The following is a 115343-nucleotide window of genomic DNA, read 5'->3' on the forward strand; positions in this document are numbered from 1 at the left end:
AGAGACGATAAGGTCATTTTGATTATTGAGGATGATACTGCCTTTGCCAAATCATTACTCGATTATTCCCGGAAAAAGGGCTATAAAGGCATTGTTTCCGTTCGGGGAGATGAAGGATTAAAACTCGCTGGACTTTATAAGCCTGCTGGTATTTTACTGGATATTCAGTTACCAATCATGAGTGGGTGGGAAGTAATGGATGCCCTGAAAGCCGATCCCCAAACGCGGCCTATACCGGTACATATTATGTCTTCCCATAAAATGAAGACGGAAAGTTTACTGAAAGGTGCCGTTGATTTTGTTAACAAACCGATGGCATTTGAACAAATGAAAGACGTTTTTGAGAAAATTGAATACGTTCTGAATCGCAATGCCAAGAAAGTTCTGATTATTGAAGATAATCCGAAACACGCCAAAGCATTAGCGTATTTTCTGGAAACATTCAATATCAATTCCGAGCTGAAAAGTGATGTCGATCAGGGCATTCAGGCTCTTCGCCGGAAAGATATTGATTGCGTGATTCTGGATATGGGTATCCCCGATTCCAAAGCTTATGACATGCTTGAACAAGCCCGGAAAGACCCTGATTTCGAGAACCTTCCCATTATCATTTTTACCGGGAAAAGTCTATCCCTTTCCGAAGAATTAAAGATCAAAAAATACGCAGATTCGATCATCGTTAAAACAGCTCATTCGTATCAGCGTATGCTGGACGAAGTCTCGTTGTTTCTGCATTTAGTGGAGGACAATAAACAATCGGAAAAGAAAGAGGGTCGATATAAAAAACTGGGCGAATTAAGCCAGATATTGAAGGGTAAAAATGTGCTGGTAGCCGACGACGATATTCGGAATATTTTCTCCTTATCGAAGGCGTTGGAGAATTACCAGATGAATGTCATCACGGCTTTGGATGGCAAGGAGGCTCTTCAGAAACTTGAAGAAAATGCCCACATTGACATCGTTTTACTGGACATGATGATGCCGCAGATGGATGGCTACGAAACGGCCCGTAAAATCCGCGAGAATTACCTCTGGAAAGACATGCCCGTCATTGCCGTGACGGCGAAAGCCATGACGGGTGATCGTGAGAAATGCATCCAGGCTGGAGCCTCCGACTACATTACCAAACCCGTTGACATCGATCAGCTTTTATCGTTGCTACGCGTTTGGTTGTACGAACGCTCTTAAAGAATATCGTATAACACCTCTAGGAATAAATCAGGGAATGGAGAAAAAGCGAGTGCTCATTATTGATGACGATGCGAAGAATATTTTTGCTCTAAAGGCTACCCTACGCTCAAAAGCGTACGATTGTCTGTCGAGCAGCAGTGCTCAGGAAGCTCTGAATTTGTTGCAAACGGATGAGGTTGTAGACATAATTTTGATGGATATGATGATGCCTGAAATGGATGGTTACGAGGCTATTCCATTGATTCAGGCCATTGAGAAACGCAGGCATACGCCGATTTTGGCAGTGACGGCCCAGGCGATGGTAGGAGACCGGGAAAAGTGTTTGAGGGCGGGGGCTACCGAATATATTTCGAAGCCCATCAATGTGGAGCGTTTACTGGAGTTAATGTCTCGTGAATACTAGTAAGGTCATGATTGAAGAGGAAGAGATTGCCATTTTGTTAAATGACCTGTACGAAATTTATGGGTATGACTTTAATAATTACTCCAAAGCTTCTCTGAGAAGACGCATTCAGCGAATTTGCACCATTGATAAGTTTCCGAGTTTTGCGGAGCTTCGGTATCGGGTAAAGTCCGATCCCGCGTATCTGAAACGTTTTGTGGAGGAAATAACCGTTAACGTAACGGAGATGTTCAGAGACCCGACGTTTTATCATTTTCTGCGGACGGATGTATTACCTACGCTAGGGGCAAAACCTTTTATCCGAATCTGGCATGCCGGGTGCTCTACGGGCGAAGAGGTTTATTCAATGGCCATTTTATTGCAGGAAGCTAATCTTCTGCATAAGTCCCTGCTATACGCAACGGATCTGAATCCAACCGTTTTGGAGAAGGCTCGTGCGGGAATTTTTCCGATGAGTCACATGAAGCTGTACTCAGAGAATTACATTGGATCAGGCGGGAAAAACGATTTTTCTTCGTATTACATTGCCAATTATGGGCAGGTAAAATTCAAGGAAAGCCTGGGAGAGAAGATGATATTTTCCACGCATAATCTGGTTTCAGATCGTTCATTCAATGAATTTGATCTGATTCTCTGCCGGAATGTGCTGATTTACTTTGATAAAGATTTACAGGAAAAAGTATTAAAGTTGTTTGACGAAAGTTTGGGAACCCTGGGTTACCTAGCCCTGGGATCTAAAGAAACCTTGAAGTTTTCCAGCATTCAGACGCATTACAAACAATTGACACGAGACAAAGTATGGCGAAAGATCAGTTAATGGATGCTTCTAAAGTGGTTGTGATTGGCGGCTCAGCGGGGAGTATTGATGCATTAATGAAATTATTTCCGCTGTTACAGAAGCCTATCGGCTTTACTTTAATCATCGTTCTGCACCGGAAAAACTCGGTTGATTCTTCGCTGGCGGATCTTTTCTCGATGAAGACCTCTATTCCCGTAAGTGAGGTTGAAGACAAAGATCCGATTCAGTCGGGTAAAATATACGTGGCTCCTGCGGACTATCATTTACTGGTAGAAGAAGAGAACATCTTTGCCCTTGATGCTTCCGAAAAGATTAATTATAGCCGGCCTTCACTGGATGTTACTTATGAGTCAGTAGCCGAAGTTTTCGGTCCCTCGGCCATTGGAATTCTGTTATCTGGAGCGAATGCAGACGGAACGGATGGATTAAGAATCATAAAAAAAGCGGGTGGCCTGACCATCGTGCAGGACCCCGCCACGGCCCAGACGCCCTTCATGCCCCATCATGCCCTTCAACACGTACAAATTGATTTTGTCTTTTCGGTGGAAGAAATAGCTAGGTTTCTAAATCGCCTGTCCTGATTGGTTTACGAAGGCAATTCCTGGAAAATGATTCATTAGTTTTAGAGAAGTTTTTGCAAATTCGCAGCTTTCTGTTGAACGAAACGCTCCCTATTTTCAATGAAACTATTTAGAAACCTTTCCATTATAGCTTTCTCATTACTAGCTTTTTCCAGCTTCGCCGCCAAGGTTGATACGGTTGACACGTACAGTGCTTCCATGAAAAAAACGATAAAGGCCGTAGTAATTACGCCCGACTCGTATGCTTCTGGTAAAGCCTTTCCCGTTTTATACCTGCTACATGGGTACAGCGGAAACTACAGTGACTGGGCAAAGAAACATTTAACCATTAACGAATTAGCCGATCAGTATCAGATGATGATTGTCTGTGCGGACGGTAACTTTTCCAGTTGGTATTTTGACAGTCCTATTGACCCGTCTTACAAGTACGAGACCTACGTAGCCAACGAGTTACCTGCCTGGATTGACAGCCGTTACAAGACCGTAAAAAGTCGCGAAGGTCGGGGTATTGCTGGTTTGAGCATGGGAGGGCACGGAGCTTTGTATCTGGCCTTTAAACATCAGGACGTTTTTGGAGCCGCGGGTAGTATGAGCGGAGGCGTAGACTTTCGTCCTTTTCCTAACAACTGGGATATTGCCAAGCGATTGGGAACTTATGCACAAACACCGGAAAACTGGGAAAAATACACGGTCATTAACATGGTGCATTTATTAACGCCTAATTCGTTAGCCTTGCTGATTGACTGCGGAACGGAAGATTTTTTCTATGGGGTGAATGAAAATTTACACGCGAAGTTAATCGAACGGAATATCCCTCACGACTACATCAATCGGCCAGGTGCTCATAACTGGGGTTACTGGAATAAAGCATTAACCTATCAGGCTTTATTTATGAAGCAGTTTTTTGATCGAAAAAAGTAAGAAGTAATGCCTAAAAAAGAACCACGCTTTTAGAAAGCGTGGTTCTTTTTGATAAGGAAAACTTGGTGCGAGATTCCCTGTCGTACCAGTAGAATAATTCTCCTGGTTGAAAGTTAATGGAAAGCTCAGTAAGTTCCTTCGCTTCGTTCTGGATGACAGATCGGAGTATCAATGAGTTTACTCTAACGAAAAGAGAGGCCGTATCACGGTCTCTCTTTTGTATTTGAAATAACTTTTAGGCAGTCTCTTAGTTATCGAATACTTTCTTGATTCGCTTAATGTTTTTCAGACGAGCTTTTGCTTCGCGTTTCATCTGCTTTTTTAACGTTTCGGCCTCCAGTGATGGATCCTTATAACTCACTCGTTTGATGAGTAAGTAACTTACGTAATTGTAAAGGCCAAATAACGCAACCAGAATGAATAAGCCTTCGTTAGTCGATACCGAGTTTCTGATTAACAGAAAGAAGCAGGTTAAGATTAAGGTCAATCCGCATAATACACAGGTCGCCTGAAAATGCGAAAGCCCCTGAGCAATCAGGATGTGGTGCGTATGGTTTTTATCGGGGAAGAAGGGTGAACGACCATTCATAATCCGAACAATGAAAACCCGCAGTGTATCGAAAATAGGAACAATCAGAACGACAATCGCAAGAATCGGTGCATCGAGAATGGCGTTAGCTCCGGTGTTCAGGTGAATAAACTTAACTGCAAAAAGCGTCAATACGAAGCCCAGAATCAGGGATCCGGTGTCTCCCATGAATATCTTACTCGTTCGGGAAAAGTTAAATCGGATAAACCCGAGTAAAGAGCCCGAGAGAGAAGCGGCCAAAATGGCAAGGGCATTTTGGCTATTGAGTAGAAACCAGGAACCAAAAATCATACAGGCAATCAGGCCAATGCCGCCAGCCAACCCATCAATGCCATCAATGAGGTTAATGGCATTCGTCAGAGCAATAAATACAAAAATGGTAAGTAAAATACTGATTAGATAAGGAATCTGGTGGATCCCTAAAATTCCGAATAAATCATTGATTCTCAAATCAGCACCTATGATGACAAGCGAGGAGGCAAAAATCTGGGCGAGCATTTTCTTCATGGGTGCAATGACCAGAATATCGTCCTTTACACCCGTAAAAAAGAGAATAACAATGCCCGCAATAGCAAGGTGATGCAGATGGGTTTCGCCTTCGGGTAACCAGAGAAAATAGCCAATCATGGTTCCGGCAAAGATGGCGATTCCTCCCAGTGTTGGGGTGCGGTTGGAGTGGGCACTACGAGCTTCGGGCTCGGCCATTAAATTTCGAAGCCGGGAAATATTGATAATGACAGGAATTGCCTCAACCGTTAGCCAGCACGCCGCGATAAGAGAGATGATAACCTGAACAAAAGACTCGTTTAGGAATTGACGTAAGGCTGTGATCATAAAAATTGATTATCTGGTTCAATCAAGTTGCGTAGGTGGGGAGCTACACTAACTTTTCATAAAGACTTCACCAACCATAATATATCAGAATTTTACTGATTTCCAAAACTACTAATCAAACTTTACTTTCCCCGGATTTATCCGTAAAGTCTTTATAAGTGGACAAATAAAGTGATGATTATCATTCCTTAGTAGAACGGATAGTTTGTCACTAAAAATGTACCGTCCCATTAATTAGATAACCTATGAGTATTACTCAATAACACGGTTGCGAATTTTTGCGGCGGGATTTCCCCGATAAATCCCATAGGCCTCTAAATTACCCGTAGCCACAGATCCGACCACCAACATAGCGTGTGAATAGCAGGTAACTCCTGGGCACACAATGGATTTCGCTCCAATCCACACGCCTTCTTCAAGGGTGATAGGGGCCGTCATCAAATCAAATCTTGTGGATTTGTAATTATGATTTCCACACAATAACATGGCTCCCTGGGAAAGACAGGCGTTAGAGCCAATGCGTACCTGAACGAGGTTGTCAATCCAGACTTCTTCGCCAATCCAGACGTTATTGCCTATTTCCAGTAACCAGGGAAATTTGATGTTGACGTTAGGTTTGATCATTACGCCGGTGCCGATTTTTGCCCCAAACTTGCGAAGGATCCAGAGTTTCAAACCAACCGGAATAGGTAATTTGGTATAGAAAAATAAAATATTAACGACAAACCAGATTCGGTTTCTCCAGCTTTTGGATGAGAATTGAGGCTGATGTTGGTACTTGGACAGATCAACGCTTTTCGAGGACATCTTTTCCATATTCGGTTAAAAAGAATCGAGCAATGGCTTCCTTTGAAATACCCGCCCGATGATAGACTTCAAATATTTTGGCATCTACCAGGAAACGATACCAGAAACCCTGAAGGAAATGCCAGATAAGCCCGCGTTTCCCATCCAGAAAACCCATTTTTATAAAGTAACGGAATAGAAAATACAGAAATGGCCGCGTGAATAAAGGCAAGCTGGCATATTTGATTTTGAGGTACCGTTTGCGTTGTTCCTGCGTTCCCAAAAAACGGGGGGTAACGATCTCAACATCCCCAAAATCATACTTAACGTTCAGTAGATCAATAGCCTCCCGAATGGCATAAAGATTATGCTTCTGCGTCCACCAGGTTAAATTATTCAGGTTATGGTCCACTAGATCGTGATTCATGCGGAGCATTTCTCCTTCGGAAATCTTGATGTGTTCATCCATCCATAGCTCTTCACAATGGCCTTTTCCGCTTCGCCAGATCCGCAAGAGCCAGGTTGGGTAATAACCGCCATAACGAATCCACTGATCCATGAACATGACCCGGCGTTTGATATAAAAACCAGAAACTTCGGAAGCAACGTTAGGTAAGGTCTGAGCGATTTCGCGGGCTAATTCGGGTAATATGTATTCGTCCGAATCCATTCGCATTAGCCATTTCGTTTGAAAGGGACAGTTTTGAATGCCAAAATTGAACTGCGTTGCGTAGTTAACCCAAGGATTTTGAGCAACCCTGGCTCCCAGAGCCTCGGCCAGTTCCACGGTTCGATCAGTCGAACCAGAATCGACGATAAAAATTTTGTCAGTAACGGGAAGTAAACTTTTCAGGCAACGTTCAATGTGTTTTTCTTCATTAAACGTCAGTAATATTACCGCTAAGTCGGGATAGGAAGGGGTCATTTTTCCAGATAAATAAGGGCAATATTAACGAATTAAAGCTTCAAAGGATCGGTATAACTTGGTTGCTACTTTATTAATGTCAGCGACATCACGGGCAAAATTTTGTCCTTTACGAGCTAACTCTTTACGGTAAGCGGAGTCACTGATTAATTTTCTGAGTCCTCTTTCAACGTCTTTTACCTCGTGCGTAACCAGCTCAGCCGCGTGGTTTTGCTTGAGTAAATGCCCAAAGCCAATGCGATCTGTAGTAAGAACGGCGGTGCCGCAAACCATGGCTTCCAGTGCAGCCAGCGAAAAACTTTCCGAATAAGTTGGCAAGGCAAATACATCCGCATCGACAATTACTTTCAGTTTTTCCTCGCCCGTCAGCATGCCCGTCAGCGTGATTTGCTCCGATAGATTATTTTTCTGAATAAAATCCGTGACGAAGGAAAGATAGCCATCGTCCGGTCCGGTAATAAAGAGACGAGCTTTGGGGTAATCTTTCAGAATATTCTGAAAAGCCGGAAGTAATAAATCGAGACCTTTTTTAACATTGATCCGACTCAAAAACAGAATAACGGGAGTATCGGCATCCAGCGAATATTGACTACGGAACTGCCCCTTGGCCGGAAGCTGATCGTAATCAGACAACAGCATGCCGTTATTAATCGTAACTACATTAGGATGCGGATGGCCCAGGTAACGGACCAAATCCTCTTCTTCGTCAGGGTTATGAACCTGTATCAGGTCGCATTGCTCCACGTACCTACGCTGAAAAAGGGCAGAAATAAGCTGCTTCTTCCAGCCGGATTTTTTCATTGCCCAACGGTCCAGGGTACCGTGCACAGTAAAAACTTTTTTAGCTTTTGAGCGAACCCAGAAAGGAACCCAACCCGCAAAATGAAAGGGGCCATGGATATGAACAATGTCATATTCATGGGCGTGTTCACGGTAATATTTCCATAGCTCCGGTGAAAATTCCGGAATAAATCGAGCTAACCAATGGCGTTTGGTAGTAATGACTGTAGCACCTTCGGGGATCATGTAAAGCCGCTCTCCTTCAGAAAGGGGCGTCAGAATGGTCACTTCAGCACCCAGTTTGATCTGAACGTTGGTGTGATCATAAATAACCTTGGAGGGGCCGCCAATTTCCCAGGAATAACCGCAGAGATTTAATATTTTCATGAACGAAAGGAGGCTTCAGTAGGGGACCCTATTCGACGAAAACCCTGCCAGATTTCCTGAGCAACGGTAGTCGTATGAAAAGGAGCAATCAGTTTCAGCGAGTGCTGTCCCATCTGAGTTCGTTCAGCCTCCGATAAGTTGACAAATTTTTGTAAAGCGACCCCTAGTTCCAGTGTAACTTCTGGTCTAAAGGTGTAGCCATTTTTTTCTTCTTCTACTAAGTCGTTGACACAACCACACTGATTAGAAACCACAACGGGCAAACCACAAACCATAGCCTCATTTACCACCAGACCCCAGGGTTCAAAATGGCTGGGAAGCACAAGGGCGTCCGCCAAAGCCAGATACGCAGGAACTTCATTCCAGGGCTGACCACCGAGCCAGAAGACATCTTTTAAGGCCGAAGTGTTTAGCTGAGCTCGCAGCGGACCATCACCGATAATGATTAAACCCCAGTCGTGAGCTTTTGGGTCATTTTCTTTCAACCAGGAAAAGGCTGATAAGAGGGCTGGCAGATTCTTCTCTTCGGCCAGTCTGCCCACAAAAATAAAGTTATGAGCAGGTAAAGCATATTTTTCCTTTAGACTCTGACGGCTGTGGATGCTACGATCATAAACCTGACGAACAACCGTATTGTTCAGAACTGCGGCGTGTTGGGTAATGATTTGAGAAGAACGAGCCCCCATTTTAAGCATATACTCAGCAGAGGAAGACCCAAAGTTGATAAAGCCTGCAAACTGCCTGATTAGCGTTCGTTTGAATTTTTCTTTCCAGCCATTTCTACTCCCATCTTTTTCACTGGATTCATTACTCAAAACCAGTTTAATTCCTCGTAATCGGCAGTACCCAATTAATAACCAATAAGCAGGATCGTAATAACCAGAAAGATTAACTATGTCAGGGTTGAACTGATTGATCTGGCTTATTAATCCCGTTATTTTTTTGCTAAATGATAGGGAGTTTAACGATCCCGGATGTAATAAATGATAGGGGTATTGATGTTCAATCAAACCACTTTTTCCCAACTGATTGTACTTGTCTTCAGATTCGGCTAACTGAACAACCAGCAAAGTACAATCTACCGGACACTGTTGAGCCAGTTCTGAAAAAAGTGCAGCCTTATAATGAGACCATAAAATGTTGTGAACAATTAATACTCTCATACCTTAAGCAACGGGAGCAAATATCCGACCTGTTTTTTTGGCCGCTTCTTTTAATTTTATCCGTATTACTTCTTTATCATAGTCCATAAAACGAGCCATCATGAGAAACGGGAATAAAAAGGTAGTGTCTGAAGGTTGTCCACCGGAAAAAACAGAAACGGCAATAGGAATGAAAATAAAGCCCAGAAAGGCAGAGAAAGGACTAACAATATCTTTAATGCAACGGTAACATTCTCTTATGATTTCAAAGACAGATCTTCCAAAAAAGTAAAAGCCAGCAATACCGTAATTATACATGGCTTCCAGAATAGGAAAGTCCATATAAGTAGCCTTATACCCATTTCCCAGGATCAAGGAAATAGGATCATACAGCAATGAATTCTTAAATACATTAAACGACATTACCCGTTGAATTGCTGAATAATCAGCAACCTCCTCGGCATCTTCTCCCTGTACAGCCGTTTCAAACACATCGAGAAACTTATTCCAGAAGCCTTCAGAAACACCAATTAGGATATTTGTAAATTCTGATCTTCTGGAAAGTTTATAAATAACAAATGATACAATAGCAATTGTAATAATTAAGTTAACAGGCTTTATTAAAGTTTTGCCAATATTTTTAAGCGTACTAAGCCTAAAATGAAAAAACATTAAAACACCAATAGATAAAAATACGGAAAGTAAAGTAGCTCGGCTCTGAGTTAAGATAACAGTTACAATAGAAGCAAGAAGATTAGCAAAAGCGATGACTTTAAAAATAAAATTTTCCTTTGTCATGAACAAAAGAATAACAGATCCAATGACACCAGCGAAACCATTTCTGGAGAATACGTGCGGGTTACCACCATACTCATCGTCAAAATAAATGGAAGCCCGAGCCCCTAATACGTAATGTGGATTAGTATAGAGTGAATAAAACAAACCTAGATTACCAGCTAAAATAAAGACGATAAAGACAGGCAACGCATAATCTTTTACTTCATCGGGAATACTTAGCAGCATGAACAGGAAAGCCCCAGTCATCGCATAGTTAATTAACTCCCTCGAGCCCCCTGGACCTGGATTGATTATAAAAAAATAAAACAAACACACACCGATCCAAGCCAAAACGGGCATGGCGATTTTATTATTCAGTGAGTAATATTTTTGAAAAATAGTACTCGGAATCATTAGGAATAAGCCTAAAACCAGACAGGCCGCTGTAAATACGGATGACTGCGGAGCCAGTTTTAAACCATCCCGAAGGAAGAAAATAACGGGGTGTCCCATGGCAAAAATAGCAACGCCAAGGGCCATTCGTTTGTAGTGAAAACCTTCAAATAGGCTTTTAAACATATTGTTATACTTTAGCCGTACGATTAAAGCGAATCCGGTATAAGAAGTAAGCTAGGTCACCTCTTAGAAGAAATAACGCTAACTTTCTGAATTTTATGATTTTATAAAGAATACTTTCAGGAAAGCTGGAGGGTACCTGTTTGGAATAATGGTTTTTAATCTGTTGGTGTTCAGTCAGTCCTACCGTGAAAATGGTCGAGCTTTTGGCTAACTCATGCTGACGGAAACAGCCCCAGAAATCATCCAGTAATACAAACTTGATCCCCGGAATGCTACCCCAGCGAGTACATATTTCGTAGTCAAAAGCGAACTTGTAGTTCTCGTCGAAATAGCCGTGTTTGAGTAATAAATCACGTTTGAAAATCATGCACTGATTAAAAACCTGCATGCCTTCATACACTTGGGCCTGATTCCAGAAGGGAATTTGTTTTTTATGTTCGAAAACTAAATCGTCGCCATCAATCATTAATAAATGACCGAAAAAAACATCGGCATCCGCATTTTGTTTGATACCCTTGGCAACATTCAGGAACGCATTAGGAGCAAAGACATCGTCCGAATTCTGAAAGGTAATCCATTCACCGGTAGCTTTCTTAAAGCCAGCGTTAATCGCAGCAGTTTGGCCTCCATCTTTTTCACTAACCCAGTAATCAATATATTTTTCGTATTTCTTAATTACCTCAACACTATGATCGGTTGATCCTCCATCCATGATAATAAACTCAAGGTTAGGATAGTTTTGGTTGAGAATACTTAAAATGGTTTTTTCTAAAAAATCAGCCTGGTTATAGGAAGGGGTAATGACACTTATTTTAGGATAGCGTGTATCTTTATTTAATAATACTTTTTCATCAAACGAAGGCGTGCTGATGAATTTTTTTATATCGTCTTCTTTAAAAAAATCCATTGATTAAGGAATGACTAGTGAAGTTTATAACCAGATTGTTGAAAAAAAGGTCGCCAAAAATTGAGATTATATTTTTCCCAGGCATGGCACCCAAAGGGTAATTTTTTTTGATTCAATTCGTAACAATATTCAGGAAATTGCTCGAAAGAAAAAGCTAATGCTTCTTTAGGTTCGGGAAGTTTCATGAATGGTCTGAAGACAAAAAGGCGAGTGGAATGTAAAGAAAACAACATGTCTTCATTACCCGGCCATTGTCCGTACAATTGCTTGTAAAGGTGAATTAATTTAAGCGATGCCTGTACATTTCTTAATGATAATCCTCCGTTTAATAATGGTTTTTTTAGATCTGTGATCGATTGTTTCGAGGCATTTGGACTGAGGTAGGGAGCCCCGATGTAATCATATCCTTTCTTACACCAAACTTCTAACTCATCATGAAATACAAAGGCATCTAATTGGTAAATTAAGATGTATTGGTATTGCTGAAATGAAAGATAGAAATCAGGCTGAGTTAACAGTAAATTATACGCGTCAATTCCTTTAAAATAGTCGTCATGGAAAGACTGAGTTTTAAAGCTTGTATGAAACGTTTGTAAATACGAAACATCCAGTGATTGGGGCTTTACGATAATGATGGGGTAATGTCCTAGTTTCTGAACACATTGTTGTAAAGAAATCTTTTCAAATTCGTTCATTTCTGAACGGTAGATCGGAATTACCACGGCCACCAATGCAGAGGAAGGCATACGTTACTTCTGTTTTATTACTCAAAAAGATCACCTAATAAAGGTAACCACCAATCTTTACTGCTAAAGGCATAACGTCCACGAATCCATTCATTTAAAACGAGTGGAAAACGTTTCAGACGTGAATCCGGTAATGTGGCTCGAACGTTGAAATGCTTCTGTCGTTGGGTTAGTTGAGTCAGTTTTTCCGCTGGAATATCCTGACGTGCTTTTAATAATTGCTGTAATAACTCCAGATTAGTAGCTTTTTCCTGTAAGGGGGCCAGTTTGAGCTTACGATCGCGGTTAAAACGATCACTCATCGTTACTTTTTCCTTTTTCTCGCCAAAGCCAACCTGCTGGGTTGAATGTTTTCGATAGAAAAGTAACTCCTCTGGGATAAAGCCAATATTTCCCTGTAAAGACAGCACAATGGCAATCCATGCGTCATGAATAAGCTCTTTATAAGCCACAGGGAAAGGCGAAACGGAGCTTAAAATGCGACGGCGAATGGCCAGCGTTGCCCCGGTAACGACATAACCACCGAAAAGAATCTCGTAAGCCTTATTGTTTTTCCAGCGTTCCTGGGCCACGGTGTCGAATTCAATTTCCTGCCAGATCGTCTTTCCAATGGGTTGAGAATCGTCATTAATAACCTGAGCATCAGAAAAAACAGCTTCCATTTCGGGATGCTGTTGCAGGTAGTGAACCTGTTTTTCTACCTTTTGCGGATGCCAGCGATCATCCTGATCGCAGCAAAAAATGACGTCACCTGAACATAGATTCAGACACTTTTCAAAATTTTTGGTAGAGCCTAAATTACTAGGATTGACGTGAATATGAACTGGAAAAGGAACCTGAGTAGCAAAATTCTCCAGAATCTGAATAGTATCGTCTTTGGATCGATCATCACAAATAACCAATTCATCGACTGGATGTGACTGACTTCGTATACTTTCCAATTGCTCCCTCAGGAATCGGGAACCGTTGTATGTACACATCGCCACAGAAATTTTCATAGGGAATAATCTACTAAATAAACCGATTTGGTTTGGTTTAGGTTGAACAAATTTGGTTGCAAAGGTAGCCTATCTGAGAGAACTACGAAAGCCGTGCCGTAGGAACTTACTTGGGTTGTGAATCCTTGAATAGAAAATCGGGTTGATACGTGTTGATTTTCTTAATGAGTTTTCGAAAGGATTCAGCCCAATGTTGTCGAATTAAACTAACGGGTTCCGCAGGGTCAGCTAAACCGTACGCCGGTTTGATTTGGCTAGCCTGAGAGTATAACCGATGGGCGGTAAGGTTTGTTGAATATTTTCTGGAAGCTTGTTGAAAATAGGAGGGGATCGACCGATTGCTTACGTAAGATGGATAACTGCCGTCGGCTTTCATCGAATGAAAATGAAAGCTGGCAGGATTTTCACCCGAACGTTCAAAGGCATTTCCCACATGTATGCCGTACGCTGAATTTCGAAGTGGAAAAACCCCTTCGAATAAAGCCGGAGCCATGTCCAGCCACAGCTGATCAGAGCCCTGCCCTTCGCATAAATTATAACCTCCCCGGGTTTCCAAGTTATGACACCACCATTCCAGAAACTGGTTACTGATTGTGCCGGGACGAATGCCCCAAATGCCCGAGAAGTAAGTGCCGTAGTTTAGATAGTGTTTGCTATCAGGGAATTGGCGGTCGGGATGGGGCCGTAACCATTGCGAAAATAAGACCGCAGGCTGTTTCGTCAAAGCCGTACTTAACTCCGTTAAGGGCCTGAAAATCTGTGTTTCTGGTTCCAGAAAAACCAGCGTATCTTCTTTCAATAACCATTTAGCCAGAAAAACCCGGGCTATGTGTAGTAATTCGGTCTGGGTGTATTTATGGGCTAAATTTTTAAGAATACTGAGCTGATCGTATGAAACCACGCTGACGTTTTCAGGAAGAGTAACGTCAATGGGTTGATCAATCCAGCCTACATATAAAAACGAACCTGGATGGTGCTGAGCCACCTGATCCGCCAGAATCGCTATGTTCGGTAAATGCTTCGTCCAGCAAGCAGTAAAAAAATGCATAGTTTACACAATTCGTTTGGCCATAAACTCCGTCATCCGTCGCCCCATGAGGTATTCCTGAAGCGGTTGCCAAACTTCTTCAAAGGTTAGTTCAGAAGCTGGGCCTTTCCGTTTCCAGATGATTCGGGCGTTGCTTCCATCCCCATAACCTCCTGTATATAAGTTAAAAACTTCGAAATGTACGAGCTTGCCAATCAAGAGAAAGCCATACGTTCCTACGGCGTTAGCCAAATGGGCCGGGCCGCTATCAACGCCCACAAAGAAACTGGCCCGGCGAATAACTTCGGCGGTTTCCAGAATGCTTAATTGACCGCATAAATCACGGAAAGAAGGTGAGTTACTTTGAATCTGGCCTTTCAGCCCTACTTCAATGACAGGCCCAAACTCGCTCAGAACCTGAGATGTTAACTGATTCCAGTGCTGGGGTTGCCAATCTTTGACGGGTTGATTAGAAAAGGTATGAAAAACAGCAAATTTCTCAGGTAAATTCAACGCATCGATTTTAGATCTCACCTCATCAGGAATATACAGCGAGGGGGCTTTGGAGCGATCGGGTAAGGGTAAGCCCGCGGCGGCGGCGAAAATTTCTCCCAAACGACCAAAATTCAGGTAATTATGAATGGTTAAATCCCGCTGATCGGCAATGGGATTGACTAAACGCTTTTGCAAGGGGAAATAAACGCGGTTAGAGAGGTGAAGATTATAAAGCGTATCAAAAGGTTTTTTCTCCGTTAATAAAATGGAAAACAAGACATTAGGCTCTTCGATGAGATGGTTAATCCGGGGATTATAAGCTACCAGGTCACGAAAGGCTTTTTTGACAATCCAGAAGATTTGAGCATCGGGATGGCGTTCGCGGATGGTTTGCGAAATAGGTTCGCAGGCAACGATATCTCCTAAATGTTCGGTCATTAAGATACCAACGGTGGGTTTTCCCGTTCGGAATTTAATCCATTTAATACGCAGAACAGTCTTCCAGAATGCCAGATAAGTCAGGAAGATTTCTGAGTATTTTCGGTATCGATGTTGCCAGAGGGCAATGAACTTTTCCATAAAGCTAAATTCCTAACGGGTTATGGTTCAGGCGTATGGATTCAGCCAGTGAGCAATTTTTTCAAAAGGCATTCGAAACGCCTGCCGCACCCGTTTCAGACGAATGACTTTGGTAGGACGAACGTAAATACAGGCAAAGGTTCGGTAATAATCATTGAAATTGGCCTTCAACCGTTCAGCATAATAATCAAACAAGGGCTTTACATCCGGGCGTTGCGTAAAATCAAATCGATTCTGATACTTTGAAATGGAATGCGGCTGAGTGGGTGAGTACCCCGAGAAATGGAAAAATTGCAGCGGCCATTCATTATTAATCAGCCACTGATCGTCCTGATACGTAAAATGGCGTTCGTGCAAATTCCAGTACGCTACATTATGACCGGGATGTCGGTTGATGTGTACTTCGTCGTAGTAATGTGGAACGTAATTGATCCATTTCTGATCCGTAAAAAGGCCATTACAAATATCATTGTACGCCTGATACGCCAGTTTTTCAGCCCACCAGTTAATAAACTGCTGCGTTTGATCTGTTTTCCGTAACGCGATAAATCCCAGATTGAAAGTGCCCGAATTCAGCATGTCACATTCATTGGGCATGTAGGTGTCGGTGTAAGGACTTAAGGTATGGGGAGTAATAACAATCTGGTTTTCTCGTAATTTGTCCAGTAAATAATTGAGTTCAGTAAAAACGATAATATCTGGATCAAAATATATAAAATTTTGATAATCAGAATATTGTTCGTAAAAATGCTGGAAAAATAATGGTTTAACGGCTGTATTTAATTCAGTAATATCATAATTATCCTGCATCCACTGCATGTTCGGAATAGGAATCCGGTGCAGTTCCAGTAACTCAAACGGAGGTGTTTTATCCGTATCAAAAGCCACCCCATCCAGGCGATCAACCAGTCCGATTACATAATGAATGTCCGGGTTAGTAGCCGCCAGCGATTCTCCCAGAGTACGAGCCTGAGCGAGGTAATTGATTGAGCAAATGGTGAAAGCGAGGGTTTTCAAAGGTTGACGAATTTAGTACGAAAATCAGGAGCAGCTTTTTTCAATGAGCTCCAGAAAGGCCTGCATGGCCCGCTCATCCTGATGGCGAGCAAATACCTTTTCCCGGGCGGTATGACCCATTTTTTGCCGTAATTCCGGGTTTTGGAGTAACTGAGAAATATAATGACTCATGGCTGATGAATCGAGGTAGTTGGCTACAAAGCCGGCATCTTGTTCCACAAAATCGGGGGCTCCGCCGGATTGAGCGAAACAGACAATGGGACGGGCTAGCAAAGCTGCTTCCAGAACTACCAGTGGATAAGGCTCTTCGCGGGAGGTTAAAACGAAGACATCAAAGGCCGAAATAAAATCAAAAGGGCGATCTGAATGAGGAATCAGGTGCACCCGGTCACTCAAGCCCAATCTTCGAATATCTTCCGTAATCATGTGATATTCTACCTGATGTTCATGGCCCCCCACCCAGACAAAATGCGTTTCCGGTTCGGACTGACGGGCTAGCTGTACAAAAATGTCAATGCCTTTTCGCCAGTCAAATGTTCCGACAGCTCCGACTACTAACGCTCCTTCGGGTAATTCCAGCAATTTTCTGATCTGAGAAACGGCTTCTTCTGAAGGCTTCAATTGCCAGGCCCCGTCGGGTAATAGGGAGGGGAGAACTGAAATCTTAGCAGGATCTATCCCGAAACGTTCGATATAAATCAACCGCTGAGCTTCTGAACAGGCCCAGTACGCATCTGTGTAACGCAGGGTCTGATTGAAACTTGAAGGATCGGTATACATTGCGATGCCCATGGGCATTTCGTGAGCATACGTAACCATCGAGCATTTTACCATCGGTCGCAGTTGATGTAATAACTCGCCGTTGGTAATGGTATTAGATACGATCAGATCGTATCGTTCATTTTTAATCTCTTTTAGAATTTGCTCCTGAAATGTTTTACGGTTTAAAAGCCGGGCTACTTTCTGGCGATTACCTAATTCCCGATGATACCAGTGATAAACCGGAGCTACTTTCTCGAAATCCCGCAATAACGAACCACCGTGACGAAGTAATATCTTAAACTGATACTCAGGTACGTTTTTGAGTTGCTTCAGAAATCGGAGTAGTAAAATCTGTGCACCTGCACGGTTAGCATCGTGGCTGATGAACAGAATTTTTTTCATAATACGGAATCGTTACGTTAAAAGTTAAATCAGTAAGGCGGCAAAAATACGACTGTTTGATAAAAGACAGTCTTTTCCTGACCTTAAAGCTGAGCCATGAGGGTTTCCCAACGGGAAACAATGGCGGAAACATCAAATTGCCGGGCTCTGTTCTGGCTAGCTACCTCACTCAAAGCCAACTGATTGTTCATGACTTTTTTCATGGAAGTAACCACATCCCGCACGTTCCAGGAGTCGGGTACTTCGCCCATGCCTTCCTGCACAAATTCAATCACGCCACCAGAAGGGAAAGCCACAATGGGTTTAGCCAAAGTAGCTGCCTCAATCATGACTAAGGGAAAGGGATCTTCACGGGAAGTCAGAAGGAAACCATTGGCCAGAGAAAGATACGCGTAGTAATCCTCCCGCTGGATGCCCATTACATCAACCCGAATGCCCGTATTATGTTTTAGTTTTTGACGGGTATATTCGACCAGCCCATCGTCCAGTAACTGGCCCAGCCAGATGATTCGGGCACGGGTTCCCTGAAGCTCGGTAGCAAAGTCGGGTAATAGATCAAAACCCTTCCGATAGGTAGCCTGGCCTGACATTACCCAGACAAATTCGTCGGGTTTAATCTTTAAATCAGCCTTTAATTCTTCCACACGAGTAGGGTTAACCTGAATTCTGGACTGGTCAATGAGGGAGTGACATAACTCAATCCGTTGACCGCCAGCTTCCCGAATTCGCTGGCAAACCACTTCCGAACAACCAATAATCAGATCACTTTGGGTAATAATATTTCGGAATACATCGGCTTTCAGGGCCAGGTATTCCATGGGAAGTTCATGAAAATGCGTAACTATTTTTACGCCCAATTCCTGAGCCAGGGGTAACAAAAAAGAAGGCACCAGCGTATTGAAATACCATACATCGGCCTGATACGCTTTCTGTACTTTTTTGAGATAACTAGTGATCGGATTTTCACCGAATTTATTCTGGAGCTTCTGAATAATTGAAAAATGACTCGGAGCGGTAAACGTAGGTACGTCTTTGGGAATATCATTCAGTAACTCTCCGGGCTGAAGGGTACAGAGAGCCATTTGAAAACGCGTCCGATCAAAACGATTGAGTAAATACCCAATCATCATTTCAGAGCCTGTCCGTCCAGCGTAAGGAGTGATAATCAGTATCTTAGGGGTAGGCATACGTATCAGACGATATTTTCTTCGGGTTTGATTTTGTAAAACCCGGGGCGGTTCCAGACCGTGGGCCAAAAATACCGTAATAACATTTGAAAGCGGCGGGAAAACCGCTTTTGATTTTCCATTTCACTAAAAATCGGACGGCGATTGCGGAAGTTAACGAAGGCTTTCCACCCAGTAAAAATGGGAATCAGTAAAGCATAATTTAGCATCACAACTAAATAAGCTCCAACGCCATACTGCTTGCGTAGCCAGAGCAGATTAGAAACCTGCATCTGTACATTGAAGCGATTCACATACGAGACATCCGTTCGGCGGAAAGGGGAGTCGCTGGTTAAGTGTAGGAATCCTAAGTCTTTAAAATAGAGTAACTTGCCTGCCTTACCTAGTCGATAAGACCATTCGACGTCTTCTCCATACATAAAGAAACTTTCGTCCAGCGGTCCGACCTTTGCGACGGCCTCGCGACGAACCACCATGAATGCTCCCACCAGCCAGTCATGCTGACGAGGATCTTGATACTTAGTTTCTGGAATCAGCCGTTCCACCCATGTTTGCAAACGGATGGGTACGATATAAAATATGCGACGAAATTCGGCGAAACTTTGAAAATACGGCTGCGGAGTACCATTTGCGTATAACTGCATGGGGGCGGTCGCTACCACGTCGGGTTCAGCATCCATGCGTTCCACGCAGAGGTCAATCGCGGGCATGTTCTGTAAGGTGTCGGCGTTGAGTAATAAGTAATACCGACCTGTAGCTGCCTGAATGGCCCGATTATTAGCCCGGGCAAAACCGGCATTATACCCCATGTTAATCCACTGAACATCGGGGTGTTTCTGAAGAACTTCCGTCTGGCTGGAATCCTGCGAGTCATTATCAACGACAATGATTTCGTAGGTTACCTTTCGGGTCCAGTCTTTAACCGACTGGATGGCATCGTTGGTAAGGCCGGCACATTTATAATTAATGATCAGAATCGAAACATCATACATACTTTTCTGAGTTTTCAGTGGCCTGTTTTAGGTTTCAAGGTCGGGGCATTAACGCTGAATAACTACCGACTTCAAACGTTCCACTACTCCAGAATATAGGCCTTTAACAGTTCCTGAATCTGTTCTTTACTATTAAACATCATGACATCAATGATACTCAGCCAGGGGGTAAACTCGTCGCCCAGTTGAGGGTATTCCACTCGTTCCGAACGGATGAAATTTAGTTGAATCCCGTGTTCAGCAAACAGGTCTTTGTTATACAGTTCTCTACCGCCAATGGGATTGATATAATGATCAGCTTTTTCCTGTAAGCAAATATCCAAAATACGTTCCTGAGCCTTTAGATGCTGATTATTGTAGATGGTAGAACTTTTCACGAGGGGCGTAGAAATGGAAAGATATTCGCCGATCATGGTAAGGCTATTGTAAATGTAAGTGCTGATATTCGACTCAGATTGTTGAAAAACGGCTTCCACTATTGGGAAAACGGCAGCGAAATGAGGGGCCTTTTTATAATTCTGCTGAATCGTTTTAAGCAATTTATCCCGCCATTTCTGATCGGTATCAATTGAAATTTCGTGGATTAATTTATTCTGACTGGCTTCTTTCAGAGGTACAGTAAATAACTGGGCTTTTCCGTTATTCAGAATGGAGTTACGGTTAATCCATCCCCGATTAATAAAAGCTACGTCATCATAAATCACGAACTTATCTACGGCATTAAGCAGCTGGAAATATCCGATGTATGGAAATAAATAAGGCTGCATGATGGCTAAGGTCATAACTCTAAAATTAAGTTGAAGTCAAAATTAAAAGCTGTTTAGAGTTTCATGCATCGGAAACGCAATCTTCTAAACAGCTTTGCTGGAATGATACTGAGAATGGTTATTTCAATTTACGTAACCAGTAATCTTCAGCCGGCACCAACATTTTCGCTCGGGTGGCAGCTGTAGTATCCGTACCCAGACGAATGTCACCGGGTTGTGGTTTAATAACACTGGCCGCAAAGAAAAGGTAATCAGCTTCTTTAGGGATAGGCTGTAAACCTTGCTCAAACGGATTGATTGGAATGAGCTTACGGGTCAGGTTTTTACCAAAAAGCGGATACTCATAATCATCATTAATATCAGCTAAAGCGATTGTTGCGTTCTCCGGCACCAGCTTTTCAAAATTTTCATAAGCAGGCTGTAAATCTTCCCGGGCATAAGACATTCGCTCGATTCGTCCTGCTTGGAAGGCCGAGGGCTTTCCATGATGAGCTACAGGCAAGCAACGCTCGTTCCAAAGCACTGCCAGAATGGCGGAAGGACAGGCAAGCAACACAAGTACCAACGCATACGCTTTAAGTAACCCACTTTTGGTAGCCAGAAGGCTTTGACGTTTCGTAAAAAGTAAGGTCAAAAAGGGAACGGCATAAATGGCCGTACTGATGAAATAGCGTCCTTTGAAGGGATCATAAGGGGCCGAATAGGAGAGGGCTGCCGCGTGTAAAAGCGTAGCGATTGCCAGAAACCAATGTGGTTTAGAACGAATGACTCCAAAAAGCACCAGAAACACCAGCGGCCAAATTAACAGAAAACCCAAGGCTCCCCAGTAAGGTAGACCATTTGTGAAAATATAAGGACGATTGTATTCAAAAGGACGGATTGTAAAGTCCGTCTCTTCCACCAGTCGGGCGTGAGCTTTTTCTTCCAGCCAGATAAACGGGGCTTTAAACCAACGATTGGGTCCTTTTTCAATAGCTGGAATGTTAGTTAGACCGTCCAGATTCATGAAATCAAAACTGTAGCGTAACAAATTTCGAGTGCCTTGCTCATAAAGGTTGGCACTGAAAATTCCACCTGCTCGTTCCACTGACTGATGACGGGTAGCCGTTGGGGGACCAATCGGGTGGTTGTATCTCTTCAGATTAGATAAATAACCAGTCGGTAAGGTGAATAGAAGTATGCCCACGAGAGCCGAAGTAACCAAATGCTTGAGCTTGAAAAGGGAAGCTTTTACATTAGGAACGCCAGCAACGAATACATACACCGCAACCATAAATAGTGAAGGGAATTGCAGTACTAGCGTAATTTTATGTCCCAGAGCTATGCCAAACGTGAGTCCTGCCAGGTATAGATACCGACGACGTTTAGTTTCGTGATATGAAAACAGAAAATACACTAGACAATTGACATACCCCATCAGAACGATATCCGTATCGGTGGTGGTAGACTGTAGTAATACATTGGGTAACAAACCCATAACCAGACCACAGAACAAACCAGCAGTAAGATTTCGGCTAATCGACTTGGCAATGCCATATGCACCTAACACGGCAACCCAGTAACTTAGATAATTAATGAGTTTAAAGGCATTCTCAACTTTTCCAGTGATTAGGTAGCTGTAAATCTGGATGTTGCAAACACTTCGGGGGTACGTATCAATGTTCCAGTTAGTGCCATAAAAGGGAGCCATCGTACCACGATGGATAAAGTACATTACCCGAACGAGGTGCCCGGTCATACTATCCCATTCATTTGGAACGGTAAATAAGACCAGAGCTAAGTTAACAATGGAGACAAAAAGCAGAGAAAAGCTTAAGAGACCGAATACGAGTTTTAGGTATATACTCAGGTCTTTATACCAAATCCAGAGATTCTGTAGAGAGCTGCCAATCAGACTAATAACGGAAAAGTCCTCGTATTCTTTGATAAATATTCTGGTAAAGAGCAGATAGAAAAGAAAGGGAGGTACAAATACCAGACCTGCCCAAAACCGAACGTCGTCAGTTTTGTGTAAAAAGGATAACAAAAAGCCGGAGACGATAATGCTACCAGCAAAAACGGTGAAAGCCGTAATCAGGACGTCTACTAAGGACTTTCGGGATACCTGTGCTGCGACGCGAAAGCAGAAGCCCACAAACATCAGGAAGAGTAAGCGGTAAAACCAATCCCACATGACGGTTACTTATAAGTTTTCGTTGACAATAGAAATTATTCGCTGAACATCTGTATCCGATAAATCAGGATACAAAGGCAAGCAAAGAGCACGCAGAGCCATTGCTTCCGAAACCGGGCAGGATTGCTGAGCATGCAGGAACGTCAATGTATTCAGTGAAGGATAAAAATAACGACGGGTGAAAATCTGCTGAGCTTCCAGGGCTTGCCGGGTGCGTAACAAATCAGCTTCTGTTTTGAAGAAGATGGGGTAATACGCATGATTCCATTCGACATTTTTCGGAATAACGGGTTTGCGAAGTTTGCTCCAGTTCAACTGATGATCATAAGACTCAGTAACCCGGTGGCGACCGGCAATGATTTCCTGAACATGAGGCAAGTTACAAAGACCCATGGCGGCGTGAAATTCTGAATTCTTGGCATTGATGCCAATATCAAAATACTCATCACCTATGTGTCCGAAGCTTCGGTATAGTTTTAGCTGCTCCGATAGTTCCTGATGAGGTGTAGTAATCATGCCGCCTTCGACGGTATGGAAAACTTTCGTTGCGTGGAAACTACAAGTGGAAACATCGCCGAAACTTAGCAACGATTTTCCGTCAACTTTTACGCCAAACGTATGAGCGGCATCGTAAATTACATAAAGGTTATGTTTCTTAGCAAGGGCCTCAATACGTTCCAGTTGACAGGGAATTCCGTACACGTGCGTGGCCAGAATAGCCTGTGTTTTTGGGGTAATCAGGGCTTCGATGCAATCGGGGTCGATGCAAAGATCTTCCTCACGAATATCCGCGAAAATAGGGGTGGCGTTTTCCCAGGCAATAACGTGGGACGTTGCACAATATGAAAAAGGAGTCGTGATGACTTCTCCCGTAATTTTTAAAGCTTTCAGAGCCATCTGTAGTACGATGGTTCCGTTCGAAGCAAAGTGCAGGTGTTCAACATCCAGATAATCGCGGAGTTTCTGCTCTAATTCTAAAACTAAAGGACCCTGATTGGTAAGATGCGAACGTTCCCAGATACCAGTCAAATAAGCCGTATACTCTTCTTTAGGAGGAAGGTAAGATTTTGTTACAAATATTTTTTCACTCATACATTAACCTCCTCAGACTGCTCGATACTAAAAGGGAAATAAGGACGAACGGAGCCCGGCCATTTGCCGTACCATTCCACACCGCCACGATAATCATCAATTTCAAACATAACCGATTCCTGAAGGTGGTAAAGAACCGTCGAGGCATCTTTCACGATCATCATGGTTATGGTATACGTTCCGTCATTCAGGAAGTTTCCGGGAAGATTAACTTCTCCCGTAATCAAGCCGGGATTGGCTTCTATTTGAGGAGAAGCCAAATTAAAGATCGTTTCACCCGTCATGGAGTTAAAGTGCATGCTTAGATTAAGCTTTGCATTTTTAACAAAATTCCAGAACTCGAACCGAAGCTTAATGGGCGTACGAACGTCGATCCGGGTCTGGCCTACCTCGAACTGAGGAATGAGCTCGATTTTACGAATCCGAACCTGATCGTTACCCGGAGCCTGTTCAGGCGTAAGCCATTCCCGAATGAGACTAGTCTGATTAATTTTGGACATATAATCCGTAATAATCTGACCGGTTTCACCTACGGCTACCATCTGACCCCGATTCATGAAAACCGCTCGGTTACACAGACTCTGCACGGCTGTCAGGTTATGGCTTACGAAAAGAATAGTTCGACCACTGTCAGAAACATCTTTCATTTTACCCAGACATTTCCGTTGAAATTCGGCGTCACCTACTGCTAATACTTCGTCAATGATCAAAATTTCTGGTTCGAGGTGAGCTGCAATAGCAAAACCCAGGCGAACAAACATACCCGAGGAATAGCGTTTCACAGGGGTATCCAAGAACTTCTCGATGCCTGCGAAAGCAACGATCTCATCAAAATGCTGCTTGATTTCGGCTTGCTTCATGCCGAGAATGGCACCGTTTAGAAAGATATTTTCACGGCCAGTCAACTCCTGATGGAAGCCAGTGCCTACTTCAAGCAAACTGGCAATTCGACCCCGAACGGTTACCCGGCCCGTAGTGGGTTCGGTAATACGGCTTAGTACTTTAAGCATCGTAGATTTACCCGCCCCGTTATGGCCAACAATACCAATTCGATCTCCCTGAGCTACGTCGAAACTGACGTCTTTCAAAGCCCAGAACTCTTCTTTTTCGGAAACGGTATTTTCACTCGACTTAGAGCCAAAGATCGATTTAACTCCATTGACTAACGATTCTTTGAGGCCCGATGGACCGCCATTCTTTCGCTGATGATCAATGTAGTATCGCTTACTGATATTTTCAATCTGGATGGCATTCATAACATTAAAGGTTAAAGAACTTATTCAAATCCATCCAACCTAATTTTAGTATGGGTAGAAAAGCTTGCAGATTAGATATAATCAACAAAACTATTTTCTCGTTTACGGAAAAAAGCAACGGATGAGAAAACGACAATCAGGATAATGATGACACTGGGAATAAAACTTTCCCAGCGGAAGGGAGCATGGCCCCCCATCAAAGTCCAGCGGAAACCATCGATAATGCCTACAATCGGGTTGAGGTTATAGATGGGATACCAGGATTCGTTTTCAATGTTTACTGGAGAGTAGGCAACGGGACACGCATAAAACCCAAACTGAATAATGAATGGAGTAAGCTGTGCAAAATCCCGGTATCTTACGTTCATTACTGACAATAATAAACCAAATCCAAAAGCGGCCAGATAAGCCATCGCTAGAAAGATTGGTATAAAAAGTAATTGCCAGGATGGTAAAAAGCCCTGTTTGAAAAAGTAATACAGGTACATGGGAATTATTAAAACAAAACCCACTAAAAAGTCAACAAAACCTACCATTACTGAACTAGTTGGCAGGATCAGTCTCGGAAAGTATACCTTCGAAACCAGGTTAGAATTTCCAACAATACTATGACTTACCTGAGAAAGAGAATTGGCGAAAAATTGCCAGATTAGTACCCCTGCAAAGGTGGCCAGTTTCGGAGGAACGCCTTCTTCAAAGGGAAGACCTGCTACTTTACCAAAAGCAAAAAATAAAATGGCTGAGGTCAGAACCGGGCGGACTACGCTCCAAACAACGCCGAGAGCGGTCTGTTTGTATCGAACCGTAATATCACGTTTCGCCAGTATCCAGAATAATTCCGTTGACTTCCAAAACTCAGCCCAGTAATTCTTCTGCGACCTACCGTGTTCAATAATCGTTTCCTGGGTCATTACTCTTGTAATTTTTTCATCATATTTTGATAGGTCGTAATGAGGAACATCATCACAAAGGATAATACAATTCCTAAAGCAATCCCGATTTTTATAGCTTTCCCTCTTGGATAAGGCGTTACGGGTAGGGGATACGTAGGCTCATCAATGATGGTTACCAGAGGACTTTCACGAATCAGGGACGTACGCAAGGCATCAATGTTACGCAACGCGTCCATGTATAGTCCTTGCAAATAGGTCGTATTTTGAGACATCCGCTGTTCATTAACCCGACCCGACGGCATGACCATGTACTGACTGTAATCCTGAGCTCTTGCTAACTTTCTTTCCTCCCCAGATAGAATGCTTAATACAGAATCCCGGCGACTTGTGTGCAACTGGAGTAGCTCCAATGTTTTCTGACTACGGGTCTCAGTGTAGAAACTGGTCATCGTTTTGAGCCAGGTTTCAACCATGATTTTCGATAGTGTATCCGAGTCAGTTTTCACCGTCAATTCCATGAAACTTGACTTTCGATCGAGGTTACCAATTTCCAGATCCTGAGAAGCATACTCACGAAACATGTCCAGATAAGACATTTGCGTAGTCGTGTAATATTTCAAGGACGTATCTGGAAAGGTGAATTCATTCCGTAAATATTCAGCGTTCTTGGTTCTACGTAAAGCACCCGAACGGTTCTTATAAAAGTTCACGAGCAAATCTCTTTTACCAGCGATGGTGACCGGAGTAGTCATTACCCGGTTACCGATTTTTTTCGAACGGAATAACTCGGTGAAGTTGGCACCCGCGAAAATATTACCATTCGAGCCACCACTACTCATCCCCAAAGCACTGGCAAAACTTGAAAGTTCTGATCCTCCCGAGCCGGTTTCAAGGTTAAAGACGATAGAAGCCTCATACTGATCGGGAACTTCGTTAACCTGATCATAAATCCAGCCGCCTACGCCTCCAAGAATGATACACACCCCTAATAACCACCAATACTTTAAAATTGTTAGGAAAATCGCTTTTGCATTCCGAACCAGTTTTCGGGGGTCAAATGGAGGAGCAGGCTCTATAACGGCTACATCTCCATTGGGAGTTAATACTGGTTTTGTTGAATCTGTGATCATTATTATCTCTGAATGAAGGTCTCTTATCTGAATGTTCTTAGTAAGGCTACAATACCTACGATGCCGCTAAGTGCACCACCAATTTGTGCAATTGCACCAATCACCTGTTGGGAAGTAATATCAGCCTGCGTTCTTTGTGGGACAATAACACGAGCTCCAGGTTTCACTTCAGGATAAGAATTAAAGAACAGGAAATGTTTCGTTTTTTTAGCAAAGCCGTTCGCATAGATCACATACGTACGTTTTTTCACGCTTTTCGAAGTAAATCCACCCGCTCTTGAAATGTACTCGCCAACGCCCACCCCACGAGTGAAACGGCTGGTAGTAGGAAGCTGAACTTCACCTTCGATTTTAACAGTTGGGTTATACTTCGGAATGTTAAGAACATCCCCATCCTGAAGAATTAAATCCATATCCGAATGCGGTTTTTCCAGGATTTTTTTCAAATCGATACCAATAGCTTCCTCTTTGTTTTCAGCTACGTAATCAGCATTTACAGCCGTCCGTTTGTTATCATTACCAATTTGACCAATCGTTTTTTGCTGTTGCTCAATTTCAATTTTGGTCAGCTTGGTTTTACGAATCAGCGAAGCTCCTTCTACGTAAGCATAAGCAGTTAACCCTCCTGAGCGTTTGATCAGATCAGAAATACGTTCATCGCGATCAATTAGGCCATAATCGCCAGGCGTCAGGACTTGCCCTTCTACGCGAGCTTCCTGATTATTCTCGAAGTTAGGAGAGGAACGAACGTATACTACGTCAAAAGGCTTTAACTGAAACTTCGAAGCTTGTTCAGTCAGACGTAAATCCTTGCTGATAGCCAGAGTAAAGCTTTCTGAGAGAGCAGAGGTAATCAGCTTTGGATCGTCAGAGTCCAGACGTTTAGGGCGAATAACTTCAATATGGTTGGGAGAAGCCGCCGCCCGAAGGTTACCGGCCTGAATAATTAAATCTTCTACGGTCATTCCTTCATACCAGGGGAAATAGCCACGAGTTGAATCGCCTTTAGCCAGGTTCACTTCGCCCAGAATCCGTACCTGCATTCCTTCCCGAAGCTGCGTTACACTTTCTACTTCCAAACGATCCAGTGCTTTCAGAGTGACGTTAGTGTCTTTGCCCGCCAAGATCCGGGAAAGGTTTACCGTAATCAGTTCTTCCGTTAAATCATCTTTCTGACGGTATAGACCTGCCCGGCCTAAAAAGGCATCCCGTTTGGTCCCTTCTGCCCGGTTGACCAGATCTTTTACCGTTGGGTTACGATCCAGCGGATAAGAGCCGGGCAAATAAACGGCACCTGAAATGGTAACCATATTCTCTTCACGTTCAGGCACTTTGCCGATACCAACACGGTCACCGTTCTTAATTTCAAAGTTGAATACTTCATCTTCTTTGACGTCAAGGAATTTACGGCCATTGCTGGTAATACGTTGGATAACGATAGTATTCTTATAGGCATCCTCAATAAATCCACCCGCATACTCAATCAGGTTACCTAATTTTTCGCCGGGAAGTAATTCAAAGTATCCCGTCTTCTTCGTTCCAGAAGTTAACTCAATCCGGGTTTTGTAGGGAGGAATCTGGATAACGTCATCATCTTTCAGGCTGATGTCGCTCATGCGTAAGCCTTTGGTCAGGTACTTGTAAAGGTCAATCGTGCGAATGATCGTATCCTGACCAAATTTGTTACGGCGGATCAGATTGATGTTACGGAAAGAGCCAGATGCTGTGGGACCGCCTGAAAAATACAAGGCGTTCATTACCGTAGCCAGTGATGGTAAATTGTACGTGCCCGGATTAACAACCTCACCAATGAAGTTAACGCGGATGCTACGGATATTACCAATGCGAACATTCATTTCCATTCCCCGTCCGATAGGATAGATTCTGGAAAGTTTAGCCCGCAAACGAGATGTCGCTGCTTCAATGGATAAACCACTCACGAATACAGGACCTACCTGTTCGAGTTGCAGTACGCCTTCAGGAGTAACTGTCTTCTTAAAATCAAAGTCTTTGTATTGGTCACCATAAATATTGATGACCACTTCATCTCCAGGACCTAAGATGTAACCTTTGGGCGTAGGGATGTTGGTAATCGGAGCAATATCAAGGCTCTTGTTAGAGAAAATATCGGCACCAAAAATCTTGATTTTCTGTTCTGCTGTGCCGGGTTCCTGTGTATTAGCCCGCAGCATACGTACGGAATCTTCACGAGCTTTTGTGCGTTGATCCAGTGTGTATTGTCTGGGCTGAATGTTATCGCTCTGCATGGAAGGAGTTGCCGATGGAACCGATGGATTCATCGGAACCGTTGAGGTCGGAAAACCCTGCGGAATCGTGTTTGTCGGAAAAGGTACCTGGGCCTGTACAGACGTACTCGAAAGCGTTAGTACAACTAGAAAAGCGGTTTTAACGGTGGAGAAGGGTAGGGAAGACTTTAAGATTTTCAAAACACAAGGCCGAAAGAAAGGCAACATTTCGATTCTTTTTTGGTGATAATTGATTTTTTCCCGGATGGGTCGGTATATGAAACTCACTGACGAACTAAATAGTTTTAATTATGATAACGAAAGAAATCTACTTTAATGCACAAAGTAAAACACTAAATTCGTATTTTCTGATACCACTGGTATAATTAACATTTCCCTAAAATAGCTTTTCCGCTATGATAGAAATTGAACAAATCTTATTTTTGAAGAACGAAAGGTTGGACGAATAATTGACTAATGGCAGAACAAAAATTAACGGATTACACCGAAGATAGTATCCGCTCGCTCGACTGGAAGGAGCACATTCGTCTCAGACCCGGTATGTATATTGGTAAGCTTGGAGACGGATCTTCAGCTGATGACGGGATTTATGTGCTTGTAAAAGAAGTAATTGACAACTGTATCGATGAACACGTAATGGGCTTTGGCAAAACCGTCGAAGTCAAGATTACAGAACATCGGGTTGAAGTACGTGATTATGGTCGTGGAATCCCCCTGGGGAAAGTGATTGATGTAGTTTCAAAGATTAATACGGGGGGGAAATACGATTCTGGAGCCTTCCAGAAATCGGTAGGGTTAAACGGCGTTGGTACTAAAGCGGTCAACGCACTTTCCAGTTATTTTAAAGTTCAGGCGATTCGGGATGGTCAGGCCAAGTGGGCCGAATTTTCAAAAGGCGAGCTGACGAAACAGTCGAAAGGCACGATTGAGACCAAGGAACGCAACGGAACGCACGTGATTTTTGAACCGGATAATTCGGTTTTCAAGAATTACCACTTCATTCCTCAATACCTTGAAAATCAGATTTGGAACTATGCTTATCTGAATGCAGGCCTGACCATTGTCTTTAATGGACAAAAATACGTAGCTCAACGGGGCTTGCTGGACTTGCTGGAGCGTAAAACCGATCAGGAAAGTATTCGGTATCCGATTATTCACCTGAAAGGCCCGGATATTGAAATTGCCATGACTCATGGGAATCAATACGGGGAAGAATATTACTCGTTCGTCAATGGTCAGAACACAACGATGGGCGGAACGCACCTGGCGGCTTTCAAAGAAGCGGTAGTAAAAACGGCCCGTGAATTCTTCAAGAAAGATTACGCTCCCGAAGACATCCGGGCGAGTATCTCGGCTGCCGTGTCCGTTCGGGTACAGGAGCCCGTTTTCGAATCGCAGACGAAAACGAAGCTAGGGTCAACCAATATGTCGCCTGACCCTAGTTCGCCGACCGTTCGTGGGCACGTGGTTGATTTCCTGAAAACGGAGCTTGATAACTTCCTTCACAAAAATCCAGCCGTGGCAGAAGCCATGAAAAAGCGGATTGAGCAGTCGGAGCGGGAGCGAAAGGAAATTGCTGGGATTAAAAAACTAGCTAACGACCGGGCTCGTAAAGCGAGCGTGCATAACAAGAAGTTACGTGATTGCCGTATTCACCTGCCGGATGCCAAAGCGGAAGATCGGCTGGAAACGACCCTGTTTATAACCGAGGGGGATTCGGCTTCGGGATCCATTACCAAATCCAGAAACGTACAAACGCAGGCCGTGTTCAGTCTTCGGGGAAAGCCGTTGAACTGCTTTGGGTTAACGAAAAAGATCGTGTATGAGAACGAAGAATTTAACCTTCTTCAGCATGCTCTGGACATTGAAGCTGGACTGGAAACGTTGCGGTTTAACCGGATTGTTATTGCGACCGATGCTGACGTCGATGGCATGCACATTCGTTTACTGCTGATGACGTTCTTCCTGCAATTCTTCCCGGATATTGTTCGGAATGGGCACTTGTATATTCTCGAAACGCCTTTGTTCCGCGTTCGGAATCCGAAGAAGCATGAGGATACTACCTATTGTTATTCCGAAGAAGAAAAACAGAAAGCGGTAGCGAAGCTGAGTTCAGGAGGTAAGAAAGTGGAAGTAACCCGGTTTAAAGGGTTGGGAGAGATTTCTCCCGACGAGTTCGGTAAGTTTATTGGTGAAGATATGCGTCTGGAACCGGTGATCTTACAGAAAGAATCGACCATTCCGAAACTGCTGAGTTATTATATGGGCAAAAACACGCCCGATCGTCAGCGATTTATTATTGATAACTTAGTTATTGAAAAAGACGAGATAGAAGAAACGCTGGAAGTCGCTTAGCCAAGCATAAGCCTTTAGTAGAAAACGCCTGATTCAGATTTTATGAATCAGGCGTTTTTTCTATAACTTCAAACATTCTTCCAAGTAACAGGTTTTATGGAAGATCGTTGATAACGTTTAGCGATCTGAAACCACGAAATAGCAAGAAGATAGTTACGAGCATAGAACTGGTTTATTAGAAAAATTCAATTTAAGCGAATTTTTATTTTATTCTGCTTAAAAGTTCATTCTAAAAAGTGATAATTATTTATGGATAGGGTGACTTTTCGGTACCCCTCTGAAAAGTGTTCCACTCTATCTTTGCGAAAACCAAATCCAATCTGTTATGGACAATGTAGTAACCAGCCCCCAATTAATGGATCTCGAAACTTTCAAGTCAGAGATGGATACCAAAGGTTGGGTAATTTTTCATGAAGTACTGGAAGATAGCTTCCGTGAAGAGCTGATCAAAGCTCAGGATATAGCCACTGAAGAGTGTCGTCAGATTCAGATTAAAAATGGGGTAGTGAATCGTACGGCAGGAACTTCACACCACCTGGTGGTTTTTGAAGGCCCTTTCATGAAGTTTGTGGAAGAAATGCCTTTGCATGAATACCTGACTGCCTATTTTGATAACGGTCCATATATTCTTAATTCCTTCGGGGGAGTAATGAACTTCAAGGCAGAAACGTCTTCATACGTAGGTAACGTACACCGAGATATTCGTACCTGGAGTGGAGACCTACCCCTGATGATGAATATGCTGGTGATGCTGGATGATTTTACGCCCGAAAATGGTGCGACGTGGTTCATGAGCGGTTCTCATAAATACGCTGAGAAACCAACGGATGAAGAGTTCTTCGCTGTTGCCGAGCAGGCCGTTGCGAAAAAAGGGAGTATCGTTCTATTTAACTCTAACGTATGGCACGCTGCTGGTACGAACCAGACAGACCAGATTCGTCGTGGGTTAACACCGATGTTTACGAAGCCTTTCTTCAAGCCTCAGTTCGATTATTCTCGTTACTTTGGTTATGATCGGGTAGCAAATTTCCCTCCTTTAGCCAAACAGCTTTTGGGATATAATTCCCGCGTACCAGCTAACCTGGACGAATGGTATCAGGTACCAGAAAAACGTTTGTATATTCCAGGTCAGGGTTAATATCGTTAACTTGCAGACGGGAACCAGTGCTAACTCCGTAAAAACCTCTTGTCAAGCGATAGATAAGAGCTTATTGATGAATAATTTATTCTGAAATTATATACTCTCCCCTTCCCGGTTTGAAAGCCGGGAGGGGTTTATCATTTAAACAAATTCAACCAAGATTATGGATCAGACGCTTCAGGCTGAATATGACAACCTTAATAAAATCACTGCCGATTACGACGATTATGAATTTGACCGTCGGATGCGTCATTATATGATGCGGACGCTTGAGCCGTTCATGCGTGAAGGAAAAGCACTGGAAATGGGTTGCATGTATGGGGAGTTTACGACCATTCTTTCCAAGCGTTTCGAAGACCTGACGGTTGTTGACGCAGCAGAAGAATTCCTGAATATTACTCGGGGTCGGGTAGGCGATAAAGTGAAATTTATTAACGGGCTGTTCGAAACGTTTGAGTCTGATGAAAAGTACGATGCCATCTTTATCATGCACGTACTGGAACACCTCATTAACCCCGTTGAAATCATGTCAAGGGTTAAAAACTTCCTGACACCAACGGGACGGTTATACCTGATTGTACCTAATGCTAATGCTGGTTCACGTCAGATTGCCGTTAAAATGGGCTTCCTGACGCACAATGCAGCTCTGACTCCTGCTGACATCAAACACGGTCACCGCATTACATACTCGTTAGATACGCTGGAAAAAGATGTGCTGGAAGCGGGATTAAGCGTAGTACACCGTGGGGGTATTTTCTTCAAAGGCCTGGCTAACTTTCAGTTAGACAAAGCTCTGGAGGCGGGTATCATCGACGATAAGTACATGGAAGGATGCTATCAGTTAGGTCAGGTATATCCCGATTTGTGCAGTAGTGTATACGTTGTTGCAGAAAACAAAGCATGATTCAAGTAAGAGAAATCATAACTGAAGACGTTCCCGTTATTAATCAATGGCGGAACGACCCGGAAGTGATGCAGTACTTAACAAACCAGTTTCGGTACATTGGCCTCGAAGCCGACCGGAACTGGTTTGCTTATTATCAGCAACACCGAAACGAAGCCGTGCGGCTAGCCATTCTGGATGAAGGCACATTAGTGGGCACGGTTCAGCTTACCCAGATTGATCGGATGAATCAGCAGGCGGAATACAGCATTATGATTGGTGAAAAGAATCACCAGTCGAAAGGGCTGGGCCGTCAGGCTACGCAGGCTATTCTGAAACACGGCTTTCTTGACTTAAACCTTCACCGCATTTACCTGACTGTGTTACCCGATAACGAACGGGCCATTCGCCTGTACGAATCCATCGGTTTTCAACGGGAGGGCATTTATCGCAAGTCTCTTTTCAAAAACGGACACTTTGTCGATGTTATGGGAATGAGTCTTCTTCGCGATGAGTATCAGATCGCCTGATGCTATTCTTTAAAAATTATGAAGCCAAAGCTTAGCGTTTATTGCATTACTTATAACCACGGGCCTTTCATCGCCGAGGCTCTGGAGAGTTTTCTTGCCCAGCAAACCAATTTTGAATTTGAAATTGTGGTAGGCGATGATGCTTCCAAAGACAATACTCAGGAAGTATTGAGAGAATACCAGCAACGGTATCCCGATAAGATTCGACTGTTGTTGAATCAGGTCAATCGGGGAGCTATTTACAACTTCATTGACACCTACGATGCCTGTCAGGGCGAGTATCTGGCTCTGTGCGAAGGAGATGATTTTTGGATTGATCCATTGAAACTGCAAAAGCAGGTTGATTTTATGGATCAGCATCCTGATTTCTCCATGTGCTTTCATAATGCAGAAGCTCGTTACCAGGATAACAGTGCTCCTTCATATCTGATTAACGACCATACCCAAAAGAAAGTCGTTACGGTCGATGATCTGATTGGTAATAAAGAAACCTGGTTTATGGCCACGGCCAGTATTGTACTGCGTAAGTCTTTCTTGCCCAAGTTACCAGCCTGGATGCCCCAGTCGAAAAGCGGTGATATTCCTTTGAATATTCTGATGACTCAGCGTGGTCCTGCGGGATATATGGACGAGGTAATGTCGGTGTATCGCAAGCATGCCGGAGGTCAGAGCAACACCGATCACCGCTGGCAAGCCCATTTTCTGCTGAATCGCATTAATATGTATGAGCATCTGGATAGGGAAACGGGGTATCTGTTTACGGATCGTTTCAAACGGACGATGGCCGAATTTTACTGGCTATTACCCGACACTGTTGAATTTGAGCAAAAATTCTGGGATCGGTTGAAGTACACCATGCGTGCCATGAAGTATGACCCCGAGAACTACAAAAGACCCTGGGGAACTTTGTTAAAAGAAAAGATACTCACGCAAAAACAACTTAATTTTACACGAAAATTAAGAGGCCTGAAGTAAGAACAGCAGCCTATCGACATAAACTCCTCCCTGTTGTGACTTTAGATGAATTAAGAAATCAGATAGATTCTATTGATAATCAGTTGCTTGCTTTGATGAACTCGCGGATGAATGTAGTTCAGCAGGTAGGTGAACTGAAACGCTCTTCGCAAGCACTGATCTATCGCCCTGAACGTGAGAAATCAATTGTAGATCGTTTAAGCCACCAATCCGAAGGCTTATTACAGAAGGATGCTATTGAAGCGATTTTCCAGGAAATTTTTGCCGTTGCCCGTAACATCGAGTTGCCCGAGCGTGTAGCCTATCTGGGACCGGAAGGTAGCTTTACGCACCAAGCCGCTGAGTCGCGTTTTGGTGCCATGAGTGAGTATGATGCCTTGCCAACCATCCGTTCAGTGTTCGAGTCGGTTGAAACGGGAAGGGCGAAATTTGGAGTCGTTCCCATCGAGAATAATCAGGAGGGTTTAGTATTTGAAACGGTTGATAACCTCAACGAGAAGAATATTCGAATTGCAGCGGAAATCGTAACGCCCATTCATTTTGCTTTTGTAACGAAGGCAGAAAAGCTGAGCGAAATTCAACGCATTTACTCCAAGGACATCGGTTTCCGTCAATGTAAGCGTTTCCTGGATGATTACTTTGGAAATTATTCAGTAGAAATTATTCCAGTAGAATCAACATCCAAAGCAGCCAAACTGGCTTCTGAGGATCCTAATGCCGCTGCCATTTGCTCGGCCATTGCGGGTAAAATTTTTGGGGTTCCTGTCTTGTTTAATAACATTCAGGATTCCATCGTTAACCGAACTCGTTTCCTGATTTTGGCGAAAGAGTTTGAAACCGTGCCTTCCGGTAACGACAAAACGACGGTAATTGTCCAGTTTCCGGATTCGGATAAGCCCGGTACACTTTCACGTTGCCTGCGGGAGTTTGAGTTATACGACATTAACCTGACTAAATTAGCCAGTCACCCCAGCCGTCAGGGCGATCGTTTCGGATTCTGGTTTTTAATGGAATTTGAAGGACACGTGAAAGACGATAAAGTGCAGAAAATTTTTCGCCAGTTAAAGTCTGAAGTGAAGTGGCTTGGAAGCTACGTAAAGCTGGTAGACTAAACGGAAAAATAGCTAAATGAAAAAGGCCTTCAGCATTACTGAAGGCCTTTTTCTATGGATTACGTTTGAAAATTCTAACCTGATCTATGGTTGAAATTAAGTGGTATTTTGATCCAATATAGGCTTTCACTTCGGCATAATATTCATGGGCCTTACCTAATCCTTTAGCCATGGGATAGGTGGAGTCCATTGTATCAATAAAAATCTCCGGCTTATTTTCCTCCATATCGCCAATAAAATTAGCAATACGGTGAGCGTAAAGATCCGACTTCATAAATAAATGGTGACTGTGAGGCATCCGATATCCACAGGCTCGATTAGACTGCACGTACCAGCGGTCTACCCAACCCCAAATCACGATGTTATCTTTATCGGTAGAATGTTGCCTGATTTGATCGACAATTTGCGTTTCATAAACAACTTTATCAGAGCTACTTTCAGGCTGTATAGTAACGACGTTGTAGATAGCCTGAATCAATGAAGCTAGTACTAGAAGGATTATGGATACATAACTGATTTTTCGATTGGAATAGGGAATAGATGCAGCAATACAGTATAAAACAGGAATAAATAGATAGAGGATATAATGAGAAAATAAGTTACCTGACTGACCAACGGCATACAGGCTGGTAGCCACCATAAGTACCGAAAAATAACCATTAATTTTTTCAAAAGAACTCGCTATTCTGCTCCGGAATAAAGTATATGAAACTCCTAGAATAGTCAAGGGTATCAAGGCAAAGAAATAAATTCTAGAGGATTTTACATTCAGAATGAATTTACCAATTCGAATTGGGTTAAACCTTTCGATGGTTGGTAGGGATTGAAATTGAGTCGAGTAAGAATACAATAGATAATTCCAGAAATAATTTATCCAGAAGTCTGAGAGTTTATGATAATAAATAAAGACCAGATTGATTAATAATGTAGGAAGAATTCCTCCTAAAATCAGTAAAGCTAAGAATGTATAGTTTTTTAAACGAAGGGTTAATAGCATCGCGAAAGCAGCAATGACCAAACCCATTGGAGCGTTTTGAAACTTCGCATAGATCAAGCTTCCCAGAATAGTTCCTAAAGTAAAGATCTGAAAACCAGAGGTCTGTTTCGTTTTTTCATACCTAACATACAGGTAGGTCGCCAGTGTTATTAAGAAAATGCTGATATGTTCTGAGTTATAGGCCGTATGCTGAAGAGACCAGGTAGTACTAATAAAAAGACAAAGCGTCCAGGTAATCAGTAGAGCCCGTTTAGCATTAATAAAGAGAGCAATGGATTTATAGAAATAGAAAATGATTCCTAACCAGCAGAGAATAGTAACCACATTGGTCAGAGCGTAACTTAAGTTAATGCCTAACCAACTGGGAATTAAGATCGGTAGAACAGTAAGCGGACGTGAGTCCGTATAGTTCAGAATCTTCCAAAGTTTATCTGGATAATAATTGATGGAAATAGCACTCGAAAGCCAGGTACTTGTATCCACATCTCCCTCAGTATTCTGAATATTTAAAAGCCGTAATGCTAAAGTAATGGCAAGAAAAATATAGATAAATCCTTTTCTTTTTAAGGAAGTTTCCGACCTATACTTAACCCAGACATAAGAGGTAAAAGCTACAAGAAGTAGTATAATAATAATTTTTCCGTAAAAAGTATAAATGATTGGCATGGAAGGTGGTGTAATAAAAAGTCCAGCCAAATATAAGAGAATATCTAGAATGCTAAATTGACTCTTCGTGAGTTAAAAACTCTATTATTTTATACGTTTATGTTACTATAGTTACGAACAAAGGATGAGCATTACCCATCCTTTGTTGATTTATAAGAACTTTAATGAATCAATTTTATCCTGCCCAATCTGGGCTATTAAGGGTTCAAGGCCGTTGTATTTAATTTGCCCGCGAAGCCAGATGACAAATTCCAGCGTGAGTTTTTCTCCGTAGATTTCCTTATCGAAATCGAAAATATTGACTTCAATGGTACGGATCGTACCGTCAACAGTAGGGTTGGTTCCGATACTCAACATTCCCCCATACCAGTTGCTCTTCCATTTCACCCGAACGGCATACACTCCATCGGCAGGAACAAGCTTATAGGATTCGGGTAATTCCAGATTGGCAGTAGGGTAACCCAGTTGCCGACCCAGTTGCCGACCTTTAACGACTGTTCCACTCAGCGTATAAGATCGACCTAGAAAGGCCGCCGCTGTTGTCACATCTCCGGTCAGTAAGGATTGCCGGATTCGGGTTGAACTTACGGCCAGATGTTCAACATCCTGCCGGGGGATTTCTTCCACTTCAAAACCATATTCGTGCGAATGGGCCTGAAGGTAATCGAACCCACCTTCCCGGTTTCGTCCAAAACGATGATCGTAACCAATTACCAGACGCTTGGTACCAATGGTATCAATCAGGATCTTTCGGATAAACTCGTCAGAGGTTAATAAAGAAAAATCACGATTGAAAGGAATAACCAGCAAGTGATCAATACCAGAAGCCTGGAGATACTCTATTTTTTCATCGAGCGTATTAAGTAATTTCAGGTCCGCACTATCCGCGGAAACTACAATACGCGGATGAGGCCAGAAGGTAATCACCACCGACTCACCATTGGACTGCCTGGCTGATTCGATTAATCGATTTAAGATTTTCTGATGGCCTAAGTGTACACCGTCGAAAGTTCCACTGGTGACAACTGCGTTAGGAAGTCTCCTGAATTCCTCTATACCATGGTATACTTGCATAAATTTAAAGGGGTCTGATTCGGGGTTCGTAAAGCACACTGCCGGGGCGGTGTGTTTCTACGAAATCTTCCAGAGAAATCGCGTCATCAATGTGGAATTCACCAATACGCGTCCGACGAAGGCTTTTCATATAAGCTCCTGACTGGCAGAGCAACCCGAAATCGCGAACTAAACTACGGATATAAGTGCCTTTGGAACAGACAATCCGGAAATCCAGTTCAGGAAAACGGCTTTGATCGAGTTCAAAAGCGGTAATAGTAATTTGTTTAGGCTTAATTTCTGCTTCCTGACCACTGCGGGCCAGTTCATAAGCCCGAACGCCTTCTACTTTCACGGCTGAAAAAATAGGAGGGGTTTGTAAAATCGTTCCGGTTAACTCTGCCAAAGCCTTTTCAATCACTTCAGGAGTAATATGATCCACCGGATATTCGCCATCAAAAGGCGTTTCCAGATCGACAGAAGGAGTGGTTTTTCCTAACACCAGCGTTCCGGTGTATTCCTTTTCTGCCGCCTGATAGGTTTCAATTTGCTTGGTCATTTTGCCCGTACAGCAAATCAGCAGCCCCGTTGCCAGAGGGTCCAGGGTACCTGCATGACCAATCTTCTTATATTTCGCCGCCCACTTCAGCTTTTTAACTACTGCAAAAGAAGTCCAGCCCAGGGGCTTATCTATCATAATGACTTCTCCGGGATCTGCTGCCTGGACTTTCTGTTCCTCACGCTCCATACTCAAGGGTTAAACTACTTCCATATTAACGCCACTCATCAAGAGGGCGATGATGATAATGCCCATCACAATTCGATACCAGCCGAACACTTTAAAGCCGTATTTCGTCAGGAAACTAATAAAGAAACGAATGGCAATCATGGCTACGATAAAGGCTACGACGTTGCCAATGACAAACAGTTGAATCTGATCGCCCGTTAGCGTGTTTCCGTCCATGAAATAATCCAGCATTTTCTTGCCCGTGGCCGCAAACATCGTTGGAACGGCCAGAAAAAAGGAAAATTCCGCTGCTGCTTTACGGCTGATCCCCTGACTCATCCCGCCAACGATAGACGCACCGGAACGGGAAACGCCCGGAATCATGGCGATACACTGGAACATCCCGATTTTGAAGGCATTCCATAAGTTAATGTCCTTCTCTTCAGTAATGACCGGGTTGGTAAACCATTTGTCTACAAAGAGTAAAATGATTCCTCCGATCAGTAAGGAAACAGCGACGCCCATGGCACTTTCCAGCAGGCTATCGATGATATCGCTGAATAACAAACCAAAAACGGCGGCGGGTATAAAAGCGACGAATAACTTGATGTAAAAATTAAATGACCGGAAAAAACGCTTGAAGTATAAAACAACTACCGATAGAATCGCCCCGAACTGAATGGCAACCGTAAAAAGTTTGACGAAAGGATCGGAAGCAATGCCGGCGAACGAAGAGTAAAGAATCATGTGGCCGGTGGATGAAATGGGTAAATACTCCGTAAGGCCTTCAATAATTGCTAAGATAATAGCGTGTAGAATTGACATGAAAAAGGTTGATTAAATAGGAAGTAGATTTGGCGGAATAAAACAAAGAAAGTACTGGAAGCAGAGATGCTCCCAGTACCCTTCAAACAAGACCTGTATGAACTAAGCCTTAGGCTTTTGTAAAATGGCGTAGAATTCAATGATATAACCAGCAACCACAACGATAGGACCGAGGGTAAGGCCCAAGAAACCGAAGCCAAATTCCTCTCTGTCCATACTCATGATGAAAAAGCCTGCCAGGATGGTAACCACGCCGATGATCATCCACAAATAGTTGCTACGTTGAAAAGGCATGGCTTTCGCCTGAGCTGAGGCGTCATTGCCAGTTGCAAAGGGGCTGGAAATGCCTGAGGTTTTAAATTCTGTTGCCATAATAGTTAAATGTATGAGCGTTAACCGGGTATAAAATCTTTAATAACAAGAGGCTAGTAAAGCTTATCGACAGATGAGCGTAGATAGCGTTCTACGGACTGAAGCGTGCTTACAAATCCAATAAACATGCCAATGATCAACAGGACAGCGGCCAGGATTCCTAACTTCTCCCAATCGCCTAGCAGGACATTAATTTCGGGAACGTACTTGAAACCCAGATTGATAATAGCTACTAATAACCCGCAGGCGAGTATTGCACTAACAATGCCCTGAATCAATCCGCGGTATAAAAAGGGTTTGCGGATAAATCCATTGGTGGCTCCAACCAACTGCATACTACGAATAGTAAACCGCTGTGAATAAAGAGCGAGTTTAATCGTATTATTAACCAGAACAACAATGATAATCAGTAATAAAACTACGAAGGACGAAAGCACAATATAGATTTTAGTGATGTTTTTGTTCACCTCATCTACAAAATTCTCTACGTAGCTAGCTTCAAAAACCCCCGGAATGCGTTGTAAATCCTGCTTGATTTGTTTCAGACCGTTTTCTGAAAAATAATCTTCCTGAATTTTAATAAAGACGCCATCCCGAAGCGGATTTTCGCCCAGAAACTCTTTGAAATTTTCGCCCGTATCTTTAATAAACTTTTCCGCAGCCTCTTCCTTGGAAACAAAGGTTACCTGAGGCTTGCCCTCTTTCCGGGCAACGTATGGTTTAGCCAGAATCTGGTTACGAACTCCCTCGGATTGCTCGGCAGTAAGGTCTTTGTTGAGGTACACCTGAACCTCAATATTTTGCTTTACTACCTCCGATAATTTCCGGCCCATCACTGTTAATAAACCACACAAGCCAATGATAAATAGGGCGATGGTTAAGCTAACAGTAATAGTCAGATTAGGTAAATACTTTTTACGTTGTTTTTCTGTGGCCATACGAGCGAATCCTTGCAAAAATAGATGTTTCCCGAAGGAAGAAACAGCCGCTTGCTATTTTTAAGGGTTTTTAACGAACGGTAACTCCTAATTGCGACGACTTATTTCGTCGCGAATCTGGGCTGCTTTTTCGTACTCTTCATTCGTCAAAGCCTGATCCAGCATTTTATGCAAATCTTCGGTTGTGTTATCTTTCAACTGATCGGGAAAAGGCTTGCTGGCTGACACGGGAGCGGGCTCAGGTTTTTCGCTTGAAGTTCCTTCATTGGCAACGATTCCGGCTTCTGAAAGTAAGTTTTCAAAAGTATAAATGGGAACATTGAAACGCAGACCAATGGCGATGGCATCCGACGGACGGGCATCAACCACGCGTTCTTTTAATCCATCCGTGCAGACAATCTGAGCGAAGAAAATCCCTTCCCGCAGATCGGAAATCACAATTTCAGTGACCTTATAATGAAAACCCTGAGCAAACGATTTAAACAAATCGTGCGTCATCGGACGGTTCGGGGTTATTTTTTCAATTTCGATAGCAATTGCCTGGGCTTCGAACATGCCAATAATGATGGGTAATCGACGATTACCAAACTCTTCACCCAATATCAGAGCAAATGACCCGGTCTGTGATTGACTCGGGGAAAGACCTAAAATCTCTAACTTGATTTTTTCCACTGGTTACGACCTCTGTTTAGAAAGGTAGGCAAAAGTAACAAGACCCGTCGAGTTTTGGAAACCAGACCTGCCTTATTCCGATTTATAATGCCTTTCAGGAGTTACAAAAAGTGTAACGAAAAGACTATACCAATTGTTCTGATGCCATTTTTGGCAGAAAAATTAGGGTCAGCTCATGATTTTAAGCTGACATAAGCAGCATTTTGAAGGAGAATAGCTTATGGATTATCTTCGCAAATGGAATAAAATAAAAATACTCATACGGGTCTGTTTCTCCGCGATCAGCCCATAAAATCCCGTTATGAACCGTCTGGAATTGTTAATAGATTTTTGTAGGGAAGAACCCAATGATCCTTTCAACTGGTATGCTCTGACGTTAGAATATCAGAAAACGGATGCCACTAAAGCGGGGGAAGGGTTTGATAAGCTAATCAGCGATTTCCCAGACTACTTACCCACCTATTATCACGCCGCCCAATTCTGGGCAGAACAGGAGGAAGAGGACAAAGCCCGAGTGATTTACGAACAGGGAATTCAGAAGGCGGAAGAAGCAAAGGATTTTCATGCCCTGCGAGAGCTTAAGGGAGCTTATCAACGCTGGGTGGATGAATGGGAGCTTTAGGGGATAGTTGTTGTTAATAGAAGAAACAAGTGAACACATTGGATCAGCCGTATTAGGGAGTACCGCTGCCAGCGTGGCCCGGCCAGCTTTTGCTGGCAGCAAACCCCAAATAAGCTATTGCTGCCAGCGGAAAAGCTGGCAGCGGCAGGGCTTTCAGATTGCGAGTGAGAAACAGTTTTTATGAGTCAATGTGATCAAGCGAATACAATTGGATCAACCGTATTAGGGAGTACCGCTGCCAGCTTTTCTGCTGGCAGCAAACCCCAAATAAGCTATTGTTACCAGCGGAAAAAGCTGGCCGGGCCACGCTGCCAGCGGCAGGGCCTTCAGATTGTGAGTGAGAAACAGTTTTTCCAGCTTTTTCTCTGCCAGCAATAGTTCATTTCTTAAGTTCCCATCAATGAAAGCCTTGTTTTAGACAGGATATTGCCATTCTCCCCTATAATCTCGTCGGAGAAGTTTGGTGGCTTCTTCGTCATTCAGGATTTGTTCTTTCGTACCGTCCCAGTTAATGCTTCTGCCTAATTTATACGAAAGCATTCCTAAAAGAGCCATATTCGTGGACCGCTGACCAATTTCAATATCACAAACGGGCTTTTGTCTGCTTTCAATGCAGTCGAGGAAATTACGCCAGAGTGCAGCAATGTTTTGCTGATCGGGTAAATCCAGTTTAGGGTCCTGATGAATGATGGATTTGTTCTTGTTAGTCGGATAGAAAGTCCAGCCATCCGTCCAGCCCATGTGAAAGGTTCCTTCCGTACCGTAGAAGTAACAGCCGACATTGGCTTTTTCGGCTTCATTCCCCGCAAAAAGCCGGTGTTCCCATTCAACCGTAAAATCGTCAAACTTCCAGGCCGCAATTTGGTGATCCGGGGCGTCGGTGTCGTCCTGGCGAATGGCTCTGCCGCCCGTCGAGTAAATCTGTTTGGGATGCGGGTCTTCACTCCACCACAGAATCTGATCCAGCCAGTGAATGCCCCAGTCGCCAAGCTGCCCGTTGGCATAATCCAGAAATAAACGAAAGCCTTTCGGATGCATGCTGGGGTGGTAATCGGCGAGAGGAGCGGGGCCGCACCAGGCGTTCCAATCGAGTTCTTTGGGTGGCTCCTGAGCGGTTGTTTTCTCTCCTGGACCACCGCCGTAATGCACGAAAGCCCGGACCATGCCAATTTTTCCGGCTTTGCCCGATTTCAGAAAATCCATTCCTGAAATGTTATGGGGGGAAACGCGTCGATGCGTGCCTACCTGTACGACGCGATTATGCTTACGAGCGGCATTCACCATCGCCCGACCTTCCAAGATGGTATGACTAACGGGTTTTTCTACATATACATGAGCTCCCGACTCGATGGCCGCAATACAGCAAAGCGGATGCCAGTGATCGGGCGTGGCTACAATTACAATTTCAGGTTTTTCTTTGGCCAGCATTTCGCGGTAATCCCGATAGACTTTGGGCTGATCGCTGGTGAGTTTACGGAGTTCTTGCTGAGCGGTCTTGATCTGGCGAGTATCCACGTCACAAAGAGCAACTACTTTCGATTGCCCCGCCTGTATGGCACACCGTAGGATATTCATGCCCCACCAGCCTGAGCCAATGAGGGCGGTTTTGTATTTTTCCGTTCGAACGAAAGAGGATAATAAAGGGACGGCGGAAAAGGCCAGGGAAGCCTTGGAAGTGCTTCCCAGAAAAGTTCTTCGGTTCATAGAGGTTTAGCGTCTGCCTTCGGGCGGTGAAACCCGAAGGCGTGTAGAGGAACCGAAAGATACAAAACCTCAGGAAATCTGTTGGATTAATCGAATAAAGAGTTGGGTTAAGTGAGGTTCAGCCTTAGCGGCTGCCGCCAGGATTTCTTCGAATTTGGCTTCTTTCAGCGTTTCAGGGAAACATAAATCCGTGATGACAGAACAGGCAAAAACCTTCATGCCCACCTGATGAGCTACGATTACTTCGGGAACAGTACTCATGCCAACGGCATCTGTGCCGAGCTGACGAAGGAGTCGGTATTCGGCTTTGGTTTCTAGTTGTGGTCCCTGAACGCTGGTATATACACCCGAATGAAGGGTTACTCCCAACTCTTTTAGAATAGCTTTTCCCTGATTAATTAACTCAAGATCATACGGTTGGCTCATGTCGGGGAAACGCGGGCCAAATGAAGCAGGGTTTTTGCCGCGTAAGGGGCTTTCGGGCAGAAATAACGCAACGTGGTCTTCAATGATCATTAAATCGCTGATGTTGAATGCCGGATTCAGACCCCCGGCGGCGTTGGAAACAAACAGATACTTCACGCCCATCGAATGCAATACCCGAATAGGAAAGGTAACTTCCTGCATCGAATACCCTTCGTAATAATGAAAGCGGCCCTGCAAGCAGATAACGGATTTTCCGCCCAAAGTGCCCAGTATTAATTTACCTGAATGCGTTTCAACCGTAGAGATCGGGAAATGGGGGAGCACATGATAAGGAATTTCGCAAAGCACCTCGATTTCCTGAGCCAGATGCCCAAGGCCCGTACCTAGAATAATACCGATCTTGGCTTCAAAATCGGGTAACTGATTTTGTATGAATTCGCTGGTTTCGCGAATGATTTCAGGAGTCATAAGAGAGATGTCAGAAGTACGAAGATAGATGGTGAGTAATAAATTGAAACAAAAAGGAATAAATCGGACTAAAAACTGCAAACCGACAACCGTAAACTAAACTGATTTGACAAAAACGAGTCATCTTTACACCCGTTTTAGAATTCGTTATTTATTAGTTGAAATGGCACGTACGAGAGGGATGCGTAATAATCGCTTCGTTTTTATTCTGTTTTTAGTGGGTATCGGACTGGTTCTCCGCTACTGTAACCAGCCGCATCCTTTTGAGGTAATCAAGGGGGATTTGTATGAAATAGCGGGCATGAAACGCCCACCGGAAACGCGTCCGGTGGATACCAGCAAAGAAACAGGTTCGAAACGTGAAAAGGGTAGGAAAGAAGAGTATGACTCGGAAGCTTCGGATGTACGGGAGGAAAGCAGTACACAAAACGGAGAGGAAAATACTAGCTCTACGCTGGGTTCGATAGATGAGTACTTACCTGCCTACAACAAGAATGATCAGATTATCAGACGCAGAGGGTACATTCTTGACTATCAGGAAGAATATGAGCAGCCATCCTGGGTGGTCCATTTGTTACTTAACAAAAAAGGCAATGCTAAGCGAGCCGATAGTTTTCAGCCCGATCCAATGGTAAAGACGAAAACAGCTTTGCCGAACGATTACACCAATACGGGTTATGATCGGGGGCACCTGGCTCCGGCAGGCGATTTTAACTATGATCAGGAATTGAAGGACGAAAGTTTTTACATGAGTAATATGTCTCCGCAATTGCACGAGCTTAACACGGGCATCTGGAATAACATTGAGCAGAAAGTAAGAAGCTGGAGCAAAAAACGGGGTGATCTGGTCATTGTTACCGGACCCGTTCTGAAAAAAGGATTACCAACGATTGGCAAGAGTACGAAAATTGCGGTTCCTGAATATTACTACAAACTCGTATACGATCCTCATCAACAGGAAGCTATTGCGTTCTTTATCGCCAATAAAGCTTTCGTGAACGTAGTTCTTCAGGATTTTACGACTTCAATTGATGACGTTGAAAAGAAAACCGGAATTGACTTCTTTGCCAAGTTACCCAAGTCCGTTCAAACGAATATTGAAGCTCAGCATGACGTGAAAGCCTGGTTTGGCCGGGGACGTTAACGGCTTAGGTTAGTACCATAAAAATCCCAGTCAGTATAGCTGACTGGGATTTTTATTAAGTCTTCATTTTCTTCTTTTTCGCGGCGGGGAAAAGAATGTTATTAAGAATCAGCCGATACCCCGGTGAGGTAGGGTGTAAATGTAAATCTGTCGGTTCTTCGCCTACTTCGTGACGATAATCTTCGGGGTCGTGACCGCCGTAGAAGGTCCAGAAGCCTTTACCGAAGGTTCCGTGAATGTAGCGAGCTTCGCCCACTGAACGATTCTCGCCCAGAATCAATACTTCTGGCTTAATGTATTCCTTTTTGAAAGCCGTCGTTTGCCCCATAAATCCTTTCACGGTCGTGGTATGATTCTGGGTTAACATCGTAGGAACGGCATCCCATTTCGCTGAAAACTGAAACAACTGAAAGTAATCGTTAGACTCGATCAATCGGCGTTCTTCAGGCTGGCTATCTACCGTAGAAAATTCAATCTGGTAAGGGTCAAGGATAACCTTAAAGTCTTTGAAAGCAAAGGTTTTAGAGAAATCAAGCTTCTGATTAATGTTTGGATCGGCGGGGGTTCCGTCGTAAAAAGGGTCTACGAAATCAACACCATTGGCCGCCAGAGCTACGTCATAGGTATCCGTTGCGTTACACATGGCGAACATATACCCACCACCCGAAACGAATTCCTGAATTTTTTTTGCCACGTTAAATTTCAATTCGGGAATGGTTGAAAACCCATATTTAGCCGCTGCCTGTAAGCCATTCCGTTTCTGAGCCTGGTAATAGGGATAATTTCGGTGCTGCCAGAACTTACCCATTTGTCCGGTAAAGTCTTCGTGGTGAAGGTGTAGCCAGTCGTAGGTGGGTAACTTGCCACTCATGACTTCATCATCATAAACCGTTTCGTAGGGAATTTCAGCGTAGGTTAGTACCAGTGTTACGGCGTCGTCCCAGGGCTGATTTACCTTTGGACTATACACGGCAATTTTCGGAGCTTTCTGAAGTTTTACCACGTCCATGTTCACATCCGGCTGTTGCAACTCCTGACGAATTTGCTGGGCCTGACCGTCCGAAATGACTTCATAACTGATGCCCCGAATAACTAGCTCATTCTGAAATTTCTGGTTTTCGGGGATCATGAAACTGCCGCCCCGGTAATTAAGTAACCACTCAACTTCGGTTTCGTAATTTTTTAGGACCCAATACGCCAGACCATACGCTTTGAGGTGATTTTTCTGGGATTCATCCATCGGAATCAGTATTTGCGAGGCCCGAGCGGAACCGCAAATCACGCAGAAAAGGATGAACGGAACGATTAGTCGTTTCATTGGTGCAGTAGTTTTCAAAATCAGGAACGAATTTTGACCTTTAGACCATATACGATCTTCCGATCATGGTTCTTGAAAGAATGAATTTACCAGAAATTAAAGATAATTAAGGAGCAATCTATGAATTTGCTTGAAAATACCCGCGAAGGATTACGGTCCATCCGGGCGAATTTATTACGTACGGTTCTTACTTCCCTGATCATTGCCGTGGGAATCAGTAGCCTGGTGGGCATTCTGACGGCCATCGACGGTATTCAGAGCAGTATGGATAATAGCTTTGCTGGTCTGGGAGCGAATACGTTTGATATTAATCAGGGCGAACAGATGGGGATGCGTATTGGCGGTCGCCGGCAGAAGGTTTTTGGGCCGATTCTTTACCGCGAAGCTCAGGAATACAAAGAACGATTTGGCTTTGGTGCTACCGTTTCTCTTGCTACGATGGTGACGGGATCAGCTCAGGTCAAGTTTGAGAGCAAAAAAAGTAATCCCAACGTCACGGTGATGGGAATTGACGAGAATTTTTTCACGGTAAAAAGTTTTAAACTTCAGGAAGGACGCAACCTGACGGCCAATGATGTGTCGATGTCTACGAATGTTGCCATTATGGGGGCCGAAATTGCAACTAATCTTTTTGGAACGTCCCAACCCATTGGGAAAGATATTACGGTGCTGGGGACGAAATTTCGGGGTGGTAGGCTTACTGGAACGAAAAGGTAACCTGACGGGTGGAGGAGACGACCGCCGAATTTATATACCCATTGAAACAGCCCGGCAATTGGCCGGTACCCGCGTGTTGTCTTTTGCCATTACTACCAGCGTCCCCGGCCTCAATCGGATAGAGTTATTAATGGGCGAAGCCCGGGGCTTAATGCGGCAAATCCGCCGTGATCCGACGACGCAGGAAGATTCTTTTCAGGTGGAACGGGCGGATGCCGTGGCGGAAAACTTTAAAGAAGCCAGTTCTAAACTTAAATATGGCGGTTTTGGTATCGGCATCATTACCTTACTAGGAGCCAGCATTGCTCTGATGAATATTATGCTGGTTTCGGTAACCGAGCGAACTCAGGAAATTGGCATTCGAAAAGCCCTGGGAGCAACACCGAGTCGCATTCGGCAGCAGTTTTTAATCGAAGCCATTGTTATTTGTGTATTGGGAGGCGTTGCAGGGCTCATCCTGGCAATGGTATTTGGCAATGTGGTTTCGCAATTGCTCAGTCAGGGCACGGCTAGCTTTATTATTCCCTGGTTATGGCTTGGCATTGGGATTAGCGTTTGCATCGTCGTAGGCCTGTTTTCGGGCTTTTACCCCGCCTGGAAAGCCTCCCGGCTTGATCCCATTGATGCATTGCGTTATGAATAAGTTTAGTCAGCAGGTTGATTTACAGGAGAATGTGAAGAAGTAGAAAACTTTTTCAGGAAAGAGCTTGCCAAGGCGTGTAGGAATGTTGTATACTTGCACTCCCAAACGCGATACGCAATGCCCAGATGGCGGAATCGGTAGACGCGATGGTCTCAAACACCATTGCCTTCACGGGCATGCCGGTTCGACTCCGGCTCTGGGTACTGGTCATCCCTCTTAATAGTCTGCTCGTCAGAATGTTGAGAGGGATTTTTGCTTTGTTACTGAATAATCTCAGATTTTAAGGCTAGGATAGAGGGTAGCTAACTATGCGTATCAGATCCCAATGCAAAGCACTCAGGATTGGCCTTCACTTGAGCAGCTTCAAGGCTAGGATGGACTGTTTTACAGGAACAATTGGCCGCCAATCAGTCGCGTTTAATTGAATCGTTAAAACAACAATTGGATGAATGTTTGCCCAAAGCATATAACGATCAGATGCATACGTTTGATTACCTCATTAATGGCATCATTTAGCATGAACATCTACCATCTTGGGCAAATTGGCTTAGTAATTAGCATGCTCAAGCACCCGTAAACCTTGTCTAACTTAACTTCTTTTAATGTCTAACCTTAAAGGATGGTACCAAAGCTTACCTGTGCCAACAAAATTGTCAATGCTGAGACTTGGCCTTATTGGTCCGCAACGGAGCTAAGGTGATCAGCAATGCCAGAGATTATTTTATCCCAATCTGCTGCATGAAGTTCATGGCCTGTTCCTTCTAAGGTTATCCGGTGTGCATCATCGAGCTCTGCTAGCAATACATCCGTGTGTTTGTAAGACCAGATGACATCATCGGTTCCATGAATAAGCAAAGTCGGCTGTTTAATCTCTGAAACTCGCCCATAGTATTCCTCTCCGCCTTGTAGGAAGGCATGATTGAACATACTCACGTAATTAGTTGCCCGCTTGAATTCAGTCCGGATCAGCTGTTCATGTCTGTTTTTATCAAAAGGTTTCCTTCCACTCATCAAGTGGGCCCCTTGACTCATGTACTCGACCACGGCCTGCTCATCAGTCCAATCTACCTCTCCCCGCTTAGCCTGAAAAGCAACGATACGCTGGTCCATTTCCGGAATGGTGGGATCAGAATCCCCCCAAGGTCCTGTGGAGATCAACGTGAGGGACTTAACGCGTCGCGGGTATTTGAGTGCTGCCATCTGGGCGATCAATCCGCCCAAGGACATGCCCACCAAATGAGCTTGACCCAGCCCGTAACCGTTAATGATGGCCATTGCATCATCCACTAGATCGTCTAACTGGTAGGGAGGAGGCCCCGGGGTATAGGTGGTCGATTGACCCACATCCCGGTTGTCGTAGCGAATGACAAAATAGCCTTTACGAGCCAGCTGCTGGCAGAAAGAGGTATCCCACCAGAGCATGGAAGCCGTGGCACCCATGATCAGTAAAACGGTAGGCCTGCCTACCTGGCCGAAGCTTTGGGTGCATAACTGCACATCTTTGTGTTGAATCAGGCGTTCATTCATCGACTTATCGTATTAGTTAGGTATCATCTGCTGAAGCACCAGGTAAACCAGCTCTTTTGAGCAGTACACCTGCGTGGACAAAGGTAGTCCCATCGGCAATGACCCTACTTGTATAAAATCGACATTTTACTCAGAACGAAACAGGGACCAATCCTGCTTGAAATAAGTCATTGGCGGTTGGCCAGCAAACTCGTTGACATCTCGAATAAAATGGGACTGATCTGAGTAGCCAGCCGCGTAAGCCGTTTGGGTCAGCGAAGTGGGGTGATCCATAAACAAATTGATGCTATGCTCAAAGCGAATGATGCGTGATAATAACTTGGGGCTAAACCCGGCTATCGTCTTAAAGCGTCGTTCTAGCTGCCGTTGGGACAGATAATGCTGATCCACTAACGCTTGAATGGCGAGTTGTCCTTTACTCGAAGTAATAGCCTGGATGCAGCGGAGGACGCCTAGATCGCTACTCGACAGAGTGGCCAATCTATTCTCAAAAAACATCGTCAGCTGGTGGATTCGCTCTGAGTTTGATCGGGCGAGGATAATGGTTTCTTCCAAGTCCTTTCCGACTTGTCCCAACAAGTCAGAAAGTGCTAAATGCTGGTTCGTGAGTTCGTGGGCGGGAACTCCTAACAGCACCCCCAGTGTTCCGGGATGAAAGTAAACTCCCACCAAACCCACAGCCTGGTGGGTCACATACTGAAAGGCTCGCTGGGTTTGAGCTTGTATACTCGCTCCCTTAAGAATTTGCGAGGTGCCCGATGGATTTTCAAGTTCCATCGTCCCTTGATACTGAAAGACCAGTTTGGAAGAGCCCGAAGCGACCGCCCAATGAAAAAAGGGGGTAGTTGGAGGGGCACTACTTTCCAGTGTCCAGAAAAAATGGATGTAGTCTCGGAGCCTCGGGGAGGGCAGATAGCGTAGGTAATGCATGGGCAATGATGTTGAGCAGGCCACGAACAAGAGAGCCTGGTGAGTTTGTTAACAGTTTGCTACGATAAACCCGTTCTGGTAAAAAAGTTGGTTAATAACGAATAGATTTTAGTCCAACTGCTGTTTAATCATTTCATACACATGTATTAACTGCCTTCGGCTTCCGTCGCGTCTTTTTTTCATTAAGAACAAACCAGAGCTCAACAGAGAGTTGCCTGTAAAGTTGCGTTGGGCGATTGCCAATCCACGTGTCGGGTCTACCAAAAGAAACTGTCCCCCAAAACCGTCTGCCCAATAGGTTTGTGTATCCTTATCAATCCACCACAAATATCCATAGGCATCAAAAGGCCACATGCTTTTATCCAATGTCTGGGTATAGGGTTGAAAGCTTTCTTCAATCCAGGAAGCCGAAACGATTGGCTTGCCCATCCAGACTCCCTTTTGAGATACCATCGCCCCGATCCGGGCCATATCGCGGGCACTGAGAAAAATCCAGTACACCCGGTAATCAGATTGGTCGTTTCGGATGGGCCATGGGTTTCCGTATACAACATTGGATGGTGCAAAATCCTGCAGGCCAAGAGGCTGGGCTAGGTATTTATCCATAAACCCGCCAATGGTTTGCCCGGTTTCCTTTTCGAGAATAGCACCTAACACGTTGAAGTCAAAATTATTATAAAAGAAAAAATCTCCAGGTTTATATTGATCTCGTTTCGGTCGGTTGGCCTTGGCAAAATCCGTCTCGGCTTCGGCTGGCAGATACACTCCTGATTTGGCCATTAACAAATCACGAACTGTAGCGGTTTTCTCCTGATGGGTCAGCGGGGTTTTGCTTTCATCGATTCCTAGTTCTCCCAAAGTCTGGTCAAGACGCAGCATACCTTTTTCAACCGCAATACCGATCAATAGATCCATTATGCTTTTTCTGGCTGAGTGACAGTTAATCAGCCGCCGGGTGTCTCCCACTTCAAGAATGATCCGCTCCTTCTGAATGGCTACTACGGCCTGAGCGTTCTGGGCAGTATCTTGTATATAAAGAGAAAGCTGCTTTTGGGTTGCGGCGGATAATGTACCCGCTGTGGAAAGGGGCTTGCCATAGCGGCTCTGCTTGTACCATACGCGTGGTAAACAGGCGTATACGGATGCCAATACCAGGATGATCAGCGTCGCAGTAAGTAAAGATTTGACTCTCTTTTTCATAGTTGCTTGTAGTTTTGGGCGAAGCAACCATCGAATAATTGGATAAGGCCCTCAAAAGATATTTTGAGAGTAATTAACTTGGGTCGATACCTCAGAATACGGATATACCCTTACTCTTGTTTGAAGTGTTTGTTTTGTTGTACATAGGTTTTGGGTGAAATCCCGGCGATTGATTTAAAAATCCTGTAAAAGCTGGCCTCCGAATTAAACCCGCACTCAAATGCGATTCCTAGCAAGGAAAGGTTTTGTGATTGAAGGGTATCCAGCATCCTTTTCACCGCCTCTACCCGGTATTCATTAACCAGTGTTCGAAAGCTCTTGCCAAATGATTGGTTAATCACCTTGGACACGACTGACGAGCTACTGCCTAGTACATCCGCCAGTTTCTGAATAGTAAGCTCGGGATCCAAATACAATTTTTGCTCTATCAAAACCCTCTCGATCTGCTCTTTTAGTAAATTTTGTTTACTTGATTGGTCATTAGAAACGGGTGAGACGAGACCGCTTCGCTGGGCCGGCAGGAATGAAAGTAACTGCTGTTGGGAAAGCTTTGCAAGGATACCGGTATTGTCTGCAATCATGTAACCCCTAAAACCAAGGTAATACACCAGGCTTGAAAGGTAAATGAAAAACACCTGCAAATAGACAAAGGGCCGTATCTGGAAAATCGAGAAGTTTTCCAGCAAGAAAGTTAGCCCCCAGATTCCAATCAGTATAAAGCACAGCAGCGATAACCTTCTAAGCCAATTGTAGGTGGGATAATCGGTAGTAGAGGTATAATCAAAAAGCCATTGACGATACTGATGAACTAACCTTGCCCCCATCCACCAGTATATAATAGCTGAAAAGATGGCTAAAATCTCCTCTATTTGCTTGACTAAATTAAACGAAAGGCCATTGGCAATAGCGTCTTTTTCATTTAAATCCATGGTCGATAAGGTTGCCATGTATACAGTAAGTGCATATCCCATTGAAATAGCAAAGGGGACAAAATGCGGCCAGTGCTTTCTGTTTAGTTTAAAAGGGACATAAATCAGGGAATGGATGTATAACCAGACGAGTGGCTGAATGAGCAGTTCAAATGCCAGTGGGAAGTACCGAAAGTATACAGAGTGCCAAAGTCCGGTAGTGTGAATCAATATTTTCACACCTAATAAATTGAAAGTGATCAGCACTGCTAACAATAACAACTTATTCAACTGTTGTCTTTTGCGAAGGGTAATCATTGCTGAAATAATGGTACCCTGGGCGATCCCAATAAGAATAATTACTTCAAAAAGGGAAAATCCGGCATCGTGACTCATGGTCAATTAGATACAAAAAATGTATTTGTATAGGCTTGAAATTAAAGCATCTATGTAGAAGTGACACCGCAAATCGGTTTTCCCAGGGTTAGTTGCTGTTTTTCACTAACCCTTATGTATAATCTACTTTCTTCTAAGGTAATCAGCATTTGATTTATCGTACGTATACGTTTCCACGTACGATTGTAATAGATGAGTAGGTAAGTACTGGAAAAACGTTCTTCTCCCAGCACTTTAGCTACTATATCATTAGTAAATGCTATCCAGTCTATAACCATTATAAGTTAGTTGCATAGCCGGGAAAAGCCTATTCCGATCCTGTTTTATAAGTGTTTTTAATTAAGTCGAATGTTTCTGCCAATGTTTGATTTCTTCCTCAATGAAGTGAGTGACTAAGGTTCGATAGAGCCCTTCAATTATATCTGGATTTAATCCCTGCTGCTGGGCCCAGTCTCGGCGTTGCACTAGCATAGCCGTGAAGCGTTCAGGGGCACGTACCGCTGTTTCATTGGTTTTGAACTTAGCCGCTGCTTTGACATACTCAAATCGCTGTGCCCATAGACGAATCACTTCCTTATCGAGGGCATCAATAGCCTGCCTGATATCAACCATGTCCTGACAATCTTCTGGCTTCTTAAAGGGATGATCCATGTATTTCTTAATTGTATAATCAATCGTTATGTTATATTAACTAGCTGAGGCTGTTAGGGAAGCAATTTAGCTGTGAATATCTTTTTGGGAGACATTTAAGCTTTCGGCTCTAGCAAGTCCCAAAGATTGCCGTAGAGGTCTTCAAACACGGCTACTTTTCCGTAGGTTTCTTCTTTGGGAGGTCTAACAAACTTGATTCCCTGTTGCTGATACGCCTGATAGTCTCTTTCGAAGTCGTCGGTGTAGAGGAAGAGAAATACCCTGCCACCCGTTTGATTGCCAACCCGGCTTTCCTGAGCTTGCCCATCCGCTTTGGCTAGTAATAAAGCACACGACCCATCGCCCTTTGGAGCCACTAACACCCAGCGTTTGGTTTCGCTAAGTTTCGTATCTTCCAGCAAAGTAAACCCAAGCTTAGTCGTATAAAAGTCTATCGCCTCATCGTAATCTTGGACTACTAGGGTGAGGTGAGCAATGCGTTGATTCATATAGGATGCTAAGCTAGTGATTAAATACCGGTACTGGTGGTATTTAATCACTGCAAGATCTAAAGGTAATTCATGCAAAAGGGGTGGAATAATCCCACGTTATAGATATTCTGAATCACCTGTAAAGAGTCTGCTGGCAGTGAGCGAAGCGAGCGGACCGTTAGCTATCTAGTCCACTGTAGAGGCTTTTCGTGATAACGAACGTTTCAGTACCCGTTGTGAGTAAAAATCAAATTGTTGATTATCAGGTATTTGTGGTTTACCTAAACTGGGTTGGCTATATAGTCCACTGTTAGTTTGCTAGGATTGTGTAGATTCAATGATTGGTTCAATACTCGCTAAAGTTATGGACATTAACCTCCGGCTTTCCTACTTCTCCTGGATCTTGATTATAGCCTCAACATTAGTTACTCTATTACTATCCTTTGGCTTTTACCTGGGCTCTAAAGATGATTCACAGGCTATGCTTATTGAACAGGGATGGGTTTTAATTCTAGTAGCTAGATGGATTGGGTTTTCACTGTTATCAACACTAGCATCTGTTGCGATTGCCGTTCTTGGAACGATCGTATTAGACGCATCAAGTTACAGGCAAATATTCCGAATCTCAGCCGTTTGCAATAGTATCGGAGCCTTTTTAGGAACCGTAGCTTTCGTCAGAACTATCATGTTTTAAAAATCTTCCACCTAACACCCGGGGGTAGATCAGACGCTTTTAGCTACCGGGGAGGGTTAAATAGTAACTCTACCGCCCTTTACTTGCAAGACTGCCAGGAGGCTGATTCACCAACGATGATTGGACTAACTCCTATATGGGCTGGACAGAAGATATAGGGAGCTTCAGCATTCTCTTTCTTTTCCCGGTCTTCATCATAGTGAAAGGTTAGATAAAACACAGTGTCTGTTTTCTTAAATTCATCTGGAAGATTAAGTACTGCTGCCTGAGAGGTATAAATAGTACTCAAGTGAGCAGGCCGAGGAAGGTCCGAGCGTGGCTCCAAAAATGTCACCAGAGAAGCTTTAACCGGGCAATACTCCATGGTATAACGTACCGCTACACATGTACGCTTATGAATGTTTGCTTGCTCTTTCGAGCAGGAGAAGAGGATGAAAGCAAGCAGGATGACCGATACGATATAGGATTTCATAGGCATAGACTTAATTGGTTCAATACAGACCCTGAACTTGCATTATAGGTTGCAAAGCCGTTCATCCTAATTTCTTTTATTACTAGTCATGGAAGCACGATCTTAGATAAACTATCCACCCTTAACTGTCTGCTTATGTCCACTTACAAAGAGTTTATCAAAGTCTTCTTGGTTACCTTAGTAGGCATGTTCGTCTGCGTTTTTGCCATCGAAGTCCTCTACCGGGTTATGAAAGGATTACCATTTGAAGAAGCCATGACTCTCTATCAGCCTAACTATAGCCATGTGGGAGTCGCTTGTGCCATCGCTGTTGCAGTGACGTATGGAAAGAAGAAATCTGTTGCTGAGAAGTAAGTAATAAGCAATTCTCTAGGATGTAAAATTTTAAACGCCCTTTATTATCAGGTGATTTAGTTTCCCGCAGTCGCTCGGCTCTGCCGAGTGACTGCATAGCGGTAGGCCTCTGGCCGTCTGAGGCAAAGAAATCTACCAGAAAGCTAAAAGGTTTGCCTAACCTAAAAGCTTTGACTTCCATCGGCCAGAGGCCTGCACTCTACTTTGTCACTCGGCAGAGCCGAGCGACTGCGGGAGATTTTAAATTGCCCCGGAGGAATGAGTCCTTGTACAACTCCCTAAAATAACTTGAAATATGATGAAGCAAATTCTATGCTTTTTGTTTGTACTGGTATTCGTTGAGTGTAGCTGTCAACCCAAATGCAAGCCTGGTCTTTTTACCTTTAACCAGTGTACGTTTCCCTATCCGGCAACTGTTGGAGAGGCCAACGAGGTGATGAAGCTCAACTATAAGGGCAATGGGATTTTCGTTATCGACTCTGTGTACGGATCGTTTAAGTATGACTTCTTGACCCTTCATCATCGCCAATTTATGAAGGATTTCGACTGGGACCCCTTGGAAAAATCCGAAGACAATTTTGAGGAAAATGTAGATTGTTATTCATTCAATATTCCGGCGAAAATAGAGTCATACGAATCCATTATTCAGTCACTTGAAAAACAGGCAGGTGCAAAATCGAGAACCATTCACCACGAAAAAAATTATAAGAAAGACCCCCTTTGGATGATGCTTTCAGATGGTGAGAAAATCAATTTTTTTTATGAATATATTCGAATAAATGAATGTATTTCAGCTGTTATAATGGATGTACATAAGTTTCTTCCACCACAGGCCTTCAAGAAGTTACCTCCTAGGCCTGAACTCGTGTCGGTAGATTTTTTTATCAATGCTTCTGATGAAGAAATTTTTAAAATATATGGACAGCCATTGAAATAAATTTAAAACCAAGATAAAAAGTAAAGATTCTTAAATTTAAGAATCTTTACTTTTTATCTTGGTTTTAAACCTGATTTGCTAAGTTCAAGCTTATGCGTCAGATTGGGTTGTGCACAGTTATAAGCGGGCTTGGCTCGAACGAAGAGAAGACAAAGTAGTAATTGTGAAATATTATTTTAGAAAGTCTCTATGCTGGAAAATAAACCGTAAAAATAGATCCTTTCCCCACGACACTATGAGCGGTGATGGCTCCGCCGTGGTTATTGACTACGTTCAGGCAAATGGCCAGGCCGACGCCTGTTCCGGCGAACTCGTTTTTACCGTGTAACCGCTGAAAAACCTGAAAAATCCGGTCAAGGTATTGTTCGTCAAAACCAATACCGTTGTCCTGAATATCAATTTGATGGTAACGAGGCGTTTGTACAATGGGTTTTACGGTAAGGGGTAAATCGGTAACTTTCGTAATCTGGTATTGAATCTGAATGTTCGGAATTGTCGCATTGCCTAGCGTGTCACGACTGCTGAATTTTAGAGCATTGCTTAATAAATTCTGGAATAACTGCCGCAATTGCGAGGCATCTCCCTGAATGCTGGGCAATGGAGTCTGCTGGAGCTGAGCCCCGGACTCTTCAATGACAATCGAAAGATTATCCCGAATCTGTTGAAAGACCTCATTCAGACAAACAGGTAGTAATGTGATCGTGCGGCTGGAAATTTTGGAAAAATTGAGCAGGTCATGAATCAATAAAGACATCCGTTTGGCGGCATCCTGCATTCGGTTTAGATACAGCAATTCATCCTTGGCCGTAGGTTGGAATTTCTTCTTTAGCAAATCGCCAAACTGCTGAATTTTACGCAGCGGCTCTTGTAAATCGTGACTGGCGATATAGGCAAACTGTTCCAGACTTTCGTTCGAACGCATTAAATGCAGGTTCAATTCCGCCAGTTCGTCAATTGTACGGGCTAGCTTTTCATTCGTATGGATTAATTCCCCATTGGCTACCGCCAGCTCTTCCGTTCGTGCCTGAATCTGACTTTCTAAAGCAAACTGAAGTTTTCGCTGTTTGGTAACATCCTGAGCAGTTCCACTGACTTTGTAGGGCTCATTTTTGGCGTCGTAAAAGATCTTTCCCTGAGCATGCAAAATGCGTTCTGTATGCGTATGAACGTTTTCCAGCGTATACTCTACATCGTAAATGCTCTGGAGAAGAAAAGCTCCTGCCAGGGCTTCTTTCAGTCGAGGCACATCCGATTCCCGAACGGACTCGAAAAAGGCTTCCAGCGTGATTACTTTCTCACTGTCAAACCCATACCATTGCCGCATCCGATCAGAGAAAATGATTTCGTCCGTTTTTAAATCCAGCTCCCAGGTACCTAATTGAGCCAGTTCAACGGCACCCATCAGGGTAGCCTGAGCTTCAATGGCGTTTTGTCGTTGAACTACTACATCCGTGACATCAACGGCTACGATCAGCGTGGTGGTGTGGCCGGTTCCGGTTGCAACTGGGGTATAGTGAAATTGGTAATAACGTTTCGCAATCGAGTCAGATGGCTCATACACAGGTAATTCGGCAGAAGTATAAGCTTCTTTACGTTGATGAACTCTTCTCAGATCCTGGATGAAATCATGCTCAGCCCAGTCGGTCAGACTTTCCAAACAGGACTTGCCGATGAGTTCACGCCCTTTCTGCAAAAGCTTAAACAAAGCTTCATTCGCAATTTCAAGCGTCATGTCTTCTCCCGAAACCAAACCCATGGCAATCGGGGAGGCGGTAATCAGCGTCTGGAAGCGAGGATAGAGATCAGCAGACCCATGAGAAACCGGAGCCTCTTTATAAGAAGTAATGATGAGTTTAAAGTAATCCGGTTTCGTTTCAGTATCATAGGCACACCTTGCCCTGATCCGATGAATCGAGCCGTCATCCCAAACGACTCGGGGTTCAAAATACACCTGTCCCGTTTCCATGAGGGTTGAGTAAGCCGCCTGTCGGAGTAACTCATCCTCTGGGTGAAAGTATTGTACGAAAGCAAATCGGCTGAGCTGGGCCGCTGCGTTACCCGTCATCAGCCAGGCATACGAGGGAGAGTATTCAATGGCATTGCTCTTGAGATTAACGATACAAAAACCGACTTCCTGATTCTGAAAAGCCAGTTCTGCCAGTTTCTGAGAAGGCTGAGCCATTTCTTCAATGATACCCGTTAATTCAAAAGAGTTTTCCAGAGTTAAAATCTTACCCTTCATCCGCCGCCATTGAAAAGTATCTTTCGTTCGGAATTGTACTTCAAAAGCGGAATCAGCAGGCGTATTCGGGATGAAGTGAAAACGTTGGATGATTTGATGATGATCTTCAGTATGGATACACGCCAGAAATTGAAGGAAGGAAATGCGGTCTTCGCCGGAGTACCCCAGAAGCGATTGGGCCAGGTCGTTGCATACGATTTCCTGCGTTGTTGGTTCGTAACTCCAGGTGCCGATTCCGGCCACCTGTAAAGCCAGTTGCAATCGTTTGATTTCAGAGTAAAGTTCTGTAGGGGTAGGCATAGAACTGCCGGATAGTTATGCTGATCAAATTAGGTGAAAAATCACATAAACATACTTGAATGTTTAGAAATTTAGATGAGTAAAACCTAGGTATTGTGAATAGATAAGTAAGGATGAGGATAAATTAAATTTTTTTCAATCAATTCAACTTCAAATGGGTTAATACCAGATCGAAGGATGATTTGAAGAAAAGCTGTTTTTTGACGATTTAAACGATTAATCTACACTTCTTTACGCAACAGAACGCTATGATTACTCGCCGACATTTTCTTACGAATACCTTAAAAGGAGTGGCGTTGACCGGTACGGCTCCATTGCTTACTCCCTTCTGGAGCGAACCTTCAAAAGAATCAGAAATCATGACAGAAGACCAGAAAATAGCCAGGAAACATTATCGGCTGCCTTATCACTCGGGTTTGGGTGGGGTAGCGATTGGTAACGGATTTAAGCCTACTTCCGATGAGGATGCTGAACAGGCACTGGAAGCAGCCTGGGCACAGGGGGTTCGTTATTTTGACACGTCTCCCTGGTATGGACTGGGGTTGAGCGAAAGACGCTTTGGACATTTTCTCAAGAATCAGAAACGCGAGGATTATGTGTTGTCCACAAAGGTTGGACGTATTCTGAAAGCTACTAAAACGCCGCCCAAAGCCCTGTGGCAAAATCCTTCGCCTTTTCAGCATACATATGATTACACGGCCTCGGGCGTTCGCCGTTCCGTAGAAGATAGCCTGCAACGCTTAGGTCTGGACAGCATTGATATCGTGTTCATTCACGATTTATCGCCCGATAACGGAGATTTAAAAGAACGCTGGACGGAGCAATTCGAGATTGCTGCCAAAGGAGCCATGCCCGAGCTGACTAAAATGCGGGAAGAAGGGATAATTAAAGGTTGGGGATTGGGGGTTAATACCATCGAACCTATTCTAAAGACGCTCGAAGTAGCTGATCCAGATGTTTGCCTTTCAGCCACGCAATATTCGCTCATGTATCATCAGGATGCTCTGGACCGGCTTTTCCCGGCCTGTGAGAAAAAAGACGTGTCAATAGTGGTGGGTGCTCCACTGAATGCTGGTTTTCTGGCGGGTGTGGATCGCTATAATTATAGTGGGCAAATGCCCGAAGGGTATAAGCAAAAGCGGGAGAAGATCAGTGCCATTGCGAAAAAACACGGAACGGATTTGCGAACCGTCGCTTTGCATTTCTCAGCGGCTCCGTCGGTTGTTTCGGCGGTTATTCCCGGAGCACGAACGGCTCAACAAGCTTCCGAAAACGCGATTTCGATGAAAACAAAGGTACCGGCTGAGGTATGGCAAGAGCTGAAAGCCCAAAAGCTGATTTCCGAACAGGCTCCCACGCCTAAATTGGGTTAACCAAACCAAAAGAAACCCTGCTCGCATCACAAGCAGGGTTTCGGGATTACTTACTTCAGTTACTAAAGCCTTATCACGCAGAAAAAGCAGTACCAGAACCCCTTAAATAGCTGGTAGTATGGACGATAAAAAGCCTCTTGTGTCTAAAACAGGAGGCTTTTGTTATTATACGTAAGGCGTACTTGCTAACTTTTAGGGGTATTCAGGCCGCATAAAAAATGTTGCGGTTAGAAGAGTTCTAAATCCTGCTTAAGGGCTATAATTTGTATGAAATCAGTCGCTAACCCCTAACAGATTCATGAGCTGAAAGGCCATCATTCCGTCGCTTTAGGTATCGGGAGTCGGTTGAGAATCCTCAAGAAACGTTAATTTTAAGAAAAAACAGATGCGAATAATACTTACTCTAGGTTTTCAATTCATTTTCCTTTACTCCTTCGCTCAGAAGAATCTGGTGCCTTACGTGAAACCCTTGATTGGTACCGAGAAAATGGGGCATACCTTTCCCGGGGCTACCGTACCTTTTGGTTCGGTGCAGTTAAGTCCTGATTCTGATACGATTTCGTATGAACTCAATGGCAAGTATAATGGCGAGGTCTATAAGTACTGTGCGGGGTATAAGTATGAAGATAAAACCATTGCCGGTTTCAGTCATACGCATTTCAGTGGAACGGGTCATTCCGACTTAGGTGATTTTCTTATTATGCCAACGCAGGGGAAGCTTCAACTCAATCCCGGTGTAGCATCAGACCCCAAGACGGGCTACCGTTCGGCGTTTTCGCATACGAATGAAGTCGCTGAGGCGGGGTATTATAAAGTTAAACTCGACGATGATCATATTCTGGCGGAGTTAACGGCTTCCAAGCGGGTTGGTTTTCATCAGTACACTTTTCCGAAATCAAATGATTCGCACCTTATTCTGGATTTAGCTTCGGGGATTTATAACTACGATGATAAAGTAATCTGGACGTACGTTCGGGTGGTGAATGATTCGCTCATTACGGGTTACCGTCAAACCAATGGCTGGGCTCGTACCCGCACGGAATATTTTGCTTTATCCTTTTCAAAGCCTTTCAAGTCTTACGGACAGAAAAATCTCGACAAGAATCAGGTCTATCGGGGTTTCTGGCGGAAGTTCGACCAGAACCATAATTTCCCCGAGATTGCGGGAAAACGCATTCGTATGCACTTCGATTTTGCGACGGCAGAAGGGGAGCAGGTGAAGCTGAAAATGGCAATCTCGCCCGTAAGTCAGGAAAATGCTCTGGAAAACCTGAAAGAAGAAGTGCCCCACTGGGACTTTAACCGGGTAAAAGCGGAAGCTCAGGCATCCTGGAACAAGGAGCTGAACAAAATTCAGGTAGAAACCTCCGAAGATAACCTGGTCAATTTCTATACTTCCATGTATCACACGTTCATTAATCCAACGGAATACATGGACGCGAACCGACAATACAAAGGCTTGGATCAGGGCGTTCATACGGCGAAGGATTTTGTGAATTATACTACATTTTCGCTTTGGGATACCTACCGGGCTTTGCATCCGTATTTTAACATTATTCAGCCTTCGCGTAATAATGACATGGTGAAATCCATGATGGCTCATTATGACCAGAGTGCTCTGAAAATGTTACCCATCTGGTCACATTATGCCAATGAAAACTGGTGTATGAGTGGTTACCACAGCGTTTCGGTAGTAGCCGATGCCATTATCAAGGGCGTTTATACGGGTGATGCCCATAAGGCTCTGGAGGCCTGTATGGTCACGTCTAATCACCGTGATTATGAGGGCATTGGGGAGTACATCGACACGGGGTACGTTCCGGCGGAAAAGAATGGGACGTCTGTTTCAAACACGCTCGAATATGCTTATGACGATTGGTGTATTGCTCAGATTGCCAAAAAACTGAATCGCCAGGAAGTGTATGAGAGCTATTTAAAACGTTCGCAGAATTGGAAAAATGTGTATGATAAATCCATCGGTTTCATGCGTCCACGGTTGGCAGACGGTAGCTTTAAGAAAGAGTTCGACGTATTGAGTACGCACGGTCAGGGTTTCATCGAAGGGAATACGTGGAATTACAGTTTCTTCGTTCCTCACGATCCTGCCACAATGATGGAAATGATGGGGGGAGCTAAGAAATTTGCTACTCGTCTGGATACTTTATTCTCTATGCATTTACCCGATAAGTTCTTTGCTGAAACGGAAGACATTTCTCGCGAGGGCATTATTGGGGGTTATGTGCACGGGAATGAACCTGCTCACCACGTGGCTTACCTCTACAACTGGGCGGGTCAACCCTGGAAAACGCAGGAACGGGTACGGATGATTCTGAACATGCAGTATAAGCCAACATCCGACGGCCTGGGAGGGAATGATGATTGCGGTCAGATGAGTGCCTGGTACATTTTTTCGTCGCTGGGTTTTTATCCCGTAGCTCCCGGTTCTGATCTTTATTCGTTAGGAAGTCCGGCGGTGAAAAATGCTGTTCTAACTCTGGAGAATGGAAAGACGTTTACGGTAGAGGCCATTAACCAAAGCGATAAGCATGTGTATGTACAAAAGATTGTACTGAATGGTAAGCCCGTAACAAACTACACGCTTTCGCACGCAGACCTTATGAATGGGGGTAAACTGACGTTCTACATGTCGGCTAAACCTGTTAAAAAGTAATTTATGACAGAAAGCTGACCATTGGCTTTTGACGAAAATGCAGGGGACAGGTAGTTTACATTGGAGCTTCCCGAAAGGTTTAACCTTTCGGGAAGTTAAACGGGCTCCTGACAAAAATCTAACTTGTAATACAGATCATACCGAAAGCTAAACGCCAGCCTTGCTACTTTATAAAGTTTGATGTCGCATAGGTTTGAGATGCACCGTCTCGCGACCCTGAAGAACTTCATCCGGGATGCCTTGAACTCCGAAAACTTTATCCCAGGTACGTTCGTAACAATGAGCTGCATCTGGAAAAGTAATGGAAAGTTCAAGAGCGTGCTGGTAATAGGATTTCGGCTTTTGTTGAATTATTTCCCGATGGATGATGAACTGAGCCCCCAATACGAAGGTATACTTGTCGGGGCCTTCCAGGCCAGTTAAAGCCCGATAGTAACCCGCAATATCCAGCCCGCGGGCGTCTTCATTTTTACTCCAGGTTTTGAATAATTTCTCTCCTGCTTTATCATCCGTATCAATCAGGTGACCCAGCCATTGAAAGCCGCTTATCTGTCGTTCGCCAGCGGCCAGTTCGCGTAAGGTTTTATGGAAATCGAACGCATGGTCAAAAGGCTTTCCCTGGCAAAAAACCGTGATTTCAGCCAGAGAATCGTACTTTTCAAGAATATGATGTAGATACGTATGAGCTTCCCGCCCCACGTTAGGTAAGCGAATGCCAGACTCGTAGGTTTGGCTGGAATCTTTATGATAAACCGTCTGCTGAATAAGCTTCGGGACTTTGCGAAGCCAGTTGAGATTTTCGTTGTAATGGGCGACTACTAATTCAAATTGCATCCGGCAAAAATACGCAATTCTGATGGGAGGCTGGCATTGCTTTTTTACTTAGTAGTGTAGATCCATAACCACAAAAATAGATAAGATCATGTTTGACCGTCATAAAGAAAAACACGCTGGTACGTCGCTGGGCTCAGCCACTGCCGATACGAATTTAGTAAATAACCAGGGCTCGTCTTCAGAAGCAGGAAAGAACAGCACTATTACGCAACCCATCGAAAAACCGGTAGGCGGCCCTTATGATCCTGAAGAGGACATCATTGAAAAAGAGGCAGGATCAGAAAAAGTATATGGTGAAGATCCTAATCCAGAAGCTCAGTTTTTAAACGACGCTAATGCTACGCATGACCGTCGATATAAAGACCTGGAAGAGCGTTTCCCAGAAGATGACGAACTCGCTGGCGATCAAGCTCGCCCCGAACGTGACATTCCTCTGGTATAGTAACGTAGCTCTTTTAGGTTAATACCCCAAAGCGGTAGCAGGACTCTTTTCCTGCTACCGCTTTTTTTGTGTTGATATTATTTTAGACAAGTATCTGATAGTTAACTAATTATAGTTAAAACATTATTTGTGTAAATAAAAATTTACTCAAATAAGTAAAAATAAATAATCTGAGTAAGCGATTCAGGCCGTATAATTGTTGAAATCTTAAGCTTATGATTATATCCGTTACTAGTTTGAAGGGAGGGGTTGGGAAGTCCACCTTATCACAAAATTTAGCCGTTTGCTTTGCTCACGCGGGTTATAAAGTCTGCATCATTGACGTGGATACCAACCAGAGTACGATTCGCTGGTCGGGATTGCGTTCCGAAGACAATCCGGCCATTCCGGTATTCGGTCAGCCCGATGGCATTGAACTGTCGAAGAATGTAAAGATTCTGGCCCGGGACTATGAAGTCATTGTGATTGATGGTACGCCGTCGCTGAATAAAGTAACCAGCAAGATTATCCTTCTGGCCGATGTGTTATTAATCCCGATCTTACCGAGTGGTCTGGATATGTGGGCGACGGAACAATTCATGGAGCGTTACCAGGATGCAGTTCATGAAAAAGAAGCTCCCATTCCGGCGTACTTCATTCTAAACCAATTTCAGTCAAACATTAACTTGGCCAAAGAAGTTAGAGATGTGCTGGAAGATTCATCAATTCCAGTTTTTCAAACTACCTTAGGTACCCGAACCGCTTACCGCGAAGCCGTCATTAAAGGCGTAGGCGTAGTGGAATACAAAGATCCGAAAGCGAAAACGGAGCTGGTAAACCTCTTTAATGAGTTAATTAAATATGTAGAAGTTGTAAATAATTAATTAAGGTATGGCAAAAGAATCGGTAGGCTTAAAAGGGACATTGGGCCTGGCTCCCAAAATCGCCGTTAAATCATCCACTATCGACATCGATAAAACGGAGAAAGATGTAAAGAATATTCACTCTACTAAAATTGAATTGACTCGAATTAGTGTCGATATGCCGAAAGCCCTATTCAAGAAAATGAAGATCAAAGTGGCCGAAGATGAAATGACAGTTCGGGATTACGTATTGAAACTCATCGAAGAAGACTTGAATAAGTAGGCGTTTATGATACGAGTTAGGTATCAGGAGAAGGTCTGAGATAGAAGCATCTCAGACCTTTTTATTTAAAAATTTAGGTGGAGATAACCGCCATTATTAGCCTTTGGTATCATTTTAAGAACAGCTTCAGATTGGAAAGTTGTGAGGAGTCGTGGAAACACTGGGGACTTTTGTGTAAGAAAAGCAATAATATTTATTGAAAAAGTACAGTGGTATAGGTCTTTTATCAAGATAAGTGACGATTATTCGTCCCTATGCAACAAAACCTCAAATTAGTAAAATCATGAACAATCAATCGCAACAAGGTGGCCGTCAACAAGGTCAGCAAAACGATCAGAATCAAGAAAATCGTCAATCCCAACAATCTGGACAACAGAGTGGTCGTCAGCAAGGAATGGACCAAGGTCAGCAGCACCAGGAAGACAGCACTCGTCGTCAGGATCAAAACCAAGATCAGAACCGTGACCGCGAACAAAGTCGCCAGTCTGACCGGGTATAAAAGATAACTCAGTAAAAAGCAAAAGAGGGCCTTCGTTTAACGAGAGCCCTCTTTTACTTAATAAGCAATGATTACCGCTACTCCACTACAAAATAAAACGGTTAATCAAATTCTCCAGGTATTCCTGACGACCAGAACGGGTTTCTGGTTCGCCTAATTCTACGGCCAGATTGCGTAAATCCGTCAGGTTTAATTTACCTTCTTCATATTCTTTCCCTTTACCCGAATCAAAGCTGGCGTAACGATCCGTACGAATCTTCTTGTAATCGGAAGAAGTCAAGATTTTATCAGCGATGATGAATGATTTTGCGAAAATGTCCATCGCCCCTACGTGAGCGTAAAACAGATCGGCAGGATCCGTTGAGTTACGACGACGTTTGGCATCGAAGTTTACGCCACCGCCCTGCAATCCACCTGATTCCAGCAAGATCAGGGCAGACTCCGTCAGTTCATAAATATCGTTCGGAAACTGATCGGTATCCCAACCATTCTGGTAATCACCCCGGTTGGCATCGATGCTACCTAGCATACCCGCGTCAGCAGCAACCTGTAACTCGTGTGAGAACGTATGGCCCGCCAGAGTCGCGTGGTTTACTTCCAGGTTCAATTTGAAGTCGTTCAGTAAGTCATACTGACGCAGGAAGCCGATTACCGTTGCCGCGTCGAAATCATACTGGTGTTTCGTAGGCTCCATAGGCTTAGGTTCGATGAAGAACGTACCTTTAAAACCTTGGCTACGAGCGTAATCTTTCGCTGTGTGCAGGAATTTTGCCATGTGCTCCTGCTCACGTTTCATGTCCGTATTCAGTAAAGTCATGTATCCTTCACGACCACCCCAGAATACGTAGTTTTCACCACCTAAAGCAATCGTTGCATCAATGGCTCCTTTCACCTGGGCACCCGCGTGAGCCAGAACTGCAAAATCAGGGTTGGTAGAAGCTCCGTTCATGTAACGGGGATTTGAGAATACGTTTGCGGTACCCCAAAGCAACTTCGTACCTGATTCGGCCATTTTACCTTTGGCATAATCCACCCAGGTTTGCAGACGACCTTCGAATTCTACGACATTATTGGTGTAATCAGCCACGTCAACGTCGTGAAAACAGAAATAGGGCAGCCCTAATTTCGTAGTAAACTCGAACGCCGCGTCAGCTTTATCTTTCAGGCGTTGAATGGGATCAGAAGAGCTATCCCAGGGATATACGTGCGTGCCGGGACCGAAGGGATCGGAGCCATCACCCACGAGGGTGTGCCAGTAAGCCATGGCAAACTTGAAGTGCTCTTTCAGGGTTTTACCTGCCACCACCCGATTTTCATCATACCAGCGGAATGCCAGTGGATTATCTGATTCGGGACCTTCGTAGTTAATCTTCCCGATGCCGGGAAAATATTCCTTTTCGCCTAATAAAACGGCCATGATTTAATCGTTTAAGGTTAAACTAATTAACGTATAAAGACGAATCGTTTCGGACCCGTCGGGTATCATTTACTTCTGTAAAAACTTTTCCAGAATGGACTGCCAGTGAGCATAATATTCCTGATACTGCTCGGCTTTAGAAGCGTCAGGCTCAATGGTAGCCAGTTTGGTTAGCTTCGTGAACGCTTCTTTGGGAGCTTCGAAGTAACCCAGTCCAATACCTGCTCCGAGAGCGGCACCTTTGGCTCCGTCGGTATCGTATAACTCCACCGGAGTTTGGGTCACATTCACGAAAGATTCGGTGAACACGTCACTTAGGAACATATTGGCCTTACCCGCCCGAACTACCTTTGCCGGACTGCCCATGTCGGCCATGATATCCATGCCGTACTTGAGCGAAAACGCAATTCCTTCCTGAGCGGCCCGGAAAACGTGACTGCGGGTATGAATGTTAAAATCCAGACCGGAGAACGTGCTTGATACCGTGCGGTTTTCAAGCACCCGTTCGGCCCCGTTGCCGAAGGGTAATACCCGAACGCCTTCGCTGCCCGCTGGAATAGTGGCTGCCAGTTGATTCAACTGACTGTAAGTCAAGCCCGAGCCAAATTGGTCCCGTACCCATCGATTCAGAATGCCCGTTCCGTTGATGCAGAGTAAAATGCCTAGGCGAGTCTGATCATTTCGCTGGTGGTTGACGTGAGCGAAGGTGTTCACCCGACTTTTGGGGTCGTAAGCCACCTGATCCGTTACGGCGTACACCACACCGGAAGTTCCGGCGGTTGCCGCAAATTCGCCCGGTTCCAGAACGTTTAGCGAAAGTGCATTATTAGGCTGATCGCCTGATTTATAAGTAACGGGAATACCCGCTTTTAGCCCCAATAAATCCGCTACTGAACTGCGTAACTCGCCATGATTAGAGAAAAGCGGATTCAATTTGGGTAACACCGATTTCGGGAAGCCGAAGGCATTCATTACTTCCTCCGAAACAGCATTATTCTGAAAATCCCAGAAAATACCTTCCGACAGAGCCGAATTAGAAGTGGTAATACTGCCCGTCAGCATCATAGCGATGTAATCGCCGGGTAGCATGATCTGATAAACGCTTCCGTATACCTGGGGTTCGTTTTCCTTCACCCAAGCCAGTTTAGCGGCGGTGAAATTACCAGGCGAGTTCAGTAAATGGCTCAAAGCTTTTTCCGTACCAATTTTCTGAAAGGCTTGTTCGCCGTAGGAGACAGCCCGGCTGTCGCACCAGATGATGGACGGACGAAGCACCTGTTCGTTGCGATCCACCAGGACCAGACCGTGCATCTGATAGGCAATCCCAATGGCGGCGATGTCCTTCGAATGGTAAGTTCCCGTGGCATTTGCCTTTAAAATAGCCTGTTGCACGCAATGCCACCACATCGAAGGGTCCTGTTCGGCAAAACCGGGCTTGGGCGTAGAAATCGGGTTTTCAAGATCGGGGTAGGAAGCTGAAGCCACCACCTGCTGACTATCTGCGTCAACGATTGAAACCTTAATTGAAGACGTACCAACGTCAATTCCTAGAAGAAGCATCGCTAGAGATGAATTATACTGCAAGTAGTGTCAAATTGACAATAATAACAAGTGAATCGGTTAAAAGCTGACGTAAATTTTGATAATAAAAAAAGAATTTATGGTAATATTTTGAAAATCAGGCCCCACCACTGCGGATCTTATTGGGGTGTTCATAGGCAGAAAAGACAGTTTAATCCACTTGCGAAGCCGTTTATCTTTTAATAGCTTTGACTGACTGATGGATTCATTTACATTCGTCAGTAATCAATGAAGCTAACCTTCTAACTCACCACTATGGGTATTTTTGATTTCATTCGGAACGAATTTATCAATGTCATTGAATGGGTAGATGATACTCAGGATACGATCATCTGGAAGTTTCCTGACAAAGGAAACGATATTAAGTATGGAGCTCAGTTAACGGTTCGGGAAAGTCAGGTTGCGATTTTCATGAACGAAGGGCAGATTGCTGATGTCTTTCTGCCGGGTCGGCACGAGCTTACCACGGCGAACATGCCGATTCTGACGACGTTACGTTCCTGGAAATACGGCTTTGAATCGCCCTTCAAGGTAGACGTGTATTACGTCAACACGAAGCAGTTTACCAACATGAAATGGGGGACGGCGAACCCGATTATTGTCCGCGATCCTGAGTTCAAACAAGTTCGGATTCGGGCTTTTGGTACGTATACCTTCCGAGTAAAAGAGCCGAAGAAATTTCTGAAGGAATTTTCGGGAACAAATCCGCAGGTGCGGGTAGGGGATCTGGAAGAACAGTTACGTTCGGCTATCTTCTCCAAATTTTCGGATGCCATTGCCGAAGCCAACGTTTCGGTGCTCGATCTGGCTCGTAACTACACCGAACTCGGCGGAAAGTTGTTACCCATCCTGACGGAAGATTTCGATCAATACGGGTTAGAAATCGTCAAGTTCTACATTGAGAATACGTCATTACCTCCCGAAGTCGAGGCTTTCCTCGACAAAACCACGCAGATGAATATGGTGGGAGACATGGCCCGATTCCAGCAGTTTCAGGCGGGTGTTTCCATCGAAAAGGCTGCTGAAAACTCAGGTGCTGCCGCCAGTATTGTCGGGATGAATCTGGGAGGAATGATGTCAGGGGCGGCGGCCACTCCAGCTTCTTCGGGGGCGGCTCAGTCGAAGGAAGATATTATGGGTTTATTGAAGCAGTTAGGAGAGTTAAAAACCGCCGGAATTCTGACGGAAGAAGAGTTCTCCGCCAAGAAAGCGGAGTTATTAGCTAAGTTATAATGATTCAGATTGCATCCTAACAAACCAGCCTCCGAGCAATCGGAGGCTGGTTTCGTTTAGAACAGTTTCGTCCAGGCAAATCGTATCAACAACAGTAATAAAACGAAACCCATAACGAGGTAACTGAACGGAATGTAGATGACAGCGTAAAAATGAAGTCGATCCAACAGGAATAGCACACCGATTAAGGCCGCAATCAGGGTCAGAAACCCAGAGAGTTTTCCAAAACCCGGAATGTGTTCAAAAGGAATCTTTTGCCGGATGATCCAGAGCGTGGCAACCATGCTTAGAATGGGCAAAAACTGCGTAATCAGATTCAATGACCAGATGCTCTGCCGTTCAAAAAGAAAGAGATACAGGTTCAGCGTCACCGCAAAAACGCCCGGAATGGCCGAAGCAAAAACCAGTCCCATGTACACATATCGCCAGCGTAGAATCTCGGGAGCCGTTTGACCCGACCAAAGATTCGTAACCAAAGCCAGTAATGGTAAACAGCTCAGAAAGAGAGCAAAAGGGGCCGGGTTTTGCGAGATGTACCGAAAGAGTTCCTGAAGCGTCATGGGGCAAAATAAGGGAATAACTTATTGTAAGTTTGTCTAAAATCACTACCGCCTGCCGCTACCAGTGTGGCTCGGCCAACGTAGCTCCACCAGCTTTTTCACTGTAAGCCATGATTTAGTACCGATACAGACTTATTTCATAGCATGAGTTTGTTATTAACGATAATGATAAGTAATTATCCATGCAAAAAAGCAATTGAAGCTTATCTAAAATCACTATCGCCTGCCGCTGCCAGCTTTTTCGCTGGCAGCAGCGGAGAAATAACTCAGTTTCTTAGGAGAATCCGACGGTTATAAATTCCAGAAGGTATTTTAGAAAAATACAAAATCCCCGAAATTGTTTCGGGGATTTTCGATGGGCCAGGTACGTTTGTTACCGAAGAACTCTTGAACCATCAGGCTGTCCTTACGATCAATCCTCGGAAAAACCAGGAAGATTACTTCCTGCCAAGTATCCAGATCTTAAAGCGATTATTCCCCAAGACTATCATTTAGGCAAGTCTAACAGGAAACCAATGGTGAAGTTAGCATCCCAGTCAAACACAAACTGCTCGCAACCCGTAGCATCTGCAATCGCTTTGTAGATATTAATACCGGCTTTGGTCTTTGCATTTTCCATTTTATAGGCGTCGGGAGCGTCCAGTACGGTATAACGTTCTTTTCCTTTACGAACGGCCTTGGCTAATTCAAAAGGTACGCCACCAATGATGAAACAGGTTTTCCGCTGAGCACTTGGCACTTGCTTGGCCTTCGCTTTTACTTCTGAATACACCTGCTCATCGTTTTTACCCTCCTGGAAGTATTTTGAACCGTAGCTTTCCAAAGCCGTCGTTTTATTATCTGTTTTCCAGGAAATCTTGGTATTCCCCGATCCAATATCTACCACAAAGGCAGAGCTGTAGAAATCGGCGGGTAATACACTGCGAAGAGCCAGACGACCTTCTTCTTCAGGAGTTACGGTGTTTACAAAGTAATTCAGCGACTTTAACGCCCGGATGATTTTCTGGGTAACATCCGCTTTCACAGCACCGGAGCTTACTACAAAGTGAATGTCTCTGCTACTCACCCCGTAATCGAGCATGCCGCCAATGTATTTTTTGAGACCCGCCCGAACGTCTTCGTCCATGGCCATATTCTCAATAACCAGGCTATTGCCAAACTCTGATTTTTCCAGTTTCCAGTTTTTGTTCGCATCGATCCGAACAATAAAAGAGTTAAATCCGCTGGCTCCTAACTCGACTACGCCTTTCAGGGTTCCGCCAGTAGGCTGGGGAGCTTCGTAGTCAAAGCTGCGTTTGGAAGAAACAGCGGCGTCTGAATTCGATGAAGTTGAGCTTTCTTCAGAAGCAGAACCCTCCGCTGACGCACTGGTTTCGCCCGACTCCGAACGATGTTCCACTTGCTCCGTCTGATTTTTCTGAAGTGATTTCAGGAGATCGACACCTCCGACGTATTTAAATCCAAAGTAAATGGCTGCCAGAATCAGGACGGTAATCAGCAGCCGTCCGGTTACGGTTAGTCGTTGCATAAATGATGAGATAGAAGGGTATTGAAATTCGTTTAAAGGGGTTTTAGTTGGTTTGAAAGTTTGATCTAGTGGAAGAGATGTGATCGTGTTTGAAAGTTTAACAAGGTTTGAAGATGTTTGAGAAATCTCATTAACCCAAAGGAACTTTCAAATCTCATCAAACTTTCAAACCTACTCAAACTACATCAAATGCTTATTCCAACAAGCTTCGATACCCCTGGTCTTTGGGAGGGTTAATGGGTTTGTTGGGTGAACTTGGAGCGGGTGAATCCAATTGAATGAGTTTGAAATCTCCCTTATTATACGCTTCCAGCATGGCCTGCCCTTTATCGGACAATACGCCGTTTTGTACGTCTACGGAGTTAATGAAGTCCATCGAAAGATCCATCGCCCGTTTCATTTCGCCAAGTTTTTTACTCATATCGTCCTGGATGTACTCCATGGATTCATCGAAGTAAAACTTCTTGTCGGGGTTACCTTTAAAGATGCTAATGGCCGTTCGCAGGGCATTTGAACTCTCCTTGACGATCTGATATTCAGCTTCTTTTAATTTAACTTTAATTTCCGTTTCCTTAATGATGTAATCTGCACTGGTGTTCACCTTTTCCATGAAAGCCAGAACCGTCTGCACATTACGCTGAAGCGGGAATAGCTTTTCGTTCATTTCCTGCAAACCAGCCCCTTCAATAGTGGCCAGGGAGGCCGTTTCTTTCATGCCGGGTTTATCGGCCATGCTTTGAGCTTTATTAGCCTCGGCAAACTTCTGTTTAATGGCCTCGTTGTTCTCGTTAATTTTACGATTGAGCTTTACCAATTGTCCCGCTAATAAGTCAATCTGACCCTGCATTTTGCGACGCTTATCTTTCAAATCCTGAATGTAGATTTTCATGATGGCAATCGGGTCGAGTTGAATCACCAGTCCCGTTATTTTACGCATCAGGGTTTTGAAAAGAAAGAAAACAGCCGTGCGTACATCCTTACTCGTAAAAAGAAAAATAAGCACGCCCAGAGCGGCTAATAACACACCCAGGTAAAGCGTATTTTCGGTTACTTTAATCAAAAACTCGACAACACGATTAAAGTACACTAGTCCAACCCCAGCCAGGCCGATCAGAAATATAAAACCTAACACCCCCTCCGGTCGATTCCAGAAGGACTTTCGGGTCTGGTCCTCATTACCACCCCCCAATTGAGAAAAATCTGCTGACATATTTTTAGTTGTTTAGGGTTTTGAGTTTTTAGTTCAGGGTTATTAATTAACTCAAAACCCTAAACTCGAAACATTAAACTCATTTCAAGTACTGGCCAATTTTTTGGATATCCTTATTGATTTCCTGGGTGAATTGCAGGAATGTGGCTTCGTAGTTGGCTCGGTTTTGTTGGAGTTTACCACTTTGCTCGTCCACTTCTCCCGTGATTTTTGCCAGTCGTTCTTTATTCGACGCTATTTTATTCTGAATCTCCACAATTTGCCTGGTCAGGTTTTCATTTTCCTGCTGTAACGATTTTTGTTCGTTTTGTAAGCCGCCTACTTTTTCCTGAACGGCCAGATCCACGCTTCTTAAAAAAGCCTCCCGGTCCGATTGCAATGTCGTTAAATACTGATTAGCCGTTGAGGTTAATAAGCTTGGATTGATATCCTTACTTAAGGCCCGAAAACTAGCCCAGGCGGCCTGAAATTGTTGCTCTTCCTGAAGTCCAAGATTCGATAAATTTTTTAACGTGGCCCGGAATTCAAAGTAATCGGCTCCGGGTAAATTATTCTTTTCAAGAACCGTAGCAAAGTGCTCAATGAACTTGTGATCTGGCGAACCGGAAACCGTTTGGGCAGCGGGTTTGGGTTCTACCGAAACGGGCTGCTCAGGCGAAGGGTTTGGACTAGCCGGAGCATCTTCAAAGAATATGTTCAACAGCTTTCGACCTAAACTTTTAGATTCAGACATAAGCGTAAGGTTTCAAAGGTTTACTACGGATGAAAACAGCTTTACTAAGGTTTGATTGGCATACATGATGGACCAAAGGTCAGCTATGGTGGCTAAATGACCAGAATCATTCATATAAACGGATGCCAGACCTGACAGAAACCCAGAAAACTGGGTTGAATGTTGAAAAGGTAATGAAAAATTCCTTTTTTTCGGGGAAGTTAACCTAATCTATGGAACGCGAACTTGACGACCTTCTCCACTGCCCTTGCCCCAGTTGTGGAGCTCAATTACAATACAATGCCGAAAAAGAGGCTATGGCCTGTAATCACTGCGGTTATACTGAAAAACTAGTGCTAGGAAAAGATCGGATTGAGGAAATCGACTGGACTCAGGCTCGAACCGATTCGAAACATACCGTCGAGCGTCGGCTGTTTACCTGTCAGCGGTGTGGAGCCAAAACCACGGTCAACTATGACACGCCTACCATTACCTGTGGTTTTTGCGGCTCCACCAATGTTAATCCAGACGCTACCAAGACCCGGCTTTTTGAACCCCAGGGAATTGTGCCTTTCAAAATCTCCCGAACACAGGCGACCGAATCGTTTAAAAACTGGATTGGTCAGAGCATCTGGGCACCCAACGACCTGAAAAATCTGGCTCGGGTAGATACATTGCATGGTATCTACATTCCTTTCTGGACGTACGATGTTCAGACGCATTCGGAGTGGGAGGGGGAAGCCGGAACGTATTATTATGTCAATGAACAATTCCGCGATCAGAACGGAAACGTGCAAAGTCGGCAAGTGCGGCAAACCCGCTGGACGTACCGGAATGGAACACACCAACAATTTTTCGATGACATTCTGATACTGGCTTCCCGTCAATTACCCCAGCAAACCATTCAGAAAGTATATCCTTTTCTGCTGGAAAACGTGGTCAATTACGAACCACGGGTCATGTTGGGTTGGGAGTCAGAAGTTTATAAAATTGATCCGCAGGAAGGCTTTTCAGTAGCTAAAAAAATAGTAGACGACCGCATCGAGTCGGCCTGTGCTGAGTTACTGGCGGATGATACCTACCGTAATCTGGAAGTACAAACGGAGTATTCGGATCAGAAGTTCAAGCACCTGGTATTACCCCTCTGGATTTGTGCGTATCAGTACAATGGCAAGACCTATCAATTCCTGATTAACGGCCAGACGGGTAGTATTTCGGGGAATCGGCCCGTTTCCGTCTGGAAGGTGTTACTGGCCATATTAGCGTTTATTGGACTAGTTATTCTCTTTTCAGTTCTGGGCGGTAGATAGCGTTACGGAACATAGGAGTATTGAAGTGATGGAAAATGTTGTTGAATCGGTTGTAAAACATTGAATATTAATCTAACAACTAAAAATCAACAACTAAAAACAACCTAAGTGCCATTACCTAACCAGCAGGTATTTATGAATTCTATTATTTCTATTCAGCAGCTCAGCAACACGTATCCCGGTGGGCAGCAGGTTTTGAAAGGCATTAACCTCGAAGTAAAAGCGGGGGAAATTATTGGTTACATCGGTCCGAATGGGGCGGGTAAGTCTACCACCATTAAAATTCTGCTGGGCATGATCTCCCATTTTTCGGGCGAGGTGCAGGTACTGGGACGGAACATTCGGACGGATGCTCTGGACATCAAACGAAGCGTAGGGTATGTGCCTGAAAATGCGGCTCTTTACGAAGTGCTAACGCCTCTGGAATATCTGACGTTCATTGGTCGCCTTTACGGTATGGACGATGCGGTCATTGAACGAAAAGCAGAAGATTTACTACAACTGGTGGGCTTATCCAGTCAGATGAATCAGCGGATGAATACGTTTTCCAAAGGAATGAAGCAAAAAGTATTATTGATCTCCGGCCTGATTCATAACCCGGAAATCATATTTCTGGATGAACCCCTGTCAGGTCTGGATGCAAACGCGGTTATTCTGGTGAAGGAGATATTGGCTCAGTTACGTTCTGCCGGCAAAACCATTTTTTATTCTTCCCATATCATGGATGTGGTAGAGAAAATTTCCGACCGCATCGTCATCATTAATCAGGGACAGGTAATTGCCAACGGAACCTTTGAAGAGCTAAAGGAACAGGCTCATTCGGGTTCACTTGAGCGGATTTTTCAGGGGCTTACGGGCGATGATACCACCCAGAGCAAAGCATCCGATTTCTTACAGGCACTTCAATAACGCTCTTCATGACCGGCTATCTTCTTTCGTTTCTCGACTACTTCCAACGCTTGTTTCGCTGGCTTGGCGTCGATTATTTCATGATGCGGAATATTGTTGAAGTAAAACTGATGATGGACAATCGTCGGAATTACGCAACGCTGGGCAAAAATTATCAGTCTGGCGATTCTAACAATCGGCTTTTAATGGTGTATGGATTGAATGCCCTGCTGGGTGGAATTATGTCCATCTTTGCGTTTATCATTCCGTCTGTTTTACTAACGACAACGATCCTGCTGGGTTACGTTATTGCCTGGGTAGCCCTGAATCTGATTTCCGATTACTCCGAATTGTTACTTGATTCAACCGACAATACGATCCTCCTGCCACGCCCCGTTAGCGACCGAACCATTTGGATGGCCCGGCTGGTGCATTTGCTCCTGTACCTTACCTTGCTGGCTTTGAGTATAGTGCTCGTGCCAACGCTGGTCATGGCCTTTAAGCTGGGGCTGGGTTATGCTCCTGTATTTTTGTTGCTGGCCTTACAGGCAACGCTCATGGCCGTTTTTCTGACCACCTTATTATACATGCTGGTGGTTCGTTTTTCCAGTGAAGAGCGGGTAAAAGACATGATTAGTTACGTCCAGATTGGCATGTCTCTATTGTTTACGGTGGGGTACCAGATTCTTCCCCGGCTGATTCCCTATCAGGAATTAGCCGACGTTCAGGATCAGATTCAAACCTGGCATTACCTCGTGCCAGCGGCCTGGCTGGGAGGTATGATGGATATGCTGGTCAATCAGAGATACGATTCGGGGCATCTGATTTTGACCTTTCTGGCAGTGGCGGTTCCGCCTTTACTACTAGTGGTCAATACTCGCTATCTGGCTCCTTACTTTACTCAAAAACTGGCCGTCATGGGTTCAGCGGATGCGGGCGTACCCGCCGCTGGGACGAATCAGAAATCGTCGGGATTGGCTGCTCGGCTGGCCGACTGGGTTACTTCGAGCAAAGCGGAAAAAGCCGTATTTGAGATGAGCTGGAAGCTTACTTCACGCGACCGCCGCTATAAAATGCGAACCTATCCGGCTTTTGGGGCTTTGGTACCCTTACTTTTTGTGTTTGTACAACCGCTTTTAAAGGAAAAAACCTCGTTAAGTACCCTTCAGAGTGGCTCTACTTATCTGGTCGGTATCTATCTCCTACAAATTATTGCGGGAAGTTTTTACGATAATAGCTATCAGTCGGATGATTACCGAGCTTCCTGGCTCTACTCAGCTATGCCACTCGATAAACCCGGAGAGGCCATCATTGGAAACTTTAAAGCCACGTTTCTGAAATTTTTTACTCCTTTTTATCTGTTGATTGCTGTTCTCCTATTTTCGGTCTGGGGTTGGAAAATTACGGATGATTTGCTGGCTGGGTATTTCTTTGCGGCCTTCATTACCAGTACCGATGTCTGGTTTCGGCAATCGGGATGGCGGATGCCTTTTTCGCAGGAACCCAAAGTAAAAGGCGGGAAATCCACCCTGATGATCGTTATGATGCTCCTTGGGCTTCCGCTTTTTGGGATGATCCATTACGGAGCTACGCATGTCCCGGGCGGGGGCATGTTCATGGCAATCCTGTACGGAGGACTGGCCTGGGCCACGTTGAAAAGTTATCGGCAACTAAACTGGACACAATTTGAGTAATTTCTGCATTTTTGCAGGATGAATACACTTTTTCAGGCTTCCCATCTTCATAAATCCATTGAAGAACATTCGATTATTACTGATTTTTCACTGGAGTTACCGGCTGGAGAAATTTTTGCTCTGGTAGGCGAAAGTGGGGCTGGAAAAAGTACGCTTCTCAACATGCTGGCTTGCCTGACCCCAGCCGATCAGGGAGAAATCTGGCTCGAAGGCAAAGAAATTTCTTCTTCGGCTCGTTACCTCATTCCCGGTCACGCGGACATTAAGCTGGTTCCCCAGGAATACCGCTTGTTACCCAACCATACCATTCGCGAGAACATTGCCTACGCCTTACGGGAATACACAAAGGAGTATCAAATCTACCGGATTGATCAACTCTTGCAATTAACTGGACTTGAGGGGGTGCAGCATAAGCTACCCCGCGAGGTTTCGGGTGGCGAAAAGCAGCGAACGGCCATCGCCCGGGCTATTGCCGATGAACCCAAAGTCTTGTTGTTAGACGAGCCGTTTTCAAATCTGGATACGCTGAATCGTCAGAAACTTAAAGGAGAACTCCGCCGGATTATCCGTGAAACCGACATCGCCTGCCTGTTTGTTACCCATGATTTACTCGATGCCTTAACCGTAGCCGAACGAATAGGGGTAATGCGATACGGAAAGTTAGAGCAGATGGGTTCACCAAAAGAGTTGCTGAACCAGCCTGATACGGATTACGTCAAAGCTTTTATTTCCAGTGGACTAAGCATTCTTCAGGAAGTCAAAGAACGGCTGGAGTTATAAGGTAAAATAGGCCGAAGCTTTCACCGCGAAACGATTAATAGGTACGCCATCGATGGTACGGGGCTGGGAAATATAGGTTAATCGGTGAAGGGCTTCAATTCGAAAAAACTTCAAGATGTTATCAATCCCATAGCCAATTTCTACGTAAGGTTTACTCGGATTGAGCGAGCCAAAACCGGGAATGGCATTCCCCTGTAAGTCATAGTCGGGGATAATATCCTGATTGGATTGACGGGCTCCGCCGTATAACACATTCACGTTGAGTAAGGTCCGCCACTTGAGTTTCTTGATGGCCGGAATTCGGTTGAATAATAAACCTTCAAAATTGTGCTCGTACTTCAGCGAAGCATAACGGTCGGACAGAAATTCGTAGTAATTCATCATGTTAAACGCATTTCCGACGTAAAACAAGGACTGATTTCCCAGGTGAGGAAAGAGCAGAGGGTAGGGAAGGGTAGAAGGCGTGTAACCCGCCGAAAGGGTGTAATAACTGCGACCCAGAATGCCCAGCCGGAAGTTATCGGCCATGGAAAGGGTGAAGCGGTGATAATTAAAATCGCCCCCTAACGTATTCTGCAAACCCAGCGAATAACGCAGCGTGTAAATGGGTGACTGAGCCGTTCCGAGGCTAATCCGATCATTGTCGTTGTAAATGAAAAGTTCGTTTTTCGCGATCCGTAACTCCGTGATTAACTCCGTGTTATGATACGTTCGGGATTGGCCCGAGGGTTCATTTTCAGTAATATAGGCGAAATTATATAAAGGCTCGAAGCTTCGCTGCCGAATCCCGATCATGGGTGTCAGGCCTTTGATAATCTCTCCCCGGATGTAAGCCATGTGTTCGCGTTGATAATACCCTCGGCGGTAGCGGCCAAAGCGGGAGTAAGCCGCGAAAAGACTGTTATTCCCTACGGCTTCCGAGGTTAAGCCAATCTGTTCGAGATCATAACTTGTTCGGGCTCCAATTTCAGCCCAGGGCTTTCGACTAAGAATATACTTGGCGTTCGCTCCATACTTCATGACTCCGTCTTTAAATCCGTAAGCCAGATAGCCGTCCATCACCCAAACCTTGCTAAACTCAGCATTGGTGCGAAAACCCGCCCGCAAACGTAAACCTTCGATGGTATTATAAGCCCCGGCACTTAAAAACGGACCCACTTCAATACCCGGATACACCCGCTGATATCCATTCGCAATGATGGTCAGAACTTGGGTATAGGAACGGACAATGGGAATGTTTTTTACTGAATCAATGAGCGAGTAAGCCGTTTTTTCATCCTCCGTTAAGGAATCTGGACGGGCTTCCTGCCAGTAGGTATCTTTCGAATCCCGGTAGTGATCGGCCAGCTCAATGGCGGGGTTGTAGAAGGTTACTTCCCGGGCCTGATTGATCTTAAAATTTCGATTGGAAACGAAAAATTTAGCCAGAAAACCTACGGAGTTTTTCGTGAATTCTTTCACATCAATCAGTACCCGCGTTTGTTGCGGTAACCAGGCTTTTTCGTGGCTCACCGAATCAGTAATCGGAGCCAGTTGCTGCTGAATTTTGATGCTTTCTACGTAATTAATATTCGCATCACCAGAGATTTGCAAATCAACCTGACGAAGAGCATAACTTGCGGTGTCAATCCATATTTTACCCGTAAAGGCCAGGTCCTGAGCTCTTTTGGGCGTTACTTCAATTTCAAAACAGGGAGCGGAATCAATCTGAATGGTATCGCCCAGAAAGTAATCATAACTACCTTTCCAGCCATCAGCAATAGGAGAAATGAACTCTTTTCGAAGAATTAAAAGCCAGTTTTCGTAAAAATTATACTGCTGAAACGCACTGCCAATAAACTGGGAAAACGTACTGCCGTCGGTAATCCCTACACCTGTGATTTTCGTTTTACGGATCCGTTCTTTCGTTAATTCGGGATTGCGTCGATGGTATAAATCCGAAATACTCTCCGAAAGAAAGACCGGAATAATGGGCTTGCCGTCTTCTCCCGCAATTTTCTGTAGTTTATCCAGCGGCCCCGTAATTTTTCGTCCAATGACCCCTTTTTTGAATTGCTCTGAAATCTTGTTGACGTCAAATTCATTTTTAACGTAACTCTCGTATTCATAGGCTTTTAAACGGCCCCAGTCATGAGCAGATTTGGCCGCAACTGTTTTTCTGATGATTCGAAAAGCGGGGTTTTCGCCTTTCGCAAAAATCCGTACTTCCCGAAGTTGGGAAGAGCCCGCCTGCAACTGAAAATCAATGATTTGTTCAGAAAGATGGGGCTGAACGGCTTTGACCGCTCGCTGGTAACCGATGTAACTAACAAAAATGGAATCGCTTAACTGACGGGCGTTGAAGGTATAATTGCCGTCAAAATCGGTATTAGCACCGGCCCCGCCGCCTTTAAGGCCAACGGCGGCAAAGGGAATAGGATCGCCCGTAACGGCGTCAGTGATTTTTCCTTTGATAATATGTTGAGCGTGCGTAATGCCGATGCCCAAGCTTAACAAAACAGCCAGGAGCCATTTATTCATAAACGTATCGATAAACTGATCAAGCCTTCAATTGGGAACTTTGGGGAAGGATATTAATGAAACGATAAAATACAAATACAGTTTCAATCAGTTTTGATTAATCTACGTTTGGTCCTGCTTAAGTACAAAATACGGCTTTTTCTGCGACGACTCAGGAGAGATGCATGGGTAAGGCTTTCAAAGCGAAGTTTTGCTGACGGAGGTATTCCAGCGTTTTAGGCAGAGCATAACTCATGTTTCGCCAGGCTTTGATGCTGTCGTGAAAGACGACAATACTCCCTGATTCACAGGCTTTAATGGTTCCCTGATAGACCTGTTCGGGCGAAAGATCGGGGTTGTAGTCGCCCGTCAGTACATCCCACATAATAAGCGTATGATCGTTCACGAGCTGAGCCGCCTGTCGCTTTCGTATGCGGCCATACGGCGGGCGAAACAGTCGGGTAGGGGGCAATAATTCCTGACATTGGGCCACGTTTTCATAATAAGCCTGATCCTCGGTTTTCCAGCCTTTCAGATGATTGAACGTGTGGTTTCCAACCGAGTGCCCCTGATCGATGATTTGCTTAAAAACATGCGGATGTTTTCGGATATTATCACCAATGCAGAAGAACGTAGCCTGAGCCTCAAATTGTTGCAATTGTTCCAGCACAAACTCGGTTACTTCGGGAATAGGGCCGTCGTCGAAGGTGAGATAAATGGTAGGCTCAACCGATGGAATTCGCCAGATCATTTCCGGATAAATCAATCGTAATAGAGCAAAGGATTTATGAAGAAAGAAAGCCATTATTTATGGGGGTTAGGAGTGACAATAAGTTCTTGTAATTAGTTAATAGTATTGTAGTTCGGTAGCTTAAAACTGAATGAAAATATATTAACTATTAACTAACAACTATTAACCGCAGCGGCGGTCGCTAACAACTGTATTCATTGAAGTTTTCTTCCTTTCCATTCGTATCCTTTACCCTGAGCCGCTAATCCAAAAAAACAGACATAAAAAGGATAGATGAGCTGCACTAAAGGAATCAATAAAATACTTTTTTCCTGACCTAAAAATCGTAACACAAGCGAAAGGAATATAAATTCACTGGAGAATTTAAGGAAAGCCATAGAGGCTAATACGAGTCCTGATAGTTGATTAAAGCTGAACAATAAAACCCCGGCGATGCAGCTAACATTTGCCAAGAAGACGAAAATAGCTAAAGCCGATACTTTCCAGTCCTGGTAGTGCTTCCACTTGCTGGCCCAACGGCGACGCTGCTGGTAAAAAGAGCGAAAATTCTGATGAGCCTCGGTTGCGACCAGAGCTTCAGCACTTTTAAGAAAACGAACTTCTCCCGGAAATCGGGCAGCGACTTTGTGCATCAAAAACTCATCGTCACCCGAAGCCAGATTTTCGTTACCAGAAAAACCACCAACGGTCTGAAATGTTGCTTTACTGTACGATAAATTAGCTCCATTGCACATATTGGGCCGTTTCCAGAACATAGCCACAGCGGCAGAACCAATCAAACTGGCAAATTCGACAATCTGAATTCGACTGCTTGCATTCCCTTCATCGTGAAACGTAACGGGGCCGGAAATGAGCCGGGCCTGAGTTTGTTGCTGGAAAGACGCAATAGCCGCCAGCCAATGTTTGCCTACCCGGCAATCGCCATCCGTGGTAACAATCCACTCGTGTTTACTTTGATGCAAAGCCTGTGAAATGGCTCTTTTTTTAGGGGAAGAATGAGGCTCGTTCGTAAGCGTAAGAAGCTTTAACGCATAGGTGCATTCCTTACTGAAATGAGAAACCAATTCAGCGGTTCGATCACTTGAATTATCATTAGCCACCAGCACTTCAAATTGCTCATGATTGAAGCTTTGATTTTCCAGATCCTTTAATAATAGCAAAATATTTTTCTCTTCGTTTCGAACGGGAATGATCACACTGATTAGTAACGGATTGGGTTTATTTTGAATAGAAAAGTCGGGCATTGCTAGCCAGCCTTTAATTAAGGCTAAACTAAATAAAAACCAGACGAATGGCCCAATCAAAATAATGATTTCAAGTATACTCATAATCGGTTTTCTTCCCGTTTCAAATACCTTAACTGAGTAACAAATAAAATGCCTACCAAAACGGGTAATACGATATTAATAACCCAGATCGTTAAGGAAGCGGAGGTAACTAAAGCCGGATTTACCTGATAAAAACTGAAGAAATAAAGGGTACTGAACGTCCGAATGCCCAGATCACTTAGAAAACTGAAAGCAGGAATGACACTTTTCGTAAGAAACAATAACCAGACCACTGTTAGCTGATCAAGCAAGGGAAGCGAAACCCCGAAACCGTGAAGCACCAGCAGGAATTGGACGCTATAGGTGAAAAATCGAAAGCCTGACAGAGCAGTTACCTGCGAAACATCCGCCGTTGAATAGGTTTCCAATACCCGGAAAAAACGGGCGGAGTTGGCCAGCCATTTGATTCGCTCCAGCGTGGGGGCCGCCCGGTCTTTAAGGCTTAATAAATAAAGCGTAGCTAAGTTGCTGATCCACAATAAAACAAGAGCAATCCAATGGCCGATACCGGGCGACTGAGGCATTCGATACAGGAAATAACTGTACGCCAGCGTTCCGGTAAAGAGGGTAACCAGAAATTGTACGGTGCTCCCTAGTAGAAAGGCTCCAATGCTATTGAGCCGGTTTTGGGCTTGTAGAAACCCCATTTTCCCCGTCAGGTCGCCTACGTTGGCCTGCGTTACAAAGCCGAGCGACTGCCCAGCCAGTACGCCACGCAGGGCCGTATAAAAAGAGATAGATTCCAGTTTTCGAGCCAGCACCTGCCATTTCCGAGCTTCAATGGACCAGTTGAGTCCGGTCAGGAGGATGGTCAAGGGTAACCATCCGCTGTTTTGCTGCGACCAGGCGGCCTGAATGTACTGCCAGACTTCGCCCAGGTCCTGTTGTTTACTCTGAAGCGTTCGAATGACGAAAGCAATGATGAGCAGCGGAACTACCCAGCGGAGGAGAAAGATAACAATTCGGCGGAAAGCCGGGTAAATGGAGTTATTTTGCATACAAATGCGACAACGAAAGCTTCAGGCTTCTCGTTTGTCACTGCAAAGCTATGTCAGAAAAGATTATTTTAGGTGTTGACCCGGGTACAAGGTTCATGGGGTACGGATTGATTTTGGTGGAAAAGGGGCAGGTAACCCTGTTGCAATACGGGGTCATTAACCTCACAAAATATGACAATCATGAATTAAAGTTAGGCAAGATTTTTGAGCGAATCACAGGGCTGATTGATGAGTTTTCCCCGGATGAGATGGCTTTGGAAGCTCCTTTTTTTGGGAAAAACGTACAATCCATGCTCAAGCTGGGTCGAGCACAGGGGGTAGCGATGGCGGCAGCCCTCGCCCGACAAATCCCCATTGTCGAATATTCTCCCAAGACGGTCAAGCAGTCTGTAACGGGTAATGGAAATGCTTCCAAAGAACAGGTTTCCTATATGCTTGAAAGTATACTGAAAACCAGGCTCGAAGGCGAAAGACTGGATGCCACCGATGCATTAGGAGTAGCCATTTGTCACCATTTTCATGAGAACTCAGTAACGACTCCGAAGGGTAAAAAAGCGTTGGGAATTAAGCAGGCTAAAAAAGGTAGCTGGAGTGCATTTTTAGCAGAAAATCAGGACCGCATCAAAGGTTAAAAACGTATGATTTAGTACCCAGAGGAAGCCTGAGCTACGCAGCTCAGGCTTCCTCTTTTTTGTACATACTATTCATAAGTACTTAAAATATTGATAAGTTTGTATCTGATGATTAGTACTGACATTATTTTAACCCATTTTTAAAATAATAATAGATAAAAAGTACTAATTTATAATTACCTACCTGAATTATGGAGAATAAAATTAAGCAAATTGCCCTACGCAGATTTATCTGGGTAGTCATTCTAGTATTGTTGTCATTAGTATGTGTTTTTATTGGCTTTACTAGTAAATCGAAGTCCTCAACAATCAAGAAAAATATTACGGTTTTAAAGGATGAACAAAACGATTACCAGAAAATAGATACTTGCATATCCCTATTATATGTAGCTGAAAATAATAGCCGATTATATACAGTAACTTCTGATACTACCTATTTATACAAGTTTCGGCAACAACTGGAAATGATCTCATCCATTATCGATGCTATTCAGAGCGAAAATGAGAAAAGAATGCCTCTGATACACGAAGATGTAAATGAATTGATTGCGGAAAAGAAGAGAAAAAACAATCAGTTTTTGTACCTGAATCAATTAACAGACAGCTTATGGGTGCTTTCTGCTAAAAATATAGATACTTCACTTGTTGAATTAAATTATCACCCAGGCATCAAGACCGTTAATACCATTGAGAGAACAAAAAATATAGACACTGTTCGTGTAATTCAAAAAAGAAAAAATAAGAAATTTTGGAGACGCATTGCGGATGCGATATCGAATAAAAATGATTTTGAAAATCAAACGAATATTAATTCAACGGCCTCTTCTAAAGTAGAAAAATCGGCCCAGGGTTCAGAATTGGCTCATAGAAATACTATTAAAGCATTGAATGATTATTATAAAAAACTGCTGGCTAATAAACAGAAGCTTAACCGTACCGAACGTGAAATTCTTGCCCTTAACGAAGCCATATTTGCTGAATTCCAGAAAGCATTGAGTCAGCTAAAGAAAGACGAGATTAAAGAACAAGAGAGGTATAGAGATCGATTACTCACGGGGACCATGCATACGATTGAAGAACTGGATGATCTATCGGTTATTAGCATGGGTATTGTTTTTATTTTAACGGTAGTTATCCTTTTTAATATATGGAAATTATATAAAAACGATTTAGCCCTTTTGCACTATAGTAATCAGGCGGTAACATATGCGAGAATGAAAGGCGTGTTTCTGGCTACGATGAGTCATGAAATCAGGACCCCACTTAACTCTATCATTGGCTTTTCGGAACAGATGAACAGTGATTTAATGCCTGATAGTCAGAAGGATAATCTGAATGCCATTCGTGCCTCATCAAGGTTGTTACTTGAAATTGTGAACGATGTTCTTGATTTTTCAAAGCTAGAAGAGGGTAAAATAGACTTATGCCATAAGCCCTTCCAACCAGCTGCTATCATGAAAGAAATGATGGATATGGTTGGCGTTCAAGCTCAAAACAAGCAGATTAGCCTCTCTTTGACTATCAATTTTGATAAGTCTGTTATCCTATCAGGCGATGCTTTCAGAATGAAACAGGTTATGATGAATCTGTTAAGTAATGCCATTAAATTTACCCCTGAGAAGGGCAAGGTTGAGTTTAATTCAACACTTCTGGAAGCCGCAACTGGTAAAATAGTCTGGTCTTTTGAAGTGAAAGATTCTGGGATTGGTATTTCCCAGGAAAATCAAAAAATTATCTTTAATGATTTTCAACAAATTGACCGGGAAGATCACGTAAATACAATTGCTGGAACGGGTTTAGGTCTGGCTATTTGTAAAAGGATTGTTGAATTAGCGGGCGGATCTATTCTGGTGGAAAGTACCATAAATGTAGGTTCTACATTCAAAGTATCGATTCCGTCTGTATTGGTGGAACCGCCTGTTTCTACGTTTACTGAGTCATCAGCACAGGAGATTAGTGCAATTCTGGAAGGAAAAAATATATTAGTTGTTGATGATAATAAAATGAATTTACTTCTAATAAATAAGATATTCAAAAAACATCATTTAGTAGTGACAGAAGCTTCCAACGGACAGGAAGCCCTAGACTTGCATCTAAAAAATCATTTTGACTTAATCATTACCGACATTCAGATGCCCATAATGAATGGGTTAGAAATGGCAAAGAAAATCAAAAATAATTCAGATAAGTCCATTTCAAACGTGCGAATCGTAGCCTTTACGGGTACATCAATTCCAGAGCATCAGCAGGAATTACTGGATGCTGGAATTGATGATTCGTTAATGAAACCCTTCGTCGAAAATGATTTAAAACAACTATTAATACGGATGTTTGGCGTCAATTAAAAAGACTGGGTAAGGTAATCAGAGTGAATGAGGTTCATCTGTTCATCAAAGTGATAAAAACGCGGGGCTCCCGTAGGAATATTTACCTCTGAAATAGCTGTTTCGCTGATCGATTCCAACGCCATGACAAGTGACCGGAGGCTGTTTCCATGAGCGACAACCAGGACGTTATTGCCCGCTTTCAAATGAGGTACAATCGACTCATTGTAGTAGGCCATAACGCGTTTCTGAGTCATTTGCAGGCTTTCTCCATGAGGCGGGGCAACGTCATAACTTCTCCTCCAGAGAGCGACTTGTTCAATGCCATACTTCTCAGCAATGTCTGTTTTATTCAGGCCTTGTAAATCACCGTAGTTACGTTCATTTAAAGCCGCATTTTTCTCTATCGGAATCTGCGTTTCATTGATCTCTTTTAAGATGATGGAAAGTGTTTCCTGGGCTCGTTTGAGCTCAGAAGTAAACGCTATGTCAAACGTTATGGTCTTTAACTTTTTGGCGGTTAGTAAGGCTTCATCGCGACCATGATCCGTCAATTCAACGTCTACATCGCCCGTAAATTTGTTTTCCAGATTCCACTGGGACTGTCCATGTCTGACCAGGACTAAGATTCTATTATGCATGTTAACTTCATCAAAAATTGAACGGTTACCTGAACTTTGAATGATCTAAACTATAAATCCATTCTCATTGAACTTTGTTAGGAGGTATAGAAATTTTATCTTATTTATAGTTTAACTAAACCGAAAGTATCTATTGTATTTGTATGAATTTATAAACTTTTTAATTCTTTTGCGAGTATTATAGAGTACTTTGCTTATCCCAATTTTCTAGAAATTTATGCAGTTAAGCTTGCTGATTTTTACATACCTACTGGTGATTTTCTCGCTTATTCCACTGATTCGTCATGACTACTGGACGTTTCGGGTTTTTGAATATCCCAGAAATCAGAAATTTTTTCTGTGTTTAATCCTACTGGTTCTCTGGGCCTGGGTAGGTGATCCTTTCGATACCCTTACGCTGGTCACTATTGGAGTGCTGATTTTGAATATGGTTTATTTATTCTATCAGCTTTATCCGTACACGTTTCTTTCGCCCAAACAGCTCATGGATTGTGCGGATTGTACGCCCGATCGGAATATTAGTCTGCTAATTTCCAATGTTTATCAATACAATCGGGAGTCGGCGAAGTTGTTACAGCATATCAGTCGGCTCAAGCCAGATGTAGTATTATTGGCCGAAACAGATCAATGGTGGGCGGATCAGATGACGCCCATTCATCAGCACTATCCGAACCGCGTTCTCCAACCGATTGATAATACGTATGGAATGCTACTGTATTCGAAACTGAAGTTATCGGATGCCTCCGTTAAGTTTTTAGTAGAAGAGGGTATTCCTTCCATTCACGCCAAGGTTACCCTGCCTTCTAACGAGCAGATTCAGCTTTATTGCCTGCATCCAACACCGCCAGTGCCGCAGGAAAATCCACGCTCGACCGAGCGGGATAAAGAGTTATTGATGGTAGGAAAAGAAGCTAAAAAATCAAAAATTCCGGTGATTGTGGCGGGAGATATGAACGATGTAGCCTGGAGTTATACCACAGAATTATTCCTGAAAACCAGCGGATTACTTGATCCGCGGCGGGGCAGAGGTTTTTATAGTACGTTTCACGCAAAAATTCCGATTCTGAGATTCCCTCTTGATCATATTTTCTGCTCGTCTGATTTCAAGCTACTGGAAATGCAACGACTGAAAAGTATTAATTCCGACCATTTCCCGATGTACGTTAAACTGACGTATGACCCACAGGCTGAGGCTTTACAGAAGGATAACGAGTTAACGCTGGATGCCGAAGATCGGGAGGTAGTTGAAGAAAAAATCCAAGCAGATACGGATTCAGATGGCAGTGCAAAGCCAGAAAAAAATCCCATCGGGACGTAATAGACAAGAGCCGTTGATCTTCTCAACGGCTCTTGTCTATTTTAACCAATCAGTTCCCAGGCTGCGGCAACGGAGTCAACGGGAAGCTGACAGGCTCGATTGTAACAGACGTAAATCATCGTTCGTCCATCCGAGCCCCGATGCTGAAGCAAGGGTAAGTTGCTGGAAGTAATTGTCCCGGTGATGACTTTGTTAGGTACATACTTGGCTTCCAGTTTTTGACGAAAAGCTTCTATTTCGGGTCCAACAATGGCAATTTCTACCGTTGGCGTAGATCGGTAGGCCGCTAAACTGGCCCAGTGCGAAAGATAGTCTGCATTGGTTAGTAGCAGAGGCTTCACTTTTTGCAGCATCTGGCTGGAACGCTCGCCCAAATCCGGTCGATCCAGTAATAGGCTAAGGCGATATAAAACCGTCGCCATGATCGCATTCGACGAAGGAATGACGTTATCAAACAGCTCCTTTTTTCGGGCAATCAGTTCGTTGGAGTAGGAGGCGTCGGTAAAGAAATACAAGCCGTCGTTTTCATCCCAGAAATGCTCCCCGGCGTAATCTGCCAGTTGCTCGGCAAGTTGTAACCAGCTTTCGTCAAACGTAGCCTGATACAAGCTGATCAATGCCTCAGAAACGGCTGCGTAATCTTCCAGAAACCCAGCAATTTTGGCCTGACCGTCTTTGTAGGAATGGTACAACAGGCCGTCTTTGATGAGACGATCCTTAATGAAATGAGCATTAGCTAAAGCCAGCTTCAGAAAAGATTCATCGGCGAAGACGCGGTAAGCATCAACCAGCCCCTTCAGCATCAGGCCATTCCAGGAGGTTAGGATTTTATCGTCCAGACCAGGATGAATGCGTTCTTCGCGGTATTGAAGGAGTTTATCAAATTGCGGTTGAAGCTGATCGGAGAGTAACTCCTGCTCCATTTCAAAAGACTCCAGCGTTCGCTGCGGAAACAGAATGTTTTTACCCGTAGCGTGACCCGTGGCTTCTTCATGGTAATTACCTTCTTCCGTGACCTGAAAATACCCACTAACCAGGTCACCCCAAACCGGCCCCAGAATGGAATCTATTTCTGCTTTCGTCCAGGTGTAATATTTTCCTTCTTCACCCTCGCTGTCTGCGTCCAGAGCTGAATAAAAACCGCCTTCGGGGTGCGTCATTTCGCGAGTTAACCAGGTGATAGTTTGGGTAACTACGCGTTTATAAAGAGGCTCCTTCGTAACCAGCCAGGCTTCCGAGTAAAGGCTCAATAACTGGGCATTATCGTAAAGCATTTTTTCGAAGTGAGGGAGAAACCACTCGCCGTCGGTTGAATACCGGGCAAAGCCTCCCCCAATCTGGTCATAAAGGCCGCCAAGGGCCATTCCATTGAGCGTGGTTTTAATGGACTGAAGCGTATCGCTATCGTACGTTTGCTGATAGTAACGCAGAGCAAACAGCCAGATCGAGGGCATGGGGAATTTAGGTGCCCCGTTAGTGCCCCCTCGCTCGGTATCAAACGAAGCCGCCAGCTTATCGTAAACCGCTTTGAGTTCTTCGGAAGAAATAGTTACGCTAGAATCCTCGACTATGGGTAAGCCGTATTTCTCGGATTCTGTGTAATGCATATTGGTCGTAAACCCTTCGGCAGATTGCTGAAGGGCAGACCGCTGATTCTGAAAAGCTTCCGCAATCTGACTGCAAATCCCCATCCAGTTTCGGGCAGGAAAATAAGTGCCCCCGTAAAACGGTTTGGCATCGGGCATGAGGAAGACATTCAGAGGCCAACCGCCACGAACGCCCATGGCCTGAACGGCATCCATATAAATCGCATCCACGTCGGGACGTTCTTCCCGATCCACTTTTACACAAACGAAATGTTCGTTCATGAGTCGGGCAACGGTCTCGTTTTCAAATGACTCGCGTTCCATAACGTGGCACCAGTGACAAGCCGAATACCCAATGGAAACGATCAAAGGTTTATCTTCTTCGCGAGCTTTTTTCAAAGCTTCTTCTCCCCAGGGATGCCAGTCTACCGGATTATGAGCGTGTTGGCGTAAATAAGGCGAGCTTTCATGGACGAGGCGATTCATTGAATGTTCAGTTATCTGTTTGCGGTTTTCAGTTTCGCAAAAGCGTGAATGGATAAGTTATAGGAAGAAGCCTGAGCGTTGGAATAGGAACCTCAGCGGGTTTGACATACATAGCCTCCGTTATCAAGCCGAGGAATATGAATTTACTTGTTGTCAGGAATCAGGACAGAAGGGGCATCTCTACTTTCGAATTAAAACCCGTTTCGTTACGGACTTACTTCCATCCCCAACCTTCACTAAATACATGCCAGGAGCGAGGTTATGCGTGTGAAGAGAAACGGGGTTATTACCCGTCTTAGCCATTATCGTCTGCTGATGAACGATCTGTCCGGTTACGGAGAAAAGCTGAAGATTGACATCTCGATCTTCGGAAGTAAAGACATCAATGGTCAGGCTGGCCGAAGCGGGATTGGGGTAAGGCTTGATGTCGATTACATGCAAAGCGGACTCGGGTAAATCAAACGCACAAAGCATAATTTCCCGTCCCCGAAGGGTAATTTCCTGTTGCCAGTTGCCATACCGAATCGTCATCGGTGTACTGGCGTTTTCGGTGGCAAAAGGGTTATGAGCTGCTACCAGAATCTGATTTCCTTTCACTACGCCACGCCAGATAGCATCCTGGTCGGCAAAATGATCGCGGGCCGATTTGGGCACATAGATTAAACCGCCATTGAAAAAATCCTTGAACTGGGAAAGTCGGTATAAACCCTGGGTAAAGTACTCATAATTAGCCAGGGTTTCATTCGTTCCAGTGTTACCCGGACTTTCCCATAACCATAAACCTTTTGCTCCTGAAAAGAAGGGAAAAATAGCTGTAGCCTCCGCCATCCAGGTCTGAATGGGCTTATTGATATTTGTACTCGTGTAACGTAACCAGACAATAGGCACGACGTCTTTGGAACTCCAGGCTTTGTTGGCTTCTACCTGAAAAAGCAAGTAGGCCAGATAGTTACCCGCGTAAGGATTGGGGTAGTCATAGATGTAATAAGCCGAAGGAAGCAGGAAATCCTGCCGATTGTAAAACGAACCCCCAACGGTATTGGTGACTGAATCTTTCGTAAGAAAATGAACTCGTTCGGGATTGGTAAGCCAGTCCTGCCAGGAGTTGCCGTCAATATTCAGGAAGGTATTTCGAATGGGTGAATCCGAATAAGAAGTCAGGCGGGTGCTGGCGGGTAAGCCATTCTCCCGCATGTACTGGAAGGGAGCCGCGTACAGATTCTGCATATCCCGATGGTAACGAGTCAGAAAAGCTTCGTCGCTCAACTGGGTATAAACGGCAGGAACCAGATTCCGGCGTTTCAAACTCAGAATACTATCATTGGTATTGTAGTGACGTTCGATGTCGGCCATGAGAATGTCTACGTCCGGCATGGCTTTCCCGTGAGAATCACTGAATAAGTTAGCAAACGAACGCATTTCATTGGCCCATTTGCTACGGTAGGTGCTCAGATTATTACCCCAGGGCGAACGAATGACATCCCAGGGCTGGTTAATGCCGGTGGCAGTGCCATACCAGAGAATGGCCCGATTGGCCCGGGGGAGACTACCGTCGTACTCGTTAAAATTAGCCAGGTGAGAAAAGCCTTTTCTGAGTGGCGTTTGTTGGGAATCGTTCAGACGAGGGCCGCTGTAAACGATGGTGAAGGGTAAGGTAAAGTCTGGAAATTTTTGCCAGTTAATCACTCCGTTGGCCGTTGAAGCCTGAAAAGAGGGTGTCTCGCAGGTTTGTGAGAAACCCCCAAAGGGAGTCAATAGCCCAAGAATCGCTACCACTAGCGTCTGAATGCGGAGTAGGGAAGAAGGTAATACGTTCAAATCGATAGTTTTCATGTCTGGAATTCAATTGAACAAAATAAAGCCGATTTTTGCAGATCGGAAAGGCAATCCCTACTTTTGAATAGACGTTTGAAGCGATAGACATCGGTCTTTCCAACTTAATAGCATGACAAAAAAACTGATCTTCGGCCTTTTTAGCCTGATTTTATTGAGCTTTACTTCCTGCAAAAAGGACCCGGAACCAACCACGAAAGCGGATATTATTGTTAATAAGCCCTGGAAACTTACTCGGGTAACGGATACCAATGGTACCACGATCGTAGAGTCCCGTTTAGGAGTGGCTACTCAGGCCATCTTCGGCATGACCATCGAATTCCTTAGCAATAACCGTGTCCGGGCAGTCGATCTGAAAAGTGGTCAAGTCCTGAATGGCGGTACCTGGTACTTGAAAGATGACGATACGAATATGTCCATCGAAGTAGTGGGCTTTACGGGAAATTTCAAGGTCATTCAGTTAACGACCACTGCTCTAATTCTCCAGCAGTCAAACGTTCCAGTGGATGGAAAACAGCAGGCGGCTAATCTGGAGTTTGGGCATGAATAACCAGCATGAGTGAATACAGCCAGTACATTACTACTAATGAAAAGCCAGGGGTGAAGCCTTTGGCTTTTTCTTTTGCCCTGACCTTGCAACTTTTGCGGGGTTAACCATTGAAAATCTATTAATTTGCAGCAGTTCTAGTATATCTCTAAACCTAATGAAAGCATTTTATATCCCTTTACTTTTTCTGGCTTCACATGCGTTATTGGCTCAGCCCACCAAACTTCAAAGCGAATATCTAACCAATCCTTTAGGCATTGATACGCCGCAACCGCGACTAACCTGGCAGTTGCAGGATACCCGCAAAGGAGCTCGCCAGACCGCCTACCAAATTTTTGTAAGTACGGATTCCGCTCAGGTTCAGAAAGGCGAAGTCTGGAAAACGGCTAAAGTGGCGTTTGTTCGAAATCTGGTTACCTATGAAGGCTCTGCTTTAAAACCATACACTAAATATTACTGGGCCGTTCAAACCTGGGATCACGACGGAAAACCTTCGGGACTGAGTTCAATTGCAAGTTTTGAAACGGGACACATGAACCAGCAAAATTGGCAAGGCTCCTGGATTTCAGATGCTCGTGACGTAACCATCAAACCCGCTCCGTACTTTCGGAAAAGTTTTCAGACGACAAAACGGGTGCGTTCTGCCCGGGCCTATATTGCGGCGGCGGGTTTGTATGAACTGTATCTCAATGGTCAGAAGATTGGTAATCATCGGCTTGACCCCATGTATACCCGCTTTGATCGTCGAACGTTGTACGTAACGTATGATGTAACGAAGCAAATCCAGGAAGGTAAAAATGCAGTGGGCGTTTTACTTGGCAATGGCTGGTATAACCACCAGTCAACGGCTGTGTGGTATTTCCATCAGGCTCCCTGGCGAAGCCGACCTTCCGTTTGCGTTGATCTTCGGGTAACGTATGAGGATGGCACCACGGAAACGATTTCAAGTGATACTTCCTGGAAAACGGCATTGAGTCCGGTGATCTTCAACAGTATCTATACCGCTGAGCATTATGACGCTCGTAAAGAGCAAAAAGGCTGGCATACGGCTGCGTTCGATGATTCTAAATGGAAAAATGCAATCAATCGTCCGGCTCCTTCCCTTCACATTGTAGCTCAGGCCCTGCATCCGATTCGGAACGTAGAGGCCCTGCGTCCGGTAAGTATGGTTCATCTCGATGATACTACCTGGGTATATGACTTTGGGCGAAATATTTCGGGCGTAACCGAGTTGAAGCTGAAAGGAAATGCCGGAACTATGGTTCGGTTGAAACACGGCGAGCGTTTGCTGGAGAATGGTCGGGTGGATTTGTCGAACATTGATGCTCATTATCGCCCTACGGATAACACCGATCCTTTTCAGGTGGATGTCGTAACCTTGAGTGGCCGGGAAGATGAGTTCATGCCAAAATTCAATTACAAAGGGTTTCAGTACGTCGAAATAACGTCCAAAAATCGCGATCTCGACTTAACTCCCGCAAACCTGATGGCCTATTTCATGCACAGTGATGTGCCCCCAGTAGGGAAAATTAGCTCATCAAATCCGACTCTGGATAAGTTGTGGTGGGCGACGAATAACTCGTATCTGTCCAACCTGTTCGGTTACCCAACCGATTGTCCGCAACGGGAAAAAAATGGCTGGACGGGCGACGGGCAAATCGCGGTTGAAACGGGTTTATATAGTTATGATGGCATCACTATTTATGAAAAATGGCTGGCCGATCATCGAGATGAGCAACAGCCCAATGGCATCTTGCCCGCCATTATACCAACCAGCGGCTGGGGCTACGATTGGGCCAATGGTCCTGACTGGACCAGTACAATTGCCATCATTCCCTGGAATTTATACCTGTTTTACGGCGATAAAAAACCACTGGAGGATAACTACGAAAACATGAAGCGTTACGTGGATCACATCACAGACATTGCTCCCAATGGCTTGACGAGCTGGGGCTTGGGTGACTGGATACCCGTGAAGTCTCAATCACCCGTGGAATTAACTTCCAGTATCTATTATTTCGTTGATGCTACGATTGTTTCCAACGCTGCGGGATTGCTTGGTAAACCCGCTGAGCAGCAGTTGTATGCATCGCTAGCCAAAAAAATTCAGGATGCAATTAATGACAAATACCTGAACAAAGAAACGGGCTTGTACGGCTCTGGATTGCAAACGGAACAGGCCGTTCCGTTGCAATGGGGCGTTGTTCCTGAAAATCTGAAAAGCAAAGTAGCCGCTCATCTGGCGAAACGAGTAGCAGCGGACGGCAATAGTCTGGATGTGGGATTACTCGGTACCAAAGCTATTCTTAATGCTCTGAGCGAAAATGGTTATGCCGATGTGGCTTATACGTTGGCTTCCAAAGAGACGTATCCGTCCTGGGGCTGGTGGATTAAAAATGGTGCAACGACGTTATACGAAAACTGGGATATTCAGGCCAAGTCTGATATTTCACTGAATCACATTATGTTCGGGGAAATTGGAGCCTGGTTATATAAAGGGTTAGGAGGTATTAAGCCCGATCCAGAAAATCCCGGATTCAAAAATGTGTGGCTGCGACCTAATTTTGTGAAGAATCTTGATCGGTTGGAAGCTGAACACGAAGGTCCTTACGGTAAAATCGTTTCTTCCTGGAAACGTTCAGGAACGATCATTGAATATAAAGTAACCATTCCTGCCAACAGTACGGCTTCTGTATTTATTAATTCCAAAAAAGTAAAACTGGATGGAATGCCTATCGTTGGAACGGACAGTAAACAGGGATTCCGATTACTGACCGGAAACTATACGTTTCTGATTGAAGAATAGAATGTAAGAGACTTTCTAAAAATAAGAGTTAAATAAAGTAGGAATTCTCTCCCTACTTCGGGAGAACCGTTTTAGGAATAGTTTATATAGCAATAATCTATTATCCAGAGTGAAGCGAAGGAGCTCGATGTTTGTACCCCGGATTTCATCCGGGGCTATCCAGCCTGGGGCTACCCGTGTTCAACCCCTCCGGGGTTATTTGTCGTAAGACTATTTTAACAATGTTAACAACAACCCCGGAGGGGTTAAATGTAAATAGCCCCGGATGAAATCCGGGGACACTATGAGGACACGGTTGGCATCTAAGGCTATTTCATACTTTATCATCAGCGTCTGTCATCCAGAGCAAAGCGAAGGATCTTATGATCTTTTTCGAGTTTATTGGGTCATACGGTAACTTGACTAAACCCGCCCCATTCCTCAGAAGGTCTCTCACTTCGTTCCCGCAGTCGCTCGGCTCTGGCCGAGTGACTACGTAGCTATAGGCCTCTGGCCGGTAGGATGCGAAAGAGTAGGGAGTCAGGGAACCCAATCCAAACAGGCTTGCAAACATCGGCCAGAGGCCTGCCAAGCTAAATCGTCACTCGGCCAGAGCCGAGCGACTGCGAGGTCGCCATAAGGTCTTCGATTATAACTTTTAACTTAATAGTCAACGCCCCGAAAATTCAAAACTTTCGGGGCGTTGCCAGTACTAAAAGTTGCTAATTCCGATAAATTCCGTCCTCTTCCAGGCGAATAATTCGCTCCCGATACAAGGCCCCAATGGCTTTCTTGAATGCTTTCTTGCTCATTTCCAGCGTCGCATAAATCACAGCAGGATCACTGCTATCATTTAAAGCCAGAAAGCCATTCTGCTCTTCCAGTTTTTTAAGAATCTTTTCAGTGTTAATATCAACGCTTTGATAATATCCCTGAGGTTGTAGCGAGAGATCAATAGACTTGTCTACTCGAACTTGTTTGATAAATGCCTTTACTTTAGTTCCAATCGTGAGCGGCTGGAAAACCTCATTATAATAAAAAAGCCCCCGGTAATGGTTATCGATAATTGCGTTATAGCCCAGATCGCTGCGTTCGTAAATCAGACATTCTACTTCGTCGCCCGGAGCAAAGGGAATGCGGTCGTATTCCAGATACTGACCCACTTTACAAGTACCAATCAAGCGATCCGTTTCTACGTCAGGCACCAGCCCCACGACAACGGATTCACCTTCTTCCAGCGGATGATTTTGCTCACTGAACGGAACCAGCAGATCTTTCTCAAGTCCCCAGTCCAGGAAAGCCCCGAATTTACTGACAGACTTAACCGTTAATAAACCGAACTCGTACAGTTCCAACTTGGGTTGAAGCGTCGTGGCAATCAGACGATCTTCTGAGTCACGGTAAATGAATACCTCCAGAGCGTCTCCTTCTTCCAGATTTTCCGGGATGTATTTGTTAGGTAACAGAATTTCGTCTTCACCATTACCCATAAACATGCCAACGCTGGTTAGTCGGAGGGCGGTGAGTGTATTTTTTTTTCCTACAGTAATCATGCAATGTATAAAAATGGAAAGTGGCTTTCCGAGTCATGCTTCATTTTACAGACTACAAAGGTCTTAAACTTTAATGAGCTTCTTACGCGATGAACCCTTTAAAACAGGAATAATTGTAGAAACCTAATTGCGTATATATATATACGTTCGTGTTTTTAGGTATTGTACTTCATAGGACAGTATAAAAGGCAGGTATAAACGTCTAGTTATGCTAATTGATTATCAGAAAATTGCAATCGTATATTCGTATTGTGTCAAAATAACGCATTCTATGCTTAGATTTAAACAAAAAAAATAATTGAATTTAATAATTATCTATGCACATACAATCAGAGAAAAAATTACTTTTGTTCAGTTCTTAACCGAAATAATACTAAATGCCATCCTCAGAAAAATCATCATTGCATCTGGATCAAGAGCTATGGAGCCGATTCAGAGGGGGAGATGCAGGTGCTTTTTCGGATCTGATGAGGCGATATTCCCGGCTTTTGTTTAGATACGGTAGCCGACTTTCACCTAACAGTGATCTTGTTAAAGATTGTATCCAGGACATCTACTTTGACCTCTGGGAACACCGAGCCACGATCAGGGAAACGGTCTCGGTAAAACCCTACCTGTTTAAAGCCTTACGTCTTCGCATTTTCCGCGAACAGGGAAAATGGAATCGCTACGAAAATCTGGAAGATGAAATGCCTTTTTCAGTTGAGTTTTCGGTTGAAAATCAATTGATTGAGATGCAGGAGACGGAAGACATGAAGGAAAAGCTCCAGAAGCTACTAAACACTCTACCCAAACGACAAAAGGAAATTCTATACCTGAAATTCTACGAAGAACTGAATCACGACGACATAGCCAAAGTAATGAATATGAACCGGCAGTCGGTATATAACCTTATGCATGAAGCCATTCTACGGCTGCGTAAAAATTGGTATTCTTCCTGCACTTATCCTGCTTTAATACTAGCTCTCGGCGGAATCATTACTTTTATTTTACATTAAGTATTAATACATACTATGCTGATTTTCAGCAGTTAATATAACTGTCTTTAAAAATTTGTAACTTTTTTGACATTTTTTTACACTTTGACCAGTAGATTTTTGATCAAAGCGGATATTACTGACAAAGACGGGTAAATAATTCTATTCAATCAATGAAAAATTATAATCATTACGAAATAGAAGATTTCCTGATCGACGAAACTTTTGCAGATTGGGTACGCGGCGTACAAAACGAATCGTCGGAAGAATGGGAAGAATGGCTTAGACAAAATCCTTTTAAACAACCACTAGTTCATGAAGCACAAATACTCTTTCAATCTATTCAGGTAAAGCCCGGTCACGATATTGAAGATCATGAAGTGGAAAACATGATTTTTGATATGCAGCAACGCATACAACCGCCCCGGAGGATAGGCCGCTGGCCGATGATACGAGTAGCTGCCGGACTGTTTTTCATGGTAAGTGTAGGAGTGGCAGTAGGGGTTTATTTAAAAAAAAGTGATCGAGCGACAAGTGCTTACCAGTATCTGGTTTCAACTAGTAGTCAACCGTTGATCGAGCGAAAAAATACAACAGGAGCGTCCATTTTTGTTCATTTGCCTGATCACAGTTCAGTAGTATTAAAGCCAGGTGCCCGGATTAGTTTCGACCCGGCCTTCAAAGGACAGCAGCGAGTCGTGTATTTGGAAGGAGAAGCTTTCTTTGAAGTAACTAAGAATCCGGATCGGCCTTTTTATGTGTATGCTAATGACTTGGTTACTAAAGTATTAGGGACAAGTTTTGTGATAAATGCCGAACCCGGAGGAGAGAAAGCCAGCGTGGCGGTTATGACGGGGAGAGTTTCTGTATTTTCAAGAAACGGACATGAGACGAAAGTAACGAAACACGCTGAACAGTTAGCCGTTGTGTTAACTCCGAATCAGCAAGTAGAACATCACTGTGGCGACTCCCGCTTATTGAAAGGAATTGTTACTAAACCCCAGTTAATTCAAAAGAGCGATCAGGTTTCAACCTTTGATTTTTCGGATACCTCTTTAACGGAAGTTTTCGCAAAACTGGAAAAAGCCTACGGCGTGCGGATTATATATGACGAAGAAACGATGGCCAAGTGCCCACTGACGGCATCGTTCACCAATCGGCCCCTGTTTGAAATGCTAACGATTATCTGTAAAGCAGTAGAAGCTCGTTACGAAGTCCTGGATGGACAGATTATCGTGTATGGCCGAGGATGTTAAATGAATTACGATCAATTTCCTAATACGACTTTTCAAACTCTATAAAAAACCTGCATCTCTTGCCTATGAAATAAAATTTGACCGCTTTCAGTAAAAAAAATCGGCAGTGTTACCAGCACCGCCGACCCTAATTTTCTCCACTTCTCACTGCCAGGTGAACAGCAACTTCCGAAGGGTTGCCCGTGGATTCTTTTTGCCGAATCGCATTTCAACAAAACACCTCAAAGGTATGAAAAAAAATAAACGGCTAATGTTAGCATTCATGAAGATTGGTGCCGCACAACTGGCACTTGCCACATCTTTAGTGGGTGCGAGTTATGCTCATCATAGTATTGCTCAGGATGTTCTGAATAAAAAAGTAACACTGAACATTCAGGGACAATCCATGAAGGATGCCTTAAAAACCGTAGAGCGTCTTGCCAATGTAAAATTTGTATATAGTTCACAATTAATTCAGGCTAGCCGTAAGGTAACCATTTCAGTAACGAACGAGTCATTAAATCGGGTGCTGTCGCAATTATTACAGCCCTATAACCTGAATTATGAAGTATCGGGTGGTAACATTATTTTAAGCCGTAGCATCACCAATATTCCCGTACATAACTCTTCTGGAACGAGTGCTTCACGGGTCATTCCAGCAGTGGTGATTACGGGTAAAGTAACAGACGAAGCCGGAGCCGGAATTCCCGGAGCAACGGTTCGCCTGAAAAACTCTACGGCGGGTACCAGTACAGATGCCGAAGGTAAGTTTTCGTTGAACGTTCCAGATTTGACCGGTACACTTGTCGTCTCCTCGATTGGGTACACACCCAAAGAAGTTGAAATCAGTAATCAGACGAATCTAACGGTTATCCTAGCCAGTAACTCGCAGGAGTTAGGTGAAGTGGTGGTGGTTGGTTATGGTACGCAGAAGAAATCAGATTTAACGGGTGCGGTATCGGTTATCAACGTTTCTCAGTTAACGGAACAACCATCGCCGCAGGTAACCAGTCAGCTTCAGGGACGTGCTTCCGGGGTGACGGTATTAGGTTCTGGTCAGCCGGGTGAAGCCCCTCAGATTCGGATTCGGGGTATTAACAGTTTTGGCAATAACGCTCCTTTGTATGTAGTAGATGGCGTTCCCACTCAGAACATCAACGATATTAACCCTAACGACGTTGCGTCGATGCAGGTGTTGAAGGATGCGGGTTCGGCTTCCATTTACGGTTCTCGTGCTGCCAACGGCGTGGTCATCCTGACCACGAAAAAGGGTAGTGGCAAAGTAAAAATTACGTACGACGCCTATTACGGAACGCAGCGAGTGAAGAGCGGTAACGTTTGGGATATTCTGTCTCCTCAGGATATGGCTAATCTGAAATTCAGAGCTTTACGTAATTCTTCTTCTAATGCAGTAAAGGATGATATGTATGGTAATGGTCAGGATCCTGTACTTCCAAACTATATCGTTCCCACCGGGGCGAATACTGTAGACGAATCAACATATTATGTAAATCCTAATTACACTAATTCTGACGATTTTAATTCATTCAATCGAATTGTAAAAGCAAATAAAGGAGGTACTGACTGGTTCCATGAAATTTTTAAACCAGCTTCGATCCAAAGCCATAACGTAGCGGTAAGTGGTGGTGGGGCTCAGGGTAACTATCTGTTCTCGCTGAACTATTTCAATCAACAGGGCACCCTGTTAAATACTTATCTGAAACGTTACACTTTACGTTCTAATAGTACATTCAATATTAGTGATAAGGTTCGGGTAGGGGAAAATCTGGCCTTTGCTGTTACGGACAACCGTCGGGTTAACTCCTCAACAGAAGGTAGTGCAATTGGGATGGCTTTCCGGATGCAACCCATTATTCCAGTGTATGATATTCGTGGTAATTACGCAGGATCATATGGCTACCAGTTAGGTAACGCGAAAAATCCGGTAGCTATTCAGGAACGTGCTCGTAATAATAAAGGTCTGCAAACGCGTCTCTTTGGTAACATGTACATTGAAGCAGACATTTTTAAAGATCTCGTAGCACGAAGCAGTTTTGGAGGTGAGGTTTTCTCAGGAGCATTTAACTCCTTTGCTTATCCTGAATACGAGAATTCCGAGAACGTAACCGTTAACTCATATACGGAGAACACGTTCGCTGGATTTAACTGGACCTGGACTAATACCCTGACCTGGTCTCATAACTTCAATAACACGCATGATCTGAAGGTATTAGTAGGTACGGAAGCGTATGCTAACCGGGGCCGTAACGTGGGTGGAACCACGACGGGTTATTTCTCGTTCGATCCCGACTTTACCAACCTGACTTCGGGTTCAGGAACACCTACGAATTATAGTTCACGTTATGCTGATGCCTTATACTCTTGGATTGGTCGTGTAGACTATAACTTGTTAGGCCGTTACTTATTAAGTGCAACCGTTCGTCGGGATGGTTCTTCTCGATTCCTGAAAACGCAATATGGGGTATTCCCGGCTGTGAGTGCGGGCTGGAGAATTTCTCAGGAAGAATTCATGAAAGACATTAGCTGGATTACGGATCTTAAAATTCGTGGGGGCTACGGGGTCATGGGTAACCAGTTGAACGTAGATCCTGCTAATGCGTATACGACGTATGGAGGGGTCCGTGGGCAATCGTATTATGACATGACCGGAAGTGGTAATACTAACGTTTTTGGTATTCAGCGTACCAGAATTGGTAACATTGATGCGAAATGGGAGCGGAATATTAACTCTAACATCGGTATTGATGCCACGTTGTTTAATGGTGCGTTGGACGTAACGGTTGATTATTACCGTAAAGACGTTCGTGATCTGTTGTATAACCCAGAATTAGCGGGTGCCGTTGGTCAGGGTAGTGCTCCTTTCGTGAACATTGCCAACATGAAAAACTCTGGAGTTGACCTAGCTGTTACCTGGAACAAGAAGATTACGGGTGACCTGACGCTGAATCTGACAGGAACACTGACCACTTATGACAACAAGATTCTGAAAGTGTCGAATGGTAGTAACTATTTCGATCAGGAGGGACGTCGTTTTAACGGTAGTAACATCGTCCGTAATGCCGTAGGTCACTCGATTGGACAGTTTTACGGCTATAAAGTAGAAGGCTTCTGGGATTCTCAAAGTGAGATTGATGCGGCTAACGCAAAAGCTCAGGAAGCTACCGGAAACGCATCCGCAGTCTATCAGGACGCAATCAAAGTGGGTCGTTTCCGGTATGCTGATGTGAATGGAGATGGTCAGATCACGGATGCAGACCGTACGTTCATTGGTAATCCTAACCCTAAATTTAGCTACGGTCTGAATATCGCTTTAAACTACAAAAACTGGGATTTTGGAATGTTCCTTTACGGGGTTCAGGGTAATGACATCTGGAATAACGTAAGATGGTGGACGGACTTCTATCCAAGCTTTGGCGGTGCCAAAAGCCGTACGGCCTATTACGACTCTTGGACTCCTGACCACATGAACGCAAAAGCTCCCATTCAGGAAAATACTGGTTCCTTTAGTACCAACCAGGTTCCCAACTCTTACTACGTAGAAAAAGGAGCCTACCTCCGGGCGAAAAATGCTCAGATCGGCTATACATTACCAGCCGCATCGCTGAAAAAACTGGGTGTTCAGAAATTACGGGTGTATTTACAGTCAGCCAACCTTTTTACAATTACCAAGTATTCGGGCTTAGATCCTGAAATTGGAACGACGGTTAACACTAATAACAGTTCAGGCGGTAGTAACAACCAGTCATTTGCTACGACAACGTCCTTTGGTATTGACGAAGGAGTTTATCCCAACCAACGCCAATTCATTTTAGGTCTGAATTTGTCATTCTAAACAAACGTGAAGAACTCGATGAAAGCATTCAAATATATCCAGGTGACGGCTGTTTTAGCCACTTGCCTAAGTACGTTCTCCTGCAAAGATTCATTTCTTGATCAACCCGTATTAGGGGCATTGAACGATACGCAGTTGACAAATAAAGCTGGAGTTAATGCACTCCTAATTGGGGCCTACGGGGTTCTGGATGGTAATGGTGCAGGTGCTGCCAACGCCTGGGATGCGGCTCCGGGCAACTGGATTTACGGTAGCGTGGCGGGTGGCGATGCCCACAAAGGCAGTGATGGAGCGGATCAGGGAAGCATGAATGACATCATGCAATACACGCAAAACGCCAGTAATGGTTTCTTCAATAGCAAATGGAAAGCTAGTTTTGAAGGGGTTAATCGCACAAACATTACTCTTTTTTACATTAAAAAAGCACAGGATTTAACAGCGGCAGAAGCAAAAACAATAGAAGCTGAAGCTCGTTTCTTGCGGGCACATTATTACTTCGATTTGAAAAAGATGTTTAATAATGTGCCTTGGGTTGATGAAACTACCACAGATTATGTTAACCCTAATCCCGCAGATTTCAACAAAGCTAATACAACGAGTATCTGGCCTAATATCGAAGCAGATTTCAAATTTGCCTTCGATAATCTCCCAACCACTCAGTCGAATGTAGCCCGTGCTAATAAGTGGGCAGCGGGAGCATACCTGGCTAAAACGTATTTGTACCAGAAGAAATATCAGGAAGCAAAAACCATGTTTGATCAGGTAATTGCGAGTGGTGTTACTTCCAATGGTTTGAAGTATGGATTATCGGACCGATATGAAGATAACTTTGATGCGGCAACAAAAAACAACCTGGAATCGGTATTTGCAGTTCAAATGGTGGCTAAGGATGGAACAAACTCAATTGATAATTCCAATATTGGTCAGATGTTGAACTTCCCTTATAATAGTCCCTTCCGTTGCTGCGGGTTTTATCAGCCTAGTCAGGATCTGGTAAACTCTTTCCGTACGGATGCTTCAGGTTTGCCTTACGTGGATGATTATAACAGTAATCCTGTAAAAAATGATATGGGTGTGAGTTCGAAAGATTCCACCTTCACGCCTGATAAGCAGCAGTTAGATCCACGCCTAGACTGGACCGTAGGTCGTCGTGGTATTCCTTATTTGGATTGGGGCAAACATCCCGGTCAAGACTGGATTCGGAGTCAGCCTTATGCGGGGCCTTATTCTCCCAAGAAAAATGTATACTGGCAGGCTACTCAGGACAAATATGCCGACCAAAGTTCCTGGGCTCCTGGAACCGCTATCAACGTGCTGATCATCCGTTACGCTGACGTACTACTGATGGCTGCCGAAGCGGAAGCTCAGTTAGGGAACCTGTCAAAAGCTCAAGATTACGTTAATATGGTACGGGCTCGTGCGGCTAAGCCAGAAACCTTAGTGTATAGCTACGTAAACGATAAGGCTCCTCTGTCGGGCTTCTCTTCTACGCCTGCCGCTAACTACAAAGTAGCTCAGTACCCCGCCGGGGCCTTCGCAGGATACGGAAAAGACAAGGCCCTCCGTGCGATCTATTTCGAGCGTAAAATCGAATTAGCGATGGAAGGTCACCGTTTCTTTGACTTATCCCGTTGGGGTATTGCGGAACAGACGCTGAACGCCTACATCGCATACGAAAGCAAAATTACTACGGACTTAACGGGTGGACGTTTCACGGCTCCTAAAAACAACTATTTCCCTATTCCTCAGCGTCAGATCGACTTGTCAACAGTAAATGGCACTCCGACTCTCACGCAGAACCAAGGTTATTAATCATAAGGTTAATGTAATCGGACAGATAGGCAGCACCTTGCTGCCTATCTTCTTTTAGAGTAGGTTTTGGGTTTAGCGTTTTGAGTTGAGTGTTAAATAAAACTCTAAACCCAAACATTTGAACACAAAACCCTAAACTCAATCTCATGAACACACGTCGAGGTTTTTTGAAGAGTGCTGGTCTGATGCTGGCTGGTAGCTCGCTTTACCCATTGCTGAGCAGAGCCGAGGGGTTAGGTAGTGCATTCGTAGCAAAGCCCATCGGAATTCAGTTGTTTACGGTGTTTGAACCCATGAATCAGGACCCGAAAGGAACGCTGAAACAGATCGCAGCTATTGGATATAAGGAAATAGAATCTGCGTTTAGCAGTCGGGGAGGGTATTACGGCTTTAAGCCCAAGGAATTCAAAGCAATCGTAGAGGACTTAGGCATGAAATGGCGTTCGCACCATGCCCTTGGAGCCCCATTTAAACCCCGCCCCGGTATGAAAATGCCGGTGGGTAAGGATGGCAAGCCAATGACGTTTCCACCTTCGTTAAACCTAAAAGAGAACTATCAGCAACTGGCCGACGAAGCGGCTGAGGCAGGATTAAATTACCTGGTGTGTGCCAGTACGCCCGTGGCTACGATGGAGGAAATCAAGAGTTCGATTGAGGTTTTCCAGAAAGCAGCCGAAGCAAGTAAAAAAGCGGGAGTTCAGTTTGCGTACCATAACCACGCCACAGAATTCGATCCCGTAGAAGGAGGGAAGACGCCTTATGAAGTAATCCTTTCGCAAACGAGTCCTGATTTAGTGAAAATGGAACTGGATTTAGCCTGGGCCACCAAAGCGGGCAAAGACCCGGTAGCGATTTTTAAAGAACATCCCGGACGCTTTCCAATCTGGCACATTAAGGACATAAAATCCGATTTGAAGACCATTACGGAAGTAGGTAATGGCGTGGTTGACTTCAAAAAAGCGTTTAGTGCTGCAAAGATTGCCGGGTTAAAGTACTTTTTTGTTGAACAGGATTTGGCTCCTTCGATGGATAACGTAAAAATCAGTTTTGACCATTTGTCGAAGATTCTGGCTTAAGAAGAATTGAATGTAGAAAATCCCGTCTAACTTCCCCACTAGACGGGATTTTTCGATGGTATACATACGAGTTATGAATAGAACGAATCGTTTTTTGGTCATAGGCCTAAGTCTGTTGATGGGCTGTGGACAATCGCCTGAGTCGAAGAAGGAAAAAGATGGAGCTGAATTGGTCGAAACCTATTGTTCGAGTTGCCATTTATCCGTCAAGCCTGAACTGCTGGATAAGGAAACCTGGCTCAAGCATGTCTTACCCGCGATGGCTCCCAAATTGGGCATCCCTACGACGGCAAGCGGCGAATATTACATCGTAGCCAACAGTCAGGAGAAGTCAGCTTTGTCTTTTCAGGAGTGGACAAAACTCGTGGCTTATTTTGAAAAGATGGCCCCTGATAGCCTGAAAGCAGCCAGCCGTGAACCTCTTAAGAAAGACTGGTCGATTTTTGAACTACAAAAACCTAAAGAATTTTCGGAACATGCGTTAACCACGATGGTGCAATTCCAAGGCGATAAAATTTATTCTGGTCATAATGGTCAGACTGCGATGTATGCCTGGGATAAAAACCTGAATCGTTCGGAAGTAATCAGTCTCCAATCGCCCGTAGTGAATGCGGAATTTATCAGCCCAACTGAAGCAGCCGTTACCACCATCGGAACCTTGCTGGCCGTAGATCAGCCCATCGGAGAGGTGGTGAAAGTAGATCTAGCCACCAAAAAAACGACTCTCATTGCAAGCCAGTTGCCACGCCCCATTCAATCCGTTGCGGGGGATTTTGATAAAGATGGACGGATGGACTGGGTCATTTGCGGTTTTGGACATGATAAAGGTGGACTATACCTATCAACGCAACAGGCCGATGGCAGTTATCAGACCCGTCCCATTCGGGCGGAGGCCGGAGCTACTCAGGTGGTAGTTGATGATTTTAACAAAGACGGCTGGCCCGATTGCATGGCTTTGTTTGCTCACGGGGACGAAGGGCTCTGGCTGTTCACGAATAATAAAAAGGGTGGATTTGAAGAAAAACGCATTCAGCGATTTCTGCCATTGGCGGGGTCAACCAGTTTTCAATTAGTCGATTTAAACAAAGATGGGCAGTTGGATTTAATCTGCACTAGTGGAGACAACAGCGACTATTCCAAAATTCTGAAGCCTTATCACGGCGTTTATACGTTTATCAATCAGGGTAATTTTACTTTTAAGCAAAACTGGTTTTATCCCGTCAATGGTTGCACAAAAGTAATGGCCGCTGACTTTGATCAGGATGGAGATATCGACTTAGCAACGATTGCTTTCTTCGCCGATTTTAAAAATAACCCGGACGAAAGTTTCATCTATTTCGAGCAGGATGCCCGTAAACAATGGGTCCCTCATGCCGTGCCCGTTCACGCAAATGGCCGCTGGATTTGCATGGATGCCAAAGACTGGGACGGCGACGGCGATCTCGATATTGTGCTGGGTAATTATTCCCGAGGCTTTAATAATCAGGAGGATTATAAACCAAACTGGAATTTGAACCTGCCCTTAATTGTACTGAAAAACCGGACGAAGTAAGAGCCAAATTTTGCCAACATCCCGAAAGCTTCAAGCTTTCGGGATGTTGAGTTTTTGTGATTATTTAACGATAGGTTTATTGGCTATAAAACGTTGAATATCAATTTGATAACTAATATCTAACAACTAACAACTACTTATATGGCCAATTAGCTATTATTTTTGCGGGAAATCTGCGTCATGGCAAAATGCCACCGCGACTTTCCCCTGCATGAAGTCACTTACCATTGTCAATCGCCACTATCCTCCCAATCCCGGTATTACCGGCGAGTCAGCGTGGGATCTTGCTCAGGTACTCATTGAAAATCATGGCGTTGATGTACATATTGTTCACATTGACCGCACCTACGATGGCGGCGGAGCCATTCGGCAACCCGTAGGTCAGACGCATGCAGTATCGACTATTTACGAAGGGAAAAATCCATTACTACGCTTCATTGCTGGTCCATTAGACGGTTTTTTGTTAATTCGAAAGGCTCTTAGAATTCGTAAAGGTCCTTTGTTAGTCATGACCAGCCCGCCCTTACTACCCTTCTGGGCTTCTCTGTTTTTGAAACGGAAAAACTGGATACTCTGGAGCATGGATTTGTTTCCTGAAGGCTTCGCGGCGGATGGAAAAATTAAAGAAACGAATTCGATTTACCGCTGGATTATTAAGAAAACGTATCAGAATGCTCCGAAGGCATTGGTTGCTTTGGGGCCCAATCAGGCGGAGCTTTTACGCTGGAAATACCAGCATTCCATCCCTACCATTTTATTACCCTGCGGCGTACTGGTCGATCAGCCCCAGGACGAAACTCGCCCTGAATGGCGAATGGATGACTCCAAAATCTATCTGGGTTATGCAGGCAACGTGGGAGAGGCTCATTCGGCTGAATTTCTGGAACGTATCATCCATCACATAAATCCCGATCATCAGCGACTGATTTTGGCTTTGTACGGAACGAAGGCTGAGAATCTGATCAGACTGGCAGAAGGGAAGCCGGGCATTCTGGTACTAAAAAATATTCCCCGGGCACAGTTGCACTGGCTTGATGTTCAGTTGGTAAGCCTGTTGCCGAAGTGGACACACATTGCCGTACCGTCTAAAGCCGTAAGTGCGATCTGTTCGGGATCTCCCATTATTTTTTGCGGTAGTAAAGAAGCCGATACCTGGGAACTTCTTCGGGATGCCGCCTGGTTAATTAATACAGACGAATCGCTGGATGAGCAGGTAAAGACCCTACTAAATTCATTGACGCTGGCAGAAATCGAAGACAAAAAACGATCCGCCCGATTAGTTGCCAGAAGATTAAACGAAATGGTAACCCAGGCCTATCAGCAAATTGAGAAATTAATATAAGAGTGTGGTTTTAATTGAAATACTGGACTCTATCAACCACAGAGTTTCACTAAGTATTGCTCAGATTTGCACAGAGTAGAGGGGCAGTTAATATAATTGAAAACTGCAAACAGTAAACTGAAAACTTTTAAGGTTAACTACCTTACAAACCCATGAAAAAAACAGTAACGTACGTTCTCGAGCCCGAGATCGCTCTGGATGCTGACCGCTTTCGTCAGCACATTTCCGAAGAATTAGCTTTACCACTGGATTCCGCCGACTGGCAGGTCCGCAAAACCCGTCAATCGGTTGATGCCCGGGGGCGGCAGGTAAAGGTTAATATCGAAGCGGAGGTCTTTATCAATGAAATTCCCCAACCCCAGCGTCAGTATCAGTTTCAATACGGAAATGTGAGTGCCGCTCCTGCAGCAGTGATCGTTGGAGCGGGGCCAGCCGGTTTATTTGCGGCACTTCGACTGATTGAATTGGGTATTAAACCCATCGTGCTGGAACGCGGAAAAGACGTGCGGGCTCGTCGTCGCGATCTGGCCGCTATTAATAAAGAACACATCGTTAATCCTGACTCAAACTATTGTTTTGGTGAAGGTGGAGCGGGGACTTACTCCGATGGTAAATTATACACCCGGTCTAAAAAGCGGGGTGACATTCGGCGGATTCTGGAAATTCTGGTAAATCATGGAGCGGTGGAGGATATTCTTATCGACGCCCATCCGCACATCGGGACGAACAAATTGCCCTACGTAGTTGCGGCCCTGCGGGAACAGATTCTGGCTTCGGGTGGAGAAGTGAAATTCGATGCCAAGGTAACCGACTTTATCATCGAACAGGGGCACATGCGAGGGGTAGTTACGGCAGATGGGCAGGAACATACCGGACTTGGCGTGATTTTGGCGACGGGTCACTCGGCTCGGGATATTTTTGATTTATGCCAGAAGCGTAACGTTTTCATGGAAGCTAAAGCTTTTGCCATGGGTGTTCGTATTGAACATCCACAGGCTTTAATCGACCAACTTCAGTACCATCGCCCCGAGCGTGGGTTATTGCCTGCAGCGGCGTACAGTCTGGTGGCTCAGACGAAGTACAAAGGAGTGGATCGCGGCGTGTTTTCTTTCTGCATGTGTCCCGGTGGCTTTATCGTACCAGCGGCTACGGCTCCGGGCGAGTTAGTCGTAAATGGCATGTCGCCTTCCCGTCGCGACTCGTACTTTGCCAATTCTGGCATGGTTGTGGCGGTGAATGAACCCGACTGGAAGAAATATTCTAAATACGGTGCTTTAGCGGGCTTACATTACCAGCAGGAAATCGAGCAGAAAGCCTGTCAGGCGGCGGCTCAAACCCAAAAAGCTCCGACGCAGCGTGTGCAGGATTTTATTCAGGGAAAAGTTTCATCTGAACTCAATGAGACCTCCTATCAGCCCGGATTAGTTTCACTGGATTTATCGAACATCTTACCTGAAACTATTGCCGAGCCTTTAAAACTGGGCTTACAGGAATTTGGTAAACGCATGAAAGGGTATACGTCGAACGAAGGCCAGTTGATCGGTATCGAAAGCCGGACATCTTCTCCCGTCAGAATCCCTCGGGACAAAGAGACCTACGAGCACGTAGAAATTAAGCGGTTATATCCATGCGGCGAAGGAGCCGGTTATGCCGGAGGAATTGTTTCGGCTGCCGTAGATGGTGAACGCTGTGCGGAGGCTTTAGCGGCGAATTATCGTTAGATAAACGCATAAATGGGCTTGAAAATCGCTATTTCCGATAAAAAAATGCTACTTGAGAATGAATACATTTTCAGTGACTTAAGTTAATCTTACGGGAAAGACTTCCCGAATGGATAACCTATTTCCGCTCAGGAAGCCTTAACTTGCAGGCAATACCCCGTAATTTCTACCAATATGAATTTAGCAACCGCAACCTTTTCTGAATTCTCTGCTTCACTAAGTCAACGTCTACAAGAGCCGTTGCCGGGAGAGCTGGCTCATCAGAAAATGGCAGCCGGGGGCAAAGCTCGTATTAAAATGCAGCCTAATGAACGCACGCGTCAAAGTGCGGTTCTGATTCTGTTTTACGAATATTTAGGTAATTTATACCTGCCGCTGATTTTGCGTCCGAAGTATGAAGGCGTGCACGGTGGGCAAATGGCTTTTCCGGGTGGTCGGATGGAGCGGACAGATAAAAGTCTGATTCATACCGCATTACGGGAAGCTCAGGAAGAAATAGGAATCAAAGCCAGCGATGTGAAGATCCTGGGCTCACTGACAAAATTATATATTCCACCCAGTAATTTTTGGGTATTACCCGTTATTGGAACGCTTTCCTACCGTCCCGACTTCTATCCTGATCCAGTGGAAGTCGATATGATTCTGGAAATTGAGCTGGAAGAAATGATGAACGAAGGAGTGTTAGGCACTGAAAAACGGGAGTCTAAAGGCCTGATATTTGATGCTCCTTATTACCTCTTGCAGGATCAGAAAGTATGGGGAGCAACGGCCATGATGATTGCCGAACTGTTAGTCGTATTAAACGAAGCCAAGTAATAATGGTGGTTGGTTTTTTTACGCAAAAATCCAGATTGAATGCATTTATTGGCTGGTATTGATCAATAAAATTCATTATCTTTACTCAGTTAAGTAAGTTAGTCGATCCATAAGTATGAATTGATGAAGGAAGTGAAGATGAAATCTTTGTTGAAACAGGAAATAATCACTCATTTTCAAGCTTTAGTACCCGTGTTTTACTAACGAAACTGGTCTTCCCTTTTCGTTTGAACCCCTTTTTACCCATGTCCGAACCATTCGAACAGGAAGAATCCCTGCACGATCAGATTGCCGTTGACGGTATGTATCAGCAGTGGTTTCTGGAATATGCCTCTTATGTGATTCTGGAGCGGGCCGTGCCCGCTATTGAAGACGGACTAAAACCCGTGCAACGCCGAATTCTGCACGCCTTAAATGAGTTAGATGACGGTCGTTTTAACAAGGTTGCGAATGTCGTAGGGGCTGCTATGCAGTATCACCCCCACGGCGATGCTTCCATCTATGATGCCATTGTTAATGTTGGTCAGAAAGGTCTTTTGTTTGACTGCCAGGGAAACTGGGGCGACATTAATACCGGCGACAGTGCCGCCGCTGCCCGTTACATCGAAGTTCGTCTGTCTGCCTTTGGTAGAGAGGTCGTATTTAATGATGACACGACCGAATGGCAATTGAGTTACGATGGTCGTAAACGAGAACCCGTTACTCTGCCCGTTAAGTTTCCTTTGTTGCTGGCTCAGGGCGTAGAAGGGATTGCGGTGGGTCTGTCCACTAAAATTCTCCCTCATAATTTCATTGAACTCTGCGAAGCTTCGATTGATATTCTGAAGGGTAACCCTATTTCCTTATTACCCGATTTCCCGACCGGAGGAATGGTTGATACCACGAACTACAACGACGGTCAGCGGGGAGGTAAAGTTCGGGTGCGGGCCAAAATCAAAGAGCTGGATAAGAAAACACTGGTCATTACCGAAATTCCTTACGGAGCGACGACAACTTCCGTGAAGGATTCGATTATAAAGGCTAATGACGAAGGAAAAATCAAGATTCGGAAGGTTGAAGACCTGACTT

The 115343-nt window shown here is 44.3% G+C and carries 99 protein-coding genes and 1 tRNA gene (2 of these 100 running past the window's edge); 45 read left to right on the forward strand and 55 right to left on the reverse strand.

The genetic code is table 11. The annotated features are described in order from the left end of the window. The 5 genes from QE390_RS15780 to QE390_RS15800 all read left to right on the forward strand — a co-directional run. Window positions 1-1188: the 3' end of a response regulator gene (locus QE390_RS15780; protein WP_307142845.1), read on the forward strand. Its footprint begins 2421 nt before the window's first position; only the last 1188 of its 3609 coding nucleotides appear in the window; its start codon lies off the left edge, out of view; it ends in the stop codon at window positions 1186-1188. Between the two features lie 37 nt (window positions 1189-1225). Then, entirely contained in the window at window positions 1226-1594 is a 369-nt protein-coding gene (locus tag QE390_RS15785; protein ID WP_106635003.1) for a response regulator, read from the forward strand. Between the two features lie 7 nt (window positions 1595-1601). After that, complete coding sequence (locus QE390_RS15790) at window positions 1602-2411, forward strand: protein-glutamate O-methyltransferase CheR (protein ID WP_307142846.1); 810 nt, start codon at window positions 1602-1604, stop codon at window positions 2409-2411. Further along, window positions 2393-2974, forward strand: a complete 582-nt coding sequence (locus tag QE390_RS15795) for a chemotaxis protein CheB (protein ID WP_307142847.1) — start codon at window positions 2393-2395, stop codon at window positions 2972-2974. Before QE390_RS15790 ends, QE390_RS15795 begins: the two co-directional genes overlap by 19 nt. A 99-nt stretch (window positions 2975-3073) precedes the next feature. Beyond that, entirely contained in the window at window positions 3074-3895 is an 822-nt protein-coding gene (locus QE390_RS15800; protein ID WP_307142848.1) for an alpha/beta hydrolase family protein, read from the forward strand. 247 nt (window positions 3896-4142) lie between these two features. On the opposite strand, the gene QE390_RS15805 is transcribed toward QE390_RS15800, so the two are convergent. From QE390_RS15805 to QE390_RS15910, 22 genes are all read right to left on the reverse strand, one after another. Further along, window positions 4143-5318, reverse strand: a complete 1176-nt coding sequence (locus QE390_RS15805) for an MraY family glycosyltransferase (RefSeq protein ID WP_307142849.1) — start codon at window positions 5316-5318, stop codon at window positions 4143-4145. A 252-nt stretch (window positions 5319-5570) separates the two neighbouring features. Beyond that, on the reverse strand, window positions 5571-6125 hold the full coding sequence (locus QE390_RS15810) for a WcaF family extracellular polysaccharide biosynthesis acetyltransferase (RefSeq protein WP_373424545.1): 555 nt from the start codon (window positions 6123-6125) through the stop codon (window positions 5571-5573). After that, on the reverse strand, window positions 6106-7029 hold the full coding sequence (locus QE390_RS15815) for a glycosyltransferase family 2 protein (RefSeq protein ID WP_307142851.1): 924 nt from the start codon (window positions 7027-7029) through the stop codon (window positions 6106-6108). Before QE390_RS15815 ends, QE390_RS15810 begins: the two co-directional genes overlap by 20 nt. Window positions 7030-7053: 24 nt before the next feature. Beyond that, window positions 7054-8196, reverse strand: coding sequence for a glycosyltransferase (locus QE390_RS15820; RefSeq protein WP_106634997.1), 1143 nt, complete (start codon window positions 8194-8196; stop codon window positions 7054-7056). Then, window positions 8193-9359, reverse strand: coding sequence for a glycosyltransferase family 4 protein (locus QE390_RS15825; protein WP_307142852.1), 1167 nt, complete (start codon window positions 9357-9359; stop codon window positions 8193-8195). Before QE390_RS15825 ends, QE390_RS15820 begins: the two co-directional genes overlap by 4 nt. A gap of 3 nt (window positions 9360-9362) precedes the next feature. Further along, the gene (locus tag QE390_RS15830) at window positions 9363-10694 is read right to left on the reverse strand and encodes a hypothetical protein (protein WP_307142853.1); all 1332 of its coding nucleotides are present in this window, start codon (window positions 10692-10694) and stop codon (window positions 9363-9365) included. Window positions 10695-10698: 4 nt separating this feature from the next. Continuing rightward, complete coding sequence (locus tag QE390_RS15835; protein ID WP_307142854.1) at window positions 10699-11601, reverse strand: glycosyltransferase family 2 protein; 903 nt, start codon at window positions 11599-11601, stop codon at window positions 10699-10701. A gap of 14 nt (window positions 11602-11615) precedes the next feature. Further along, on the reverse strand, window positions 11616-12347 hold the full coding sequence (locus QE390_RS15840) for a DUF5672 family protein (RefSeq protein ID WP_307142855.1): 732 nt from the start codon (window positions 12345-12347) through the stop codon (window positions 11616-11618). A gap of 17 nt (window positions 12348-12364) precedes the next feature. Beyond that, window positions 12365-13345, reverse strand: a complete 981-nt coding sequence (locus QE390_RS15845) for a glycosyltransferase family 2 protein (RefSeq protein WP_307142856.1) — start codon at window positions 13343-13345, stop codon at window positions 12365-12367. Window positions 13346-13451: 106 nt separating this feature from the next. Next, a complete protein-coding gene (locus tag QE390_RS15850) occupies window positions 13452-14393 on the reverse strand; it encodes a hypothetical protein (RefSeq protein WP_307142857.1) in 942 nt (313 codons plus the stop codon). Between the two features lie 3 nt (window positions 14394-14396). Further along, the gene (locus tag QE390_RS15855; protein WP_307142858.1) at window positions 14397-15446 is read right to left on the reverse strand and encodes a glycosyltransferase family 9 protein; all 1050 of its coding nucleotides are present in this window, start codon (window positions 15444-15446) and stop codon (window positions 14397-14399) included. 27 nt (window positions 15447-15473) lie between these two features. Next, window positions 15474-16463: a glycosyl transferase gene (locus QE390_RS15860; RefSeq protein ID WP_307142859.1), complete on the reverse strand. Its 990-nt coding sequence runs from the start codon at window positions 16461-16463 to the stop codon at window positions 15474-15476. A 24-nt stretch (window positions 16464-16487) separates the two neighbouring features. Then, window positions 16488-17627: a glycosyltransferase family 4 protein gene (locus QE390_RS15865; RefSeq protein ID WP_307142860.1), complete on the reverse strand. Its 1140-nt coding sequence runs from the start codon at window positions 17625-17627 to the stop codon at window positions 16488-16490. 83 nt (window positions 17628-17710) lie between these two features. Further along, on the reverse strand, window positions 17711-18814 hold the full coding sequence (locus QE390_RS15870; protein WP_307142861.1) for a glycosyltransferase family 4 protein: 1104 nt from the start codon (window positions 18812-18814) through the stop codon (window positions 17711-17713). Window positions 18815-18819: 5 nt separating this feature from the next. Further along, on the reverse strand, window positions 18820-19806 hold the full coding sequence (locus QE390_RS15875) for a glycosyltransferase family 2 protein (protein WP_307142862.1): 987 nt from the start codon (window positions 19804-19806) through the stop codon (window positions 18820-18822). A gap of 83 nt (window positions 19807-19889) precedes the next feature. After that, a complete protein-coding gene (locus QE390_RS15880) occupies window positions 19890-20588 on the reverse strand; it encodes a WbqC family protein (RefSeq protein WP_307142863.1) in 699 nt (232 codons plus the stop codon). A 103-nt stretch (window positions 20589-20691) separates the two neighbouring features. Continuing rightward, window positions 20692-22746, reverse strand: coding sequence for a glycosyltransferase family 39 protein (locus tag QE390_RS15885; protein WP_307142864.1), 2055 nt, complete (start codon window positions 22744-22746; stop codon window positions 20692-20694). 9 nt (window positions 22747-22755) lie between these two features. Beyond that, window positions 22756-23838 carry a DegT/DnrJ/EryC1/StrS aminotransferase family protein gene (locus QE390_RS15890; protein WP_307142865.1) on the reverse strand — a complete coding sequence of 361 codons (1083 nt, stop codon included), beginning with the start codon at window positions 23836-23838 and terminating at the stop codon, window positions 22756-22758. Continuing rightward, complete coding sequence (locus QE390_RS15895) at window positions 23835-25094, reverse strand: ABC transporter ATP-binding protein (protein ID WP_106634983.1); 1260 nt, start codon at window positions 25092-25094, stop codon at window positions 23835-23837. The genes QE390_RS15890 and QE390_RS15895 overlap by 4 nt, the downstream gene beginning before the upstream one ends. 71 nt (window positions 25095-25165) lie before the next feature. Beyond that, window positions 25166-26005, reverse strand: a complete 840-nt coding sequence (locus tag QE390_RS15900) for an ABC transporter permease (RefSeq protein WP_106634982.1) — start codon at window positions 26003-26005, stop codon at window positions 25166-25168. After that, entirely contained in the window at window positions 26005-27117 is a 1113-nt protein-coding gene (locus QE390_RS15905) for a hypothetical protein (RefSeq protein WP_307142866.1), read from the reverse strand. The genes QE390_RS15900 and QE390_RS15905 overlap by 1 nt, the downstream gene beginning before the upstream one ends. Before the next feature lie 23 nt (window positions 27118-27140). Beyond that, window positions 27141-29564: an SLBB domain-containing protein gene (locus QE390_RS15910; RefSeq protein ID WP_307142867.1), complete on the reverse strand. Its 2424-nt coding sequence runs from the start codon at window positions 29562-29564 to the stop codon at window positions 27141-27143. A gap of 276 nt (window positions 29565-29840) precedes the next feature. Here QE390_RS15910 and QE390_RS15915 point away from each other — a divergent pair, with 276 nt between their 5' ends. The 6 genes from QE390_RS15915 to pheA all read left to right on the forward strand — a co-directional run bounded on the left by QE390_RS15915 (window position 29841) and on the right by pheA (window position 36380). Next, window positions 29841-31739: a DNA topoisomerase IV subunit B gene (locus QE390_RS15915; RefSeq protein WP_307142868.1), complete on the forward strand. Its 1899-nt coding sequence runs from the start codon at window positions 29841-29843 to the stop codon at window positions 31737-31739. A gap of 325 nt (window positions 31740-32064) precedes the next feature. Next, window positions 32065-32877, forward strand: coding sequence for a phytanoyl-CoA dioxygenase family protein (locus QE390_RS15920; protein WP_307142869.1), 813 nt, complete (start codon window positions 32065-32067; stop codon window positions 32875-32877). 166 nt (window positions 32878-33043) lie between these two features. Further along, window positions 33044-33784 (forward strand): class I SAM-dependent methyltransferase, encoded by a 741-nt coding sequence (locus QE390_RS15925; RefSeq protein WP_106634975.1) that lies wholly within the window; start codon window positions 33044-33046, stop codon window positions 33782-33784. Continuing rightward, window positions 33781-34293, forward strand: coding sequence for a GNAT family N-acetyltransferase (locus tag QE390_RS15930; RefSeq protein WP_307142870.1), 513 nt, complete (start codon window positions 33781-33783; stop codon window positions 34291-34293). The genes QE390_RS15925 and QE390_RS15930 overlap by 4 nt, the downstream gene beginning before the upstream one ends. A gap of 18 nt (window positions 34294-34311) precedes the next feature. Beyond that, entirely contained in the window at window positions 34312-35268 is a 957-nt protein-coding gene (locus QE390_RS15935; RefSeq protein ID WP_307142871.1) for a glycosyltransferase, read from the forward strand. 35 nt (window positions 35269-35303) lie between these two features. After that, the gene (gene pheA / locus QE390_RS15940; protein ID WP_106634972.1) at window positions 35304-36380 is read left to right on the forward strand and encodes a chorismate mutase; all 1077 of its coding nucleotides are present in this window, start codon (window positions 35304-35306) and stop codon (window positions 36378-36380) included. Window positions 36381-36432: 52 nt separating this feature from the next. On the opposite strand, the gene QE390_RS15945 is transcribed toward pheA, so the two are convergent. The 7 genes from QE390_RS15945 to QE390_RS15975 all read right to left on the reverse strand — a co-directional run bounded on the left by QE390_RS15945 (window position 36433) and on the right by QE390_RS15975 (window position 42630). After that, the gene (locus QE390_RS15945) at window positions 36433-37860 is read right to left on the reverse strand and encodes a hypothetical protein (protein ID WP_307142872.1); all 1428 of its coding nucleotides are present in this window, start codon (window positions 37858-37860) and stop codon (window positions 36433-36435) included. Between the two features lie 333 nt (window positions 37861-38193). Next, the gene (locus QE390_RS15950; RefSeq protein WP_307142873.1) at window positions 38194-39117 is read right to left on the reverse strand and encodes a bifunctional riboflavin kinase/FAD synthetase; all 924 of its coding nucleotides are present in this window, start codon (window positions 39115-39117) and stop codon (window positions 38194-38196) included. A gap of 4 nt (window positions 39118-39121) precedes the next feature. Beyond that, window positions 39122-39844 (reverse strand): tRNA pseudouridine(55) synthase TruB, encoded by a 723-nt coding sequence (gene truB, locus QE390_RS15955; protein WP_307142874.1) that lies wholly within the window; start codon window positions 39842-39844, stop codon window positions 39122-39124. A 9-nt stretch (window positions 39845-39853) separates the two neighbouring features. Beyond that, the gene (locus QE390_RS15960; protein WP_106634969.1) at window positions 39854-40648 is read right to left on the reverse strand and encodes an undecaprenyl-diphosphate phosphatase; all 795 of its coding nucleotides are present in this window, start codon (window positions 40646-40648) and stop codon (window positions 39854-39856) included. Window positions 40649-40750: 102 nt separating this feature from the next. Further along, entirely contained in the window at window positions 40751-41020 is a 270-nt protein-coding gene (locus QE390_RS15965) for a DUF3098 domain-containing protein (protein ID WP_307142875.1), read from the reverse strand. A gap of 53 nt (window positions 41021-41073) precedes the next feature. Next, on the reverse strand, window positions 41074-41958 hold the full coding sequence (locus tag QE390_RS15970) for an ABC transporter permease (protein ID WP_106634967.1): 885 nt from the start codon (window positions 41956-41958) through the stop codon (window positions 41074-41076). Window positions 41959-42045: 87 nt separating this feature from the next. Further along, window positions 42046-42630, reverse strand: coding sequence for a bifunctional nuclease family protein (locus QE390_RS15975; protein ID WP_106634966.1), 585 nt, complete (start codon window positions 42628-42630; stop codon window positions 42046-42048). A 301-nt stretch (window positions 42631-42931) separates the two neighbouring features. On the opposite strand from QE390_RS15975, the gene QE390_RS15980 reads away from it, so the two are divergent. Beyond that, the gene (locus tag QE390_RS15980) at window positions 42932-43252 is read left to right on the forward strand and encodes a tetratricopeptide repeat protein (protein WP_307142876.1); all 321 of its coding nucleotides are present in this window, start codon (window positions 42932-42934) and stop codon (window positions 43250-43252) included. A 180-nt stretch (window positions 43253-43432) separates the two neighbouring features. Next, window positions 43433-43630, forward strand: a complete 198-nt coding sequence (locus QE390_RS15985; protein ID WP_307142877.1) for a hypothetical protein — start codon at window positions 43433-43435, stop codon at window positions 43628-43630. 36 nt (window positions 43631-43666) lie between these two features. On the opposite strand, the gene QE390_RS15990 is transcribed toward QE390_RS15985, so the two are convergent. Both QE390_RS15990 and QE390_RS15995 read right to left on the reverse strand, forming a co-directional pair. Further along, on the reverse strand, window positions 43667-44956 hold the full coding sequence (locus QE390_RS15990; RefSeq protein WP_307142878.1) for a Gfo/Idh/MocA family protein: 1290 nt from the start codon (window positions 44954-44956) through the stop codon (window positions 43667-43669). A 69-nt stretch (window positions 44957-45025) separates the two neighbouring features. Beyond that, window positions 45026-45850, reverse strand: a complete 825-nt coding sequence (locus QE390_RS15995; RefSeq protein ID WP_307142879.1) for a purine-nucleoside phosphorylase — start codon at window positions 45848-45850, stop codon at window positions 45026-45028. A 163-nt stretch (window positions 45851-46013) separates the two neighbouring features. On the opposite strand from QE390_RS15995, the gene QE390_RS16000 reads away from it, so the two are divergent. Then, complete coding sequence (locus tag QE390_RS16000; RefSeq protein ID WP_307142880.1) at window positions 46014-46994, forward strand: DNA/RNA non-specific endonuclease; 981 nt, start codon at window positions 46014-46016, stop codon at window positions 46992-46994. 55 nt (window positions 46995-47049) lie between these two features. On the opposite strand, the gene QE390_RS16005 is transcribed toward QE390_RS16000, so the two are convergent. After that, on the reverse strand, window positions 47050-48312 hold the full coding sequence (locus tag QE390_RS16005) for an asparagine synthetase B (RefSeq protein ID WP_307142881.1): 1263 nt from the start codon (window positions 48310-48312) through the stop codon (window positions 47050-47052). A gap of 120 nt (window positions 48313-48432) precedes the next feature. Between QE390_RS16005 and QE390_RS16010 the strand changes: the two genes are divergently transcribed. The 3 genes from QE390_RS16010 to QE390_RS16020 all read left to right on the forward strand — a co-directional run bounded on the left by QE390_RS16010 (window position 48433) and on the right by QE390_RS16020 (window position 49875). Beyond that, a complete protein-coding gene (locus tag QE390_RS16010; RefSeq protein ID WP_307142882.1) occupies window positions 48433-49029 on the forward strand; it encodes an ABC transporter permease in 597 nt (198 codons plus the stop codon). Beyond that, entirely contained in the window at window positions 48962-49672 is a 711-nt protein-coding gene (locus QE390_RS16015) for an ABC transporter permease (RefSeq protein ID WP_307142883.1), read from the forward strand. The genes QE390_RS16010 and QE390_RS16015 overlap by 68 nt, the downstream gene beginning before the upstream one ends. A gap of 119 nt (window positions 49673-49791) precedes the next feature. Continuing rightward, window positions 49792-49875 (forward strand) — tRNA-Leu (locus QE390_RS16020). Between the two features lie 469 nt (window positions 49876-50344). On the opposite strand, the gene estT is transcribed toward QE390_RS16020, so the two are convergent. The 7 genes from estT to QE390_RS16055 form a co-directional block, all read right to left on the reverse strand. Then, on the reverse strand, window positions 50345-51199 hold the full coding sequence (gene estT, locus QE390_RS16025; RefSeq protein WP_307142884.1) for a macrolide hydrolase EstT: 855 nt from the start codon (window positions 51197-51199) through the stop codon (window positions 50345-50347). A 126-nt stretch (window positions 51200-51325) separates the two neighbouring features. Continuing rightward, window positions 51326-52129: a helix-turn-helix domain-containing protein gene (locus QE390_RS16030; protein ID WP_307142885.1), complete on the reverse strand. Its 804-nt coding sequence runs from the start codon at window positions 52127-52129 to the stop codon at window positions 51326-51328. Between the two features lie 108 nt (window positions 52130-52237). Further along, window positions 52238-53329 (reverse strand): serine hydrolase, encoded by a 1092-nt coding sequence (locus QE390_RS16035; RefSeq protein WP_307142886.1) that lies wholly within the window; start codon window positions 53327-53329, stop codon window positions 52238-52240. A gap of 110 nt (window positions 53330-53439) precedes the next feature. Next, window positions 53440-54633 (reverse strand): AraC family transcriptional regulator, encoded by a 1194-nt coding sequence (locus QE390_RS16040; protein WP_307142887.1) that lies wholly within the window; start codon window positions 54631-54633, stop codon window positions 53440-53442. 339 nt (window positions 54634-54972) lie between these two features. After that, window positions 54973-55284: an isochorismate lyase gene (locus QE390_RS16045; protein WP_106634956.1), complete on the reverse strand. Its 312-nt coding sequence runs from the start codon at window positions 55282-55284 to the stop codon at window positions 54973-54975. A gap of 95 nt (window positions 55285-55379) precedes the next feature. After that, entirely contained in the window at window positions 55380-55772 is a 393-nt protein-coding gene (locus tag QE390_RS16050; RefSeq protein ID WP_307142888.1) for a VOC family protein, read from the reverse strand. Window positions 55773-56527: 755 nt separating this feature from the next. Beyond that, on the reverse strand, window positions 56528-56920 hold the full coding sequence (locus QE390_RS16055) for a hypothetical protein (RefSeq protein ID WP_307142889.1): 393 nt from the start codon (window positions 56918-56920) through the stop codon (window positions 56528-56530). A gap of 135 nt (window positions 56921-57055) precedes the next feature. Here QE390_RS16055 and QE390_RS16060 point away from each other — a divergent pair, with 135 nt between their 5' ends. Beyond that, the gene (locus QE390_RS16060; protein WP_307142890.1) at window positions 57056-57274 is read left to right on the forward strand and encodes a hypothetical protein; all 219 of its coding nucleotides are present in this window, start codon (window positions 57056-57058) and stop codon (window positions 57272-57274) included. A gap of 295 nt (window positions 57275-57569) precedes the next feature. Then, window positions 57570-58211 carry a hypothetical protein gene (locus tag QE390_RS16065; protein ID WP_307142891.1) on the forward strand — a complete coding sequence of 214 codons (642 nt, stop codon included), beginning with the start codon at window positions 57570-57572 and terminating at the stop codon, window positions 58209-58211. A gap of 187 nt (window positions 58212-58398) precedes the next feature. On the opposite strand, the gene QE390_RS16070 is transcribed toward QE390_RS16065, so the two are convergent. Beyond that, a complete protein-coding gene (locus QE390_RS16070) occupies window positions 58399-60753 on the reverse strand; it encodes an ATP-binding protein (RefSeq protein WP_307142892.1) in 2355 nt (784 codons plus the stop codon). Window positions 60754-61001: 248 nt separating this feature from the next. Between QE390_RS16070 and QE390_RS16075 the strand changes: the two genes are divergently transcribed. Together QE390_RS16075 and QE390_RS16080 are read left to right on the forward strand one after the other, a co-directional pair. Next, entirely contained in the window at window positions 61002-62126 is a 1125-nt protein-coding gene (locus QE390_RS16075) for an aldo/keto reductase (RefSeq protein WP_307142893.1), read from the forward strand. A gap of 385 nt (window positions 62127-62511) precedes the next feature. Then, a complete protein-coding gene (locus QE390_RS16080; protein ID WP_307142894.1) occupies window positions 62512-64797 on the forward strand; it encodes a GH92 family glycosyl hydrolase in 2286 nt (761 codons plus the stop codon). Window positions 64798-64965: 168 nt separating this feature from the next. Here QE390_RS16080 and QE390_RS16085 read toward each other — a convergent pair whose 3' ends face one another. Beyond that, window positions 64966-65631, reverse strand: a complete 666-nt coding sequence (locus QE390_RS16085; RefSeq protein WP_307142895.1) for a DUF3431 domain-containing protein — start codon at window positions 65629-65631, stop codon at window positions 64966-64968. Window positions 65632-65719: 88 nt separating this feature from the next. Between QE390_RS16085 and QE390_RS16090 the strand changes: the two genes are divergently transcribed. The 4 genes from QE390_RS16090 (at window position 65720) to QE390_RS16105 (ending at window position 67697) form a co-directional block, all read left to right on the forward strand. After that, window positions 65720-66073 (forward strand): hypothetical protein, encoded by a 354-nt coding sequence (locus QE390_RS16090; protein ID WP_307142896.1) that lies wholly within the window; start codon window positions 65720-65722, stop codon window positions 66071-66073. A gap of 215 nt (window positions 66074-66288) precedes the next feature. Then, window positions 66289-66936 carry an AAA family ATPase gene (locus QE390_RS16095; RefSeq protein ID WP_106634946.1) on the forward strand — a complete coding sequence of 216 codons (648 nt, stop codon included), beginning with the start codon at window positions 66289-66291 and terminating at the stop codon, window positions 66934-66936. 7 nt (window positions 66937-66943) lie between these two features. Next, window positions 66944-67198 (forward strand): hypothetical protein, encoded by a 255-nt coding sequence (locus QE390_RS16100; RefSeq protein WP_106634945.1) that lies wholly within the window; start codon window positions 66944-66946, stop codon window positions 67196-67198. Between the two features lie 283 nt (window positions 67199-67481). Continuing rightward, on the forward strand, window positions 67482-67697 hold the full coding sequence (locus tag QE390_RS16105; protein WP_106635050.1) for a hypothetical protein: 216 nt from the start codon (window positions 67482-67484) through the stop codon (window positions 67695-67697). Between the two features lie 85 nt (window positions 67698-67782). On the opposite strand, the gene xylA is transcribed toward QE390_RS16105, so the two are convergent. Together xylA and QE390_RS16115 are read right to left on the reverse strand one after the other, a co-directional pair. Further along, on the reverse strand, window positions 67783-69114 hold the full coding sequence (gene xylA / locus QE390_RS16110) for a xylose isomerase (RefSeq protein ID WP_106634944.1): 1332 nt from the start codon (window positions 69112-69114) through the stop codon (window positions 67783-67785). 69 nt (window positions 69115-69183) lie between these two features. Continuing rightward, entirely contained in the window at window positions 69184-70674 is a 1491-nt protein-coding gene (locus QE390_RS16115) for a xylulokinase (protein ID WP_307142897.1), read from the reverse strand. Window positions 70675-70950: 276 nt separating this feature from the next. Here QE390_RS16115 and QE390_RS16120 point away from each other — a divergent pair, with 276 nt between their 5' ends. Continuing rightward, window positions 70951-71928 carry an SPFH domain-containing protein gene (locus QE390_RS16120; RefSeq protein ID WP_307142898.1) on the forward strand — a complete coding sequence of 326 codons (978 nt, stop codon included), beginning with the start codon at window positions 70951-70953 and terminating at the stop codon, window positions 71926-71928. Window positions 71929-71984: 56 nt separating this feature from the next. On the opposite strand, the gene QE390_RS16125 is transcribed toward QE390_RS16120, so the two are convergent. From QE390_RS16125 to QE390_RS16140, 4 genes are all read right to left on the reverse strand, one after another. After that, entirely contained in the window at window positions 71985-72488 is a 504-nt protein-coding gene (locus QE390_RS16125) for a hypothetical protein (protein WP_307142899.1), read from the reverse strand. Between the two features lie 487 nt (window positions 72489-72975). Further along, window positions 72976-74016, reverse strand: a complete 1041-nt coding sequence (locus QE390_RS16130; protein WP_307142900.1) for a hypothetical protein — start codon at window positions 74014-74016, stop codon at window positions 72976-72978. A 193-nt stretch (window positions 74017-74209) separates the two neighbouring features. After that, complete coding sequence (locus QE390_RS16135) at window positions 74210-75226, reverse strand: hypothetical protein (RefSeq protein WP_307142901.1); 1017 nt, start codon at window positions 75224-75226, stop codon at window positions 74210-74212. A 79-nt stretch (window positions 75227-75305) separates the two neighbouring features. Continuing rightward, window positions 75306-75959 carry a hypothetical protein gene (locus QE390_RS16140; protein WP_307142902.1) on the reverse strand — a complete coding sequence of 218 codons (654 nt, stop codon included), beginning with the start codon at window positions 75957-75959 and terminating at the stop codon, window positions 75306-75308. Window positions 75960-76171: 212 nt separating this feature from the next. Here QE390_RS16140 and QE390_RS16145 point away from each other — a divergent pair, with 212 nt between their 5' ends. The 4 genes from QE390_RS16145 (at window position 76172) to QE390_RS16160 (ending at window position 80610) form a co-directional block, all read left to right on the forward strand. Further along, window positions 76172-77248 carry a hypothetical protein gene (locus QE390_RS16145; protein WP_307142903.1) on the forward strand — a complete coding sequence of 359 codons (1077 nt, stop codon included), beginning with the start codon at window positions 76172-76174 and terminating at the stop codon, window positions 77246-77248. A gap of 135 nt (window positions 77249-77383) precedes the next feature. Next, on the forward strand, window positions 77384-78157 hold the full coding sequence (locus tag QE390_RS16150) for an ABC transporter ATP-binding protein (protein WP_106634936.1): 774 nt from the start codon (window positions 77384-77386) through the stop codon (window positions 78155-78157). Between the two features lie 8 nt (window positions 78158-78165). Beyond that, window positions 78166-79830 (forward strand): hypothetical protein, encoded by a 1665-nt coding sequence (locus QE390_RS16155; RefSeq protein ID WP_307142904.1) that lies wholly within the window; start codon window positions 78166-78168, stop codon window positions 79828-79830. A gap of 18 nt (window positions 79831-79848) precedes the next feature. Further along, a complete protein-coding gene (locus tag QE390_RS16160) occupies window positions 79849-80610 on the forward strand; it encodes an ABC transporter ATP-binding protein (protein ID WP_106634932.1) in 762 nt (253 codons plus the stop codon). On the opposite strand, the gene QE390_RS16165 is transcribed toward QE390_RS16160, so the two are convergent. From QE390_RS16165 to QE390_RS16180, 4 genes are all read right to left on the reverse strand, one after another. After that, window positions 80605-83130 carry a DUF5686 and carboxypeptidase-like regulatory domain-containing protein gene (locus tag QE390_RS16165; protein ID WP_307142905.1) on the reverse strand — a complete coding sequence of 842 codons (2526 nt, stop codon included), beginning with the start codon at window positions 83128-83130 and terminating at the stop codon, window positions 80605-80607. The two genes, QE390_RS16160 and QE390_RS16165, sit on opposite strands and share 6 nt — an antisense overlap. A 151-nt stretch (window positions 83131-83281) precedes the next feature. Beyond that, window positions 83282-83914, reverse strand: a complete 633-nt coding sequence (locus QE390_RS16170) for a polysaccharide deacetylase family protein (RefSeq protein ID WP_106634929.1) — start codon at window positions 83912-83914, stop codon at window positions 83282-83284. A 140-nt stretch (window positions 83915-84054) separates the two neighbouring features. After that, a complete protein-coding gene (locus QE390_RS16175; RefSeq protein ID WP_307142906.1) occupies window positions 84055-85188 on the reverse strand; it encodes a glycosyltransferase in 1134 nt (377 codons plus the stop codon). Then, window positions 85185-86186 carry a lysylphosphatidylglycerol synthase domain-containing protein gene (locus QE390_RS16180; protein WP_106634927.1) on the reverse strand — a complete coding sequence of 334 codons (1002 nt, stop codon included), beginning with the start codon at window positions 86184-86186 and terminating at the stop codon, window positions 85185-85187. Before QE390_RS16180 ends, QE390_RS16175 begins: the two co-directional genes overlap by 4 nt. A gap of 50 nt (window positions 86187-86236) precedes the next feature. On the opposite strand from QE390_RS16180, the gene ruvC reads away from it, so the two are divergent. Together ruvC and QE390_RS16190 are read left to right on the forward strand one after the other, a co-directional pair. Further along, the gene (ruvC, locus tag QE390_RS16185; protein WP_106634926.1) at window positions 86237-86818 is read left to right on the forward strand and encodes a crossover junction endodeoxyribonuclease RuvC; all 582 of its coding nucleotides are present in this window, start codon (window positions 86237-86239) and stop codon (window positions 86816-86818) included. A gap of 191 nt (window positions 86819-87009) precedes the next feature. Continuing rightward, complete coding sequence (locus QE390_RS16190; protein ID WP_307142907.1) at window positions 87010-89163, forward strand: response regulator; 2154 nt, start codon at window positions 87010-87012, stop codon at window positions 89161-89163. On the opposite strand, the gene QE390_RS16195 is transcribed toward QE390_RS16190, so the two are convergent. Next, window positions 89160-89783: a 2,3-diphosphoglycerate-dependent phosphoglycerate mutase gene (locus QE390_RS16195; RefSeq protein ID WP_307142908.1), complete on the reverse strand. Its 624-nt coding sequence runs from the start codon at window positions 89781-89783 to the stop codon at window positions 89160-89162. The two genes, QE390_RS16190 and QE390_RS16195, sit on opposite strands and share 4 nt — an antisense overlap. A gap of 217 nt (window positions 89784-90000) precedes the next feature. On the opposite strand from QE390_RS16195, the gene QE390_RS16200 reads away from it, so the two are divergent. Beyond that, window positions 90001-91101, forward strand: coding sequence for an endonuclease/exonuclease/phosphatase family protein (locus tag QE390_RS16200; protein ID WP_307142909.1), 1101 nt, complete (start codon window positions 90001-90003; stop codon window positions 91099-91101). A 41-nt stretch (window positions 91102-91142) separates the two neighbouring features. On the opposite strand, the gene QE390_RS16205 is transcribed toward QE390_RS16200, so the two are convergent. Both QE390_RS16205 and QE390_RS16210 read right to left on the reverse strand, forming a co-directional pair. Continuing rightward, complete coding sequence (locus QE390_RS16205; protein ID WP_307142910.1) at window positions 91143-93173, reverse strand: thioredoxin domain-containing protein; 2031 nt, start codon at window positions 93171-93173, stop codon at window positions 91143-91145. A 180-nt stretch (window positions 93174-93353) separates the two neighbouring features. After that, on the reverse strand, window positions 93354-95006 hold the full coding sequence (locus tag QE390_RS16210) for a T9SS type A sorting domain-containing protein (RefSeq protein ID WP_307142911.1): 1653 nt from the start codon (window positions 95004-95006) through the stop codon (window positions 93354-93356). A 112-nt stretch (window positions 95007-95118) separates the two neighbouring features. Between QE390_RS16210 and QE390_RS16215 the strand changes: the two genes are divergently transcribed. Together QE390_RS16215 and QE390_RS16220 are read left to right on the forward strand one after the other, a co-directional pair. Further along, window positions 95119-95556, forward strand: coding sequence for a hypothetical protein (locus QE390_RS16215; protein WP_106634920.1), 438 nt, complete (start codon window positions 95119-95121; stop codon window positions 95554-95556). 154 nt (window positions 95557-95710) lie between these two features. After that, window positions 95711-98359, forward strand: coding sequence for an alpha-L-rhamnosidase (locus QE390_RS16220; RefSeq protein ID WP_307142912.1), 2649 nt, complete (start codon window positions 95711-95713; stop codon window positions 98357-98359). Between the two features lie 701 nt (window positions 98360-99060). Here the strand turns inward: QE390_RS16220 and QE390_RS16225 are convergent. Beyond that, window positions 99061-99891, reverse strand: a complete 831-nt coding sequence (locus QE390_RS16225; RefSeq protein ID WP_307142913.1) for a S1 RNA-binding domain-containing protein — start codon at window positions 99889-99891, stop codon at window positions 99061-99063. Window positions 99892-100268: 377 nt separating this feature from the next. On the opposite strand from QE390_RS16225, the gene QE390_RS16230 reads away from it, so the two are divergent. The 10 genes from QE390_RS16230 to QE390_RS16275 form a co-directional block, all read left to right on the forward strand. Continuing rightward, window positions 100269-100889, forward strand: a complete 621-nt coding sequence (locus tag QE390_RS16230; RefSeq protein ID WP_307142914.1) for an RNA polymerase sigma factor — start codon at window positions 100269-100271, stop codon at window positions 100887-100889. Between the two features lie 152 nt (window positions 100890-101041). Next, window positions 101042-102124: a FecR family protein gene (locus tag QE390_RS16235; RefSeq protein ID WP_307142915.1), complete on the forward strand. Its 1083-nt coding sequence runs from the start codon at window positions 101042-101044 to the stop codon at window positions 102122-102124. A gap of 229 nt (window positions 102125-102353) precedes the next feature. Continuing rightward, entirely contained in the window at window positions 102354-105956 is a 3603-nt protein-coding gene (locus QE390_RS16240) for a TonB-dependent receptor (RefSeq protein ID WP_307142916.1), read from the forward strand. An 18-nt stretch (window positions 105957-105974) separates the two neighbouring features. Then, entirely contained in the window at window positions 105975-107768 is a 1794-nt protein-coding gene (locus QE390_RS16245; RefSeq protein ID WP_307142917.1) for a RagB/SusD family nutrient uptake outer membrane protein, read from the forward strand. Window positions 107769-107914: 146 nt separating this feature from the next. Continuing rightward, window positions 107915-108844 carry a sugar phosphate isomerase/epimerase gene (locus QE390_RS16250; protein ID WP_307142918.1) on the forward strand — a complete coding sequence of 310 codons (930 nt, stop codon included), beginning with the start codon at window positions 107915-107917 and terminating at the stop codon, window positions 108842-108844. Window positions 108845-108917: 73 nt separating this feature from the next. Continuing rightward, on the forward strand, window positions 108918-110396 hold the full coding sequence (locus tag QE390_RS16255) for an FG-GAP-like repeat-containing protein (protein ID WP_307142919.1): 1479 nt from the start codon (window positions 108918-108920) through the stop codon (window positions 110394-110396). Between the two features lie 211 nt (window positions 110397-110607). After that, window positions 110608-111738: a hypothetical protein gene (locus QE390_RS16260; RefSeq protein ID WP_307142920.1), complete on the forward strand. Its 1131-nt coding sequence runs from the start codon at window positions 110608-110610 to the stop codon at window positions 111736-111738. Window positions 111739-111890: 152 nt separating this feature from the next. Beyond that, on the forward strand, window positions 111891-113459 hold the full coding sequence (locus QE390_RS16265; RefSeq protein ID WP_106634911.1) for an NAD(P)/FAD-dependent oxidoreductase: 1569 nt from the start codon (window positions 111891-111893) through the stop codon (window positions 113457-113459). Window positions 113460-113633: 174 nt separating this feature from the next. Beyond that, a complete protein-coding gene (locus QE390_RS16270) occupies window positions 113634-114275 on the forward strand; it encodes a CoA pyrophosphatase (RefSeq protein WP_106634910.1) in 642 nt (213 codons plus the stop codon). Between the two features lie 245 nt (window positions 114276-114520). Next, window positions 114521-115343, forward strand: the 5' portion of a protein-coding gene (locus QE390_RS16275) for a DNA gyrase/topoisomerase IV subunit A (protein WP_106634909.1). Its footprint extends 1787 nt past the window's final position; only the first 823 of its 2610 coding nucleotides appear in the window; the start codon lies at window positions 114521-114523; its stop codon lies off the right edge, out of view.

The organism is Siphonobacter sp. SORGH_AS_1065 (assembly GCF_030818595.1).
Taxonomy (GTDB): domain Bacteria; phylum Bacteroidota; class Bacteroidia; order Cytophagales; family Spirosomataceae; genus Siphonobacter.

Excerpts from the sequence above, each read along its gene's own strand:
- QE390_RS15785 (WP_106635003.1), top strand. The coding sequence starts at position 1,226 with ATGGAGAAAAAGCGAGTGCTCATTATTGATGACGATGCGAAGAATATT.
- QE390_RS15790 (WP_307142846.1), top strand. The coding sequence starts at position 1,602 with ATGATTGAAGAGGAAGAGATTGCCATTTTGTTAAATGACCTGTACGAA.
- QE390_RS15795 (WP_307142847.1), top strand. The coding sequence starts at position 2,393 with ATGGCGAAAGATCAGTTAATGGATGCTTCTAAAGTGGTTGTGATTGGC.
- QE390_RS15800 (WP_307142848.1), top strand. The coding sequence starts at position 3,074 with ATGAAACTATTTAGAAACCTTTCCATTATAGCTTTCTCATTACTAGCT.
- QE390_RS15805 (WP_307142849.1), bottom strand. The coding sequence starts at position 5,318 with ATGATCACAGCCTTACGTCAATTCCTAAACGAGTCTTTTGTTCAGGTT.
- QE390_RS15810 (WP_373424545.1), bottom strand. The coding sequence starts at position 6,125 with ATGTCCTCGAAAAGCGTTGATCTGTCCAAGTACCAACATCAGCCTCAA.
- QE390_RS15815 (WP_307142851.1), bottom strand. The coding sequence starts at position 7,029 with ATGACCCCTTCCTATCCCGACTTAGCGGTAATATTACTGACGTTTAAT.
- QE390_RS15820 (WP_106634997.1), bottom strand. The coding sequence starts at position 8,196 with ATGAAAATATTAAATCTCTGCGGTTATTCCTGGGAAATTGGCGGCCCC.
- QE390_RS15825 (WP_307142852.1), bottom strand. The coding sequence starts at position 9,359 with ATGAGAGTATTAATTGTTCACAACATTTTATGGTCTCATTATAAGGCT.
- QE390_RS15830 (WP_307142853.1), bottom strand. The coding sequence starts at position 10,694 with ATGTTTAAAAGCCTATTTGAAGGTTTTCACTACAAACGAATGGCCCTT.
- QE390_RS15835 (WP_307142854.1), bottom strand. The coding sequence starts at position 11,601 with ATGGATTTTTTTAAAGAAGACGATATAAAAAAATTCATCAGCACGCCT.
- QE390_RS15840 (WP_307142855.1), bottom strand. The coding sequence starts at position 12,347 with ATGCCTTCCTCTGCATTGGTGGCCGTGGTAATTCCGATCTACCGTTCA.
- QE390_RS15845 (WP_307142856.1), bottom strand. The coding sequence starts at position 13,345 with ATGAAAATTTCTGTGGCGATGTGTACATACAACGGTTCCCGATTCCTG.
- QE390_RS15850 (WP_307142857.1), bottom strand. The coding sequence starts at position 14,393 with ATGCATTTTTTTACTGCTTGCTGGACGAAGCATTTACCGAACATAGCG.
- QE390_RS15855 (WP_307142858.1), bottom strand. The coding sequence starts at position 15,446 with ATGGAAAAGTTCATTGCCCTCTGGCAACATCGATACCGAAAATACTCA.
- QE390_RS15865 (WP_307142860.1), bottom strand. The coding sequence starts at position 17,627 with ATGAAAAAAATTCTGTTCATCAGCCACGATGCTAACCGTGCAGGTGCA.
- QE390_RS15870 (WP_307142861.1), bottom strand. The coding sequence starts at position 18,814 with ATGCCTACCCCTAAGATACTGATTATCACTCCTTACGCTGGACGGACA.
- QE390_RS15875 (WP_307142862.1), bottom strand. The coding sequence starts at position 19,806 with ATGTATGATGTTTCGATTCTGATCATTAATTATAAATGTGCCGGCCTT.
- QE390_RS15880 (WP_307142863.1), bottom strand. The coding sequence starts at position 20,588 with ATGACCTTAGCCATCATGCAGCCTTATTTATTTCCATACATCGGATAT.
- QE390_RS15885 (WP_307142864.1), bottom strand. The coding sequence starts at position 22,746 with ATGTGGGATTGGTTTTACCGCTTACTCTTCCTGATGTTTGTGGGCTTC.
- QE390_RS15890 (WP_307142865.1), bottom strand. The coding sequence starts at position 23,838 with ATGAGTGAAAAAATATTTGTAACAAAATCTTACCTTCCTCCTAAAGAA.
- QE390_RS15895 (WP_106634983.1), bottom strand. The coding sequence starts at position 25,094 with ATGAATGCCATCCAGATTGAAAATATCAGTAAGCGATACTACATTGAT.
- QE390_RS15900 (WP_106634982.1), bottom strand. The coding sequence starts at position 26,005 with ATGACCCAGGAAACGATTATTGAACACGGTAGGTCGCAGAAGAATTAC.
- QE390_RS15905 (WP_307142866.1), bottom strand. The coding sequence starts at position 27,117 with ATGATCACAGATTCAACAAAACCAGTATTAACTCCCAATGGAGATGTA.
- QE390_RS15915 (WP_307142868.1), top strand. The coding sequence starts at position 29,841 with ATGGCAGAACAAAAATTAACGGATTACACCGAAGATAGTATCCGCTCG.
- QE390_RS15920 (WP_307142869.1), top strand. The coding sequence starts at position 32,065 with ATGGACAATGTAGTAACCAGCCCCCAATTAATGGATCTCGAAACTTTC.
- QE390_RS15925 (WP_106634975.1), top strand. The coding sequence starts at position 33,044 with ATGGATCAGACGCTTCAGGCTGAATATGACAACCTTAATAAAATCACT.
- QE390_RS15930 (WP_307142870.1), top strand. The coding sequence starts at position 33,781 with ATGATTCAAGTAAGAGAAATCATAACTGAAGACGTTCCCGTTATTAAT.
- QE390_RS15935 (WP_307142871.1), top strand. The coding sequence starts at position 34,312 with ATGAAGCCAAAGCTTAGCGTTTATTGCATTACTTATAACCACGGGCCT.
- QE390_RS15950 (WP_307142873.1), bottom strand. The coding sequence starts at position 39,117 with ATGCAAGTATACCATGGTATAGAGGAATTCAGGAGACTTCCTAACGCA.
- truB (WP_307142874.1), bottom strand. The coding sequence starts at position 39,844 with ATGGAGCGTGAGGAACAGAAAGTCCAGGCAGCAGATCCCGGAGAAGTC.
- QE390_RS15960 (WP_106634969.1), bottom strand. The coding sequence starts at position 40,648 with ATGTCAATTCTACACGCTATTATCTTAGCAATTATTGAAGGCCTTACG.
- QE390_RS15965 (WP_307142875.1), bottom strand. The coding sequence starts at position 41,020 with ATGGCAACAGAATTTAAAACCTCAGGCATTTCCAGCCCCTTTGCAACT.
- QE390_RS15970 (WP_106634967.1), bottom strand. The coding sequence starts at position 41,958 with ATGGCCACAGAAAAACAACGTAAAAAGTATTTACCTAATCTGACTATT.
- QE390_RS15980 (WP_307142876.1), top strand. The coding sequence starts at position 42,932 with ATGAACCGTCTGGAATTGTTAATAGATTTTTGTAGGGAAGAACCCAAT.
- QE390_RS15985 (WP_307142877.1), top strand. The coding sequence starts at position 43,433 with ATGAGTCAATGTGATCAAGCGAATACAATTGGATCAACCGTATTAGGG.
- QE390_RS15990 (WP_307142878.1), bottom strand. The coding sequence starts at position 44,956 with ATGAACCGAAGAACTTTTCTGGGAAGCACTTCCAAGGCTTCCCTGGCC.
- QE390_RS15995 (WP_307142879.1), bottom strand. The coding sequence starts at position 45,850 with ATGACTCCTGAAATCATTCGCGAAACCAGCGAATTCATACAAAATCAG.
- QE390_RS16000 (WP_307142880.1), top strand. The coding sequence starts at position 46,014 with ATGGCACGTACGAGAGGGATGCGTAATAATCGCTTCGTTTTTATTCTG.
- QE390_RS16005 (WP_307142881.1), bottom strand. The coding sequence starts at position 48,312 with ATGAAACGACTAATCGTTCCGTTCATCCTTTTCTGCGTGATTTGCGGT.
- QE390_RS16010 (WP_307142882.1), top strand. The coding sequence starts at position 48,433 with ATGAATTTGCTTGAAAATACCCGCGAAGGATTACGGTCCATCCGGGCG.
- estT (WP_307142884.1), bottom strand. The coding sequence starts at position 51,199 with ATGAATGAACGCCTGATTCAACACAAAGATGTGCAGTTATGCACCCAA.
- QE390_RS16030 (WP_307142885.1), bottom strand. The coding sequence starts at position 52,129 with ATGCATTACCTACGCTATCTGCCCTCCCCGAGGCTCCGAGACTACATC.
- QE390_RS16035 (WP_307142886.1), bottom strand. The coding sequence starts at position 53,329 with ATGAAAAAGAGAGTCAAATCTTTACTTACTGCGACGCTGATCATCCTG.
- QE390_RS16040 (WP_307142887.1), bottom strand. The coding sequence starts at position 54,633 with ATGAGTCACGATGCCGGATTTTCCCTTTTTGAAGTAATTATTCTTATT.
- QE390_RS16045 (WP_106634956.1), bottom strand. The coding sequence starts at position 55,284 with ATGGATCATCCCTTTAAGAAGCCAGAAGATTGTCAGGACATGGTTGAT.
- QE390_RS16050 (WP_307142888.1), bottom strand. The coding sequence starts at position 55,772 with ATGAATCAACGCATTGCTCACCTCACCCTAGTAGTCCAAGATTACGAT.
- QE390_RS16055 (WP_307142889.1), bottom strand. The coding sequence starts at position 56,920 with ATGAAATCCTATATCGTATCGGTCATCCTGCTTGCTTTCATCCTCTTC.
- QE390_RS16060 (WP_307142890.1), top strand. The coding sequence starts at position 57,056 with ATGTCCACTTACAAAGAGTTTATCAAAGTCTTCTTGGTTACCTTAGTA.
- QE390_RS16065 (WP_307142891.1), top strand. The coding sequence starts at position 57,570 with ATGATGAAGCAAATTCTATGCTTTTTGTTTGTACTGGTATTCGTTGAG.
- QE390_RS16070 (WP_307142892.1), bottom strand. The coding sequence starts at position 60,753 with ATGCCTACCCCTACAGAACTTTACTCTGAAATCAAACGATTGCAACTG.
- QE390_RS16075 (WP_307142893.1), top strand. The coding sequence starts at position 61,002 with ATGATTACTCGCCGACATTTTCTTACGAATACCTTAAAAGGAGTGGCG.
- QE390_RS16080 (WP_307142894.1), top strand. The coding sequence starts at position 62,512 with ATGCGAATAATACTTACTCTAGGTTTTCAATTCATTTTCCTTTACTCC.
- QE390_RS16085 (WP_307142895.1), bottom strand. The coding sequence starts at position 65,631 with ATGCAATTTGAATTAGTAGTCGCCCATTACAACGAAAATCTCAACTGG.
- QE390_RS16090 (WP_307142896.1), top strand. The coding sequence starts at position 65,720 with ATGTTTGACCGTCATAAAGAAAAACACGCTGGTACGTCGCTGGGCTCA.
- QE390_RS16095 (WP_106634946.1), top strand. The coding sequence starts at position 66,289 with ATGATTATATCCGTTACTAGTTTGAAGGGAGGGGTTGGGAAGTCCACC.
- QE390_RS16100 (WP_106634945.1), top strand. The coding sequence starts at position 66,944 with ATGGCAAAAGAATCGGTAGGCTTAAAAGGGACATTGGGCCTGGCTCCC.
- QE390_RS16105 (WP_106635050.1), top strand. The coding sequence starts at position 67,482 with ATGAACAATCAATCGCAACAAGGTGGCCGTCAACAAGGTCAGCAAAAC.
- xylA (WP_106634944.1), bottom strand. The coding sequence starts at position 69,114 with ATGGCCGTTTTATTAGGCGAAAAGGAATATTTTCCCGGCATCGGGAAG.
- QE390_RS16115 (WP_307142897.1), bottom strand. The coding sequence starts at position 70,674 with ATGCTTCTTCTAGGAATTGACGTTGGTACGTCTTCAATTAAGGTTTCA.
- QE390_RS16120 (WP_307142898.1), top strand. The coding sequence starts at position 70,951 with ATGGGTATTTTTGATTTCATTCGGAACGAATTTATCAATGTCATTGAA.
- QE390_RS16125 (WP_307142899.1), bottom strand. The coding sequence starts at position 72,488 with ATGACGCTTCAGGAACTCTTTCGGTACATCTCGCAAAACCCGGCCCCT.
- QE390_RS16130 (WP_307142900.1), bottom strand. The coding sequence starts at position 74,016 with ATGCAACGACTAACCGTAACCGGACGGCTGCTGATTACCGTCCTGATT.
- QE390_RS16135 (WP_307142901.1), bottom strand. The coding sequence starts at position 75,226 with ATGTCAGCAGATTTTTCTCAATTGGGGGGTGGTAATGAGGACCAGACC.
- QE390_RS16140 (WP_307142902.1), bottom strand. The coding sequence starts at position 75,959 with ATGTCTGAATCTAAAAGTTTAGGTCGAAAGCTGTTGAACATATTCTTT.
- QE390_RS16145 (WP_307142903.1), top strand. The coding sequence starts at position 76,172 with ATGGAACGCGAACTTGACGACCTTCTCCACTGCCCTTGCCCCAGTTGT.
- QE390_RS16150 (WP_106634936.1), top strand. The coding sequence starts at position 77,384 with ATGAATTCTATTATTTCTATTCAGCAGCTCAGCAACACGTATCCCGGT.
- QE390_RS16155 (WP_307142904.1), top strand. The coding sequence starts at position 78,166 with ATGACCGGCTATCTTCTTTCGTTTCTCGACTACTTCCAACGCTTGTTT.
- QE390_RS16160 (WP_106634932.1), top strand. The coding sequence starts at position 79,849 with ATGAATACACTTTTTCAGGCTTCCCATCTTCATAAATCCATTGAAGAA.
- QE390_RS16165 (WP_307142905.1), bottom strand. The coding sequence starts at position 83,130 with ATGAATAAATGGCTCCTGGCTGTTTTGTTAAGCTTGGGCATCGGCATT.
- QE390_RS16170 (WP_106634929.1), bottom strand. The coding sequence starts at position 83,914 with ATGGCTTTCTTTCTTCATAAATCCTTTGCTCTATTACGATTGATTTAT.
- QE390_RS16175 (WP_307142906.1), bottom strand. The coding sequence starts at position 85,188 with ATGAGTATACTTGAAATCATTATTTTGATTGGGCCATTCGTCTGGTTT.
- QE390_RS16180 (WP_106634927.1), bottom strand. The coding sequence starts at position 86,186 with ATGCAAAATAACTCCATTTACCCGGCTTTCCGCCGAATTGTTATCTTT.
- ruvC (WP_106634926.1), top strand. The coding sequence starts at position 86,237 with ATGTCAGAAAAGATTATTTTAGGTGTTGACCCGGGTACAAGGTTCATG.
- QE390_RS16190 (WP_307142907.1), top strand. The coding sequence starts at position 87,010 with ATGGAGAATAAAATTAAGCAAATTGCCCTACGCAGATTTATCTGGGTA.
- QE390_RS16195 (WP_307142908.1), bottom strand. The coding sequence starts at position 89,783 with ATGCATAATAGAATCTTAGTCCTGGTCAGACATGGACAGTCCCAGTGG.
- QE390_RS16200 (WP_307142909.1), top strand. The coding sequence starts at position 90,001 with ATGCAGTTAAGCTTGCTGATTTTTACATACCTACTGGTGATTTTCTCG.
- QE390_RS16205 (WP_307142910.1), bottom strand. The coding sequence starts at position 93,173 with ATGAATCGCCTCGTCCATGAAAGCTCGCCTTATTTACGCCAACACGCT.
- QE390_RS16210 (WP_307142911.1), bottom strand. The coding sequence starts at position 95,006 with ATGAAAACTATCGATTTGAACGTATTACCTTCTTCCCTACTCCGCATT.
- QE390_RS16215 (WP_106634920.1), top strand. The coding sequence starts at position 95,119 with ATGACAAAAAAACTGATCTTCGGCCTTTTTAGCCTGATTTTATTGAGC.
- QE390_RS16220 (WP_307142912.1), top strand. The coding sequence starts at position 95,711 with ATGAAAGCATTTTATATCCCTTTACTTTTTCTGGCTTCACATGCGTTA.
- QE390_RS16225 (WP_307142913.1), bottom strand. The coding sequence starts at position 99,891 with ATGATTACTGTAGGAAAAAAAAATACACTCACCGCCCTCCGACTAACC.
- QE390_RS16230 (WP_307142914.1), top strand. The coding sequence starts at position 100,269 with ATGCCATCCTCAGAAAAATCATCATTGCATCTGGATCAAGAGCTATGG.
- QE390_RS16235 (WP_307142915.1), top strand. The coding sequence starts at position 101,042 with ATGAAAAATTATAATCATTACGAAATAGAAGATTTCCTGATCGACGAA.
- QE390_RS16240 (WP_307142916.1), top strand. The coding sequence starts at position 102,354 with ATGAAAAAAAATAAACGGCTAATGTTAGCATTCATGAAGATTGGTGCC.
- QE390_RS16245 (WP_307142917.1), top strand. The coding sequence starts at position 105,975 with ATGAAAGCATTCAAATATATCCAGGTGACGGCTGTTTTAGCCACTTGC.
- QE390_RS16250 (WP_307142918.1), top strand. The coding sequence starts at position 107,915 with ATGAACACACGTCGAGGTTTTTTGAAGAGTGCTGGTCTGATGCTGGCT.
- QE390_RS16255 (WP_307142919.1), top strand. The coding sequence starts at position 108,918 with ATGAATAGAACGAATCGTTTTTTGGTCATAGGCCTAAGTCTGTTGATG.
- QE390_RS16260 (WP_307142920.1), top strand. The coding sequence starts at position 110,608 with ATGAAGTCACTTACCATTGTCAATCGCCACTATCCTCCCAATCCCGGT.
- QE390_RS16265 (WP_106634911.1), top strand. The coding sequence starts at position 111,891 with ATGAAAAAAACAGTAACGTACGTTCTCGAGCCCGAGATCGCTCTGGAT.
- QE390_RS16270 (WP_106634910.1), top strand. The coding sequence starts at position 113,634 with ATGAATTTAGCAACCGCAACCTTTTCTGAATTCTCTGCTTCACTAAGT.